The organism is Geminocystis herdmanii PCC 6308, from assembly GCF_000332235.1.
In the GTDB taxonomy this organism is placed as follows: domain Bacteria; phylum Cyanobacteriota; class Cyanobacteriia; order Cyanobacteriales; family Cyanobacteriaceae; genus Geminocystis; species Geminocystis herdmanii.
The window spans coordinates 591,987-707,329 of record NZ_CM001775.1 but is presented as its reverse complement, the minus strand read 5'-3'; the positions used below and the strand labels follow the sequence as shown (position 1 = coordinate 707,329).

Genomic DNA, 115,343 nt, shown 5'->3' with positions numbered 1-115,343 from the left:
TTAACATAGTCTAGTATATAAATAGGTTGACCACCTCGTCAAGCGTCACAAACGTACAGATTTTTCTGGTGAACAGTGCGCAGTTTGAGAATACGGTTATGCACTTTGACAACTTAAGATATGGGGTTTTGCACAGTTGTAAACAGTCGTGTGCAAGTAAAATCTTAACGATGAAAACCAGTAAAATTGCGGTTGGGCGAATCGTACACAGTCTGTGGAGGGTAGCGGTTACGGGGTCTTATGGACTTGTCTGTAAGGCTAGTGCCGTCCGATGAAGCAGAAAATTCTTATCGTGAGGTAAGAAGCTCACATCTGTACTACAGGTCAGTGTGAGAGCGTCACTTCTGTTTCTTTAAAAATGAAGATACCATGTGTGTAGTTATAAAACACAACAAACTAACTATCCCTACATTGTTAGAAAAAAAGATATATGAGAGGGGCGATTTTGGTAGTTCACCCATTCAAGATAGTTTTAGCCGTTTGGGAGGGGGGGGGTGTGGTGTTATAGGTTGCAGATGTAAACAGTGACTTCATTATTAATGAAGACGCTATAAATGATATGTAGAACTTGTTGCCAATCACCTCCACCTAATCGACAGCCAATTTCAGAGGGTAGAAAAATATTATGCTTAATATAGAGGGCTTCATTTAGCACTTTTTCAAAACCAGTTCTTAAAGCATCATAATTGGTGTATCTTTTCTGCTCTGTGCCAAAGGTGTATTGTCCAGCCAAATTACACACCACTAACTCAGGGGCGACTTTGATGAATTGCACATCCCCTAATTTCCATTCTCGTTTAGCCAAAAATTCCCGTTTAACTTTTGGGTGTTTTGTGGCTATTTGTTTCGCTAATCCTGCACCCATAACTTTGCGACAATTAACTTGATGTACAATAATGCCTTTATCTACAGCCAAAATATCTTGTTTAATTTCTTTAATCATTTATTTATCACCTAAAATATCAGAGTTTAAATCTTCTGTATTTTCCTTTATTAATTGCTCTAGTTGATTTAACAATTTTACTTTTTGTTCCTCTAATTCATCTTTAGTTACTTCTAGTTTTATTATTAGACTTTTAAGATTATCTAGCTCATAAGATATGCGTAGAACAGAATCTCTAAGGTCGTATAATTTCATATTTTTAACTCCTTTAATTCTCATTATTTTCTACCTCTATTACTTGTTTAATTACGATACAATAAGGCACTATTTTATCTAAATATTTTCCTTGCAAGTCTTTGTACCAAGAATTATTAAAGTCGTTAAAGGGTACATAATAAATCTCTTTTTTAGTAATCATTTAATTCTCCTAAATTATAATCTTTAAAGTCTTTAGTTAAGTGGCTTAAATAGCTTACTTTATCTAAAAAGTACCGTATAGCTTTAACTTTTTTATAGCAATCGTTTAAGCCTAAAAGTCGCCCTTCAAACATACTCAAATCTCTATCGTTTAAAATCACTATATTATTAATCTTTTTTCTAACCTCTCTAAATCAAGGGCGATTTCTGTTAATACTTTTTCTAAGTCAGTCATGTTTAATTTGTTTCTAACCTATCTCTCTCTCCCCCCCAAACGGCTAACTCTTTTTCTTCCTGAATTAATATTTCTTTTTACGATGAGAGACACTGCTTTTGATTCTTTTGTAAAGAATTATTAAGTATTCTTTTAATTCTGCATAAATTATAATTTTGTCATTGATAAGTGGATAGAGCAAAAATTATTGTAAATAAACCACAGATAAAATTATGGCGATCGCAGAAAATTTCCTTCAACAACTTAGAGAAGTTCGAGTAATCAAAAAAACCATCACAAGATCAGTCCAAGATTTGGTTGCTAATCGTCAAAATAATATAATAATAGTCCCTCCCTATCAAAGAAATTTTGTGTGGGATAAAGAGAAACAATACCGCTTTATCGAATCTATTTTTATGGATGTACCAATTCCACCACTTTTTTTCCTAGAAAAATTTGATGAAAAAGAAGGAACAACTATCTTAGAAATTATTGATGGAGTTCAAAGATTAACTACACTGGAAAATTTTGTAAATGGTGATTTAAAACTAGGAAGTTTACAAACACTAAAAGAACTAAATCAAAGCACATTTAATTCTCTTCCTGTTAATTTGAAAGGTTTATTTTTGGGAAGAGAAATAAATACTATTGTTATAGAGTCTGGAACACATCCTGAAATTCAATTTGAAGTATTCGGAAGATTAAATAATGGTTCGGTTTCCTTAAATCCCCAAGAATTACGAAACTGTATGTTTCACGGCGAATGGAATGACTTTATAATCAAGTGTAGTGTAAAAGATATTTTTAGAGAGCTTGTCGAGGTATTTCCTAAATTTAGAAAACCAAAAAAAGGACAACCTGATAAATGTAGAATGTTGGATGTTGAAATGATATTGAGATTTTTAAGTTTATATGAAGGTTTTGATCAAGAAAAAAATAAATATCCTGCACCAAAAAAAGAAGTTTTAAATGAATATATGAGAGAAAAAATTAAGCAACCCATAGATAAAGATCATACTCAGCAATTAGAATCTGTCCTAGAAAAAGTCTTAACTATAGCAATCAGGAATGATTCATGAGAAAGAAGCATACATTGATAGTTTGGGAAAACTGAATATATGTTCTTTAATTGCCCATTCAAATAACCACTTTACTATTTTGAAGGTTTTGCACATATTCCAGTATTTTCTTAATATTTCTTTTCCCTGTAACCAGACATCTTCTATGGGATTTTGTTCCGGTGCATTTGGTGCTAATTTTATACATTTTACCAACCAGTCTTCTTGTTCTTTTCCCTCATTTATTTTTCCTAAATACTCCTTTAATTCTTTACTTATATGATATTTTGCTCCATCCCAAATTATTACTATTTGACTATCCTTATTTTTTGATATTAAGTATTTTATAAAGTTTATTGTATTTTCTGTATTGCCTACTTCATAATCCTTAATAAATACCTGTCCTGTTCTATAGTTTACTCCCCCATAATAAGTTTGTCTCTCTTTTTCATTTCTAATTGGCACTTCTATTCTCTCTGCTTTTTTCCCCCAAACATATCCACAAATATCACCCCATAATAAGTGACATTCATCCACAAAAAATATTTTTAAGTTCCCCAACTCTATTTTTTCTTTATTTTTCTCGATATATTCCTTTATTTCTTCTTTTTTTTATCCACTAAATCTTGATTTTTTTGTGGATTTTTCTTTTGGGATTTTTTCCATGATATTTGTCCTTCATCTAATAGATCATAATAGCTTGATTTTGCCTGATAAGTTACTCCGTACTTTTGGGCTATATAATATTCTAATTCCCCTAAGGTCAAACTTTCTTGACTGTTTAGCCATTGAAACAGTTCTGTTTTTTCCTCTTTACTCAAATATCCCACCGAACCTTTATATCCTAATTTGAGTGCTTCTATGCCATGAATAATATATTGTTCTTTCCATTTACTAATAAATCCTGAACAGACCTGGAGAATTTTCTTGATTGCCCGATGTGAATAACCTTGAAGGGTCATTCTGACTGCTAATGCCCTTTTTAATTCTCTAGAATCTGGATTTGATTCGATAAACTGGTCTAATTCTTTCACAATTTTTCTTACTAATTGTTTTTAGTATTTTCTCACAAATGATTCCTTATTGCTATACTATACAAATAGTCTTAATGCCGTCACGGAATTATATACTTTAGCAGAAAGTTGTGTTAATGATGAGACTTTTATTAAACTGATACAGAATCCTCCAGAATCAAAAACTTTAGATTTATTTAAAGAAGAAATAGAGCATAAAGTTAATCATATTAAACCCATTTTACCTATCGCTAACAAAGATAAGTTATTAGAAAAAGTTGAAATTTTCAACACATTAAATCAAGATTTAAAAATGATTAATTTGAATTTTAAAATAATTCATAATAACTCTTTGAAGAAATTTTATTTTCCTATTAACTATAACAGTATAATTTCTCTAATTTCTCTCTTTGGTACTTCTATAAAAAGTCTTGGTTTTACCAAAGGAGATGAACCAAGTTTAACTATTGATGATAATATTTATCCTATTCGAGAGTTTTTAAATCAGTGTTCAAAGATTAACGAAATTTTAAAAAATTATCTGCCCAAAATAAATTATTTATCGGCAATGGGTAAGGAAATTTTATCTAATAGCAGACTTAGTAATTTGTTAATTCAAAATGACAATAAGTCGATAACAGTTGACGATTTTTTTCTAAATTTTAGTAAATACTTAGAAAACTTATCTATAGATTTTGATTTGAATGAACGGGGTATTTTAAACATTCAGATTAACAATTTTGAGCCTATTTTTGAAGAGTCAAAAAGTATCAGAAATACCATGAGGCACATAATAAATTGTCAAGACGAATTAAGTCTGAATATTTCTATTTTAGAAAAGTATATTTTCTTATTTGGTAAGATACAATTTATTGGCTTTGATCAACAAGGAAGCCTATATTTTCATCAAGACAATAAAAAATATATCGTCAATGAAATTCAAAAACAATATAATTCTTTATTACCTAAACTTTCCAAGAAGTTAGACAAAGTAAATAAATCTTTTCTGTTAGGGAAAAAATGTTTAGCAGATGAATCTTTCCGAGAACAAACTATCAAACAAAGAAAGAAAAATAAGATAAAATTAATTACTTTTAGTGGATTAATTCTCCTAATTATAGTATTTATGAGCTTGGTAAGTTATAGACGTGACTCAAAAATATTGAATACGCCTTATTCGGGGGATGATAATACTCAAGATTCAGAGATACAAATTCAAAATTAAAATTGATTATGACTGTAAAGAATTATTAATTATTTATTTAATCCTGTATAAATTGTCATTTCATCAGTGATAAGTAAATAAAGAACAAATTTTGTTATCACTCAATGGACTTTAACCTATATTGTTACATAACAACATTAACTGTGGTAACACCAAATCATCTTTTTTTCTTAACTTCCGACAAATTTACTCATATAGAATCCAAAAATGCTAAACACTTATACCGTCATCATGCTTGGACAAAGAGGTTCAGGTAAAACCGTTTATCTTTCTAGTCTTTATAAAAAATTATCTACTCAAGGGGATTTAGGTTTTTTTCTTGAAGTTGATAGTGCAGAAAAACGTAAAAAACTTAAAAATATTTACACCCAATTAGCTTTAGAAGAAAAGTGGCCAAAGGGAACACAAGTACAAGATTTATCAGAATGGACTTTTACCTGTAAAGTTCAAACTCCTGAACTACCTATCTACTCAGCTTGTCAATTTATTTATTTTGATTATGCTGGAGGATTATTAACGGATGAGTTAGGAGAAGATGACGAAAATATTGACAGCGAATTAGAGGACAAAATAAATAATGCTGATGCTTTAGTAGCTTTGTTAGATGGTCAAAGAATATGTGAGTTAATTCGTGGTCAAAAATCGGGGTTGAGATGGAGTATTAATGATTTGCCGAATATTTTAACCATCATGCAAAAAACCGACAAACCAATTCATTTTGTTATTAGCAAATGGGACATTGTTAAAGATTATTATACTTTAGAAGAAATCAGAGATAGATTATTCCAAATAGAAGAATTTAAAAATTTGGTAAAACTTCGGACTCAACAGAAGACTCCTATGAGATTAATTCCCGTTAGTTCGGTAGGGATGGGATTTGCTGAATTACAATTTGATGGCAGTATGAAAAAAACAGGAAATTTGCCAACACCTTATCAAGTTGAAATGCCCCTAGCTTGTATTTTACCTGACATGATCAAGAAAACCTTAGAAGAATTGATCAAGAAAAAAGAACAAGAAAAACAAGAGAATATTAGTGTTAAACCAAATTTAAGTGTTTGGGAAAGATTGACAGTTTTTTTTGGTAGTACTGTGAAAGGAGTTATTGAAACTGTGACAGATTTACTGCCAAGAAAATATAGATTTGCCACCGACATACTGGAAAGTTTTATCGATTTTATTGATGATAATATTGAGAAACCCATTGAACAAAAATTCAAGGAAGCAGAAAGACGAGAGGAAGAATTAAAAACAAAAAAACAGGAATCAATCAAAGCAGTAGAAAATGAAGAAACTGCTTTAAAACACGTTGTTAATTGTTTTTTAGCCATTGCTAATCAGTTAGAAAAAAATTATCCTAATTCCACTCTTAAACTTTAATTATTTAACAAATATGAAACAAATTGAAAGTTGGTTATTTTTAGTTAGTGCGAATCCTTATCTTGATTATCGTACCGTGATTGCTCCCGATTTTTTATGTGATGCAAAAAAGACGAGTTTATTGGCAAGAAATGCAGGAGGGGATTTAACTCCTCATAAAATAACCTATGTTGATGACTCTAAAATCGGAAGTTTGACTTTAGTTTTTAGAGTGATAGAAGCGATCGCAGAAGATTTAGGGATAGAAGGTAATGGAGTTCTTAAAGACTCTTTTGGGAGAGAAATTTATGTCATTGAAGGATTAGTTTTTAAAGGTAAGTTATCGAATATTCAATTAACAGAACAAGATTTTGAAAATCTCCATAATGAAATAAAAAATTATTATCCTGCTTTTTGGGAATTTACCACTAGCCAACCTGCTACTCCTAGTAAATCACAAGAATTTAATAGTGAAATGGATATTGAATATATCGAGGAAATTAAAGAGCAAACAGCAAATATTAATCCGAAAATTGATAACAATTCTATTAAACAAGAAAAAAAAAATGGTATTTTCACAAACAAGAAAATATTGGTCATTCTATCACTACTGTTACTTGTAATCCTGATCGCCATAGTCAAATTAAGTTCCTAGTTAGATATGAAAATAATCAAACTGTTAAAACATTAAATTCAGAGCTAAAAGAAATTAATAAATGGGAACATTCCCATATTTGGGGTTCTCATTCAACTTCAGTTATATTTAGTTTTGATAGCAGATATATTGCGACAGGATTAATTGAAGGTGCTGATCAAAATATAGTTAAACTTTGGGATACAAAAACTGATAAATCCCAAATTTTCAACTTTTTTAATCCTAGTTTACTAGGGCGTATTAATCTTCTAGGTTTTACAAAGGACAATAAGGACATACTATGTATTGCAGATACACATATCTATTTAATAAATCTTAAAACAGAAACAAGTACTAAAACCAGTATCTCAGGACAAATTAAATCACTATGTATATATCCAAAAGATGACATCTTTGCAACGGGAAATACAAAAGGTGAGATTGCTATTTGGAAATTGACAACTGGATCAGCAATAATAGATACAGAATTTCAAGCTCATGGAACTCCGAAAGAAACTCCAATTAATTCATTAGCTTTTAAGCCTAAAAGTAAGATTTTAGCCAGTGCAGGAGATGATTGTAAGATAAAGTTATGGGATTTATCGAAAAAATGTAAAGAAGAAATATTAGGAGAACATGACTTTCCTATAAATGTAATTACTTTCAGTCCAGATGGTAAATTTCTAGCTAGTGGAGATGATTCTGGTTCTATAAAAATTTGGGATATTTGGGATATGAAAACAAGAAAAAATGGGGTATTAAAAAAACATGAAAAAGCTGTAACCTCTCTTTCTTTCAGTCCTGATGGTAAAACTTTAATCAGTGGTAGTAAAGATGGAAATATTATTCTCTGGAAAAAACAAAACTAACTTACCAATCCACAATTATTTCTTTAGAGGGCATATCGAGAATTTCTCTTTCCGTATGCTTATGCAACATTTTTTGTTCTAAATATAACTTCAAAGCTAACTCTCGCCGATCGGGATGACAAACATAACCTAAAATGTAATCGGCAAAGGTATTTTTATCAATCTTCAAATCCGTTGCCGTTTCGTGAAAATGTTTTGCTGTTTCTATAGAAATAGTAGCCATAATCTTTAATTTTATGGAAATTATAGGAGTATCAGTTATTATACTCCCATATTTGCCATATTTGTTAAGCTACCTTAGTTTTACTTTGATTTTCTAGTGATAATCTATATAAACGATCGGACACCTTACCATGAGCATTTTCGAGCCTGTTTTTAGTAACTTTCCAAAGATTAGTAGAATTATACCCCCTCGCACTAACTTCTTGTTTCCATTGTTCTTTTAAAGAAACGAATACTTCCCAACATTTAGAATCCTCCTCTTCCTGATAAGATTGTAAACAATAGTCCATCATCTTTTTCATTAGGAACTCTTCATCAGATACTGATTGAGGTATATTCGCCGTTTGGAGGAGAGGGGGAGAAGGAACTTTCTCAACAACTTCAGATACGACATCAATAGAATTATCATCGACATTTTCATTTTGTCCTTGAGAACTGTCCCCGACTATATGCCCTGCTAAATCTGGATCATAGCCATTAGAGGGACAAAGGGACACGATTTTAGACTCTCGATCGTCATCATTAATATCTTCTACCAGTTCAACGGTTCTCATTGTTACCCCCGAACTATAAATATAGCCTCTATCTATCTTCTCCCGTTCAATTTTGATGTCAGGATGCTTGTCAGGATATTTGAAATATCGATCGAGAGCTTTCTTGACGGTATCTAGTTTCAACCCAGTTTCATCCGCAATGGTTTTATTACTAACCTTCTCAGGGCGAATTTGATTCAAATAATCTTGTATTTTACTTAATGAATTATCTTTCTCAGGATTGGCTTTATTCTCATTAGATTCCCCCACGATCGTCCAATTCAGATAATTCTTATTTTCATCTCCTTCTAAAACATATTTATAATTTTCTCCCTGTCTAGTTTTAGTTACTTCCAGAACTCTCTTATTCTTTTCATGATCTGTGGGTTTATAAAAGCGTATCACTTCAGAAACTGCCGCAGATATGGCTGTCGAACCTCGATAACCGCCACTTTTATTTTCATGATGACAAATGATAATACTAACATTATTTTCATCAGCAATTTTATTTAGGTCATACAAAATAAAAGCAGAAGAAGCATCATTTTCCTTTGTACCATTTAAAGAATTTACAGCACTAAAACTGTCAATAATTATCAGATTAGGGCTATATTCCTTGATATATTTTTTTAATTGATAAGTGAATGTGCCACTATAACTTTTTTTTACAAAAACTGTATTTTCTGGGGTATCATTTTTCACTTGACTCCATCGATTATTAATCGTTTGTAAATTCTCCTCCAACTGAATAATTAATACTTTTCCTTGTTTTACCTTTCTTCCATTCCAATCTTTTCCAGTTGCCACATGATAAGCCCATGAATAAGTCAAAGTGCTTTTTCCTACTCCCGAATTACCAAAAAGTAAGATTACAGAATTACTTGGTATAAAATCTTCAATGACAAATAAAATCTGTTTATTTTCTAGCTTTGTAATATCAATAAAATTATCATCTTCTCTCTTCGATGAATAGTCAAAAAACGGCAAAAGGACATCTTGTAACGTCATCTTGTTTTTCTTTACCAGTCTGTGTAAAAGACTTTTTTGTATAGCTGGATCATCTTCATACTTATCTATAATATACTCTATTTCTGAAAACATTATTCTTGTTTTTTGTTCCTCTTCTTTCACCCATTTTTTGATACTTTCCATGTGATTCTCCTTGCTATTATTATTTTTCATTAGTCGCTCCTAATTTGATTTCGTTAACATCTCATCATTCAAATAATCTTGAGAGCAAAAATTATCCTCAAAATTAAGTTTTTACTCAAAAAAATTCCATGACAAATTTTGCCTAAAATATTTTAGACACTTCTACAAAAAAAGTAGAATTACTTTAATCTTTATAAAGTTTGCTTTTAAAATTAAGCTATTAAGTGTTTGACAAAAAATAGACCTAACACTTATTACTTAATAGACAAACAATAATTTTTCTTGATGTTGTTTTTCTCCTTATTTCACTTACCGCAACGATCATAACACCCCCTCTTTAACTTGGGAAGAAAATCAGCAAAATATGTGTAAAAAAAATAAATCTTGACTTTTAAACGAAAGTGTGCATGAGATTGAGTTAAATATAAATATTAGCTCAAATCTTTATGGAATAATGCTTTTAAGGTTTATGCTTAATTTTCGTCAAATTGTTTTGCAAAAAAAAAAGTCCCAGAAATTCAAAAACTTCTTAAAATTAAGAAACTAAACAGAGAAACTTTACTAACAATTTGTTTGTTAGATTTTTTTAGTGAATAAATTTTCTACCAAAACAAAATCTATTATTCTTTATTTTTTTTCTTTACGCAAAATCTTAAAAAACGATAATAAGATTTCTAGCTAATTATGAGGAGAAGTCAGTTAGACTAAATAACCGCATCTAAATTATTCAAAAGTGCAGTATAATACGGTACATCTTCTTCTTCTCAAAAAAATTGCTTTTATTTGATCGTAGTATCTTATTTGTCGATCGAACCTTAATGGACAATTTTGCTACAAACAGTAAGATAAAGTAAAGACAAGTTGTTCACAAATCCTTTGAGATTGGTATGATTACTTAGTTAAAAATTAGCAATAAAAAATTATCAGGTGAAAAATTTTAACTGGAATGAAAACAAAAATAACTTATTAATCCAAGAACGAAATATTAGTTTTCCTGAAGTTGTGAAAGCAATTAAAGAAGGGGATTTATTAGATGTAATCGATCATTATAATCAAGAAAAGTATAGCCAACAATGTATTTTTATCATAAAATTAAGAGATTATGTTTATTTAGTTCCCTTTGTTGAAAGTGATCAGGAAATATTTTTAAAAACAATAATACCTAGTAGAAAAATGACAAAAAAATATTTAAGAGGTAATGCAAATGAGTAACTTAAATCAAGAAGAAAAAGATATTTTAAACAGTGTAGAAAATGGGGAATGGCATAGCATAAACCAAGTAGAAGAAGCAAAAAAGATTTATCAAAGTTATGCCCAAGAATATTTAGAAAAATCCATAAAAATAGTATTGTCAAGAGAAGATGAACAAAAATTGTCTAATTTAGCAAATCAATTAGGTACATCTCCATCTAGTTTAACAGAAGAAATTTTACACAAATATTTACAAGGTTTATTAGTCGATAAAACTGCCTAAAATTTTTCTTATTATTATGATCGCACCCTTAAAAATCCCCAAAACTCGATCTTCTGTGTGTTATGTAACTATTTTTAATAATTGTTGAGGATCAAAAATCTCTATGGTGCTATTTTGTCGATAATCTTTAGGATTACGAGTAACGATCGTATCTAACGGCATCATCATAAAAAGGAGCGTTAAAATCATCAGCAATAAAAAAGTTATCTTTCGGTAAATCAAAAGGTAAATCTTTACCCTGACGACTTAAAAGATCACGAATTAACTTAATTTCTTCATTAGAAAGAGGAGCATTTTTATTAATTTCTTGTTTATTTTTTAACAAATATTCCCATTTTGCCATCGCCTGTGATTCTTTTTCTGTCATCTTCTCTGAATTGAAATCTTGTTCAAATTCATTAACTAAGTTAGCGATTATAGCAATCAGGAATCATTTGTGAGAAATAAATTATTAGAAAAAATATCGAAGATACGACTAATCTTGCCTTTTGCCTTTTGCCTCTTGCCTTTGATGATAAGATAATTTTCACAACTCATAACTGACTGCTATACCTGATTCAAAAATATTCAAATCGAGTAAAGTATTAGAAATAAACACAGAAAAATCACATCTTCCCCCTTGTCCAGGTACACAAATAACGAGATTATTTGTAGTATCATTTGGGAAAAAGTCGGGCTGACAATAGCGAGAGTGTATAAGATGATGATTAAAATATAAATATTGTTTGCAAAAAGGGCGGTAAACAGCTACTCTCAAGTCATTTGGATCAAATTCAATTGCCCTGTTTTTTTCAAGTCCGCCTCTTAGTTTTCTTGTATCCCAAGTAATGAAAGTTGAATCATATTTAATAAACTTTTCAATTTGTAAACTAGAGTCTTTTGATTTTGCCTCAAAAAAACGTTCTCTTTCTTTATTATAAAAGTTGATAGTTTTTTGGATATTTGCAAAAAGTTCTTCTTTAGCTCTTCGGCGAGAAGCCCCACGCCGTAAACACGAAAGAAAATAACTACGTTTCGGCGTGGGATGAATCGCCGTCCAGATTTATTTGCACAAATCAGAAATTTATGTTATTCTGTATCTAGGTAAAAAAATAAATTCACCTAAGACAATGATCAACTTGAACTACGAATACCGCATCTATCCAGAGCCATCACCGGAGGAAACCCTCTTGCGGTGGCTTTTTGCGTGTCGTCAAGTTTATAATTATTGTCTGGCAGAACGAAAAGATTGGATAAAATCAAGGAAGTCTCCCATTGATCAATGTTCGTTGGTTAATGAGTATATTATTCCTGCGCAAACGAAATATCCCGACTATTACTACCAAAAGCGACAACTAACGGAAGCTAAGAAAACAAATCCTGAATTAAAGGAAGTTCCATCTCAAGTTCTCCAAGAGGTTGTTGGCAAAGTCGATAAGGCTTTCAGGTCTTTTCATAATAGAGGGTATGGGTTTCCCCGTTTCCGCAAAAGGATTCGCTCAATGGTGTTTCCCCAATTCAAAACTAATCCTATTGTTGGTAATCAAATCAAACTACCAAAGATAGGCGATATTGAGATTAATTTGCATCGACCGATTCCCGAAGGATTTGTAGTTAAGCAAGTCCAAGTAGTGAATAAAGCATCGGGTTGGTATGTCATTTGTACAATCCAGTCTGAGGGGAATATCCCAGACCCTATTCCAGATTTGTCTTATTCTAGTCTAGGCATAGATTTGGGATTCTCCAGTCTTATAGCTACATCGAGAAATGAGATTATTGATAGACCTAAATTCCTGATTGCTCTACAAAGCAAGTTGACATCACTGCAACGTGAGCTAAAAGACAAAGTAAAAGGGTCTAATAATTGGAAAAAAGCCTGTAAGAAAATTGTACAGTTACATGAATATATCCATCGAGTCAGGAAAGATTATCATTTTAAACTAGCTCATTATTTGTGTGATCAAGCTAAAATGATCTTCATTGAAGCAATAGACTTTAAGTCATGGGGAAGAGGGATGTTGCGTAAGCACTCCCTAGACTTTGCTTTTGGTGCTTTTGTCGATATTCTGACTCTAGTGGCGAAAAAAAGAGACGTATATCTTCTAAAAGTTGATAAGGATTATACGTCTCAAACTTGTCCAAATTGCAATACTCTTACTGGGAAAAAAGAGTTGAAAGAACGAGTCCATTGTTGTTCTGAGTGCGGTTTTACGATTGATCGTGACGTAGCCGCCGCTATGGTAATAGAACAACGTGGGTTAACAGCCGTTGGGCAGACGGTGTTGCAGTCTGTGGAGGATCGTGGTATCGGGGCTGTGGAGAAATCGACAGCTAGAACCACCCGAAGAAGCAGAAAATCCAAGTAGCGATATTTGGAAGCCCACGTCTGTACCGTAGGTCAGCGTGGGAGTGTCACAAAAATTATATACCCAAGAATCTCGGTTAGTGACCAAACCGCTAGATCGGATATCGAAAATTGTTTGTAGTTTGTTGTTATCATCTTTTTTACTGAGTCCAGTAAAAGCTGTAAATTCTTTATTACGCTGATTTATCCAGTCGTGATTGTCATTAGGTGCGATTTTCAACCAACCAACACTGGATATATCACCAAATTTTTGAATAACTTTTAGCTTTTGTTCACGGCTTAAATAGTCGCCTATATCATAGTAATTAATATGACCTGACGGTTGCTTCTCTGGATTTTTAATCATGATAACAATAGCAACTCCCGTCATTATGTTGAAAACGTTTTGCCCTTCTTTTTTGGCATTGTCTCCTGATTTTCCCCTAATAAAACCTCTTAAATTAAAACAATAAACATCAGTAAATTCTTCAGGTAAACACTTTCTTAACCCTGCGGTTGTATTGCTATCAATAAATGAACCATTACTAATAAAACAGACAATTCCTTTATTTTTTACTCTGTCACTACCCCACCGAAAAGCCTTGATATAAGAATCATAAAGAGCTTTTTTCCCCGTCCCCTTTAAAGCAGACCGATAAGTTTCCTCTATTCTTTTTTCGAGTAATTCGTATCTAATATTTTGGTTTGCATCATTAGCATTACTTTGACCAGCAGAATAAGGTGGATTACCAATAATAACAGTAATATCCTGTCTCTTTTGATCAATCACCCTTTGATTATTTTCAGGAAATATTTTTTCCATTAAATAACCATCATTTTCAAACATTTGGAAAGTATCAGTCAGAACAATTCCATTAAAAGATTGATAGCCTCCCAAATTGTCATTGCGAGGGGGATTATTAACCCCTAAATTTTGACTTTCATCAATATTCCCCGAAGCAATCTCTGGATTCAGGTGGTGAGAGGAGATTGCTTCGTTATAACTCGCAATGACAGAATTATCGATCGCAGTGACAGATGATTGAGTTAAATAATGATAGGTTTCCTCAATATTAATAGCGGCAATATAATAAGCTAATAAAAGAATCTCATTAGCGTGTAATTCCTTAGTAAATTTCCGTTGTAAATCCTCTGGTTTAATTAACCCACTTTGTAATAGTCTAACAAGAAAAGTACCCGTACCAGTGAAGGGGTCTAAAATATGCACACCCTCATCGGTTAAACCGACTCCAAACTCTTGTTTTAAGACATAATCAGCACTATTAATAATGAAGTCCACTACTTCCACTGGAGTATAAACAATGCCTAATCTTTCTACCAAACGGGGGAAAGCATTGCGGAAAAACTTATCGTATAGTTCAACAATAATTTTCTGTTTCCCTTGAGCATTATCAATACCAGAAGCCCTATCTCTGACACTTTCATAAAACTTAGTTAAACTTTGGGTTTCCTTCTCTAAAGATTGCCCTTCTAACACATCTAAAATGCGTTGCATGGTTTGAGAAACAGGATTAAATTTAGTAAACTCGTAACCTTCAAATAAAGCATCAAATACTGGTTTCGTAATCAGATGTTGGGATAACATCTCGATCGCTTCATCCTCAGTAACATTAGGATTAAGATTGCAGTGTAAACCTGCTAAAAACTCATCAAATGCTTGACGGGCTTCCGATTGAGAGTTAGCCAATAAGCCCTTAATACGGGAAATATGTCGATCGGCAATGACAGCAACATCCTTCGCCCAATCTTCCCAATAACGGCGATTACCGCATTTAACTACGATTTTGGCATAGATAGCATCTCGCCATTCCTCAATGGGGAAATTTAGTTCTAGCTGTTGATAAGTGCGATCGCTACCTTTAACACCATTACCAGTATTACCCTCACCAGTATCACCACCGCCAACACCGATAATATTAATTTGGGGTGGACGTTTACGGTTCAAATCAATTTTATTGACAGTAGCATTAAGCAGTAAAAAATGAGTCAATATCTTTCTTCTCTAAAGTGTAGGTTCGATCGTAAAATTTACATTGAATGGCACAATAATCACCAGTATCCCGTTCTTGGGCGACTAAATCAATCCCCGTATCTGGTGCATGATTACGCAAAGGGAAATCCATCCATAACCAAACCTTACTGAAATGCTCTTGATAAATAGGATCAGTTTGCAAGTATTGTAAAATAAGACGCTCAAACTTATCCCCCTTGTCTCTTTCAGAGGTTGCTGTTTGTCTAAATTCTTCAAGGATGGTGTGGATAGTCATAGCGGAAATCTTACGAACATCTTAGATATTTGTTTCAATATATTCTGATATTCCTAATTTGTCACTATGAAGATGTAAATAGTTACTTTTTGTTACATTGTAATGTTTGTTATTCCATTCTTCCTTACTTAATTTATTATCCCTTTTGTAACTGAAAAAAATAAAAGCTATAACAAATCATTAAAATTGCTATAACTTTTAAATTATTATTTCAATTACTTATAAGCAACAAGAAGCAAAACGATTAACATTTTCTCCTTTGAATAAAGCATCAAATTCTAAAAGATAAGTAGATAAAACATCAATAATTTTTTCTCTTAACTCTGCACCTGAACTTGATAAAAATGGTTGAGAAGGATCAGAAATACATAATCCATAATCTTCAAGTAATCTAAATTGTTCCCTTTTAAAAATAGTAAATATTCTGTCATATACTTTTTCTAAATCTTTTAAAATATTAATAGTAAAAATGAAATAGAGCCAATTTTCAGGATAGTCTTCAAATTCAACTTTATCCGATAAAAATTCTTTTTCTTGACTCTTAATATAAAGAATAAAATCATTCATAATAGATAAAAGTTCTGATAACACTTCTCCTAAATTTTCTTGATGATAAACTTCATTAACTCTTTGAGCAAAAATTTCAGGAGGATTAGAATAAAAATTCAGATTAGAAAAAAGTTCACAACGAATATTGCTACTTTCTTTTAAAAGTTCATTAGATAATTTTGTTACCTGAGATTTAGTGATAGCCTCTAAATGATAATCTGTCATAGTTATAAATCCTTAATGTTAATATGAAAGTCTAATTTGTTACTTAAGTAACTTGGTTGCAATTATTGTTTTATGTTCTTGATAAGTTAATTTAGAAATAATATTTAAAAATTCCTTAACTCTATTATTCTTATCTAAATTTATTAAATAATTAGTTAACCAATCAATTCCATTTATAGAAGAATTAAATTGTTCTTGAAACACCTTTTTCGCTTCTTCTCCTCCTAACTTGACAAATAAATCATTCAAGTCTTTATACTGATCATCTAAACAAAAAACAAAAGGTTGCATTTTATTATTGAGTAAATCATAAATCATTTTTATTGTACCATTTTTACCTCCTAAATCATTATCAGGATTAATATAAATTTGTTTAATACCACTCTGTTTTAATACCTGTAACTGATTATTATTAAAACTAGAATTAACGTAACCAATTACATTATTTAAACCCCAACCATGAGCTATATAAACATCTATACTTGGCGAGGGCATAATTTGAGTTTGGTGAAGGTAGGCAAAAGGCAAGTAGGCAAGAGGCAACTATACATTTTGCAACATCAGATTATAACCTTGATGAGTATAAAATTCCCTCCACAGCAATTAAATTATTTTTATGATTTGCTTGTAAAACTCTATCTAAAAATAGCGGACAACTTTTAGTATTTTCTCCCTTTAAAGCACATAAACGTTTCTTTCCTTCAGGCACATTTTTATCTGGATAACGGAAATAACAAGTAGAAGGATTGCCCTTTACATCTCGCCAAGCAAAAGTCAAATAATCCTCATAACCATTCCAAACAATTTTTAAAGATTTAACCTCATTTACAAAATGATATTTACGCATCATATAGGCTCTTAAATATTCAAAACTAGAATAAAAACCAATCTCTAAATTTAAAATTTGCTCCTCTGTAAATCCTCTACTAATTAAATAGCTTAAAGCCTTGTTTGCCTTCTCTTTTAATTCCCTTATTTTATTATTATCATTTTGTACCCCTAAAGGTAAATAGCTTTTAGATTTTTCAGTATATTCCTCTTTCCCTATCCATAATTGCGATCGACAAAACTTATAAAAATCTTCTAAAATATCGTGACTTTTATCGTCTTTATTTAAAGCAACTGAATCTATATTTTGAGATATATGTTCAATTTTATTATCTAAATTTGCTTCACTAATTATTTCTTGCATTAATTCCTTTTGTGTTTCCTTATTATTTTGCGAACTCTGAAAAAATCCTAAGTTTAAAGAATATTGATAATCAACAGGATCACCAGAAATTCTACAGCTTAAACACTTAAATCTTTTTGTATCTTTAAAAATAATAAAAGCCGTTCCTTCTTTAGAATTGTGATTATGAAAAGGACAATGACAATTATAACTATTTGAGGAACGAATTGTAATAGATAAATTAGGATATAAAACCTCAATAGATAATTTATTTAGAGCTTCTTTATATACTGATAAAAAATTAGACATATAAAAATCAATATAGAGTATAACTGTTATAATTATACCAGTAAAATTAAGAAATCATAATTAGTAAAATGAATTATAAATCCAAAATAAAACAAATCCGAGAAAACAAAAATTTTACCCAGAAAGAACTATCGGAAAAATTAAATATTAACGTTTCAACCCTTAGAAATTGGGAAAATAATAGAAGAATATTAAAACATTTCCGTTATGTAGCTGATTTATGTAACGTCTTAAATTGTAGCCCACTAGATTTATATACAGAAGAAGAATAAATAATTAATTTTACTATATGCGTGTCCCCGTGTCCCTTTGTCCCTTTAATGCTTCAAACCGTTATATATCTATACTTTTAGTTAGGGACAAGTTAATAGACAGTTGATTTATTATTTGTCCTTTCTACTAAAATGGAAATCATAACGTTAACAGTTAACCACCTAACAAGAGTTCTTTACAAAGTTAGAGCTAACGTTAAATTGGCAAGATGTCTAGTGATAGAAAGATGTATGATTGTCAGTGGATAATCAGCAACTGCTTAATAATAAGCTAAAACCCATTTCTGTTGCAATCTTAGATTCAATATAGAAAGGGTTTCATAGTTTATAAATAGCAGATTAAATGCGGTCTAGCTTAACAATCTTCAAGCACTTAACTTCTCTCCCCCCCCTCCCAAACGGCAATAAATATTTTCATGCAAAATACATTTTATTCTTTGTTGCTGAATCTGTCTTTTAACTTGTCCTGTCCCTCAAAGTTATATATAAAGACTTCTAAGAATCAATGGGGACAAAAGGACATAGGGACAAGCATAGAATAAAATAATTAATATAAATCACTTATAGATTTTCTATCCAACTTTTATGATCTACTTCTCATTCACAAAAATAAAATAAATACAAATACTTTTGATGTTGTGGGTAGTGACGCTTTTGAGAGATGAATTTGCCATTCTTTTTTTAACTGACGTTTTTGCATAAACTCTGCATAAAATAAATTTATAAAGTCTTAAAGAATTATATAGTGGATTAGAGCGGCTGACTACGGATCAGCAGGTCGGGGGTTCGAGTCCCTCCACGCCCGTTTTAAAATATATCTTCCAAATAATTATAGAGAAATTGCTCTTTGTACAGTAACAAATTAGTGTCGTCTTAACAAATTAGATGACGTGATAACAGATTAATGTCGTCTAACTGGGCGTGGAGAGACTCGCTTTCAATTCTCAAAGAGAATCCTTCCTCGATCGAAAGTACCTGAGTTCGATATAACAGTGAACTTGAAAACAATGTAGAATATTGTAATTTTAGTTTTTTATCTTGCCATGTATAAGATTAATCCACCAATTACATTTATCAAAAAATTAATTGGACTTCGGTGTCGTGAATGAACTATTTGCGATATATTTTGTAACTGATAATTGACAGTTTCAATCAAAGAACGTTTTCTTAACATCTTATACTCATCAAGGTTATAATCTGATGTTGCAAAATGTACAGTTGCCTTTTGCCTACTTGCCTTTTGCCTACCTTCACCAAACTCAAGTTATACCCTCGCCAAGTATAGTTAAGAGTTTGAGACTATTTTCTTATATCGAACTGAGTGTTCTTAGGGAGAAAGTTGATGTGTACTTATTATTCTATGACATTTAATCTGTGAATTGCCACTCTAAAACAAAAAAAATCGCCTTTTCCGAGGCGACATCTAATTTGTTATTTTTTACGGAAAATGACACTTAATTTGTTAATCTGGTTTAAGATACGATCAAGATCATTTTTGGTGGAGTTCTGGGGTATAATTATTGTTATATAAAGATTTGAAGAATCTTAATTTTGGATGACACTAATTTGTTATCACGCCATTTAATTTGTTACTGTACACGTTTTAGTGGTGATGATGATGGTGATCATGATCATGGTGATGATGATGGCCTTTTGTATGACTTGCACTGGCAAGACTAGGGTTAATTACCATTGCTTCATCATTGAGTAAAGATTCAATTTGAGGATTTGCCCACTGCGCTGCCATAGCACAAAATTCATCGTTATCGTTAACACATTCCATCTGTACATAATTAACGGTAGGATATTTTTTCTGTAATGATTCGATGATGTGTTCGACATCTAACAGGGTTTCGTGGTTTTCTGTGGCAAAGCCAATGGGCATAAAGACTAAGGCTTTCGCCCCCAATTCAATCAGGTTTCTTCCAGCTAATTCGGCATTGGGTTGAGTCCATTTGATGAGGGGGGTTTGATGATTTAACCAACCTACGGAAATCATGGGGAAACGATTAATCAGTCTTTCTCTGACTAAATCATACAATTTTTGACTTTCATCAATGCCAGAGGTAAAACCTTTAGCTTCGTGAGGACATCCATGATTCATTAAGACAATGCCAATTTCTGAGGGTAAATAAGCACCGCTTAAACTATGACTAATTTCTCTTTCTACCATTTTGGCAAGTAATTCAATGTATTCTGGTTCATTGTAAAAAGAGGGTAGATAGCGCATTCCTTTAATCCAATGTTCTTGTAAATTGGCTGGTTTGGCTAGGGCTTGGTTTACTTGTTCTACGGCGATACCACTGGTAAAAATAGAATCAACTACGAGTAAGGGATAGATTAAAACTTTATCAAATCCTTCTGCTTGAATTTGCTGTAATACTTGTTCGGGTAGGTGAGGAGCGCAAAAGTTGAAGGCTTTAAATACTTTGACTCGATCGCCCCATGTATGTTGTAAGTGATGTTCTATGTTCGATCGTTGTCTTTCAAAGATAGCGTTATGGGGGGAGATAAAGTTACCGTGTTGATGACTCCATTCGTGTAAATCAAACACTGCCAACAATTTGGCAATGGGGGGATATATCCATGTTGGCACGGGAGCAAATTTGGCGGTTAAAAGGTTTAAGGCTTGTTCGTTATAATTGGCAAAGTCATCATAACTTTCTACTTCACCATACCCCATTAATAATACCGCCACTCGATCGACAGGGTTAGCGGTAGAGGTGTTGTCGATAATTCTTTCGGGAGTTGCAACCACGATCGTTTTCCTTCCATATCAAAGTTAATAATATCCATTATAGGGGCATTTTTTATCCTTGATGGGGGGATAACCTTATTTTTTTATAAAGTTATTGACTTATAAGTAAAGGATTAGGGAATTGGAGAAGGGGAGAGGGAGATAGGGGGAGGGGGGATAGGGAGATAGGGGGAGATATTTTATTAATTGTTAATTCTCAATTCTCAATTCTCAATTCTCAATTCTCAATTCTCAATTACCTTGTGGCTTCTTCTAACCACACGGGAGGTAGTTGACTTGGACGATCGGGTAGTTTCATTAAACCCATTTCTGTTAAGCGAATCACGGTTTTTAAGGATTCGATGAGACTAGGATCAAATCTGATATTACTATAGTTTTCACATTTGACGAAGGCATCAGAAAGGCTATAGGCTTGTCTTTCTCCCCTTGGTTGAGTTAATTCTTGAAAATAGGTGACTAATCCTAAAATTCTCGATTCTAAGGGGATTTGTGAGGCTTTTAAACCGTCAGGTGTACCGCTTCCATTCCAGTATTCTAGTTGATGATAAACAATTTTCGTGATAGGTTCTAATTCACTCATAGCGGATAGTACACGAGAACCTAAAATGGCTCGATCGATCCAAAACTGATAGATGCTAGAATTTAATTCTTGAAGATTCTCGGTAAATATTTCCGTTGGTGCTTCTGCTAAACCAATACGGAATAATAACCCGGCTAGTCTTAATCGTCTTAATTGTAGGGTAGGTAAATCGAGAATTTGTCCTAAAGTTTCCGCTAAGGCAGCTACTTGTAAGGAAGCATTGGAGTTAAAAGGATCATTATTATCGACTTTTTGCGCCATTCTCAGGAAGGCTTGAAGTTTACTAGCGGCTAAGTTACGATTCAGTTTCAATGCTTGTCCTTCTAAATCTCGTAACTCTCTTGTTTGACGATTGACGGTGACTAATTCTTGTTGACTGGTTTGTAGATAAGATACAATACGATTAACTACTCCTGTTAAATCTACTACCCCCGACGGCGAAATATATTTGATTTGCCAACGCATTTTTTCTAGTTTATCCCCTAGAGATACATTGTAAGGTTTCATCCTTTGGGTTAAAATGTCCACAGCTGTTTCTACTAAAGCTCGATCGAAAGTCCATAAACCGTAAAACTTTCTTTCTGTATCGGTTTGAGGTTCACTTCCAGCTTTATACTCTTGAGGGGAAAGCTCATGACAAAGCACCATAGCGGCGTAATCTGGTGCTAAAATAACTAAATTCCATTCCTCCACAAAACTATCATCTTCCCGTAAATGTACCAATTCTACATTATCTAGCTGACTTGTGGGATGAGAAGCAAAACCACTATCCGCTACGGCGGCGATGGCTACTTGTCGGGAATGTTTCGCTAAATCCCAATATCGCTCGGCTTCTTGAGCGTACCACTTTCCCTGTTGAAATGTCACCAATACCAAGGGTTTATATATATCGTCTTCGTAATTATGTTGTAAAATATGATCTTCTAAAGCGTGACATAATGCGACAAGAGTGTTTTTATAATAAACACCATAACTAGAGGGCAATTGTCCTTCTTTTTGAGAATTTTTTAATTGATAAAGGGTAGATTCTGGTAACATTCTGATACAAGAGTTTAAACGGTTCGATCGATATCAATCTATCTTAACTCTTAAAGGATCAAGTTAGGGATTAGCCCTTTTAAGCTGGTTTAAAATTACATCATCATATTAAGTTGATTAAAGAAAAAGTATTTATCAGATGAGAAAAGCAATAATTTGTGGTTATTATGGACAAGGAAACGCAGGAGATGAGGCTTTGTTATTGGCAATATTAGAACGATTACCTAATAATATTAAGCCCATTATTTTATCAGGAAATCCTCTAAAAACCAGTAAAGATTATGGAGTAATTAGTTATTCTCGACAGGGTATTATTAAACAAATTTTTAAGTTAGGAAAAAAGGATTTATTTATCTGGGGCGGAGGTAGTTTAATTCAAGATATTACCAGTATTAAAAGCCCTCTTTTTTATCTAGGTTTAATGATTTTGGCTCAATTAAAAGGCTTAAAAACTATCGCTTATGCCCAAGGAATAGGACCAATTAAAACCCCTTTTATTCAATGGTTAACCAAACAGGTTTTAAAAAGATGTTCTGGGGTGAGTGTGCGCGATCGAGAGTCTGCTAAACTAATGGAAGCATGGGGGATAAAATATTTTATTGGTGCTGATCCTGTATGGGCTTTATCTGCTAAAATTAGTCAAGATTTAGATTTATTACCTAGTCCTAGAATTGGGGTTAATGTTCGCTTAAATTCTAGCTTAAATGAGGCAAAATTAGAGATAATTATTCAAAGTTTAAAACGACTTCAACAACAAACTTTAGCTAACATAATATTGATACCTTTTCAAGAGTCAAAAGATTTAGAAATTTGTCAAAAAATAGGTGAATTATTAACACAAAATTATCAGATTGTCAACCTAGAAAATCCCCAAGAATTAAAAGGATTATTTAGAGAATTAGATTTAATGATCGGAATGCGTTTACATAGTCTTATTATGGCTAGTAGTGAAAAATGTCCTTGTTTTGCTTTATCCTATGATCCAAAAGTTACTAATTTAATGAAAGAAATTGATATTGATGGTTATGAATTAGATAATTTTCCTACTGATGTTCAAACTATCACAAAAAAATGGTTAAAAATTTATCATAATCAACCTCGTCTATCAGATGATAACCTTGATTTATTAGAAAAAAATGCTTTAAAACATCAAACTTTATTAGATATTTTTGACTCTTGATATAAAGGTTCAAACCTACAAACAAATTTATTTTTTCATAGCTAAAGTGACACCATCAGCTATAGAAACTAAACTTAATTCTATTCGATCGTCCTCAACTAATTTAGCATTAAATTCTCTAATTTTTTGAGTGCGATTATCGGTAATATTTTCATCGGCTACTTTACCATCCCAAAGTACATTATCGATGGCAATTAAACCACCTTTTCTGACTAATTCTAAGGATTTTTCATAATAATTATAATAGTTACTTTTATCCGCATCAATAAAGACAAAATCAAAGGTTTCTTTTTCTCCTTGATTAATTAAATCTTGTAAAGTTTCTAAAGCTGGTTTAAGATGTAAAGTAATTTTTCGATCGACTTTTGCTTTTTGCCAATAACGTTGAGCAATATCAGTAAAATCTTTATCATTATCACAGGCGATAATTTTTCCATCTTCAGGTAAAGCTAAAGCCATAGCAGTTGAACTATAACCCATAAAAACACCAATTTCCAGAATTTTTTTTGCCCCGATTAACTTAATTAAAAATGACAAAAATTGTGCTTCATCAGGGGAAATTTGCATTTTTCCCATGGGATGATTAGAGGCTTCTTCCCTCAATTCCTTTAAAACTTCTGCTTCTTTTACGGATACAGATAATAAATATTGATAGAGATTGGGAGTTAAATTTAAAGTTTTGATACTCATAAATTAAAGACAGAAAAAAGTAATAAAAAATTATATAATTGTTGTATCAAAACCAAAAGTATTTTAGGATATTCTACTTCTCGTCGTGATAAATTATGTCTAAAAAAAGGTGTTAGGTGAAATGCAAACCATAAATTTATAATAATTGTATTTAACAAAACCTAAGTAAAATACTTATTAACGATCGAGGAGCTGACAAATTTGTTAATATTATTTGTCAAACTGATTTATTAAGTCTAAAAAACTGCTCACATCTTCAGGAAAATTACCATTAATAACCATCTTAGAAAATATCTCATAACAATCTTTTTTATCCCCTTCTTTCCGAGGAAAACCTAGCCATAAAATAATGATTGTATTTGCTTTTTTAAATACTCGAAAAAATAGCCGATACCTAGATTGTAAACCCATTTTTTTGAGACGACTATATTTTTGTAATGGTTTTTTTAGCAAAAAATAAGAAGCTAAAGGATTAGTAGGAATTTTATCTTTTATACCGCTATCTAATGCTTTCAATAGTTTAACTTCAGGATGAATAATAAAGTGTTCTGTTTCTAATTTTTTCCTGAGATATTTTACTCTATTTACTAATTCTAACCATTGTTGATAAAAAAGGGGATGAAAGTAAATTAAGTATCCATTTATTTTAATGGGTTTCATTCTTCTTCTATGTCAACATCTGCTAATAAATCATCTATTTCCTGACTCATTTCTTCGGTATAGGGAATTAGTTTTTCAGGATTTTTGATGACATCTTTACTTAAAAAATCGAGAAAAAGACTCATCATCAATCCTTCTTCTTCCTCATCAATGTTATTTTTGGGGCTAAGATGAAACAACAATGTATTGCTATTTAATACTTCAATCTGTCCTTTAGCTTCGTAGAATTGGGGATTATCTTGATAAAAGGCGCTAGGGAGGCGAAAACCTTTTTGATTGCCAATTTTTGCTGGGCTAATAGTGTATGTTTTTTGTCTCATGGCACAGAAAAATAATGTTATTATCTTTTGTTATAACATCATTAAGGTAAAAAAGACAGGTAAAGTAAGTATGAGAAAACTTTGAAGCCTGTTTAATTCCTCATTCCTCATTCCTAATTATTGTTCAACCTAATTAATTCTAAGTCATCGGGTGAGCCTTCATGAACGGTTTTAACCCATTTGAGTTGTTTTTGACGAATGGACATTCTAGCGGTTGTCACTGGCATTACGAAAAACCAATGAGTCATGTATATCATCCCTAAGAGACTTTTAGTCATCATTTTGAGATTATCGGTAAGGGTGATATTGTCTAATTTAGTTCTTTTTAATCCTGTAAACATTCCCCAATACGCCAAGATGAGGGTAAGACTGGTTAAGGGTGCGATTAAGGGTATATGGTGACGGGTAACAACCATCACTAAGTCGGGAATGGCGGCGGTAGGAAAGATATATTGTACTAAAAAGAAGTAGAGTAAATCGAATTTTTTGCTCCAGTTTAAGCGGTTACTGAGGATAAAGCGCCAATAGTCGAAGTAACGTTGATAACCTCCTTCTGCCCAACGACTTCTTTGATGCCACAGGGCGATCGCACTTTTAACTCCTTCTTCTTCTACGGCGGGATGTTCTAAAATCCCGATATTCCAATGATCTAGGTGTAAACGAATGGTAAGATCAAGATCATCGGTGATGGTTTCTTCATTCCAACCTCCACAACTTTCTAAGGCTTGACGCAATACAAATTGCCCGTTTCCTCTTAATTCTCCCATGCCTCCACAGGCGATTCTCTGTTGTTGAAAGTAGCTATCTAATGCCATTTCGACGGATTGCCCTAATGTCCAAAAGTTTTCATCTGCGTTACTAATAGATTTTCTGACTTGAATGGCGCCCATTTTGTCCATAAATAGGGGTACTATTTTTCTTAATAAGTCGGGGGAAGCCATGGCATCGGCATCAAATACCCCAACAATATCCCCAGTTGTTAAGGCGAAGGCTTGATTTAGTGCGCCTGATTTGCCTCCTTTGGCGGTGTTGTCTCGATGTAAAACTTTTAATTGAGGATGTTTTTTTGCTAATTCGTCTAAAATAATACCAGTTCGATCGATACTATTATCGTTAATCACCCAAAACTCGTATAAATCTTGGGGATAGTCTAAACTTAGCAACATTTTGACTAATTTTCCGATTACTACTTCTTCATTTTTGGCAGATACCATTAAAGAAATTTTTGGTAACTTTTCCCTTGTTTCTGCCATAGTGTTAGTAGAAGGATTCGCAAACATTAATCGTAACGCTTGAATAGTGACAAAAATTCCTAAAATTAACATAAACCAAATACTCCACGATACTAAATGAAGTGCGATCGTGCTTAACCAAATAATACTTAAAGCAAAAGCAGCTTTTTTGCGTCTTCCCGATAAACCTTGAAAAAAATCGTTTCTAAATTCTTCTTCTTCTAGGACAGGATCGGATAATTCTGCTATTAATGAAGTAATGGGATCTAATTGATTATTAATTTCTTCAGGGTTGAAACTGTCTTTATTGGGCATATCTTTGGTTAAGTTAATTAATTTAGCTCGATATTTAGACTATTTTAAACGTTATTACTCAAATTTTAAGGTAGATTTTATGTTAATCCTGTAAACAAGCTATATCAGAACTTTTTGTTATCATTATTTTAAGGTTAAAACCCTGTGAGAGTTGAATAATATTCAATCTTTAACCACAAAAAATATTTTCTGGAAAAGTCGATTAAATTATGTCTCAAATAATCACTGTAACCTATGATGGGGAAGTATTAAAACCAACCCAAAAGCATTAGTTAGATGTCAATAAACAATATCAAATTGAATTACTAGATAAAGATAGTCAAACTTTAATTTCTGAAAAAAATCAAGAAAACATACGCTCTCATCAGTCATTTTTCAATGGTTATTGTCAGGAAGATGAGGGTTTATATGACACAAATTAAACGTTGGGGAAAAATACAAATTTACCAACAAAAGTTAGTAATCCCGTTACTAAAACTCCGATTATGCCAAAAACCCCTAATGTAACGGTATTTAGTCGAGTATCGATACTATCTAATCTTTTATTGGTTTCATCTACCCTTGTATTTAGGCTTTTTTGACTTTCTTTGAGGATAGCTATATCGATTTTAATTTCTGTTAACTCTTTAGATATTCCCTCAAATTTAGTGCTTAAAAAATCCTTTAACTCTTTTAAGTCATTATCTGTTACTGTACTCATGTTAAAATCCTCTTAACTTTATTGATTACAGGATAGAGTAATTAACACTTACTTCTATCCTTACCTGATTTTACTTTATTTAATGAAACCTTATCAAGCCATACCGATAGTAGAGTGTAATGAGCCTTTAGTGCCTATTCCAGACGATCGATTTATCTTAGAAAATCCTCCAGCTTATGTTAAATTGGGTGCAGACTATCAAGGCAAATCTCCTTATTATCTTCGTGAGGGTGTCTTAAATCGATTGATTCAAGCAAGGGAAAAGTTAGGGCAAATACAACCCCAATGGCACATAAAAATTTTTGATGCTTATCGTCCTGTTTGGGTGCAACAGTTTATGGTAGATTATACTTTTAATTCTATTTGTCTTAATCGATCTTTAGATGTTAATATCCTCACCGCCGAAGAAAAAGCCTCTATCTATGAAGAAGTATATAAAATTTGGGCTATTCCTAGCGATAATCCTTTAACTCCTCCTCCCCATAGTACAGGAAGTGCGATCGATTTAACCTTAGTGGATGAAAATGGCAAGGAAGTTGATATGGGTGGGGAAATTGATGAACTTTCTGCTCGATCGAACCCCGATTATTACAAAGACTCTACTGATCTTCTAGCAAGAGTTTTTCACCAAAATCGAGAGATACTCTTAGAAATTATGACTTATGGAGGATTTCGCCGTCATCAAGGGGAATGGTGGCATTTTTCCTATGGTGATCAAATGTGGGCATGGTTACAGAATAGCGACAAGATCGCACAATACGGGAGGAAATGAAGACTCCGAAGACAAGGAGAATTTTGACAAAGAATAACCCCGTTTGTATAATAGTCCTAAACTATCAACTATTAACAATCAACTATTAACTATTAATTTTTAGGGGCTTGATTTCGAGTCCCTTAACTTTTTGGAGATATAATACTTTTATGAACTTGAAACGATCGATCTTAGCAATTTTAACGATACTATCCATGTATAGTGTCTTTTTTGCCCTTAGTCAAAGTTTAGGTGAACCACAAGTTCAAGCTCAGTTAGAATTATATCAGACTAACTTGATTCTCAATGCTTCCTCTTGGAATCCTAGTCAAGAAAATATTAGTAATCTCAGTCAAAATTTAATTGGGGAAAATCCTCTTTCTATAGCACAATCTAGCTATGAAAAAGCATTGAATTTAACTGAAAATTCTCCTCAGAAATTCTCCGAAAATCAAGGTTCGATCGTTGTCGAAACCCCAAGAAAACAGTTAAAACAAAATAATAATCAAAAACTAATTGATGAATTAAATTTAAAATTAGCTATTATTACGGAAGCAGAAAATAAACCAGATTTAGCTAATACTTATTTAAGTAAAATATCTGATGAAAATCTACAAAAAATTATTAATAATATTTGGGAAAAACAAGATAATATTGATTTAAAAACAGAAGAAACAATTAATAATAGATTAGAGGGATGGTTTAAATTAAAAACATTAGAAAAATTTTATTCAGATCAAAATAACCAAAATCAGCTAGAAAAAGTTATAAATGAACAACAAAAATTAGCCGAAAAAGCGATTTATACTTTATTTACTTTGAGCTTAATTCCTGTTTTTGGAGGTATAATTGGCTTTGGAATTATGATATTTTTGTTAATTCAATTATCCGTCAAAAAAGAAGCCTCAATTTTGGCAACAAATTATAATAATGTTTGGGAATCTCCTTGGGATTGGGAAACTATTTGGCAAGTTTTTATAGTTGGTTTTTTCTTCCTCAGTCAAGTATTATTACCAATAATTTTTGGTGTTAGTGGATTTAATCCCGCAGTGTTGGATATTAAGGGTAAAGCCTTATACGTCTTATGCAGTTATTTCTTAATGGCAGGAGGCGGTTTATTGGTGTTATATCTCAGTATCAAATCCTTTTTTCCTTTACCCGAAGATTGGTTTAAACTCACCGCTAAAAATTGGTATTGGTGGGGCATTGGCGGTTATTTGGTAGCTATTCCCTCAGTGTTTTTGGTGTCTATTCTTAATCAACAGTTGTGGCAAGGCAGGGGAGGCAGTAATCCTTTATTACTTCTTGCCTTAGAATCTCAAGATAAATTTGCCTTAATTATCTTTTTCATCACCGCTTCTATTGCAGCGCCAATCTTTGAAGAAATCATGTTTAGAGGTTTTTTACTGCCTTCTCTCACTCGTTATCTCCCTTCATGGGGTGCGATCGTGGTAAGTGGTGTTATTTTTGCTGTGGCACATCTGAGTTTAGCGGAAACTATCCCTTTAGCGACTTTAGGAATTATTCTTGGTATCGTTTATACTCGATCGAGAAGTTTGTTAGCATCAATGATGGTGCATAGTTTATGGAATAGTGGCACATTACTTAGTCTTTTTCTATTAGGTAGTAGTTAGGCATAGGTTTCAAAGTAAGTTGGTAAAAATGTTGGGGTGTTAGGGTATTAGGGGATTAGGGGGTTTTTTACTTACAGATTTTAAATAATAATAAAAAATCTTAAAAGAATCAATTTATGATATTAAATTATCAAAACTCATTACTTCTTACTCGTTACTCATTACTCCCTCTTAACCAAAAATTTGAAAATAAAACAGCCCTGAGTAGTTAGGGGTGTGATGAGACAGGGAAATCTCGAATCAACAATTAATTCTATATTTGCGTAAAAATGGCGAACTTTTTTATCTACTTAATAATTTTTGTGTGGGGGGCTTCGATCGGCAGTTTTTTAAATGTGGTAATATACAGACTACCTGCGAAAATCTCTTTAATTAATCCCCCCTCACGATGTCCAAAATGTTTACATCCCCTCGGCAAAACAGAAAATATCCCCGTCATCGGTTGGCTATGGTTGAAGGGAAAATGTCGTTGGTGTCATACTCCTATTTCTTTTCGTTATCCTCTTATTGAAGCCATAACAGGCAGTTTATTTACGTTAGTCTTCTATCAATATGGTTTTACATGGTTAAGTTTGGGTTATGTAATTCTCCTTAGTTGGTTGATTGCTTTAGCAATGATTGATTTTGATACCATGACATTGCCTAACTCCCTCACTCAATCAGGATTAGTTATCGGTTTAGGGTGGCAAACTTGGTTAGGTTTTACTGTGGGAGGCATAAGGGGCGCGTTACAATATCTTTTCTTGAGTATTTTTAGTGCGGTTATCGGTATTTGGTTATTTGATTTTATTCGTATTCTTGGTACAGTAATGTTTGGTAAACCTGCTATGGGGGGAGGTGATCCTAAGTTGACGGCAATGATAGGATCATGGTTAGGATGGCAAGGAGTATTATTAACAGGGTTTTTGGCTTGTTTTGTGGGTACTATTGTAGGAGGTGGTGCGATCGTGCTTAAACTCCTCAAAAAAGGGCAACCCATGCCTTTTGGTCCTTATTTAGTATTAGGTGCAATTTCTACTATATTTTGGGGCGATCGAATTTTATCCAGTTATTTAGAGTATATTGGATTGTAATTAACAATTAACAATATCATTCATGACACGGTAGGTTTTTAATTAACTTTCTAATTGTTACACAATTATTTTTCATGAATTATTTTATTAAAAGAGTTCTAATTTCTTTACCTACATTATTAGCCATTAGTGTGGTAATATTTTTTATATTAGCCTTCGCTCCGGGTGATCCTTTAAGTGAGTTTGGTTCTAATCCTAATATTACCCCAGAAATTAGGGAAAATATTAGAAAATCTTTAGGTTTAGATCAACCTATTTATATTCGTTATTTTAAATGGCTTTTTGCCTTTTTTAAAGGTGATTTAGGTTACTCTTTTACTAGCCGTAGCCCTGTTTTAGAGTTGATTTTACAGCGTCTTCCTAATACTTTAATGATTGTAGGTTTAGCCTATTTAATTAGTGTTATTATTGCTATTCCTATAGGGTTAATTTCTGCCATTAAACGTTATTCTTTACTAGATAATATCTTCACTTCGATCGCACTTTTTGGCTATTCTATTCCGCCTTTTTTCACGGGATTATTGTTAATAATTATTTTTAGTGTGCAATTAAAATGGTTGCCTTTTATTTACGATAGCAATTTAAAAGTAACGGATTTAAACAGCTTTTTTCTACAAATAAAACAGTCAATAATGCCCATTCTAGTTTTAAGTTTATACCAAACGGCGGTATTAATGCGGTTTATGCGATCGTCCGTCACGGAAGAATTAAGTCATGATTATGTGCGCACGGCTTACAGTAAAGGATTAAGCACGTCTCAAGTAGTTATCAATCATATTTTGCGTAATGCTTTAATTCCAGTTGTCACCCTCATCGCTTTAGATATTCCGAGTATCTTCACTGGGGCGTTAGTTACAGAGCAAATTTTTCGTATCCCCGGTATTGGCGCTTTATTGATTGAGTCTATTTATCGTAGTGATACACCAGTAGTAATGTCGATCGCCATGATTTATGGTATTTTGATTGTGATATTTAATCTAATTGCCGATTTAAGTTATTCATGGTTAGACCCTAGAGTTAGGTTATGATAGATAATGGTTTTGATTCTTCTTCTATTAATTAAACTTTGAAATAGCTTTGTTGCTGATTGATGAAATTTGTCTTTTTTGTTAGCAAGGGCAAGAAAAAAACCAGTATCAATTATTATTGTATTTTTCATCTAGTTTTTGTCTCAAGTAGGTTTTATAATTTTCAGACAAAATTAGTTTTGTTATTTTTTTACTATGGGAAGAATTTACTAATTTTAATATATCCTTAAATTATCCACGTCAATAATAAACAAGACAAAAAATAAATATTTTCAATTTGACCTTAACCTATAGTAAAACAAAAAAAGCCATGACGATCGAAACTATTAATCCCTATAATCAAGAAATTATCAAAACCTTTACTCCTTCAACCACTGCGCAAATAAACGAAAAACTAGATTTAGCGGTGTCTGCGTTTAAAGATTATCGTCTTACCTCTTTAGAATTTCGAGGAGAAAGACTACTCAAGGCAGGGGAAATTTTACTGGCAAATCAAGAAGAATACGCCAAGTTAATGACTTTGGAAATGGGAAAACCCATTAAACAAGCCTTCGCTGAAATTAGTAAATGTGCCTTAGTGTGTCGTTTTTATGCCGAAAATGCCGAACAATTTTTGACTCCTAAATACATTGAAACTGATGCTAGTAAGAGTTTTGTCACTTATCAACCTTTAGGCGCTATTTTGGCGGTGATGCCTTGGAATTTTCCCTTTTGGCAAGTGTTTCGCTTTCTTTGCCCTACTTTAATGGCAGGTAATGTGGGCTTACTCAAACACGCTTCTAATGTGCCTCAATGCGCTTTAGCCATCGAATCAGTGTTGTTATCCGCTGGTTTTCCTGAAGGAGTTTTTCAAAGTTTACTCATCGAGTCTCCTCAAGTGGAAGGAGTGTTAAGGGATAGTCGAGTTAAAGCCGTCACCCTCACAGGTAGTGAATTAGCAGGAAAAAGTGTCGCTTCTATCGCAGGACAGGAATTGAAAAAATCTGTGTTAGAGTTAGGGGGGAGTGATCCTTTTATTGTGTTGGAGGATGCTAATATTGAGGAAGCCGTAGAGGTAGCAGTTACTGCTAGAATGTTGAATAATGGTCAAACTTGTATCGCCGCTAAAAGATTTATTCTACAAGATTCGATCGCACCTAAATTTGAACAGTTATTAGTCGAAAAATATCAAAAAATCGTCATGGGTGATCCTTTTAACCCTAACACGGATTTAGGACCTCTGGCAACCCCTGCCATTTTAAGGGATATTACTAACCAAGTTAACAAAAGTGTCGAAATGGGGGCAAAAGTGTTAATTGGTGGCAAAAGTGTGGAAGGGAAAGGAAACTTTTATCCTCCTACCATTTTGACGGATATTCCCGTTAACTCTCCAGCCATGACAGAAGAATTTTTTGGACCTGTTGCCCTATTATTTAGAGTAAAAGATTTACACAGTTCGATCGAACTAGCTAATAGTACCATATTCGGGTTAGGTGCTTCTATTTGGACAAATAACGAGGAAAATATCAAAATTGCCGTCAGAGATATAGAAGTGGGTGCATTATTTATTAATAGTTTAGTCAAATCTGATCCTCGTTTACCCTTTGGCGGTACAAAATCTTCAGGTTATGGTAGAGAATTAAGCATAGAAGGAATGCACGAATTTTTAAATATTAAAACCGTGTGGCAAAAATAATTAGTGGTTATTAAAGATTTTCATTAACAAAATGAGGTAAATCAGATAAATTTTTGATAAACTCAGCATTTAAAGGTTTACCAATAAAAGCAACATCAAAAAATTTAAACATTCCACTTTATTTAAAATATTCATCTTTTATCTTGTTAAAATAAGGATAATTGTTTTTGTCGGGATTGACCTAAATTATATTTTTCTACGGTAATTTTAATTTGTTTAAGAATTGCATCAACAACAGGCACAATAACCGAATTTCCAAATTGTCGGTAGGCTTGAGCATCAGATACTGGAATAATAAAATCATCGGGAAAACCCAGCAATTTTGCACATTCACGAGGGGTTAATCTGCGAGGATTTTTATTAATTTGCTCAACTAATATTTCCGAACCATCTTTATAATATCTTGCACTTAATGTTCTCGTATATTCTGATTCCATATTGATAATTCCAAAACCAAAACCGTTACCCTTTGCTTGACTATTTTTTTTATGTTGTTGTAAATAATTCCATAATTTATCGGATAATGTATATTTATCATCAACATTTTTTTCCAAAATATCTTTTAATTCATAAAGTCTTTTTATTGGTAAACTAGGAAATTCAAAATTAATATTAGGAAATATATTTTTATTAAAACAAACGATAAATATTCTCTCTCTATGTTGAGGAACGTAATATTTACCATCAACTATTTCTGAAAAAATCTCATAATTTCTAATTAACAATTCATTTTTTATTACTTGCCAAGTGTTACCTTTATCATGGCTTTTTAAATTTTTTACATTTTCTAAGAAGATAATTTTAGGTTGATGAAAGTCTATTATTCTTAAAATTTTAAAAAATAAATTACCTTGTTTTTCATCTTCAAATCCGTGTTTTTTTCCTAAAGATTTCTTTTTGCTAACACCTGCGATCGAAAATGGTTGACAAGGAAAACCACCACATAATAAATCAAAATTAGGGATATTTGAAGCTACAATATCTTTTAAATCACCGCAATATATTTCTCCAAAATTAGCGGAATATGTCTGACAACTATACTTGTTATAATCATTGGAATAAATGCAATTAAAACCATTATTTTCTAAGGCAATTCTAAAACCACCTATTCCTGCAAATAAATCAATGCTAGTTTTTATATCTATTGTGTCCAATGTTCTTAATTAATATGTGTGATATAAAAAATATAACGTAGGGTGGGCAATGCCCACATAAGAATATTATAGAATTAACTCATAAAAGTCGATCGATCCTTCCTCTTGCTCGATCGAGTTTTTCACCTTAAAAAATGTCATTGTACAGACAATCAATGTACAATAAACTTATGAAAGTGATAAAATGGAATCAAGATAAAAATAAGATATTAATAAAAGAGAGAGGAATCTCATTTGAAGCGGTTTTGGCAAATATCGATCGAGGTAATATTTTAGATGATTATATCCATCCCAATCAGGAAAAATATCCCAATCAAAGGCTAATGGTTGTCAAAATACAAAATTATTGCTTTCTAATTCCTTATGTGGAAACAGAAACAGAAATTTTTTTAAAAACAATTATCCCTTCTCGAAAAGCAACAAAAGAATATTTAGGTAAAGATTGATGAATAAATTAAACCAAGAGGAAAAAGACTTATTAGACTCCTTTGAAAATGAAGAATGGCAATCAGTAGGAGATGCAACACGTCTTCAACAAATACAAAGTTACGCTAAGGCAACTCTGGCAAAAGATAAAAAAATTACGTTACGACTATCTTCTCTTGATTTAGAGGCAATTCAAACAAGGGCGATCGAAGAAGGAATACCTTATCAAACATTAATTTCTAGTATTTTACATAAATTTGTTACGGGTAGATTAGTAGAATCCCAAGATTAAAAAGTTTAGAATTTATTGTTCACAAATTATTTTGTCATTTAATTTCAATATTACTTCAAGAGTTCGATCGAACTGCCCCCTTTCCTCGATCGAACCTACCATAAAATCTCATCAAACTTTAATTAATTAATAGAATTGCCTTATAAACTGCTTTGCAATAAATTATTTTTTGATAAAAAAATTAGTCTCCATAATGACTTTTTGCCCTAATAATTAAGATTGTTTCATCATCGGGGATAATTTCATATAAAATTCAATCTTTGATATTTAAACGATAAGAGTATAAACCTTTTAAATTACCTTTTAATGGTTTTCCTATATAGGGATTGATAGATAATATTTCTTGTAAAATTATTTTTAGTTTTTCTTTTTGTTGAGGGGATAATTTAGTAATATCTTTACTCGCTTTTTGAGAAAATCTAATCTGATAAACCATTTTTCTAACTAAAAATATCATCCATTGTTAAAGTTTCTCCTCTCTTATATTCTTCTCTAGCTATCTTAATATCTTCTAAAATTTCTTTGTTTTTTAAGATTTCAAAAGTTTCTAACCAAGATTCTAAAATATTCTCATTAATTAAGAAAAATTTTTCCTCATTTCGTACTAAAGTTACTGCTTCTTTTTGTGCGCTTTCAATAACTTTATTAAAATTTTCACGCGCATATTCTATAGAAAATTCTTGCTGATGAGATATGTTCATAAAAAACACTGATTAAAATTTTATCTTAACTGAACATTATATTCGATCGAACTTTCCTTTTGCTCGATCACTGAAAGTGGCGCTGCTCGATCGAGCCTACAATAAAATATGATCATATTTTCTGTATCATCAACCGCCTTCCATGATGATAAAGCTAATATGGAAATAGATTAAAGTAACTTTATTAAGATTTATTTTCTTTCTCATAGTTTTTGATTTTTTCATAAAGACTATCTACCGTTTCATCTTGAAAAAGTTGATCTTTTAAATCACAATAATCTTGAGGATTCAAATTACAAATTGTCCAAAAGCGAATTATTTTATCTGTTTCTAACTTATCTTTTAAAATGTCAAAAACCTCTTTAATTATTGCTTGATCATTTTTTCTATTTATATTAGTTTTCATAGCTTAATAACTCAACAAAATCAATTTTTATTTTATATTCACCAATTATTTTCTCATTCAATTTCTGGATTTTGTTCTAAAAAAGGATTAAAAATATTTATGTCACAATTAGTAAAATCCTTAGTATTACGAGTGACGATCGAAAGTTGATATTCATAAGCAGTAGAAGCAATCAATAAATCAGCTTGAGTTCTAGTTATACCTTGTTGACGCAATTTTGCTCTTAATTCTCCGCATCTTTGTGCAATTTGAGGGGTAATCACAAAAATTTGACATCGATAATCAAGAAAATTACGAAACCAATTTAATTGTTTTTGAGCATTTTTATAATTTAATCCATAATATATTTCCTCTACCGAAATCACGCTAATTCCAATAATATTTTGAGATGATAACCATTCCATTACGGACTGATTTGGTAAAGGTTTAAAAATTCAATAATAACATTAGTATCTACTAAAAATTCTATCATTTATCTGCTCATATATCATTAACTCGATCGACTCTTTCTATTGACTCTAAATACATAGGATTTTCTTGCTGTATTTTAGCTAATTCATTTAACATTTCTTCAATGGTAGGAGTTGAAGATACATTAAGTTTATTATTTTTTATTTGTAAATATTTGAAAATATCATGATTTTCTGCACCGTCTTTAGGTAACTTTTCAAAAGCAGATTCAGGAATATCTTTAATAATTTCGTCTGCTATTTCCCAAATTGGTTTTGTTTGTATTTCCTCTGTTTTTAGTTGTTGTTTGAAAGTCCGAATAAAGTTGAGGATTTCTGTTAGTTTTGTTTCTGGTATCTGTTCAATTTCTTCTAAAATTAATTCTTTGATTGCCATTGATTTTATTATCCAATAAATTGAGTAAATTTTATTATAATCTATAACTCGATCGAACTGCACCCCTTTCATCGATAGAACTTTTCCTAAAATCTCATTAAACTTTAATTAATTAAATTTTGCTAAAGCGAATTTGTCAATATACAATTTTACATTACTTTTAATTATATAATCGAATTTATTTTATTTTCTTCTTCATAGTTTTTAATTTTTTCATAGAGACTATCAACCGTAAACGAATTAATGTATCGGTTTCTAACTTATCTTTTAAAATGTCAAAAACTTCTTTAACTATTACTTGATCATTTTCAATATTTCTATTAATTTTCATAGTTTTTTAAAATTATCTATTGCATTAATAATAGCTTCTCTCATAAACTTTATTCTTTCATTTCTGTCCATATTTTCGAGAATATCTTGATATTTTTGTGGAAAGACTAAGCCAAACACTTTTTTCCCCATTTTTTCATTTTCCATCCCGATTGCTTTATAACGAGTTTTAAAGCCGTCTGCTAATATATCTTGTTTTTTTCGTGGCATTTCAATTTATGATCTTTTTTTGTTCATTATAGCCTTTTAAATGGATAACTAAAATATAGTGTTGTTGACAATATCGTTTTAAAAGGATATTATATAAAATAAATAACTATTCAAAGGCGGTTAAATATGATGAAAAATAATAAACAACAGTATCAAGAAGCACAATTATTTACAGTAGGAAGTTTATTTGCGGGAATAGGTGGAATTTGTACTGGATTTATTCAAGCAGGTTATAAAATAAAATGGGCAAATGAATATGATCAAAAAGCCTGTGAAACATACCGATATAATTATTCTCATCAACTATACGAACAAGATATTCATAATGTTAAAAATCCTAAAGATTGGGGATATGTGGATGTCATAACATCAGGATTTCCCTGTCAAGCCTTTTCGGTTGCTGGTTATCGCCAAGGTTTTAATGATTCACAGGGTAGAGGTAATTTATTTTTTGAAACAGCAAGATTTATAGAAGAAATACAGCCGAAGGCTTATTTACTAGAAAATGTTAAAAATTTAGCAGGACATGATAACGGTAAAACATTAGAAATTATCAAAGATACTATTACAAAAGGTTTGAATTATTCATTTATTCCTTTTATCCTTAACTCAAAAGATTATGGTAATGTTCCTCAAACTAGAGAAAGAATTTATATTGTTGGTTTTAGAAATGAAGGACATATAGTTGGTTCACTAAATCAAGATTTTAATGATAATTCATCTAATTGCATGAGCAATACTGTGTCAAATAAATTTAAAATACCAAAACCAATTTCTTTAACTAGAAAAATTACAGATATAATTGACAGGTCAACGGTAGATAAATCTTATTATTATGAATCATCTCATAAATATTATCCAGAATTAGAAAAAACAATGATTAGAGAAGATACTATCTATCAATGGAGAAGAGTATATGTCAGAGAAAATAAAAATCAATTATGCCCAACTTTAACAGCAAATATGGGTACTGGTGGACATAATGTTCCTTTAGTAAAAGTTGATAATCAATATAGAAAATTGACTATTCAAGAATGTTTAGGGCTTCAAGGTTTTGACCCATTTCAGTTTAAATTCCCTAATCACATGGCAAAATCCCATTGTTATAAACAAATTGGTAATTCTGTTGTTGTACCAGTTATTAAAAGAATAGCTTTAAACATCAAGTATGCTTTAAGTTAAAGAATAAGATTTAACAGGTTTTATATTATGTTTTAAAATTAAATCTTTATAAATACTAAATCGAGGTCTTCGTCCTTGTTTTTGATGATCAATAAATGTTTCATTTTTATTAACAGGATGATTATAGATTAATTCATTAGGAATTAAATAAATATCAAAATCTCCTAAATATTGACCATTTTTATAAAAATCTAAAAAATATAATTCATCCCATTGAGATTTTGGTCCAAAAGTTGTTAAATCAGGTAATATACTACAGGCTTTTACCTGTATTCTTTTGTTTTTAGTAAGATCATAACAATCAAAAGAAGTATTAATTTTCTGATTACTAGAGCTATAAATTTTTCTCAATCTACCTACATTCATAGCAAGACAAAAAGCACCTTCTGATAAGCCTTCCGGCAAGTTAACGCTTCTTGCACCCATTTTATTTAGCATTTTGGAAAGACTTAGCCATAATTCATATATTTTCATTAAATAAGATTTATCTTCACTCGTAAAAATATCCAAATCTGCGAGAAAAGAACCTTCAGGTAAAATAATATTTGACTGAATTTTCTCCATAAAGTACATACGTTTAAATAAATATAACAATCCCCTCATATTATAGAGGGGAGAATAAGATTACACAAAATAATCCTGTAAAGCCTTAACCTGTAACGGTTCAGACTGGAGCGATCGAATTGCTTCTACTGTTGCTTTAGCTCCTGCGATCGTGGTAATAATCGGTAGTTTGTAGTCTAAAGCCGATCGACGAATGGTACGACCATCAGTTTGGGTTTCTTCATCACTGTTAGGAGTGTTGATAATAAACTGAATTTGTTTATTTTTAATCGCATCCACGACATGAGGGCGACCTTCATGGAGTTTCAACACTAATTCAACATTTTTTACACCATTTTCCACAAGTACTTTTTTCGTTCCTTCTGTAGCTACAATGTTAAAACCTAGTTCTACTAAGTCTTTCGCTACAGGTACGATCGTATTCTTATCTCGATCGTTCATAGAAATAAATACCGTTCCCGAAGTCTGGACGAATACACCCGCACCAATTTCAGCTTTAGCGAATGCCTTACCAAAATCGCTATCTATGCCCATTACCTCCCCTGTGCTACGCATTTCAGGACCTAGTAAGGTATCTGTACCCACAAACTTATTGAAAGGCAATACAGCCTCTTTGACGGAGATATGGTTAGGGATAATTTCCTCTGTCACCCCTAATTCTTCAAGGGTTTTCCCTGACATCACGAGGGAAGCAATTTTCGCTAAAGGTCGTCCTATGGCTTTCGACACAAAAGGTACAGTACGGGAAGCCCTTGGGTTGGCTTCGAGGATGTAACAAGTTTCCCCTTGTACTGCGTATTGAATATTCATTAAACCAATGACGTTTAAGGATTTTGCTAGTTTTTCTGTCCAAGTGCGCAAAGTGTTGACGGTGGCTTCAGAAAGGGTAATATAAGGGATTGAACAAGCGGAGTCTCCAGAGTGGACACCTGCTTCCTCGATGTGTTCCATGATACCACCAATGACAACTTTACCTGTTGCATCGCACAGCGCATCAATATCGACTTCGATCGCATTTTGGAGGAATTTATCGATTAAAATGGGATGATCAGGCTCAATGTCCACAGCGTAGCGCATATATTGTTCTAATTCTGCATCATTATAAACAATGCGCATTCCCCGTCCTCCCAATACATAGGAAGGACGCACTACCACAGGATAACCGATTTTGTTAGAAATGATTTTCGATTCCTGAAAACTTCTAGCAATGCCGTTGGGGGGTTGTTTAATGTTCAATTCATTTAAAATTGCCTCAAATTTCTCTCTGTCTTCTGCCGTGTCGATCGAATCGGGAGAAGTACCCCAAATCTTGGTGGTGACGGTAGTAGTGGGATTAGCGAGGTAGTCTTTCAAAGGTACAGCTAATTTGAGGGGAGTTTGTCCTCCAAATTGAATGATAACGCCTTCTGGATTTTCCGCTTCGATGATGTTTAAAACGTCTTCCTTCGTTAATGGTTCAAAATAAAGTCGATCGCTGGTATCGTAGTCAGTAGAGACGGTTTCAGGGTTAGAGTTAACCATGATGATTTCAAAACCTGCGTCTTGGAGAGAGAAAGAGGCATGACAACAGCAGTAATCAAATTCTATACCTTGACCGATACGATTAGGACCACCGCCCAAAATCATTACTTTGCGTTTATCCGTCGGGATGCTTTCATTTTCTCCTGCTTCGTAGGTGGAGTAATAATAAGGCGTGAAGGCTTCAAATTCGGCGGCGCAAGTATCCACCAGTTTATAAATGGGTAAAATACCTAAAGATTTACGGAAATTTCTCACTTCATCTTCTGTGGTTTTGGTGGCGAAGGCGATTTGGCGATCGCTAAAACCGTGTTGTTTAATGAAACGCATTTCGGGCGCGGTAATTTCTTTTAATGCCTTACGTCTCATATATTTCTCGATTTCGACAATTTCCTGCATTTTACGCAAAAACCAAGGATCGATCGCTGTTAACTCGAAAATTTGTTCTACCGTCATCCCTAATCTTAAAGCATGATAGACGCTAAAAATTCTTTCGGGGGTGGGGGTGCGTAAATGGGAGCTAATTTGAGATAAGGTGGGTAAAGTCTCATTTTTGTCACAACCAAAGCCAAAACGACCAGTTTCCAGTGATCTTAAGGCTTTTTGGAAGGATTCGGCAAAAGTACGTCCGATGGCCATTGCTTCCCCAACAGACTTCATTTGAGTAGTTAAAACAGGAGATGAACCGGGGAACTTCTCAAAGGCAAAACGTGGTATTTTAGTTACAACATAGTCGATGGTTGGCTCAAAAGAGGCAGGGGTTTTCTTGGTAATATCGTTAGAAATCTCATCGAGACTGTAACCCACGGCTAACTTGGCGGCAAATTTGGCAATGGGGAAACCAGTGGCTTTCGAGGCTAAAGCGCTCGATCGAGATACACGAGGATTCATTTCAATTACGATAACATCACCATTGACGGGGTTAACGGAAAACTGAATATTTGAGCCTCCTGTTTCTACCCCAATTTCTCGAATAATTGCCTTAGAGTAGTCTCTTAACCGTTGATATTCTTTATCCGTTAAAGTTTGTGCAGGGGCGACGGTGATAGAATCCCCAGTATGTACTCCCATAGGATCAATGTTCTCGATCGAACAGACAATAACTACATTATCCGCCATATCTCGCATTACTTCTAACTCGTACTCTTTCCAACCGATGAGGGATTTTTCCACCAGAATTTGTGACATGGGCGAGGCATCAATACCGAATTTCGCCATTTCCTCGTATTCCTCTTGGTTATAGGCAATACCTCCTCCTGTACCCCCCATAGTGAAAGCAGGACGTATAATTAAAGGATACGAACCAATTTCTTCCGCTACGGCTTTAGCTTCTTCCCAATTACAAGCAATACCAGAAGGACACACAGGAACACCAATTCTCGCCATAGCTTCCTTAAACAATTCCCTGTCTTCTGCCATCTTGATAGCAGGTAACTTCGCACCAATCAACTCTACCCCGTATTTATTCAATGCGCCCGATTCGGCTAAGGCAACGGCAGTATTTAAAGCTGTTTGTCCTCCCATCGTAGGAAGAAGAGCGTCAGGACGTTCTTTAGCGATGATTTTCTCGACAATTTCGGGGGTGATGGGTTCGATATAGGTGCGCTCTGCGGTCTCAGGATCAGTCATAATGGTAGCAGGGTTAGAATTGACTAAAACCACTTGATAGCCTTCTTCCCGTAGCGCTTTACAGGCTTGTGTACCAGAATAGTCAAATTCACAGGCTTGTCCTATGATAATCGGTCCTGAACCTAAAATGAGAATTTTGTTTATATCTTCACGACGTGGCATAGATTTATTACTTTAACTCGTTAATGTACCTCGATCGTCCTTTAATTTATCCCTTTAGGGAGTATCTTTCAATACTTTTTTTTATAGTCGATCGAGATCATTGTAATCTAATCAGCAAATAAATTCTGCATCTATTTATCTAGTTTTGTTGACACGGTTACTATCGGGGAGTTGGAGTATTAGGTTAAATCACGAAAAATCAACTAAGGCGATTTTCAAAAAAGAATTTACCAATCTTTTTTATAATTCCCCCTTTGTTAAGGGCAGGGCTGTTTCAAAGTCGAGCTAAAATTGCATTTTATCAGTTCAATTTATTGAACGAAAACTATTTAAGAATCATTATATCATCAGATTAATTTCAAGTTATCCGTTGTTTACTCTCGATCGAAATTCATTGATAATAGAAGGTTAGCTTATTTATAGTAACTTGATATTTTAAAATGCGTATCTCATTTAATTGGTTAAAAGAATTAGTTGACATCACTATCACTCCTGAAGAATTAGCAAAAACCTTGACAATTGCAGGTTTTGAAGTGGAAGATATGGAAGACAAAAGAAAATGGGCAGATGGTGTCGTAGTTGGTAGGGTGGTAGAGTGCGATCGACATCCCAACGCTGATAAACTAAGTGTATGTAAAGTCGATATTGGCGACGAAACCCCGTCTCAAATCGTTTGCGGTGCGCCCAACGTCAGAAAAGATATATTTGTACCCGTTGCCACCTTGGGGAGTTATTTACCCAAAATTGACTTAAAACTCAAACCCACCAAATTAAGGGGAGTGGAAAGTAAGGGCATGATATGCTCATTAGCAGAATTGGGCTTGGCGAAGGAAAGCGAAGGAATTAAAATCTTAGAGGGCGATTTGCAAGTAGGGCAAGATATTCGCCCCATTTTAGGCTTAGATGACGTAATTTTAGACATCACCGCCACCGCTAACCGTGCCGATGCTTTAAGTATGGTAGGAGTTGCCAGAGAAGTATCTGCTTTAACGGGTGGAGAATTACACCTCCCCCCCATTGAAACCACCCCCAACCCCTCCTATCTAGGAGGGGAGTCTCCCAGAGGATTGACAGATGTTGACACCATTTCCCCTATTACTAAAGGGGGATTAAGGGGGGTTTCGATCGAAGAAAGTTCTGCTAGTAGCGCTTATATTGGTACAATCATTGAAAATGTTAAAATTGCCCCTTCCCCTGTCTGGTTGCAACGGCGTTTAGAATCCGCAGGAGTGCGCCCCATTAACAACGTTGTGGACATAACTAACTATATCCTCTTAGAATGGGGGCAACCTTTACACGCTTTCGATCGAACTAAGTTATATAATCTTACCAACGCTGAAGAATTGACTATTGGGGTGAGATTCGCCAAGGAAACCGAAACCCTAACCACCCTAGACGGGCAAAAACGCACCCTTAACCCTCAAAATCTCCTCATTACCGCTAATAATCATCCCGTTGCCTTAGCTGGTGTCATGGGAGGAGAAGACAGCGAAGTTGACAATAACACCCAACATATTTTACTCGAAACTGCCTTATTTGAGCCTGTACCCATTCGCCGAAGTGCTAAAAGTCAAGGTATTCGCACGGAAGCCTCTACCCGTTACGAAAGAGGAGTTAATCAAGTGGAGTTGGAAAAAGCCTTAAATCGTGCTGTTTCTCTTATCCTTGAGTTGGCTGGAGGGGAAGTTGTCGCCCAAGCTATGGCTGATAATCGCCCTGATACTCTTACTAATTCTATCGAATTGAGGCTCGATCGAGTTCATCAAGTTTTAGGTAAGGTAATCTCTCCCTCAAAGGAGGGGGAAGGTTTACAAGATATATCTCCTGATGATGTTGTCAGAATTTTGGAAGATTTGGGCTGTAAGTTGGCAGTTAAGACGGAATCTCCTCTTACATGGCTTGTGACTGTGCCTTCCTACCGCTATCGTGATTTAGAGAGGGAAATCGACTTAATCGAAGAAGTTGCTCGTTTATACGGTTATGATCATTTTACTGATACTTTACCTGCTCAATCCCAAGTCGGCTATATTCCCTCTTCCTATCAAATTCAACGTCACATCCGCCGTTGTTTACAAGGTTTAGGTTTAACGGAATTAGTGCAGTATTCCCTCGTCTCCCCCGAAAAAGCCTCCGTTAAAATCGCTAATCCCCTCTTTTCGGAATATTCCGCCCTTCGCAGTAACTTGATTGACGGTTTAATCAATGCCTTTGAATTCAACCACGCCCAAGGAAACGGCTATCTCAAGGGCTTTGAAATTGGACGAGTTTTTTGGCTCGAAGATGGAAATATGAGGGAAGCTGACGCTCTAGGTGGCATTATAGGCGGTAATTTATATACCGATGGTATCTGGACAACTAGCGGTAAACCCCAACCCATGACTTGGTATCAAGCAAAGGGTATTTTAGAGAGTCTATTTAAAGATTTAAACGCACCTATTACCTATCAGGCTTATAGTGAAGATAATAGACTACATCCGGGTAGAACTGCCAGTTTATGGTTAAATAAGACTAAAATCGGCGTTTTTGGACAACTTCACCCTCAACTGCGTCAAGAAAAAGATTTCCCTGATAGCGTTTATGTCTTTGAAATCCAATTAGAGCCATTAATCGCCTATTTAGACCAAAAATACCTAAAAATACCTACTTTTAAACCTTATTCTACCTATCCCTCCGTCGATCGAGATTTAGCTTTCTTTGCCGATGTTAATCTCACCGTTGCAGAAATTACTAACGCTATCCGTAAAGCAGGAGGTAAAACCCTTGTGGATGTCAAGTTATTTGATGAATATAAAGGGGAAAATGTAGAGACGGGAAAACGCAGTTTAGCTTTTAATTTAGTTTACCGTTCGATCGAGCATACCCTCAAAGATACTGATGTTGATCCTATTCACGATAAAATCAGACAATCTTTAACTAAACAATTTGCCGTAACTTTACGCAGTTAATCGATTTGGTGGGCATTGCCCACCCTACAGTTTTATGTCAGAAAGACTTTATGACATAAAACTTTTTTTTGAGTTAATCTAACATAACGTTTTGGTTAATGTATTATGTCTAAACCCTTGATTTTAATAATTTTCTGATTCCCATGAGCAAACCCTATTTATAAATTAATTGTATTCCAAGGTTGCAGTTCGATCGCACTGGTATTAATATTTTCTTTAGTTAGTAAATCACGAAAACGATCGATCGAGCCTTCTTCTTTTAACATTTTCGTCAAAAAACCATTAAACTCTAAATCTCCTCCTCCTGCTGTGGAGAAAATATATTGCGGTTTTAACCAACGACACACCTCCACCGCATCTTCCTGCCCTTTAATCACATAACCGACAAAAGGTATTACGATATTTGTTAGGGGTGTGATGATCGCTTTTACGGCTTTTTGACGTTGCAAATTAGCACTATGAAAACCATGAGGCTCATAATAGATCGAATCTTCACTATGAAGGTCTCTAATTATATAACCATTTTCCACTAAATTAACGCCAACTAATGAACCGGGTACAGCCTCTATGGCTATTTTGTCTTGAAAAATATAAGTTTCGTTGTGTTTTAAAGGGTGAATATCTGTATAACCAAAACCTTGACAAACCTTAGTGGCATTTTCTGAAGCGATTACTGGTAAATTACGATCGAGTACCTTCAGAGTGGGAGGGTGAGCATGATCTTCTAAACCTTGGGATAATAGTATCATGTCGATGGACTCTGGCATCGATCGAGCCGTCTTTTTTTTCCCCTCAAATAACCAAGGTGAGTTACCAAATGTCAAAGAGCCTACTAACCAAGGATCAAGTAAAATTCTTAATCCTGCTATTTCTATTAACCAAGAATTGCTGTCTAACCAAGTTAATTGCATAATGAAAAGTATTGTAAAATATGATAATAATTTATAGTTTATCTTTTTTATACCTATGCCTCCACGTTGGCCTCGTCAACCCGATCGACAAAATGACCCAGAATATCGTAAACTAGACGATCGAATGAATTTTGCTGTTCATGTCGCTTTATTCCTTGCTTGTAATTCTGGAGTCTGGTTTTTTCATATTTTTAATCATCCCGAATGGTTATGGGCAAATCAATTTAGCTATATTTGGGGCGGTTTTTTAGCCCTACATCTTCTTTATATTAGCTCGATCGCTGATTATTCTAAATAAACTTCTCTAATGAGATAATAAGGGTTAAAACCCTTACTACAAATAAATTTTTTTCGGAGAAGTCTATACTTATGTCGAACTCATGTGATACTTAGGTAAAGAGGGGCGTTTATACATCCTTGTTAAGATGAATCCGATAAATAATAACGCCATTGCTACATATAAAGCTAGATTATAACTACCAGTGGTTTCTTGAATCCATGTAAAAATCAAAGGACCTACTACTCCAGCACTACCCCACGCAATTAACATTGTGCCATAAATGCGCCCAATATGTGCAGAACCAAAAGTATCCGCCGTAAATGCAGGCATAGTGGCAAATCCTCCCCCTAAACATCCTAATAAATAAGAAGCAATGATCATAAAAACGTAGTAGTTACTGATGTGAGGAATAATCAGATACAGTACGGCTTGACTTAAAAACATGATAGAAAATACTAACTTTCTACCAATACCATCGGATAACCATGCCCAAAATAAGCGCCCTAATCCATTAAAAATTGATGCGATCGCCACTACAAAAGCCCCTGCAGTATCCCTTGCTTGAGTCGCTTCTTGAGGCGTAAGATTAGCCATAACTGGATATAAATTTTTAGCAATAGTTGATAGTTGAGAAATAAAGCCTAAATTAGCAGTAACATTTAAAAATAACATCCCCCATAATAACCACCATTGAGAGCGTTTTAAGGCTTCTTTAAAAGTAAAAGAAAGGTTATTATTACCTCAGTTCGGTGCAAGAATGTTTGATAAGGGCAGGTTGCAGGTTTCAGGTTGCAGGTTTCAGGTGTAATTTTCAGAAGATTATATAATTCGATCAAAGAATTGAAGATAAAAAAATCAATTAGGATATATTTTTTGTCCAAAAAATATTTGAACAAACAAAAACGAAAAAAAGAATACCCTAAAATGTAGAGAGAGTAAGGATTTTAGAAGGTGGACGTACCCCGACTCGAACGGGGGACCCCATCGATGTCAACGATGTACTCTAACCAACTGAGCTATACGTCCTAATCATGAATTATTATATCTTTAATCAAAAAATAATGCAAGGTTAGATTGGCTGTATGTTCAAAGTTTTTGTTTATGGTACGTTAAAACCAGACGGTAAATACTATCAAATTTATTGTAAAGGAAAAACCCTTCAAGAGGTCAAATGTTGGACGATCGGACGTTTGTATGGTTTATCCTTAGGTTATCCTGCTATGATTCAAGAAACACTTGACGATCGAACTAATCATCGAGTTTACGGTTATTTACTGACTTTTGCTTCTTTAAAAGACTTAGATAATCTCGATAAATTGGAGGGTTATTCGGGAATCCCCCATTCTCCTTTAAATGAATACGATCGAACTAAAATAATCGTCTATAATGAGGCTAATCAAGCCATAGATGAGGTGTGGACTTATTTTATGACACAAAAGAAGGTAAATCTTTTAAAAGGTGTTTATTTGCCCTCTGGACAATGGGAAAACGTTGTTGAGAATTGAAAAAGTCCCATTGAGAATTATTGAGAATTGGGAGTTATCCATTAAAATAATATAGTCAATTTCTCAGAAAAATAGTCTAATATTCAGTATGCAGAATTAAAAAATGTGATTGTCTCATGTAAATTCTGCAAAAAGTCGCTAAATTAAATAATGATTCTGACAAATACAAAACTATCTAAAAATTAACATTAGGAGATAAATTTCTATGGAATCCCAAAGCTACGAACAAGAAACTCAAACTCAAGATAACACCCCTTTCAATGATGACGTTGCTGGTGTCATCACCAAAGCCACCACTCCAACTTCTGGTGATGGTGAATGGCAAGAATGGGTAAATGTTGTGGTGGACTATTTAGCAAAATTACCCGATGCTTTAGGTAACTTTTTCTCTGATTATAAACAACCTTTAACTACTTTTGGTTTAATCATTACTGCTACTATTACCGTTTATGTCACTTTATCTGTTTTAGATGCCATCGATAATATCCCTTTATTATCTTCTATTTTGGAGTTGGTGGGCTTAGGATATACAGCTTGGTTTGTTACCCGTTATCTACTAAAGGCTTCCACTCGTCAAGAGTTATTTTCTGAATTTGATAGTTTGAAAAAACAAGTTTTAGGCGGAAAAACTCAAAGCTAGGTGTTGGGTGTTAGGTGTTAGGTGTTAGGAATTACCCATTTTTCACAAAATCAAGGTTGCTGGAGATTGCTTAGGAAACGAGAGGTAATAGATAATGGTGCTATAGGGGATTGAAACAATTTTTATTAATTTTAAAGAATGGAGAAGATAAAAAATGTTTTACTTTCGTATCGAACCTCAGGGCAAAATTTCCCCTTCTCAACAGTTAATGGATCAACTTCAGTTTGCGATCGCATCCCGTCAATACCCACCCGGACATCGTTTACCTAGTACCCGACAACTAGCTATCTTGACTGGCTTACACCGCAATACCATTAGCAAGGTTTATAAACAGTTAGAAGAAAAAGGCTTGGTGGAATCCATCCCCGGTTCTGGTATATATGTTAAGCATCAAAAGAAAGATATTACTCTCAAATCTCCTTCTTCTTTACTAAAATCCTACCCCGATGCCGAAAAAATTATCAGTGATTCGATCGACAATCTTTTACAACAAGACTGTAATTTAGAACAGATTAAACAATTATTTTTAGAAGAAATAGACTGGCGTTTGCGATGCAGTGCCTTACTTTTAGTGACTGTACCCCTTTCAGATTTGAGTACAGGAAAATTGATGCTCTTGGAGTTGGAAAAAGCCTTGCTGATACCCATACAATTAGTGCCAATGGAAGAACTAAATTTAGTTTTAGATAAAAATAATTCCGTTACTATTGTCACCAGTCGTTACTTTATTCATCAAGTTTTAGAGTTAGTCAATCCCGAATTTACGAGGGTTATTCCCATTGATATTTATGATTATAAACAAGAGTTACAAATTATCAAAAAGTTACCCCAAGATTCTTATTTGGGCATTGTCAGTTTAAGTGCAGGTATTTTGAGGGTAGCGGAAATTTTAGCCCATAGTTTAAGGGGTAATGATATTACCGTGATGACGGCACAGGGAAATAATCACCAAAGGTTGAGAAATTTGGTACGCTGTGCTTATACTATTATTTGTGATCCTCATAGTTATTTAATGGTGAAACAAACTCTCAAGGAAGTACAATACGACTTGATTCGTCCTCCTGAGATTATCTGTAGCAATAGCTATATTGGGGAAAAATCGATCGAACTGTTAAAAAGAGAATTAGGCACGGAATCATAGAATATTAGGCATTTTTCCACCATTCGACTTGTTCACTTGTCCACCTGTCTCGTTTTCACTACTTTTCTTATATCGAACTGAGGTGAATTGAGGTACTAATTATGTCAAAATATGTTATGTATTTGTAACAAAATTCAATAAATGATTCAAAAAATAAGATGTAAGTTTATTATAAATAATACAGTATTTTAAACTTGACAGGGATTATAAAATAAAATGTTATTGAAGTTTATTTTAATCGATCGTTTATTAGAGAATCGAATCACCTCAAATCATCCTCAAGAATCATTTTCTCTCTTAGTAAAACACAAAGAACAAGGATTCTCTCTCCTTGAGGTATTAGTAACAATTTTAGTCATTAGTGGCTTTTTATTAGGCTCATTACAAGCAACAGTTTTAGCCACTCTTTTAAGGATACAAGCCCAAGATAAACAAGACGCAATCAACTGGACACAACAAGATGTGGAGTTAATGAGATATAAAGCATTTACATTAGTATCGGATCAAGATAATTGTGGAAATTATGGGGAAAAATTAGAAGAAAAATTGATTTCATCAGGCTTTTTCCCTGAACAAGATGATGTATTAATTAATGGTAAAGAATATAGAGTCGAGAGACTTTATCTTCAAAGCGATAATATTTTACAGATAAACCATATTATCAAATACGATCATAATCATCCTAGATATAAAGGAACGACAGCAGATAATACCGTAACAAAATTATCCACGGAGGAACTTCCCCATGTCGCTCTTAGTTGTTAATTTACTCAATTTATTCAGCAAAAAAAATAAACAGAAAGGATTTACTTTATTTGAAATAGTGATCATCTCTGTCATTGTCGGTATTTTAAGTGCCATGGCAGTACCTAATCTAATCGGCTCTCAAAGACAAGGAACTGTCAACCGTACTTTTTCCCAAATTCGATCGACATTAGTAGAAGCACAACTTAACGCTAACCGCTTGAGTTCAAGTTGTCCGATTAATATTTCTATCACAGAAATTACAAGTAATCAATCAGGTTGCCTTTTAGAAAATATTACCATTAATTCTAGTATTGTCCATATTACTTCTACTGCGGGAACATTACCTCAAACCATTAATTTTAGTTATCGAGGCACTACTGGCAACGGACAAACATTACAAATTAGCAGAAAAACATTTGCTGGGAAAGCAATGCCAGAAACGGGTAAATGTATCGTTATCTCCTCTACGGGCATGATTCGTACTGGAATTTATAATCTTTCTGCCCCTTCTAACTGTGAAAACCTAGAAAATAAACGTTATGTACCATAAAACAATCTAAAATATTCTCTATTGCCCATTTCCGAATTTCTCACATTACCTTAGTTTTCAGTTATTATTTATTAATAATCTCAATGTGAGGAGAAATTATGGCAGTTCAATTACAACAAGCAATGGCCGTTGGTACATATATATTAAGGCAAAAATTACTAGGCAGAAAAAAATTTCCCCTAGTCTTGATGCTTGAGCCTTTATTTCGCTGTAACTTAGCGTGTCCGGGTTGTGGAAAAATTCAACATCCCCTCGAAATTCTTAAACAATATTTATCCCCCGAAGATTGCTTTAAAGCAGTGGATGAATGTGGCGCCCCCGTTGTGTCTATTCCGGGGGGAGAACCTCTTTTACACCCTCAAATCGGCGAAATTGTCAAGGGTTTAGTCGATCGAGCTAAATATGTATATCTTTGTACTAACGGAATTTTATTAGAGGAAAAACTACACTTATTCGAGCCTTCTCCTTACTTAACCTTTAGTGTACACCTTGACGGATTGAAAGAAACTCACGATCGATGTGTCGATCGTACAGGAGTCTTTGATACCGCCGTCAAAGCCATAAAAACTGCTAAAGCCAAAGGATTTAGAGTTAGTACTAATACAACAGTATTTGAAGGTACTGATCCTCAAGAAATACAAGAATTTCTCGACTTCCTCGAAAGTCTTAATACCGATGGGGTAATGATTTCCCCCGGCTACAGCTACGAATGGGCGCCCGATCAAGAACACTTCCTCAAAAGAGAGCAAACAAAAGCCTTATTCCGACAAATCCTCGAACCTTGGAAAAAAGGAGTCAAAAACTGGAATTTTAACCATAATCCCCTGTTTTTAGACTTTTTAATGGGAGAAAAAGATTATGATTGTACCCCTTGGGGAAGCCCTAGTTATAGCGTTTTAGGATGGCAAAAACCCTGTTATTTATTGAATGAAGGCTATTATCAAAGCTATCAAGAATTGTTGAATAAAACGGAATGGGAAAAATACGGACAAAAAAGCGGTAATCCCAAATGTGTTGATTGTATGGTACATTGTGGTTATGAACCAACAGCAGCTATGGATGCCCTTAAAATAGAAAATACGGGGAGAGCTATCACCAGTCTTTTTCGTTAATAAAACTTGTGCATAAGCATCAGTGAATAGAAAAAAGAGGAAAAGTAAAAGAAATTTAACGATTAACTATTAATTATCAATTCTCAACTATTCACTATTAAAGGTACAATTACAATAAAATATCCGTATATTTAATAATTATGAGTACAGTGTTCCTTGTCGAAGATAGTACAACGACAAGAAAAATGATGAGTGAACTATTAATCAAACAAGGGTTAAAGGTAGAAATAGCCACCGATGGGGTGGAAGCCTTAGCAATGTTGCCCACTATTAGTCCAGACATCGTGGTTTTAGATATAGTTATGCCTAAAATGAATGGTTATGAGGTTTGTCGTAATATCAAATCTGATCCCAAAACGAAACATTTACCCGTATTGATTTGTTCCTCGAAAGGGGAAGATTTCGATCGATATTGGGGGATGAAGCAAGGAGCAGATGCTTATATTGCAAAACCGTTTCAACCCAAAGAACTCATTGCTACCATTAAACAATTATTGAAAGGATAAAGTTAAAATATCATCATGAAAGATTAATGGCTCGATCGAGATTTTGAGGATAAGTATTGAAAAATTAGTATTTTTAAGTTTTGATTGATGATAGGTGAAAAAATGAATAAATCATTAACTAGATAGAAAAATATGGCTGAAAATCAAAAGTATTCAGACTCCCCTCCGAGCCAAATTACTTTAGGGTTAGAACAATCAGTAGAAGCAGTAGAAGCCCCCGAAGGCGAACCTCATCTTCGCTTCGTGCTGTCGTCAGGAGATGAATTTGCCCTTCCTGCCATTGGCATTCGGGAAGTAATGCAACAAGAGCCAGAGCGTATTACCCCAATACCTAACGCTTCTCCCCTACTACTAGGCACAATTAATCTACGGGGAGAGATAATCTGGGTAGCTGACTTAGGACAGTTTTTGGGTTATCCTAATATGTTGAATACCGATCGATCGGACATCCCCGTCATTGCCATTGAAGATCAAGAAACAATTTTGGGGTTAGCCGTAGATAAATTAGGTGCGATGCAATGGTTAGACCTAGATACAATACAGATACCCCAAAATATTCCCGATCATATCGCCCCCTATATTCAGGGAGAATGGATCGATGAAAAAAATGACTATGTAAGACTTTTAGACCAAATTGCTATTCTTCGATCGGCTCGTTGGGTAGCATAAATGACATTAATCACCAAGATAACATCAAGAATTTAGCAATCAACGGAGAAGCCACTATGGTATCAGAAACTGACTATCAACAAAGATATGGACAAGCTCAAACAGCTTATCTCGAAGGTGATTTAGAGTCAGCGATCGAAATTGCGGACAGTATTACGAGAGACTATCCAGAAGACCCTAGCGTTTTGTTGTTGAAAGGTCACATATATTTGCGTCAGCAGGAGTACGATACTGCCAGATTAACCTATAAACAAGTACTCAATTTAACAGATCACCAAGAATTAGTTAGTTTAGCTAATCAGGGATTAGCACAGATAGAAGAAGAACAAAATTTTTATCCCTCAGAAGTGGAATCCCCCATGTTTGGGGATGACATTGAAGAAATAGACGATGATGAAGAAGGCGATAATTGGACAAGTAGTATTCAATTTGATAGCATAGACTGGGATGTGGACGAATTAGAAGAAGAAGATATAGAAGATCCAACTTTACAACAAAACCCTCCCGCCAATAGGGATTTTTCCGCCCCCCCTCCCAAACCAAAATCACCACCACCCCAAAAAGATTCTTTTGAGGATTTTTTTGATGATGAAGAAAGTGAAGATACCGCTGCTAATTTTGCTGAAAATACCCCCGAACAAGTATCCTCTGATTCACCATTTGAAGGTTTTTCCGATGATTTACTGGCAATGAATCTCGATGAATCAGATTTTAATTATGATTATCCTGATGAAGATTCTAACGGTGATGGAGGTCAAGATACCGGTGCACCTACTTTTGTGGTATCTTCCGATGAACCTGAGTTAAGTGATTTAGAAAAAATGTTAACAGGAGGATCAGACATTTTAGGGGGTACAGAATTACTAGGTGATTTTGATGAAGATTTTGGCGACTATAGTTCAGAATTACAACCTTTAACTTCGGCTATGGCAACCAATGGAACTTCTAACACTGAATTAGACGATGATGATCCTTTAGTACCTGATGGGGAAGAAAACTTCTTTTTTGCCCCCGATGAATTAGATGATATTCCTGATATTGATGCGGATGAGTTACCCGTATCGAGTATTTTTACCAAAGAACAAAAACAAGATAGGTCTTTTAATAATATTTTAGATGATAACGATAATGTTTTTGATGATGATTTTGACAATGAAATTACGGGAAGTTTTAGTTTTGATACGGATAAAATTAATTTAGATATAGACGATGACGAAGAAATAAGCGTGTCTTCTTCTCTGTCGGATATATCCACTTCTTCTTCTACTTCCTTCACTCCAGAAATAGAAATCCCTCAAGGTAATTTTGCTAAATATTACAATTTTCCTTTATTCACCAAACAATTAATTCATGGTGGGGTAACGGGGGTTGTTACTTTTTTCATGGTGCTTTTAGTTAGTTTTTCTATCAGTTCTATTTCTCTAAATAAACCAGAGACAAAACTAACTCCCGAAAACAAAGAAAATCCTGCACCAAAACCAGAAGACAAAAAAGTTGAAACGATTTCTTATCCTTTCTTTAACCGATTTTTATTAAGTTTAGTGGCAGGTTTAGCTAGTGGTGGTAGTACGATAGGGCTAGGTTATTTAATGAGTAATCATATTAAACGTTATACCAACGATTTGCAAAATCAATTTGAGTCGGTATATCAAGGGGATTATGAAGTTAAAGCCACTGTTTATTCTCAAGATGAATTTGGTACTTTAGCCGCAGGATTTAACCAAATGGCAAAAATGATTAATACTACCACCACAGAAGCGAGAAAACGGGCGGATGAAACCGAAAGAGCAAGGGAAGATTTACAGCGTCAAGTTATTCGTCTCCTCGATGACGTGGAAGGGGCGGCTAGGGGAGATTTAACGGTACAGGCGGAAGTAACGGCGGACGTATTAGGGGCGGTTGCTGATGCTTTCAACTTAACTATTTCTAACCTTCGCAAAATCGTTAAACAGGTTAAACAAGCGGCGGTTCAAGTAAACAAAGCTAGTACAGATAGTGAACTGTTTGCTCGAAATCAATCTAGTGACGCTCTAAGAATGGCGGAGGAGTTGGCGGTAACTCTTAATTCGGTGCAAATGATGACGGACTCCATTCAAAGGGTAGCTGAGAACGCTAGGGAAGCGGAAGAAGTGGCTCGATCGTCTAGTGTTACAGCCCTGAAGGGTGGTGATGCGGTAGAACGAACTGTAGCAGGGATTTTACAAATTAGAGAAACGGTATCGGAAACTACTCGTAAGGTTAAACGATTAGCGGAAGCCTCTCAACAAATTTCTACTATTGTGGCGGTGATTTCTCAAATCTCATCTCGTACAAACCTTTTGGCGTTAAATGCTTCTATTCAAGCGGCAAGGGCAGGGGAAGCTGGAAGGGGTTTTGCTATCGTTGCGGATGAAGTACGACAGTTAGCCGATCGATCGGCGACATCCTTGCAGGAAATTGAGCAAATCGTTCTTAAAATTCAAACGGAAACAGGCTCGGTAATGACGGCGATGGAAGAAGGTATCCAACAGGTACGAGATGTTACAGAACGATCGGAACAAGCCAAACGATCGCTAGAAGATATTATTCAAGTAGCTAACCGTATTGACGCTTTAGTTCGATCGATCACCGCCGACACCGATGAACAGAGGGAAAATTCCAGAGGGGTGGCAAAAGTAATGCAAGCGGTAGAATTAACTGCTCAAGCCACTTCCCAAGAATCTCAACGGGTTGCAGGTTCACTGCAAAATCTGGTAGGTATTGCAAAAGATCTCATTTCTTCCGTAGAACGTTTTAAAGTAGAAGGGAAATGAATTAAGAATTAAGAATTAAGAATTAAGAATTAAGAATTAAGAATTAAGAAGTAATTTTCTTCTAGTCTTCCTGTCCACCTGTCCACCTATCTCCCAGTCTTCTAACTAAAGTGAATAAAGTATTTGAAAGGTTACTATCAGGGTTATTTTTAACGGGACAAATTTTATTACATATTTTACAAGGGAAAATTTATCGTAATAATAGTTTAGATCAAATGGCGTTTGTGGGTCCTGCTTCTTTACCTATTGCTCTAATTACTTCTGCTTCTGTGGGTATGGTATTTACCATTCAAGTAGCGAGGGAATTTGTTTATTTTGGGGCAACTACGGCAGTGGGGGGAGTCTTAGCTTTAGCTTTAACCCGTGAATTAGCTCCAGTTTTGACGGCGGTTGTGTTAGCTGGAAGGGTAGGAAGTGCTTTTGCTGCGGAAATTGGCACGATGAAAGTTACAGAACAAATTGACGCTTTATATATCTTAAAAACTGATCCTGTTGACTATTTAGTCACCCCTAGGGTTATTGCTTGTGCTTTGATGTTACCTGTTTTAAGTATTCTTTCTCTGGTGCTAGGTATGGCTGCGGGGTTAGTTATCTCTGATACTATTTATGATATTTCTAGCTCGATTTTTCTTGATTCTGTTAAAAATTTCTTGAGAACGTGGGATATTCTCGTTTGTATTATTAAGTCTGTGGTTTTTGGTGCTTTAATTGCCATCATCGGCTGTAATTGGGGTTTAACGACTACTGGGGGAGCTAAAGGTGTAGGTCGATCGACCACAGAAGCTGTGGTAATTTCTTTGATTTCTATTTTTGTTACTAATTTTTTCCTGTCATGGTTAATGTTTCAAGGTACTGGTAGCGCGGTGATTGAGTAAGGAGTAAGGAGTAAGAAGTAATGAGTAATGAGTAAGGAGTAAGGAGTAATGAGTAAGGAGTAAGGAGTAAGGAGTAATGAGTAAGAAGTAATGAGTAATGAGTAAGGAGTAAGGAGTAATGAGTAAGGAGTAAGGAGTAATGAGTAAGGAGTAATGAGTAATGAGTAAGGAGTAAGGAGTAATGAGTAAGGAGTAATGAGTAAGGAGTAAGGAGTAAGAAGTAAGGAGTAAGGAGTAAGAAGTAAGGAGTAAGGAGTAAGGAGTAAGGAGTAAGGAGTAAGGAGTAAGGAGTAAGGATATATTAATTGTTCATTGTTAATTAAACGGTACTTTAAATGGTAGGATAGCTAAGGTAAATTGATCTGCTATAACCTTCGATCGAAATTAAATAGAACTGTACAATGGGCAAAATTTGGGAATTAGATTTTTATTCACGACCGATTTTAGATGAAAATAACAAGAAACTATGGGAAATTCTCATCTGTGAAAGTCCTACTTCCATCGATACTGATGTTAACTCTTTATTTCGTTATTCCCAGTTTTGTTCTAATAATGAAGTAAATTCTATCACTTTACAAAAAGCGATCGAAACTGCCATCGAAAAATCAGGAGACACTCCCAGCAAAATACGCTTTTTTCGCCGTCAGATGAATAATATGATCATCAAAGGGTGTGAATTAGCACAAATTCCAGTATTTTCTTCTCGTCATACCTACGCTTTAAATCAATGGTTAGAAGAAAGAAGTCAAAACTTTTATCCTCAACAATCAGGCTATGATGAAAAATCGGCTCAAACTACTTCTGTACAATATCCCCAAAATAACGCTGTTAATCTTCCCGATGCCGTCAAAGGAGATAAACAAGATAAATGGGCATTAGTCAGCCTTAGCGCTAAAGATTTGGCGGAGATGAAAGAATGGGATATTGCCTTCGGAGAAGCCTATCCTTTATCTATGGCAAATATTCCCCCTGATACTATCATACCCGGATTAATTATTTTTTCGGCTCGATCGTTACCCCTAGCTGGATGGATGTCGGGTTTAGAGTTAGGCTATTTACGACTAGAAAAAAGCGCATTTTCTAAAATATGTTTAGAAACGGGAGTTAGTGACAGTTGGATACTTGCCAATCTCACGGATAAAGCAACTTTAGCGGAAGGGGAAGGTTTTGAGAAGGCAAAAAAACAAGCTAACGGAGTTCATTTTTTAGCGATACAATCCTCCCCTGAGTCTGAATCTTTCGCTGGTTTTTGGTTACTTTTAGATCAAGTTTAACCTAACTAGGGTCTGCTGAAAAAGTCTTTTGATGGGGATAGGTGTCAGGTGTCAGGTATCAGGTATCAGGTTAAAGAATGAAAAATAAAGGTTTTCAGATTATACAAAGTACAGGGGAAAACCTTATTACTTCAAAAAAATAAGGTTAAAAATGCTTGATTTTCTCGTAAAAATTGCTAAAACTGTGCAGTTTTTGTTAATGTAGTGTGTCTAAACCGTTGATTTTAATAGCTTTCTGACTTATTCAGCAAACCCTAACTAGAGGTTGCTGAAAAAGTTTTTTGGTGAGGGTAGTGAATAGTGAATAGTTTTGCATTTTCAATTCTTAATTCTTAATTCTTAATTCTTATATCTATCTTGATTAAGAATAAAATCTTGAATATTTTGATTGACAGTTTGACATATCTGATCTAATGGTAAATCATTAGGGTCTGTACCGAAAGGGTTTTCGATTTCAAGGGCGATGGCTTCTATACCATATAATATATAACTGACGATCGTCACAAAGGGAATTGTTGCCCATCCTAAAGATTCAACGCATTGAAAAGGCAGTAAAACACAGTATAGAAAAAGTAATTGTCGCAGGTGAATACTATAGGAATAAGGTATGGGAGTTTTCAAAATTCTTTCACATCCCCCTACCATATTCATCAGAATATTAATTAATTCCTGCATCTTGCTTAATTGGTAGGGGTTAAGATTATTTTTTTGAGACTCTTGATATAAATATTCTCCCAGATAACTGGCGACTTGCAGGGGTAAATGTTGACTGGTGATTAATTGATGATAGTGGGTGGTTGATAGAAAAGGCTTAATTTCTTCTTCTCCTATTTCTCCTCGTAAATGATTTTTGGTGACGATGGCAAATACCGTTAATAGTTTGAGGGTATAGATTTTTTTTTCTTTGTCATCGGGGGTAACTTCTTGAATGTTCACCCAAATTTGCCATGCTAGATTTCTTAGGGTGTTGACTATTGTACCCCATAGTTTGCGCCCTTCCCAAAATCGATCGTTAGCGGAATTAGTACGAAAAACTAAGAGTAAACTTAACACAAGGGTAGGAATTAAACCTGTTAATGCAGGGCGAGAAATTAAAAATCCAGATTCATTTCCTAGACATACTAGAAAGGAAATAAATCCAAAAAATACGGCTTTTTCCCATACGATAGGAAGTATGGAAGTATTGAGATTAAATAAGGCTCGAAACCAAGATTTTCTGTTTTTATGAAAACTATTAAATTTCATTATAGTTCGATCGAATTTCCCCATTTATTATAATAATTCTCCATATATGAAAATGATCAATTTTGTAAAAAAAGATGAAATATTTAGTTAAATTAATATATCTAAAATTTAGTTTTTATTTTTTGTATAAACTAACTAATGTAGCGATACAAATAGCAGGAAAAAGTTGTCCGCATAGTCCTTCTAAATTACTAAAAATCATGGCATAATTATTAACAGGAGTTATATCCCCATAACCTACTGTGGTTAAAGTGATAAAACTAAAATAAAATAAATTAATATTTTCTGATGCACTTCTAAATTCAGGAAAACGGAAGGCATTAATATCAAAAATATAAATCATTTGATAAAATAAATACCATAAAATACCTAACATAAGATAAATACAAATACCGCCTCTTATTACATCATTATTAACATTCGTTTCTAAATTAATTTTTCCGTAAATAGTCATAATAGAAAAAATTAAAAATATAGCATCAAAAATATTAGTTATATTCGTTAATAATTGTGAAATATAACTTGTATCATAAATATTAATCAAGTCTGTTATTAGAGATAATCCAGCTAAGGTGTAAAAAATTTTGAGAATTTATTTCGACAAATTTAACGTTTTAATTGCAAAAATTATCATCAAAGTAAAACTTAAAGAAAATAAAAATTCTGTATTTTTTACATATGCAGATAAAGGAATTAATAAAAATAGAATGATTAAGTTTAATAAAAGCGATGTGTATTTATTTTTATCAGTGGGCATGATTTTTTATCATAATATTTATTTTATAAATTCTATGGATTTAATCGATCGATCGAAGTTAAGATTAACAACTAAATTAGCATAATTTAACAGAGGTGGAAGATAAATTTCTGGATGTAAAGCCTTCCAAAAATAATGAACAAATTGCTCAATTTCTGCATCACTCATGCCAGTTTTTCCTTGTTGTATCATTTTATGTTCAGCTTCTTTACGCCATGGCAAACTATAGCGATAATCTTCAGCTTTAAGTATGATTAAATAATCTAATTTTTCCCACAGGGGTAAATACTCTTTCAATCTTTCATTGTTGTCTAAAGCGAATTGCTTGTCTTCTTTTGTCACGATGGGATAGGGGGGATTGATAAAAGCAGTTTCGCAAACGGGTTGCATTCCCATAAACCAACCTTCAAAAAGAATTATATCAGCTTGGGTGAAGGTATCAAAACTAACTCGATCGCCCATACCGTTATATAAAGATTTATCGAAACGAGGAATTTTCAGCGGATAGTTTTGTGTTTTGATTCGATCGAAGATTTCTAACCCTAATAATATATCATGAGTACGGGGAGGACCACGCCAAATTAAACGAGAATCTTTCTTTAATAACTCCTGTCTTTCTTCATAAGTTTTATATAAGTCATCAAGGGAAAATTCAATAGAACTTAACTCTAAACATTGCCAAATTTGAGTTAAAATTTTAGTTAAAGTGGTTTTTCCTGTACCTTGTAACCCTAAAATTCCTACAATTAAGGGAGGGGAATTATTTTGTTTTTTTTGTGCTAATTCTAAAGCTAAAGGAAGCCAAAAATACCAAAAACTCTTTAAATAATTATCAAAATTTTTAATACCTATATTCTCTACTAAAATTGTCACGGGAGGAAAAATTTGAGAAAATAAACTAATTTTTTGAGCTAACAATTCTTGTTTTTTATAATGGTGAGAAAAAGAAGGATTTTTTAATTCATCTTCTATCAAAAATTTTAACAATTTTTCACTATCCATATACCAAAAATATTTTTTTAAGATAATCAGGGATTAAATTTATTATATATAGCAATCAGGAATCATTTGTGAGAAATAAATTATTAGAAAAAATATCGAAGATACGACTAATCTTGCCTTTTGCCTTTTGCCTCTTGCCTTTGATGATAAGATAATTTTCACAACTCATAACTGACTGCTATATCTCCATTAGACATCTCCAAAAATTCCCATAAAAACGTAAAATTTTATGTCTCTACAATAGTTTTAGGTATTAAAAATTTAATTTACAGAAAAATCGATTAAATTTTATTAGGCTACCTGTTTATTAATTTAATCAAGGGGCTTAATTTTAAAAATTGATAGTTACAGTAAAAATTTACCATACTCTTTACATAACTTAATGAAATAATAAACAAACATAAAAATAAGTTAAAATCATTGTTTTTTTAATAACAAAAGTGTTAATGTATATAGTATAGGGAAAAAATAAAGGAGGAAAAAGGTACTAGATAGCATAAAACTACACTTAAAATATTATGTTGTTTAGAAGCTCGATCGACAGTTTTAGTTACCAAAATTCTCACCTAAATTTATTAAGTCTTAATTAATGTAGGGTATTGAGTTAGAGGAAAACAATAGTATAAACTATCCAATTTTGAGGATTAAGGCTAAAACTTTATTTATTTTCAAATATAAAAACAGGGTAATGATTACCTAATAAATGGAGTATTAATTATGAAATTTTTAATTCAAGGAAACAATATTGAAGTCACTGAATCTATCCATGATTATGTAGAGGAAAAACTAGAAAAAGCTGTTAAACATTTTCAAAATTTAGCAACAAAAGTTGATGTACATTTATCCGTGGCTAGAAATGCTCGTATTAGCGACAAACATAAAGCAGAAGTTACGGTATATGCTAATGGTACGATAATTCGGGCGCAAGAACATAGTGAAAATTTATATGCCAGTATTGACCTTGTTTCTGATAAAATTGCTCGTCAACTGCGCAAATATAAAGAAAGACAATTAGACAAAAAAATTCACCCTCAAGTTAAAACTACTGATGCGGTGGAAGAAAAACCCGTTGAAGGTAATCTTATTGGCGATCGCACTCCTGAATTACCAACGGAAGTAGTTAGAATGAAATACTTTGCCATGACTCCCATGACGATCGATGATGCTTTAGAGCAGTTACAAATGGTAGATCATGATTTTTATATGTTTCAAAATAAAGAAACAGGAGACATCAACGTTATCTACCAGCGCAATCATGGCGGTTTTGGTGTGATTCAACCCCGTAATGCGACTCATTAGGGTTTGATGAAAACGTTTTTTTGTGAAGACAGGAAATAGGAGTTAGGAGACAGAAGATAGGAGAAATACTGAAAAATAAAGGTTTTCAGACTATAAAATTTCTATTTAAAATATATCGGCAGGATCGGCTAATTGTAGTTTATGAGTAGCGATCGAGCCTAAAATAATGCACATAATAACGGTAAGAAAAAAGACACCCAAACCACGAGCAAGAGTTATATAGATAGGGAAAACCGTGATTTATATATAATATATTTTAATCGAGTGATATGGACATGATCAAAAATTTCTACAACTTTACAAAGTATTTCTAATCTTAACATTTCTTTTTCCTTTACTTCAGCCTAAAAATCGTTAAAATTTTCATCTTATAGATTTAAAATTGAGAATATAAAAATAATCAGTATTCTAATGATTGAAGTTAATGATTTAGGTAAAATTTACGGCGCGACTCAAGCCATTAAAAATGTTTCTTTTTCTGTGGAAAAGGGTACTATCTTAGGATTTTTAGGACCAAATGGAGCAGGAAAAACTACAACCATGCGTATTCTTAGCGGTTATATTCCAGCTACCACAGGTAAAGCTATTATCGCAGGTTTTGAAGTCCATGAAAATCCTATGGCGGTAAGGGAAAGAATTGGTTATTTGCCAGAAAATCCCCCCCTTTATACCGATATGACAGTCAAAGATTATCTCGGTTTCGTCACAAAAATTAAAGGAGTTTCCAGTGGCGATCGAGCCCAAAAGGTACAAAAGGCTTTACAATGTTGTCAACTAGAGGATCGATCGAATACCATTATCCGCAAATTATCCAAAGGTTATCGTCAAAGAGTTGGCATAGCACAGGCGATTGTACATGATCCACCTGTTATTATTTTAGATGAACCTACCGTTGGTTTAGACCCTCGTCAAATTATCGAAGTAAGAAATCTCATTAAAAGTTTAGCAGGAGAAAGAACCGTTATTCTCTCCACTCATATTTTGCCCGAAGTGAGTATGACTTGTGATTTCGTCACTATTATTAATAAAGGTAGTGTTGTCGCTACGGGTAAACCAGACGAACTTTTACAGCAAATGCAAGGCAGTGGAGGATATAACATAGAAGTTGAAGGAGATATTAACAATTTATCTGTGAAATTAGAGGAAATTGCAGGAGTAAAAAGTGTCAAGATTGAAGCCATTTCCGACATGGAAAACCGCTTTTTAATTAAAATTAATCTCGATAACTATGATTCAGGCAAAGATATTGCTTCCCTCATTGTCTCTCAAGGAATTAGTCTTTATGAGATGAAAAGAAGTCATCCCTCCCTTGAAGATGTATTTTTACAACTGACGACTAACGAGTTAATCGATAATCAATCATGAATTTCTCCGTAAAAACTCTTAAATATAGGTCAGGTTAAATTATAATAAATATTATCTTATCTAATGAGTTTATATTGTCCGATTAAGTAATCAGTTTTTCTCACTATTACCTATTACCTATTACCAACCCTCATCAGCATACTATGAGGCAACCCCTAATTATCTTTCCCTAACCATGCAAAGTAAGACAAAAATTAGTCTTCCGTTATTAATTTTAGTGATATTTTCCTTCTTAGGAAATTATCTCAAACTACCTTTATTTTTTGGGGTGGACTTTTTATTTGGAACTATTTTTGTTTGGATAATTGTCTATTTTTATGGAAGTTTATGGGGTATAATTAGTGCTATTATTTGTGGCTCTTACACATGGATATTATGGGGGCATCCCTACGCCCTTATTATACACACGTTAGAAGCTATTTTTGTGAGCTATTATTGGGAGAAAAAAAATCAAAATTTAATTATAACTAATATATTTTATTGGTCAGTAATTGGTAGTTCTTTAATTTTTCTGTTTTATTATTTTATTCTTAAAGTATCTTTTTTAGGGGTTATTTTAATAATATTTAAACAAGGTGTTAATAGCATTTTAAATAGTTTAATTTCTATTTTAATTATTAGTTATTTCCCCGTCAATAAGTTAATAAAATTACCTGATAAAAAACTATTATTATCTTTTCAAAAAAACTTATTTAACTTATTAATTAGTTTAATTTTAATCCCGACTCTTACCATTACTATTATTAATACCTATAATAAAATTAATAATATTGAATCGTCAATTATAGACAAACTTAATAGTACCGCCGATGAATGGCGATCGGACATATTAAATTGGCAGGAAAATCGTAGTTTAGCACTGCAAAAAATAGCATCTTTTAATCTGGATAATCAAGATTTATTAGACAATAAATTATCTACTATTAAAAATATTTTTACTGATTTATCTAATATATCTATAATTGATAAAAATGGTAATTTAATTGCTTCCTCTTTCATTGATAAAGAACAGGAAGAACTAATTCAAGAAGATTTTAAAGATATTAATGAATTGGTAACGGGTAAAAAAAATCCTCAATTGACAATAACTGATATTCATAGACATCAGAATTTTTCTATTCCTCACATAACTCTCAGTTATCCCATTGTAGGAGCAAATAAGGAATTTCAAGGAGTAGTTTTTGCCACTGTTTATAGTAAAAATTTAAGTAACTTTTTGCAATTAAATAAACTTAAAAATAATGTTATTGTCTTTATTTTAGATGCTAAAAATCAAGTGATTAGTACGAATAACTTAACAGATGATAATAGTAATATTAATGGTGCAAATTACAAAATTAGCCCTTTAAATAATAATATAGAGCAATGGTTGCCCATTCAACCTGGTGTCCCTATTATGACTCGCTGGAGCAACTCATTTTATGTGAAAAAAATTTCCGTCAGTGAAAATTTTTCTTGGAATATTTTAGTAAAAATTAAAGCTGAACCTTACATCAAAGGTTTACAAATTAATTATATTAAATCTTTGGCTACTATGTATATTCTTATTCTTATCGCATTTTTATTCGCTGATCAAATAAGTAAAAAATTAGTCAAACCTTTAGATAAATTGGCAATGATTACTACAGATTTGCCTGATAAAATTACTGATAATCTTCCCTTTATTTGGGAAATTACGGGAATTAAAGAAATTGAAATTTTAGCGGATAATTATCGATCGATGATTTATGCGTTACAAGAAAAATTCCAAGAATTAGAAGAATCCAGAGAAAACTTATTCCTGAAAGTAGAAGAAAGTACTCAGGAATTAAGATTAAATACGAAAAGATTAGAAGAAGAAATAGAAGAAAAAAAAGAAATTGAAGATTTATTAAGAAAAAAAGATGAACGTTATGAATTAGCAATTTCAGGTACAAATGATGGACTTTGGGATTGGAATTTGAATACCAATGAAATTTATTTTTCCCCGACATGGATGCGAATTATCGGTTATGAAAATAATCCTTTACCCCCTAATATTGATAGTTGGTTTCATAACATCCATGAGGAAGATTTAGAACAAAATTTACACGATATTCATAATTATTTATCGGGAGAAACTAACTTATATCAAAATATTCATCGTATCCAACATTCTAATGGTGATTATATTTGGATTCTAGCCAAGGGAAATCAAGATGTTGACGAAGAAGGAAAACCTTATCGTTTGGTAGGTACAATTACAGAAATTACTGAAAAAATTAAGGTAGAACAAGACTTACAACTAGCAAAAGAACAAGCTGAGGCGGCTAATCAGGCTAAAAGTGAGTTTTTGGCGACTATGAGTCACGAAATCCGCACTCCCATGAATGCCGTTATTGGTATGACAGGTTTATTATTAGATACACCTTTAAATGATGAACAAAAAGAGTTTGCTGAAATTATCCGCACCAGTGGAGATACTTTATTAACGATTATTAATGATATTCTCGATTTTTCTAAAATTGAGTCGGGAAACCTAGAGTTAGAATATCAACCGTTGCCTATTCATTTGGTAGTGGAAGAATCATTGGATTTGTTAGCGCCAAAAGCCTTAAATAAAAATTTGGAATTAATTTATTTTATTCCTCCAGAAATTCCATCTACGGTGAATGGAGATGTTACCAGATTAAGACAAATTTTAGTTAATTTACTCAGTAATAGTATTAAATTTACGAAAACAGGGGAAGTTGTTTTATCTGTAGGAATTTACAAAACTACGAAAATAAATGATAATGTCACAGAATATGAGTTAATTTTTACGGTGAAAGACACAGGAATTGGTATTCCTGCTAGTCGTATGGATAGATTATTTAAGGCTTTTTCTCAGGTGGATGCTTCTACCACTCGTAACTATGGAGGCACGGGGTTAGGTTTAGCTATTTGTTTGCGTTTGGTGGAAATGATGGGGGGTAGAATGTGGGTGGAAAGTAAAGGTAATATTGCAGGTAATTCTCCTCCTGATTGGGTGATTTCTTCGGGGTTAAATGATCAAGGTTCGATGTTTTGTTTTACTATTAAAACTAACGTTTCCAATCTTTTTGCTACGACTACCCCTCCTAATCCTGAAATTTTAAAGGGCAAAAAAGTTTTAATTGTGGATGACAATGATACTAACCGTCAGGTGTTGATGATTCAGTGTAATAATTTGGGTATGGAATCTATCTTAACCTCATCGGGTCGATCGACTTTAGCTTTATTGAAAAATCAACCTCCTCTTGATTTAGCTATTTTAGATATGCAAATGCCTTCTATGGATGGGGTAACGTTAGCTAAACAAATTCGTCTTTTACCTGCTTATAAAAATTTACCTTTAATTTTGTTAAGTTCGATCGGTAATTTTGAAATGCAAGACTATATTAAACAAGTCGATTGGAGTGCCACCCTTAGTAAACCCATCAAACAATCTCAACTATCAGATATTTTGACAAAAATTTGTCATCAAGAAATAGGTAATTATTTTAAGTCCGTGGATACTCTTTCAAGTTCTTCCCCCTATGATAATATTGCTAGTATTGCACCTTTAAAAATCTTGATTGCCGAAGATAACATTGTTAATCAAAAAGTTATTACTAATATTCTCAAACGTTTAGGTTATCGTGCGGAAGTAGTAGCCAATGGGTTGGAAGTATTAGAAACTTTACGCCGTCAATCCTATGATTTAATTTTGATGGATGTGCAAATGCCGGAAATGGATGGTTTAACCGCTACTCGTCAAATTCGTACTCTTTGGGATACTCCCTACGGTAATTTTCAAGGCAATGCCCCTTATATTATAGCCATGACGGCTAATGCCATGGAGGGCGATCGAGAAATTTGTTTATCGGCGGGAATGAATGATTATTTATCGAAACCTGTGAGGGTAGAAAGTTTAGTACAAAAATTAAAAAATCTTAAAAAAAATAACTCCACTTCAGACATAATTAATAATAGACAACCAGAATCCCCAAAAATTATGGTGCAATTAGATTCAGAAGTACTCTCAGAATTAAAAGAAATGATTGGAGAAGAAGACTTTAAGGAAGTTTTTTGCGATTTACTCAATGCTTATTTAGAAGATAGCCCTAAACTGATACAGGGTTTAATTAATGCCTTAGCCACTAGGAATCTCCCCGAAATCAAAATTAATGCTCACACCCTTAAATCTAGTAGTGCTAGTTTAGGTGCGATAAAATTAGCTGATTTATCGAAAAAAGTTGAATTATGCTCGGTAAAAAATGATTTAAAAGAATCTTCTCTTCTCATTCCACAATTAATTGCAGAATATAAACAAATAGAAATTTTAATGCGTCAAGAATTGAAAAAATTACAATAAGCGGGGTTTGTCTCATCGTATTTTGATGAGGGTAGGGGATACCTTCGTTCGACAATTCCTTCGATATTTTTTCTATTATCTCTTTCTTTTTCTTGAGATTAGGTGGTTTCCAAGAAAGAATATACCAATCTTCTCAATGATTCCCCCTTTTTTAAGGGGGGTTAGGGGGGATCGATCGGGTATAATTATTCTCAGAAATCACCTTATAATCGATCGACAAAAACCCCTTGAGGATCAAAATTTTGTTTAATAATCTTCATCATTTTTAACCCATTACCAACATAGCCCCAAGGCTCAAATTGAGGTTTAAAAGGAGCATTTAAAACCGTTAAGAAACCACTATTATCATTACAAAATTGACGTAAATTGAGAATATGATGACTTTTTATTGCTTCAGAAAAAGATAAAAAACCTATTCCTTGACTAATATTAATTAAACCATGATTATCATATTTATCTATTAAATTAATCGCCTGACTTGGTACAATGCCCACTTTACAAATAACATCTCCTTCATAGGTTTTTAAAGGTAAGTTTTTCCATAAATTTAACTCCTCTTGATCATCATAAATTTTTATTGATAAATTAAGGTTTTCTGCCCAGGTTATTACTTGGGATGACTGTTGTTTAATACTCTCAGTAATGCCTTGAAAACGCAATATTAACCCTAATTCTGTACCTAAATCAAAGGTTTTAACTAAAGATTTTGATAATAAATCCATAGCAGTGGGAGTTAAACCCGAAGCAGTAACAGTTTTTTGTAACTGATAAATAGAATCCTTCTCTCCTGTTAGCGTCACCGTTAAAGAATTTTCTGGTAAAGGAAACAAACGAAATGTAGCTTCTGTAATAATGCCTAAATTACCATAAGAACCCGTAAACAACTTCATTAAATCATAACCAGCTACATTTTTCACCACTCTCCCCCCCGCTTTAGCTTCCTTGCCATCCCCTCGCAAAAAAGAAATACCTAACAATAAATCTCTTACTCCCCCATATCTTTGTCGCCAACTCCCCGTGTTTGCCGTGGCAATAATTCCCCCAATGGTGGCAGATTCGGGAAAACAAGGATCAATGGGTAAAAATTGTCCTTTTAAGGCTAAAATCTGCTGTAAGTCTTTGATTTTCATGCCTGATTCTACTGTTACGGTTAAATCTTCCACCGCATGATCAATGATACCGTTGATTCTCTGGGTACTGACAAATATCTTAGCTCGATCGATCGACTTACCCCAATTTATCTTCGTAGCGTTACCCACTGGAAAAATTGGAAATAGATGTTCGTCACAAACATTCAAAAACTGTGATAACATATCCTTGGTATTGGGAATAACCAGATAGGAAGGAACATCACTTTTTGTCTTGAGTTGACTAATTCTATTTTTCCAAGGTTCAACTTGATCCCATTCAACAATTTCTAAAGATTCGCCGTTAATATCACTAACTTTTTCTTGAATTTGTGTTAAAGGAATTGAAAAATTTATCTTCATTTTATATTTGTTAGTTAAGTTTTTTTATGAGTAATCTTTGAATTTTTGTAACTTTAAAATTGCTCAAAGTTAATTAAAATAAAGCTTTGAGATATTTATAAAAATTATAATTATTAATCTCAATTTATAGTTTATAATTTTAAGGTGATGATCTGAATATTCCAATCAAAATTATTTTAACTTGGTCTAGGACGATCGATAGCCATAGTAGTTTTGTTTCTGTTTTCTGGGTTTTCCTACAAGTTATAATCTAAAAATTTTATTAAATTTTAATTTGTTTAACAGTACAAAATAGTAAAATAAAAACCAAATATAGTTCACATCTAAAAAATGACAGTTACAACTTCCGAAAAACCGCCTTTGGCATGGCATATTATTATTTACATGGCTACTATTCATTTAGTAGCTTTATTTGCGTTTCTACCTAGTAATTTTAGCTGGAAAGCCGTAGGAGTTACAGCTTTTTTATACTGGTTAACCGCTTGTATTGGTATCACATTAGGTTATCACCGTTTCGTTTCCCATCGTAGCTTTGACGCTCCAAAATGGGTAGAGTATATCCTTGTTCTTTGTGGCGCATTAGCTTGTCAAGGAGGACCAATTTCTTGGGTAGGTTTACATCGTATTCATCATAAATATTCTGATCATGAAGGTGATCCCCATGATTCTAACAAAGGTTTTTGGTGGAGTCACATGGGTTGGATGTTTATTAAAAATCCTGCTAATCAACACGTTCCCAAATATACAAAAGATATTCAAAACGATCCTTTTTATCTTTTCTGTGAAAAATATTTTATTCCCATTCAATTCGTTCTCGGTTTATTTCTCTTATGGTGGGGCGGAATCCCTTTCGTTGTCTGGGGTATTTTTCTTCGTTTAGTGTTAGTATTTCATGTAACTTGGTTTGTTAACAGTGCTACTCATAAATTTGGTTATGTAAGCCACGAATCCAATGATCACTCTCGTAACTGTTGGTGGGTTGCCTTATTAACTTTCGGTGAAGGTTGGCACAATAATCACCATGCTTTCCAATATTCTGCTCGTCATGGTTTTCAGTGGTGGGAACTTGACTTAACATGGTTTACCATTAAATTTTTAGAATTTTTCGGTTTAGCAAAAAATATAAAATTAGCACCAGTTTTAAAAGCTAATTAAGCAGATTTCGATCGAGCTTTGATCAAGATAGGTATTAGGAATTAGGTAGGTTAATTTTTCCCTAACTTATCCTTGCTCTAAGACTTCCAAAAACATAGAAATCGATTAGGGTTTATCTTGGTCATTTCTATCAATTTTGATAATTTTGTCATAACTTTCCGTTAAACCCTAAGTAAACACTATAGGCTTCGGTATGCTTAACTTTCCCGTGTCTTCCTTCCTCAATAATGTTCTTATATGAACATTTCTCAGGAAATCTAAATCTAGGGAAAGATTAAATAGATTAAGACTATGATTTTTCATTTTATCCACACCTAGCGAATCATAGTCATAATTTGAGAGGCGATCGAACTAGAGGGGAGCACTTTTTTCGCCGCTCCTAAACGTACCGCTTCTCCCGGCATACCAAACACCACAGAACTAGCTTCATCCTGAGCAATGGTATAAGCACCTTGTTGAAACATAGATAATAAACCAGTGGCGCCATCTCTCCCCATGCCAGTAAGTAAAATACCAATGGCATTTTTACCGAAAACCGTGGCACAGGAATTAAAAGTCACCGTCACAGAAGGGCAATGTCCATCCACTGGAAGCCCCGAAAAGCAGAAAAAACGACCATTTCGATCGAACTCCAAATGATGTTTTTCAGGAGGAAAATAAAGATAACCTGCTTGAGGTTTTTCACCTGTCATGGCAACTTTAACTTTTAACTGACAATTGTTATTTAACCAATCAACTAAACCTCCTAAAAATCCTTGACTGATATGCTGTACACAGACAATGGGAACAGAAAAATTAGCAGGTATCTTTCCTAATATTTCCGCTAAAACTTGAGGTCCTCCCGTTGAAGTACCGATCGCAATCATTTGAACTTTACTGGCAGAAGAAAAAGTACTAGGGGAAAAAGTGGTAGAGGAAGGAGTAAAAGGAGGGGAGGATGGTAACTTGCGACGAAATACTTTAATCCCCGATAAAATACGAATTTTTGTTAACAAAGGTTCACGAATCAGATCATAATCCCCTGATTGCCCTGTACGAGGTTTAGGAAATATATCCACAGCACCAGCATTTAAAACATCAAAAACGTGTTTAGTATCTTCTTCCTGTACGGAGGCACTAATAACTAAAATTGGCTTAGGAAAATTAGCCATCACTTGTTTCGTAAATTCTAACCCGTTCATTTTGGGCATATGTAAATCAGTACAAATCACATCGGGATTTAACTTTTGTACTAACTCTAAACCTTCAATGCCTGTTTTTGCACAGCCTATTATTCTGACATCTGGAGAGGTATTGATGATTTTTTGCAACAAAAGAGTAGCAACAGGAGAATCTTCAACAAGTAATACTTTAATGGTCATATATTGGATTTGGGCGACAGTGGGAGATAGGGAATTGGGGAGATAGGAAGACAGGGAGATAGGGAGATAGGGAGATAGGGAGATAGGGAGATAGGAAGATAGGAAGACAGGAAGACAGGAAGACAGGAAGACAGGAAGACAGGAAGACAGGAAGACAGGAAGACAGGGAGATATTTTCTTAATTCTTAATTCTTAATTCTTAATTCTTAATTCTTAATTCTTAATTCTTAATTCTCAATTATTAAGCGGTTACTAATTCTTTCGCAGGGTTTTTGCTGTTACGGATAGAAGAAATGGCTGAACCATAATCAGGGGCATTGAATACTGCCGAACCTGCTACGATCGCATTTGCACCAGCTTCAAGAACTTGCCATGTATTATTTGCTTTTAAACCACCATCAACCTCAATCCAAGGGTCTAAGCCTCTTTCATCACACATCTGACGTAAAGCTCTGATTTTAGGTACTACGGTAGGAATGAAACTTTGTCCACCGAAGCCGGGGTTAACACTCATGATTAACACCAAATCACACACATCGATCACATACTCAATTAATTCTAAAGGAGTGGAAGGATTCAGCACAACTCCAGATAATTTGCCTAACTCACGAATTTGACACAGAGTGCGGTGTAGGTGAGGGGAAGCGTTATGTTCAGCGTGGACAGATATAATATCAGCACCAGCATTAGCAAAATCCGCTACATATTTTTCTGGTTCAACGATCATTAAATGAACATCTAAAGGTTTTTTGGTATAAGGACGAATTGCCTTTACAATTAAAGGACCGATCGTAATATTAGGCACAAAACGACCATCCATAACGTCAACGTGAATCCAATCTGCACCAGCTTCATCTACGGCTTTGATTTCATCTCCGAGACGGCTAAAATCAGCGGATAAAATAGAAGGGGAAATAACAACTTCTTTCTTACTCATGGTAATAATAAAATATAATTAGTGTGGAATTAATTGTAACAAAATCTTTAAATTTACTTTAGTTTATCAGGATTTGGTAAAATTACCACAAATAATCAGTAATAGGTATTAGGGTATTGGGGTGTTAGGGTGTTAGGGTGTTAATCAATAACCCACCGTGGAATGAATTACACGGCTAATAATACAACGTTCAATAAATTGAACTCAAAATTCTTCAATTCTCCATTCGACCTTCTCCATTCGACCTTCTCAATTAATTTTCTATGTTTAATATTCCTCAAGTCATTGCTAACGAATTATCCCTAAGTCTTCAAAGTGTTAACAGTGCTTTGGAATTATTAAATGAGGGGGCGACTATCCCTTTTATTGCCCGTTATCGTAAGGAAAAAACTGGTTCTTTAAACGAGATTGAACTAAGAAATATTCTCGATCGAACCGTATATTTACAGGAATTGGAAGCTAGAAAACAAGTTATCTTAGATGGTATCGCTTCGCAAAATCTTCTCAGTGATAGTTTAAAAGCTCAAATAGTTGCTTGTTTACAAAAAAATGAGTTGGAAGACCTTTATTTGCCCTATAAGCCAAAAAGACGGACAAAGGCGACTATGGCGAAGGAGAAAGGCTTAACGCCCCTTGCTGAATTATTGAAAAGTCTTAATCAACCTCAAGCAAAATCCGTAAATCTTGATCAAGAAGCAGAAAAATATTTGTCTGATGAAGTAAAATCGATCGAGGAAGCCTTAAACGGTGCTAGGGATATTTTAGCAGAAGAAATAGCAGAAAAAGCCGATTTAAGGGCATATTTACGGGAATTTATCCTTGATAACGGTAGTTTTATTTCTCACATCAAAAATGACTATCCTGAAGGTACGACTAAATTTGAAATGTATCGTAACTTTGAAAGCAAACTTACCAAAATTGCTCCTCATAACATTCTTGCCCTATTTCGAGGAGAAGCGGAAAAAATCCTCGTGGTGGATATTGATTTTGAGGAGTCACGAGTCATTAATTACCTTGAGTCGAAGGTGATTAAAACCAAAATTCCCACCGTGAGAGACTTTTATCAAGTCATGGTAAAGGATAGTTTTCAACGGTTATTGAAACCAACTTTAATCAGAGATGTTCGATCGAGTATCAAAACATGGGCGGATGAAGAATCTATTAAAACCTTTGAAGCGAATTTGCGAGAATTATTATTATCTTCTCCTGCTGGTATGAAACCCACTTTAGCGATCGATCCGGGATTTCGGACAGGTTGCAAAGTAGCAATTTTATCAGAAACAGGGCAATTTTTAGAATATCAAGCCATTTTTCCCCATACTGGTCAAGAAAAAAGAGCATTAGCTAAAGATACCTTAAAAAAGCTCATTCTTAAACATAAAATCGAACTAATTGCCATCGGTAATGGTACAGCATCACGGGAAACGGAAGAATTTGTTACAGAAGTTTACGCAACCCTTGACAAAAAGCCCATTAAAGTCATGGTAAATGAATCGGGGGCTTCCATTTATTCCGCAAGTAAAGTTGCGATCGCAGAATTTCCCGATTTAGATATTACCGTTAGGGGGGCGATTAGTATAGGTAGAAGACTACAAGACCCTTTAGCAGAATTAGTCAAAATTGATCCCAAGTCCATCGGTGTGGGACAATATCAACATGATGTGGATCAAAAATTGTTGAAAAAGAAATTAGAAGAAACCGTAGAAAGTTGCGTTAATTATGTAGGGGTGGACTTAAATACCGCATCATCAGAATTACTAACTTATGTCTCAGGAATTAATCAAACGATCGCTAATAATATTGTTCAATATCGTAACGAAAAAGGAGCATTTAAAACCAGAAAAGAATTATTAAAAGTGAAAAAGTTAGGGGATAAAACCTTTGAATTGTCCGCAGGATTTTTACGAATTAGAGACGCTGAAAACCCTTTAGATAATACCGCCGTTCATCCAGAAAGTTATGGTATCGTCAAAACTATTGCTAAGGATTTAAACCTCTCATTATCGAATATTAATCTAATTAATGAGCATCTCAAAAAAGTTGATTTAAAGAAATATATAACAGAAAATATTGGACTGCCTACTTTAAAAGATATTCTCAAAGAATTAGAGAAACCGGGGCGTGATCCTCGTGCTGAATTTCAATATGCAACATTTAATGATTCTATTAAAGAAGTAAGGGATTTAAAAGAGGGAATGGAGTTAGAAGGCATCGTTACTAATGTGGTTAATTTTGGTGCTTTTGTTGATATTGGTGTACATCAAGATGGTTTAATACATATCTCTCAATTGTGCGATCGATATGTCAGTGACACAAATGAAATAGTAAAAGTGGGACAAATTGTCAAGGTAAGAGTTTTAGAAGTGAATGAGAAGCTAAAAAGAATTAGTCTTTCCATGAAGTCTATTTAGGCAAATAAATATGTTCGTAGTAAGGGTTTTAACCCTTTTTTTACTTATTTCTGAACTTCCCCGTACAATTGTATCAAATAATTGAATGAAGAAGGTTTAGTTATTAATTGGAGTAAAAAATTTAAGAATAAGGGTGAATTAATCAATGTAAGTTAAATGCGTCTTAGCTTATTCACATTGATTTCTCTGGATTTGAGATAATTGTGTCAGTCAGTCAGCTGATTTAGTTATAGAGGTAATTATTACCAGTGGTGATATTAATATTTTAGAAATATATCGCCGTATTGGGATTGCGGAAGTGTGGTTTTATCAAGATGATTTATTAACACTTTTTATCCTAAAAAATGAGCAATATATTAAAGTTAATAAAAGTAAATTATTGCCTGAATTAAATATAGAAGTTTTGAATAAATATATTAATTATGCTGATCAGTATGATGCGGTAACAGAATTTATTAATAGCATTAAATAAAATTCTATAAAATTTTACTGCACAGCATTACTCTACGATCGAGCTTAAAACTGAACTTATTTAAAGTTATTTTTAATAAAATTATCTAATATTATTAATTATTTATGAGGATTATTCTACAGTATTTATCAGAAATTAAGATAAAATCAATATTATAAGGATTGTAATAATTGACAATTAAATTTATTATAGATTCTTTCACCCTTTGTGCAATCTTTTTTAAGGAATAATTTATCACAACGAGAAGTAAGAAAGCTCACTTTTTATTATTAAAATCAATTTTTATGGAAAATATTCAAGCTATTAGAGGTACAAAAGATATATTACCCCATGAGGTAATATACTGGCAGTACCTTGAGAAAACTGCGTCCGAAATCTTAACTAAGGCTAATTATCAAGAAATTCGTACTCCTATTTTTGAACAAACTCCACTGTTTGAAAGGGGTATCGGTGAAGCCACTGACGTAGTGGGAAAAGAAATGTACACATTTACTGACAAGGGCGATCGAACTATTACTTTACGCCCTGAAGGTACTGCTGGAGTAGTTCGATCGTACATTCAAAATAAATTATCTGCTTCGGGGGGAGTCGATCGACTGTGGTATAGTGGAGCAATGTTTCGTTATGAGCGTCCTCAAGCGGGAAGACAAAGACAGTTTCATCAAATAGGTTTAGAATTGTTAGGTAGTGATGCCCCTAGGGGGGATGTTGAGGTAATTGCGATCGCCACTGACATACTTAAAGCATTAGGATTAAAAAACCTGACTCTACAGATAAATTCTGTGGGTAGTAAAGAAGATAGACTTGCCTACAAACAAGCCTTAGTGGATTATTTAACTCCCTACAAAGCTGATTTAGACGCAGATTCACAGGATAGATTAACCCGTAATCCCTTGCGAATTTTAGATAGTAAAGATCAAAAAACCCAAGAAATCGCTAAAAAAGCCCCTAGTATCCTTGATTTTCTAGGAAATGACTCTCAAAAGCATTTTAATCAAGTCTGCACTCTCTTGAGCCTATTAGGTATCTCTTTCGAGTTAAATCCTAGATTGGTAAGGGGTTTAGATTATTATACTAACACTGCATTTGAAATCATTTCCAGTGATTTGGGCGCCCAAGCGACAGTATGCGGAGGGGGGAGGTATAACGGTTTAGTCTCTCAGTTGGGAGGTGTGTCAACTCCTGCCGTTGGTTGGGCAATGGGTATGGAAAGGTTAATCTTATTGTTAGAAAAGTTACAACCCTTAAAAGCCACTTCTCCAGACATTTATTTTGTGTCTCGTGGGGAAAAAGCTGAAAGCGAAGCCCTTGTTATTGCCCAAAATCTTCGTCATCATGGTTTTAAAGTAGAATTAGATTTGAGTGGTAGTAACTTCGCTAAACAGTTTAAACGGGGCGATCGAAGTGGTGCTAAAATTTGTTTAGTGTTGGGAGATAGTGAGGTAGAAGAAGGTACAATTCAAGTTAAAAACCTCGAAACTGCTGAACAAAAAACTCTATCCCAAGCAGATTTAATCACAAATTTACTAAGTACAGAAATAAGATAATTTTTTGTTATTTAATAACTAATTTCTTTAAATTTCAGTTGATTATTATAAGGATTATAAAGAGTATAGGAAGCGATATTAGCTGTTTTTCCTATATTCCCCACTCCAATTAACCGTTTTTTCTTAACTTCCTTTACTTCAGAGATGGATTTTTTATCTAAAGTCGTGATGGAGGATTCGATCGAACCTGATTGTAACTCATAATCAAACAGTTGATTCGATCGACCACAGAATAGATAATTAACATTAACACGATTAATTCGATCGAGGATAATCCAAGGGGAAGTATCGGGAGTTAAAACTTCACTCACATTAACAGTGCTACCGTGAATTAAAAGACAGTCAAACTCCACAAAGCCAAAATCTAAATCTCGTAACCATTCCACCGTCTCACGAGAAACACAATCCCAGAGTTTTTTCGTCACATCTACCCCAAATCGATCGATCAACTCCACAGGATCAGCAGTAGAATGTAAACTATGAAGAATGAGACATTGCTCTTCCCACCAACCCCGACACCCCCGAATAGGGATAGAATGACGAGGGTGACGAATTTCTTTAACTAAAGCCTCATTTTCCTGAGACAAACCAATAATATCCCCCAGAATATAGATTTCTTCCACAGATATTTTTTGTCGCAAAATATCATCTATAACTGCGTGATAAGCCTGTAAATTTCCTTCAATTCCGCTTAAAATTGCCCACATTTTTTTAATGAATAGTTGATAGTGAATAGTTGATAGTGAATGACGAGATAGGGAGAAAATTTATTAATTCTTAATTGTTATCCATAAAAATAATAAGCCATTTATTTTATTGTTCAATAATCGCTTTAGCAGATTTAAGCTATAAGCCTTGTCAATTTATTGCAAGGCGGTTTAATGTTAACTTTGTCAGTCTGCTGGGCGGTTAATGATGTAAATTTATAAATGTTTAATTGCTATTGGATCATTTTTTATTTGATATTCTCTTAATTCTTAATTCTTAATTCTTAATTCTTAACTATCTTTGACAAACATGGGTTGCGTCTTCGGCTTTTTCTGCAAACTCTAAACCTCTAGCCAAGCGCCATGCAAAAATCGGCGGTAAACCTTTTTCGATAATATCCCGACAAGTTGACTGATAATCATACCCTACCTCCCTTAAAATTATCTCCTCTGTCTCTGTGTTGTATATCACATAAGTTGCATTTGGTCTTCCGTGACGAGGTTCACCCACCGAGCCCACATTTATAATACGTTTTACAGGGGTTTGAAATTGTCTGTCTGACTCAGATTCAATATTAGATTGATTCACCCTAACTTGTAACATTCCAGCGTTTAAGGTTCGATCGTAAGGAATATGAGTATGTCCACAGAATAAAACGTCAGCATCAGCACTTAAAACACGCTCTAAGGCAGTAAAAGCATCCATTTCAGGTAAAATGTATTCATGATTGCTGTTAGGGCTACCGTGGGCAAAACAAAGGTTTTCAAATTTGAGAGTATGAGGTAATTCAGCTAAAAATTGACGATTTTCCGCCGTAATTTGTTGATTTGTCCATTCATGGGCGATTATACCTCTTTTTTCTGCTAATAGAGAAGGATAGCTACATTCACAGGAATTTAACCCTTCTACTATATCCTCATCCCAACAACCTTGCACTGAAGGAATCTGTAACTCTCGGATTTTATTGACAATTTCGTTAGGGTGAGGACCATAACCCACCAAATCCCCTAAACTATAAATAGAATCGCATTGATTTTCCTCAATATCCTTTAAAACCGCCTCAAATGCTGGTAAATTAGCGTGAAGACAAGATATAACGGCAATTTTCATTAATTTTCCTCCCTTAATCTGATTTATTTTTAAATTTGTTTGTCTTACTTGTGAGCAACAAAAAGGTTGCTAATTGAATGCCGTATATTGCCCTCCTAAACCTTCCACAATTGCCTTCGTATTACTAATTAACATTTTTTGATAAGACTCCCCTTCCGTGCCTTTTTCTCCTAAACCATCTGCATATAACTCTTGGGTTGAGACTTGCACATTCGCTTCTTTTGCTACGGTTTCAATTAACTTGGGATTTACCGAACTTTCGGCGAAAATAGTTGGTACTTGAGTTTTTTTAATATCTTTTACCAAATTCGCTACTGTATTGGCACTAGGAGATTCTTCTGTACTTAAACCCGATAAAGCTCCTTGAAAATCGATGCCATAGGCAGTAACATAATAACCAAGTGCATCATGGGTAGTAACTAATTTGCGTTTTTCAGGGGGAATAGTGGCAATTTGTACCCCAATCCATTGATCTATTTTACCTAATTCTGTTTTGATGTCGTTCGATCGAGTCTGATATTTTTCTGCTAAATCTGGCTGTAGTTGAGACAATCCTTGGGTAATTACCTCAATCATTGCTACCCCATTTTTGGGATCATGCCATACATGAGGGTCTGGAACTTTTTCTTCGCTACCATGATCATGATCGTGATTGTGATCTTCTTCACCGTGATGATGCTCACTAGCCATAATCGGATTAGGTACGGCTTGTTCATGAACGGCAATTTTCAGGTTACTATTGCTAGTAGCTTTAATTAATTTAATGAGGTTGGGATCGAAATTATAACCACCATAAAAAACTAAATCCGCATTTTCGATCGATTGTCTATCATCGGGAGTAGGTTGATAAACATGGGGATCAACTCCGGGGGCGACTAAACACTTCAAATTAACAGTATCTTGTGCTACTTGCTCCGTAAGATCACATAAAACGCTGGTAGTTGCTACAACTAAGGGCAGATTCTCCGATGAAGTTTCCGCCGTTTTTTCTACATTTGGAGAAGGAGTACAACCCCATAAACCAATGAAAATAGTCAAAATACTGAATTTTCTTAACATAATTACTTGTTTAATCTAAAATAATGATAATCATTCTCATATTAGGTATATGTTAGAAGTAAAGCATTTAGTTGTCAACTATCGAGGCTTAATGGCAGTTGATAACATTAGTTTTTGTTTATTGCCGGGGGAAATCGTGGGAATAATTGGACCGAATGGAGCAGGTAAAAGTACTCTTTTAAGGGCAATTTTAGGCTTAATTCCCTTGGAAAAAGGCATCGTTAAATTTCATTCTCGCACCTTATCTGGACAATTAAAACAGGTGGCATATATTCCCCAAAGAGCTCAAATTGACTGGGATTATCCCATCACAGTGGAAAATGTAGCCATGATGGCAAGAATACGCCATACAGGTTTATTTCGTTCCTATTCTCGTCAATCAAAGTTAATTGTTAAAAATGCCTTAGAAAGAGTAGGAATGTGGGAATTGAAACATCGCTCCATTGGGGAGTTATCAGGGGGGCAACAACAGAGGGTATTTTTAGCTCAAGCCTTGGCACAAGAAGCCAATTTATTTTTATTTGATGAGCCATTTGTGGGAGTTGATAAGAAAACGGAAGCAATGCTTTTTGAGGTATTTGATGAGCTTAAATCTGAGGGCAAAATTTTATTAGTGGTGGGGCATGAATTAAGGGAAACCACGAGAGAATACGATCGATTTTTGTTAATTAATAAAACTTTAATTGCGGATGGTACTCGTCAAGAAGTTATTACTGCTACGAATATCCAAAAAGCCTATGGTGATAATGTAATTTTCTTAGAAGGTAGTGGTAAAAATGACTAATTTTATCGACATAATTGTTGAACCTTTACAGTTTGAGTTTATGAGAAATGCTCTAATTATAATTATTTTTTTAGGGGTTTTGTGTGCTGTAACGGGAAGTTATTTAATTGTGCAAAGAATGGGATTATTAGGAGATGTTATTGCCCATGCCGTCTTACCCGGATTGGCGATCGCATTTTATTTAGGGATCGATATATTTTTAGGAGCATTTATTTCAGGAATATTTAGTACGTTAATAATTTCATGGATTAAAGAAGAATCAAAGATAAAAATAGATGTAGCAATGGCATTAGTTTTCTCTGGTTTTTTAGCACTAGGAATCATGTTAATTACCCTTTTAAAAAGCAGAATAGATTTACATAGTTTTCTTTTTGGTGATATTTTAGTTGTCACGGGTAATGATGTTTTAAGGACTTTAATAATTACTTTTTTTGTATTAACATTTATCAAATTATTTTATAAAGAATTACTATTTTATACCTTTAATCCTTTAGGAGCTCAAGCGGTAGGTTTGCCCGTAAAATGGCTTAATTTAATGCTCATTTCTGCCATAACTTTAACTATTATTGCTAGTATGCAAGGAGTCGGAGTTGTGTTAGTGGTTTCCCTTTTAATCGCACCTAGTATTACTGCTTATTTATTAGTTAAAGAATTACATCAAATGATGATTTTAGGAGGAGTTTTTGGGAGTCTTAGCGGAATAATTGGCATCTATTTAAGTTATTATTTAAACGTACCTTCAGGAGCTTCGATCGTACTTGTGGCGAGTATTTTATTTCTAGTCGCTTTATTATTTAGTCCTAGTCAGGGTATTTTAACTCGCCCTGAAATGCTGTATAAAATTAGGCATATTTTTAACAAAAAAATTAAAAATTAGTTATCGTCGATCGTTAACTATTTAGAGTTTGTAATTTTATAGACAAATATACATCTATAAAATCACTTTTTCAGGTCTTTAAATAATAGCTGTTATTCCTGTATTAGCTAATAACTCACCGTGATTAACCATGGCATAAATTAACCATTTATTACCTAATTCCGTAATCTGTTCTACGGTACATTCTAGGTAGGCTAAGGCTTGATCAAAAATTAAACAATCATTCGTCGCCCTCTTGGTTTCTAGTTCATTAAAGGAATTAATGGTATTAATGGAAGATGGGGAGAAATAACGCCGTAGATTGCGCCCTTCTTTGAGGATATTTACGACAAAAGATGTCCCTATTTCTGGTAATAATTCAGTTTTTTGTTCTTGGGTGAGGGCAATCATGATACCGGGAGGGATAAAACTGGCTTGAGAAATATTTTTGGTGAGAATCGCTTTATCCATTTCTCCTTGTTTGAAGGATACAACACATAGAGAACCAATTATGTGATTCAGGGCTTTTTCTGTGCGATCGCTACTTAAATTATTAATATTGTTAGTGGGTAAAGTGAGAGGGCGATTTTTCTTCGATTTTTGGAGGTTTTGGGCAAAATCTGAACCTAATTGTTGCGCTTTTACTAAATCTTCTTCCTTGGGAGAAAAACAAACTCTAAAAGTGTTACAACCAAAACGATAGTTTGCATCTCGGAGTTTTCCTTCAATCAGATCGAGGGCTTCTCCACTCCAACCATAAGACCCAAACACTCCAGCTAATTTATTTTTGGTGGCGGTATTAAGAATGATTCCTAATGCTGTTTGTATTTGCACTGGTGCATGACCTGCTAAAGTGGGAGAACCGATCAGAAATCCATCGACATTTTCCATGACTTGGGTAATTTCTTCGGGGGTTGCTAGTTCACAATTAATTAAGAGGGGATGAACTCCTTGGGCTTCTAATCCTTGGGCGATGGCATTTGTTAAAATAGTCGTGCTACCATAGGCAGAGGCATAAAATAACGCTACACTGAAAGTTTTTGTTTGTTGTGCTTGACACCATTGACGATAATCATAAATTAGGCGACTGAGACTATAACGAATTACAGGACCATGATTAGGGGCATAATATTTACTTTTAAAAGTACTAAATTTCTCTAAAATCGTCTCTACTTGCTTGGTTTGATTACTATGAAGACAATTAAAATAATAACGTCGATCGTGATCTAACTTTTTCCAATCTTCATCCCAAAGGGTATCACTACAAACATGAGTGCCAAAAAACTTATCGGTATAAAGAATAGAAGTAGCATTATCGTAAGTGGCTAAACCATCAGGCCATCGAGGAGTAGGAATAGAAATAAATTGTAATCGATGTCCTTGCCCTAAATCTAAATCATGGTTAGGGGTGTGAAATTGCGAAGTATATTGCCCAAACACCTCTTTTAAACTTTTTATGGCTGGTTTAGAGGCGATAACTTGAATATGGGGAGCTATTTCTAAGATTTTGCTTAAAGTCGCCATACGATTAGCATTAATATGACCTACAATCACATAATCTAATGAGGCTAAATTAAAATGTTGTTGCAATTTTTCTAAGAAAATCTTGGTAAATGATTCTCCGGGGGGATCGATTAAAGCAACTTTGTCACTTTGAATTAAATAAGAGTTTGCGGTTGTGCCTTTTTGTTGTGCATATTCGATTTCAAATTTAAGACGATCCCAAGTACGAGACCTAAAAATGGTAGTACGATCGCCAATGGTTTCTACTTGAACATCACGAACATTAGCAGTTTGAGAGATTATAGTTGTTATCATGATATGTTTCTCCAATTTTATCAGTTAGGGTTTACGAGAAAAGTTTTTTACCTATCATTGACACTGTTTAAATCATTGAAACATCTTCAATCAAATAGGTGTTTTACTTGTTTTGCGTTAATAGGAATTGAATATTACTCAACTGTTTACAGGCTTGAGCTTTGATTTTCAGATTTAGACTTTTGAATTAAGCTGATTTTGGTGATATTTTTTCGATACTGATTTTTCTGGATCAATTCCTTCAAAGGTAGCAGGTAGCCAAACTCTTAATACCATCAACACTCCTAAAACTAATAAAAAGGCACAGGTTGCCAGAACTTCGGTTGAGCCAGTTTCTAAAACTCCATTGACGAATACTTCCCTTAAAACGGAAACAATGGAAACTTCTACCGCAACACCGATGGAAACTCTTTGTTCTTTGAGATAGATAATTAATAAACGGAATAATTCCACTAAAATTAGTAAAGAAAGAATATCGGCGGTAACGGTATGAAACTGCATGGGGGCGAGTAGGGCAATAAACATGGTTTTTATTTGTACCACCATGAAGGCAAATAAACCAAAACACAGGCTGATAATGATTAAATCTTGGATCAGTTCTAAAATATTGACAATACGGTTAAGATTTAAGAGACTGTCTCTTTCTACGGAAGTGTTTGTAGCTGATTTGTACATAATTTTTTTAATTATTGGTGAATTTTTTGATGAGTTCGGGTAACAACATGAGCAAGATGCCTGTTTTACGGTGGAAGAATTATCTTTTTTGAAGATGTCTAATGAGGTTTTTGTTAGGTTACGAAGAGCGCTAACCTAATCTACAATTTTATTGATTATCAGTAATGGGCTTAATAATGGTTGCCTACTTTACGATGATGTACGGCAGTTTTTCCGTCAGGGTTGGCGACTCTTCCTTGTTCAACGGTGCTATATACGATCCAATGATCGTGACAATCTTGACGACTGATGACTTGACATTCCATGTAGGCTAAGGCTTCGGCGAGAATGGGTGAGCCGTTTTTTCCTTCATAGGTTTTAATGTCCGTAAATCGATCTTGCCCGGGGGCGAAACGTTTGAGAAAATGCCTCATTAAGCCTTGATAGTTATTTTCTTCTAAGACGTTTAAGACAAATCGATCGTTCACTTGTAATAATGATTCAATAGCTCGATCTTTAGCAACCGCCACCACAACTCCCCAAGGTTCAGAACTAGCCTCCATCACCCAAGAAGCCAACATGGCGCTCTTTACTTCTCCTTTTTGAGCGGTGATAATATATAGTCCGCCACTGATACGCCCTAAAGCTTTATCTAAATTTTGATCAAGGGTTTTGATTTGTTTAACATTGTTTTTCCTCGTTAACCATTGCCCTAAGTCAATTCCCGCTTCTTCAGCACATTTTGCCACCGTAGGGGTAAAGGCTTCTTTGACTAAAATTGGGGGGAAGGCTTCCGTTAAACCAATTTCTTGAAATTTATTGCGTAAAGGATAAATGGGTTCGTCTTGCCAACCTCCTGTTTCAAAAAGTCCCACGGCTTGTTTTTCATGGGCAGAGGCTAAAATGGTACTTAAAATGGCATGGGCGTTAATTTCTCCTTGGGGGGGCATACCAATAACTAAACCTTTAGCTTCACTGACAATGTGTCTAGTTTCTCCTGTATCAATATCCCCATATTCAACTAATTCTACTCCCACTCCGGTTTTTTCAATGGCAAGGGCGATCGATCGAGCAATATCTTCACTGTAACCATAATCGGAATTATAAAACACCGCAGTATAAGTTTGGGTTTTAGTTTGAGCTTCACTCCATTCTTGATAGGAGTTGACCCAATCCGAAAGAAAATGTTTTAATAAAGGACCATGACCAGTAGCGATCGTCTTAACATCAAGGGTGTTAATCTTTTTAATCGCCCCTAATACTGAACGAGCATTAGGTTTCATTAAACAGTCATAATAAGTTTGAAAATCCTCTTGTAATAAAGCTGGTTCTTCATCGTAGGTGTGATCATCGCAATAGTGCATTCCAAAAGCGTCACAGGTGAATAAAGTTTTAGTCGCTCGATCGAAGGTAAAGATAGTATCGGGCCAATGTAAATTAGGTGCAGACACAAATTCTAACTCATGACCATTACCTAAATCTAAAGTATCTCCACTTTTTACCATCTGATAATTAAAAGGTTGATGCACCATACTTTCTAAAAATTTGATGGCAATTTTTGCACCAATAACCGTTACATTAGGAGCTAAAGGGAGAATATTTTTAATTAAACCACTATGATCTGGTTCTGTATGACTGACAATGAGATAGTCTAAACTGGATAAATCAATTAACTTGCTGATGGTTTCCAAGTATAAAGCCTCAAATTTGCCATGGGAAGTATCGATTAAAGCAGTTTTCTCCCCTTGAATAATAAAAGAATTGTAAGTTGTTCCGTTTTTTAAATCAAACTCAATATCAAAACGATCTCGATCCCAGTCTAACGATCGTATCACTGTGGTATGATCGGCAATATTTACCGTTTGTACCGTTAATCGATGGGATATTTTCGGAATTTCTCTAAGGACTAACATAATTTTTTGTTATTGACTTTTATTTATTTATTTGTTTTAGTTATCTATATTTTTACATTTAGTCCCTGTGTTTGTAAAATACTAATTTTAAAATAAGGAAATAATATTTACTTATCTTTTATTAAATAGGTAATAATTAAATATTATAAAAAAATGAAAATTATTAAATGTAGAGCTTAATGCAGGAAACTGAACTGGTTCAGAACATCTAAAGAAGAATCACCGTGTTTACTATAATGAAATTATCATCATCTTTTGTCGTCAAGCCTCAAAAATTATGACTACAGTTTTAAATCTTGAGTCCATTACCTCTTTAAATCGAGATCAATTTTATCAACTTTGTCTCAATAATCCTAAATTACAATTAGAAAGAAATCCTCAAGGAGAGTTAATTATTATGTCCCCCGTTGGTGGTATGAGTGGAAAAAAAGAGGCCAATTTAATTATTGATATTGGTAATTGGAATCGTCAAAAAAAACGAGGGGAAGTTTTTAGTTCATCCACTATTTTTAGTTTACCAAAAGGAGGTGATCGAAGTCCAGATGTGGCTTGGGTATCTTTAGAAAAATGGGAAAAACTAACAGAAAAAGAAAGGGAAGGATTCCCTCCTATTTGCCCTGATTTTGTCATTGAATTAAGATCAAAAAGCGATAGACTTAAACCATTACAAGAGAAAATGAGGGAGTATTTAAACTCAGGTTTACAATTAGGATGGTTAATTAATCCACAGGATAAAACCGTAGAAATTTATCGCCCAAATCAAGAAGTAGAAATAGTTAAAATGCCCGTTAATTTATTAGGAGAAAATGTTTTACCTGACTTAGAACTAAAATTAGATTATTAAATAAGGAGAAAAAATTATGACTACAGTTTTAAATCTTGAGTCCATTACCTCTTTAAATCGAGATCAATTTTATCAACTTTGTCTCAATAATCCTAAATTACAATTAGAAAGAAATCCTCAAGGAGAGTTAATTATTATGTCCCCCGTTGGTGGTATAAGTGGAGAAAAAGAAGCTAATTTAATCTTTAAAATTGCTTTTTGGAATGAGGAAAAAAAATTAGGAAAAGTTTTTAGTTCATCCACTATTTTTAGTTTACCAAAAGGGGGCGATCGATCACCAGATGTGGCTTGGGTATCTTTAGAAAAATGGGAAAAATTAACAGAAAAAGAAAGAGAAGGATTCCCCCCTATTTGCCCTGATTTTGTCATTGAATTAAGATCAAAAAGCGATAGACTTAAACCATTACAAGAGAAGATGATAGAGTATTTAGACTCAGGTTTACAATTAGGATGGTTAATTAATCCACAGGATAAAACCGTAGAAATTTATCGCCCCAATCAAGAGGTTGAAATAGTTAAAATGCCCGTTAATTTATCAGGAGAAAATGTTTTACCTGACTTAGAACTAAAATTAGATTATTAAGTAATAAAAAGTATTTTTTATTAGGTTAGTAGAACGAGATTAAGTTTATAAGTTTTACTACTTGTCTTTTGACAAATAAATGGCTTTCTATTAACACTAAGTAATAGGTATCTTGATATTTTTTTGCTGAGGTCATAATATGAAAATCGTTTCTTCTTTACTTTTATCTTCTTTCATCGGAATTTCTGGAATCCTTGTTACGCCTAATTTTTCTCAAGCACAAACCACCCATAGCCAAAAACAGCAAACTGCGGTTATTTCCCCTAAAACCGCTAGTTTATTCGTGAATTTAACTACAGATGATTCTTGGCGTGGTGCAATGGCCATCGGTTTTGCGGAAAAGGTTTTACAACAAGGACATCCTACTACTATTTTTTTAAATGTATCGGCAGTTAATTTAGCATCTCAAAAATTGCCTCAACATACAAATGGAATAACGGGTAAAACTTTACAACAAATGTTACAAGAATTTATTGCCCAAGGAGGAAGTGTTCTAATTTGTCCTAGTTGTATGAAACAAGGAGGAATTTCAGACAATGACTTAATTCAAGGGGTAAAAATGGGTTCTCCTCAAGCGACTCAATCCCTTCTTTTTGAAGACAATGTTAGGGTAATGAGTTGGTAATAATCCTTTCTCCTGATGATTTGTAACCTGTAGGTTGCGTTGAGGCACGAAACCCAACATTATCTCTATATCTCAATCAAAATGAGGATATTGGGTTAATATATCCAAATTAATCTGAGGATGTTAGGTTAACGAAGTGTAACTCAACCTACAAAAAAATAAAGAGTATAATTTTAAAAGTATCACTATGAATAATAGTAAATTGTAATGAATTATAAGATTGAAATAGAACAAGAAGAAGATGGGCGCTACATTGCAGAAATTGCTGAACTTCCGGGGGTGTTGGTTTATGGTAATACTCAAGACGAGGCAGTTTCTAAAGTTCAAGCCCTAGCTTTGCGTGTTTTAGCAGATCAACTTGAAGAAATAAAAACCCCAGAATACGAACTTAATTTATCATTTGTTGCGTTATGAGTCAATGGTCTGGAACTAAAGCTAAACAGGTTTTAAAAGCCTTGCAAAATAAAGGTTGGAAAATCAAACGTCAGACTGGCTCTCATAAAATTCTGGAAAAATCAGGGTGGAGTAATGTCGTTTTTGCTTTCCATGAAGGTGAAGAAATTGGATCAAAAATGTTAGCTAGAATTGCTAAATTAACAGGATTAACTCCTGATGATTTGTAACCCGTAGGTTGGGTTGAGGCACGAAACCCAACATTATCACTATATCTCAATCAAAATGAGGATATTGGGTTAATATATCCAAATTAATCTGAGGATGTTGGGTTACACTTCGTTAACCCAACCTACATAAAAATGAATATTTCTCCCATATCACTACCGACTGCTAATTTTTTTCCGAAAAAATCCCATTGCAAACAAGAAAAACCCCCTTCTATTCCTATAAAATCTTCCATTAATTGCTCTTCATTTTCCCATAAAAATAAGCATCCTTCTTCATTTCCACCAGCTAACAAAAGATTATGAGGATTAAACTGTAAATCCTGAATGATACGATCGTCAATATTTAAAATAGTGGCACTCCAACCCTTTTCGGTTATTTTTTCTTTTTGCCACACCAACACATTCCCTCGACTAGAAGTCGCCAACAAGGGGGCATTTTCTGCTATTGTTTTTGACCATATGAGGTTACGAACTTTACCACTAAATCCCGATAGTCGCCAAGGTAACATATCGAAATCACTCCACAACATCACTGTATCATCAAGACAACTAATAGCAATATAATCTTTATATCCTGCCCATTTTATTTTAAAGGCGGGAGCGTAGGTTTCAAGATAAATAGGCTCTTCTAACCAATCTTTGCTATCCCAAATTTTCACTCCACCATCTCCTGCAACGGCTAAATATTGCCCTTGGGGATGCCAAGCAAAATCTAACACTGTGGAATTTTCAAAGGGTAAAGAGGTGATAATGTCCTGTGTTTCGACATCCCATATCTGCACATAACGCCCTTGAGTGAAAGCAAGGTAATTTTTTTGGGGATGCCATGCCAGATTCTCTAACCATTGCAGATTCCAGTCTAGGGTATCAATTAATTTTAAGTCCGAAAGTCGCCAAATCAAAACCTGTCCATTTTGCCCTCCCACGGCTAAAAATTGACTATCAGGAGAAAAAGCAAGATGATCGATGCCAAAGGCACGCTGCGCACCCGAACTTTGAGTATCATTAGGGCTAAGGAGAAGTTGAGGAGTATCCCTAAATAACATTACCTCACCATCGGCTGAACTTACCGCCAAATCACCCGTTTTTGACCAATTTACCGCCGTAATATATTCCGTTAACTTTCCCCGCCATTGTATTTTTAACATCTTAGTCTTTATCAGTGATTATTAATCTAAACAAGCCTTAAAACTTTCTCTTAACTCCATTTCGTCTAAATTTCGCCCAATAAATACTAATTCACTTTTACGGGTTTCTCCTTCCTGCCAAGCTCGATCGAACGTTACATCAAATAACATATGCACTCCTTGAAATACGACTCGATCGTTCATGTTAGTAATATTTAAAATCCCCTTCATGCGAAAAATATCCGTACCTCGATTACGCAGTAAATCACTAATCCAATCTTGTAACTTTTCCAAATTCAAAGGCTGAGATTCCACTATAGCTATAGAATACACCGATTCATCGTGTTCGTGGGCTTCTTCTCCTAAAAAATTAGGATCGATTTCTAAGGCTTTTTCCAGATCAAATGATCTAATGCCTAACAATTGATTCATTTCAATATCAGCATTTTGGGTACGATAAATTTTCGCCATAGCGTTCATACTACGGATACGTTTTTCTAAATCCTCTAATTCCTCAGAAGTAACTAAATCGGTTTTATTGAGTAAAATCACATCAGCAAAGGCGATTTGCTCTTGAGCTTCATCTGCACTCCAATGTTGATGAATATGCTTTGTATCCACCACCGTAACAACCGCATCTAAAAGTAACTTTGATTTCATATCCTCGTCAACGAAAAAAGTTTGTATTACCGGAGCAGGATCGGCTAAACCAGTAGTTTCAATGACAAGATGATCAAATTTATTTCGTCTTTTCATCAAGTTACTGATGATACGCATTAAATCACCCCTCACGGTGCAACAAATACAACCGTTATTCATCTCAAATATTTCTTCATCAGCAGAAATCACCAACTGGTTATCAATTCCTACTTCCCCAAACTCATTGACGATTACCGCAACTTTTTTACCATGCTCATAGGTAAGAATGTGATTGAGTAAAGTAGTTTTACCTGCTCCTAAATAACCCGTTAAAACCGTTACTGGCACTAAATCTTTCTCTTTCGTTATCATAGATTATTCTTTGTTTAAATATAAAAATGATTATCATTATTATAAGTGAGTGAGCAGAATTAATTGTATATTTACATTAAGAAAGGCAAGAGTAGGAAGAATTGATTTAAACATTACTCAAATTTATTTGAGACAGTTATTTCCTCAACTTAATTCTTCTTAATCACTACATTTTGCTCCGTTACTACTCTTAAACCCTTATTTTTCAAGGTTTCTTACATCGATGTCAGAATTAAGAGATCATAATTCCCTTAGCTTATTTATATGGAATTAAGGTTCATTCGGTTATCACTACCTTTTTGTCGTGTCAAGCTATTGTCATAAAACTTTACATAACGTTAATATTATTTACATACAGATAAAAAACCAAGCAAAAAAAATCATGCCATCATTCCAAAAATACGTCGTCGAAGAACAAGGTCGTTTTAATAACTATGCGATCGAACCCAAAATGTATGTAGATGAAAAACAACAATTCGGTTTTAACAAATATTCTGAGTTATTAAATGGTCGTTTAGCCATGATGGGTTTTATCTCCTTATTAGGTTTTGAAGCTCTCACAGGTCAAGGTTTAATCAGTTGGTTAACTAACTTATAAGTCCATTTAGGTAATTACTTTTTACCCTTTCACTTAACAATTAATACACAAAAAAAATAGTTTTAAAGAGATAAAAATATGAACGCTGATTTAGATATTTTCAACAACAAAGATTTATTCGCTCCCGTGGTTTTCCGTTCAGATTTCAATAAATTTGAAGCTATTAGCGGTAATCAGGCTTGGTCATTATTTTTCACCGCAGGAAACGAAGACAAAGAATTGGGCTTAAATCCCGAAGCAGGTCGTTTCTTCACCAACGTTCTCATCGGAATTGGTGTAGTAGGCATTATTGGTGGTTCAGTCTTTACTAGCATCTTTTAATGGTCATTCTTTTCCACAATCATAAAACAAACCCGATAGAGCTTTATACAATCAGTGTAGGCTCTATATTTTTTTTGTGTCATAGAGGAAAAGGTGGCTTATTTGATATAATGATAATCATTATCACTTTTATCGATTATGATTGCTATTCCCATGGTGGAAAATATCGTCACAGATTCTTTAACATTAGAAAAAATCCGTCATAGTTGCGCCCATATAATGGCGATGGCGGTACAAAGTTTGTTTCCTGACACTAAAGTTACTATTGGACCTACTACAGAATCAGGATTTTATTATGATTTCGATCGAGCCTCAACCTTTACCCCTGAAGATTTAGGGAAAATAGAGGAGAAAATGCGAGAAATAATGAAAGCTAACCTACCAATTATCAAAGAAGTAGTCGAAAGAACGGAAATTCAAGAAAAACTCAGGGAATTAGGCGAAAATTACAAATTAGAAATATTAGATAGTATCCCCGAAAATGAAACTATCACCCGTTATTTTATTGGTTTTCCCGACTATCAACCCCCAGATCAAACACCATTAAAACCCCTTAACAGTTGGTGGGATTTGTGTGCAGGGCCTCATCTTAATTTTACGGGAGAAATTAACCCCAAAGCCTTTACCTTAGAAAGTTTAGCAGGGGCTTATTGGCGAGGTGATGAACATAAACCTCAATTACAGCGTATTTATGGCACTGCGTGGGGTACAGAAGCAGAATTACAAACATATCTAAAACGTAAAGAAGAAGCCCAAAAACGAGATCACCGTAAATTAGGACAACAACTGAAACTATTTAGCATTCAGGAAGACGCAGGAGGCGGTTTAGTTTTTTGGCATCCTAAAGGTGCAATGATGCGTTACTTGATTGAAGATTATTGGCGTAAAGCTCATTTAGACAGCGGTTATGAATTGTTATATACTCCCCATGTCGCCAATTTGGACTTATGGAAAACTTCAGGGCATTGGGACTTTTATCGAGAAAATATGTTTGATTCTATGGATGTTGAACAACAAGCCTATCAAATCAAACCCATGAATTGTCCTTTTCACGTTTTAACCTATAAAAATGAACTTCATTCTTATCGAGAGCTTCCCCTACGGTGGGCAGAATTAGGAACGGTTTATCGTTATGAACGATCGGGCGTATTACATGGTTTAATGAGAGTAAGGGGTTTTACCCAAGATGACGCTCATATTTTTTGCTTACCAGAACAAATTGCCGAAGAAATTTTAGGAGTTTTGAACTTAACTGAGAAAATTTTGTCAGATTTTGGCTTTACCGATTATGAAATTAACCTTTCCACACGCCCAGAAAAATCTGTTGGTAGTGATGAGGTGTGGGATTTAGCTACGGAAGCACTAATTCATGCTTTGCATAAAAAACAGTGGAATTACATTGAAGATCAAGGGGGAGGTGCATTTTATGGTCCTAAAATTGACCTAAAAATCAAAGATGCCATCGGCAGAACTTGGCAGTGTTCCACAATTCAAGTCGATTTCAATTTACCAGAGCGTTTTGATATGGAGTATGTAGCCAAAGACGGTTCACGGCAACGACCAATTATGATTCATAGAGCAATTTTTGGTTCATTAGAAAGATTTTTTGGTATTTTAATCGAAAATTATGCAGGAGATTTTCCATTATGGTTAGCACCAGTACAAATAAAATTATTACCTGTAAATAATGAATTGTTAGATTATACTCAGGAAGTTTTTCAAGAGTTAAAACAAGCAGGTTATCGAGTGGAAATTGATAAAAGTGGAGAGCGATTAGGGAAACAAATTCGTATTGCAGAATTAGAAAAAGTACCGATTTTAGCTATTTTAGGAAATCGAGAATTAGAGGAAAAAACTTTAAGTATTAGAACTCGTCAACTAGGAGATTTAGGCTCAATAACTCTCTCTAATTTAAAAGTAAAATTAGCAAACTCGATCGAGCATAAAACCATCTTTTCTAACTAAAAATATTCTACTTATATCATAAAAATATCATGATTTCAACAGTCTTACCTTCTAATGAAAGAATACCAGTTACGATTATTACAGGATTTTTAGGTAGTGGCAAAACTACTTTATTAAATCATATTTTAACTCAGCAAGAGGGCTTAAAAACCGCAGTATTAGTTAATGAATTTGGGGAAATTGGCATTGATAATGACTTAATTATTTCCACAGAAGATAATATTGTAGAATTAAATAATGGTTGTATTTGCTGTACCATTAATGAAGATTTAGTCACCGCCGTTGATAAAATTTTAGAACGTCAAAAACAGATAGATTATTTAATAGTAGAAACTACTGGAATTGCTGATCCTCTTCCCGTTGCTTTGACTTTTTTAGGCACAAATTTAAGAGATAATACCAGATTAGATTCTATTATTACTTTAGCAGATTGTGAAAATTTTAGTTTAGATCAATTTGAAAATAGCGAGGCGGCTTTTAGTCAATTTACTCATGCTGACGTGGTTTTACTTAATAAAACTGATTTAGTTGATTCTGCTAAAGTTGATGAAATTGAGCAAAAAATTAATGAAATTAAAGAAGGTGTTAGAATTTTAAAAACCACTAATGCTAAAGTATCTTTACCTTTAATTTTAAGTGTTGGTTTATTTGAATCTGATCTTTATTTTCAGCCTAATAAAGAAGAACATAAACATCATAAGCTCGATCATAATCTCGATCGAGAACATCATCACCATGATCATAAACATGAGCATTCTCACCACTTAGATAATGATGGTTTTGTGTCAGTTTCTTTTACAAGTGATAAACCTTTAAGTATTAGAAAATTTCAATATTTTTTAGATAATCAATTACCCCTAGAAGTATTTAGAGCAAAAGGTTTTTTATGGTTTGAAGATAGCGAATTTAAACATATCTTTCATCTTAGTGGTAAACGTCTTAGCATCATCGATGAACATTGGAAAAAACAACCAAAAACAGAATTAGTTTTTATTGGACAACATCTTAAAATTGATGAATTAAAATTACTTTTAGAAAACTATATAATGTAGAAAAAAAGTTCGTAGTGAGGGCTTTAGCCTTTATTAAATAAAGCCTTAAAAGGCTTACTACAAACCTAAAATAAGGAAATTATTAACTATGAAAACGTTAACAATGAGTTTATCCGATGCGTTGCCAATTATTCCTAAAGCTGGGATGCCCGTAACCATAATTACTGGTTTTTTAGGTAGCGGAAAAACTACTTTACTTAATCATATTTTACTTAATAATGAAGGCTTAAAAGTAGCAGTTTTAGTCAATGAATTTGGAGATATTAATATTGATGCTCAGTTATTAATTTCCATTGATCAAGATATGGTAGAATTAGGAAATGGCTGTATTTGTTGCACCATTAATGATAATTTAATTGATACAGTTTATCAAATTTTAGAAAGAGAAGATAAGATAGATTATCTAATCATTGAAACTACGGGATTAGCTGATCCACTTCCGATTATTCTCACTTTTTTAGGTACAGAATTAAAGTATTTAACTCGTATTGATTCTATTATTACTTTAGTTGATACCGAAACCTTCACGGAAAAACATTTTGATAGCGAATCGGCATTAAATCAAATTCGTTATGCAGATTTAGTTATTCTCAATAAAATTGATCTTGTAAAAGAAGAAAAATTGCAGGATTTAGAATCATTTATTCTACAAGAAAAAACAGGAGCAAGAATTTTAAAAAGTCAATTCGGAAAAGTTCCTTTAGGTTTAATTTTAGATATAAATTTAACAAAAAATAGTAGTTATAAACAAGAAATTAGAGACTTTCAACGCAGTCATAAAAACTATAGTCATCACCTCGAAAATGATGGTTTTAGTTACGTTTCTTTTATAAGCGATCGACCTTTTGATTTAGATAAATTTGAAAATTTCCTAATCAATATAATGCCTAGAGAAGTATTTAGAGCAAAGGGAATTATGTGGTTTGATGTTAGCGAATTAAGACATATTTTTCAATTAAGTGGTCCTCGTTATGAATTACAAGCCGATGAATGGACAGAAAAACCTAAAAATCAATTAGTATTTATTGGGCGTAATTTAGCACAAGAAAATATTATAGAGCCATTGAATAATTGTTTAGTAGAAATGAACAATAAAAAATCATTTTCTTTAGCAAATTTACCTTTTTAAATTATGAATAACTTACTCAATCAAAATTATCTTTGGATAGAAATATTAAAGTTTAATGAACAAGGATTAATTCCAGCTATCGCTCAAGACCATCAAGACGGTACAATCTTAATGATGGCTTGGATGAATAAAGAATCCATTAAACAAACATTATTAACTAAAGAAGCCCACTATTGGAGTCGCTCTCGTCAGGAGTTGTGGCATAAAGGAGCAACATCAGGTCATATTCAAAAAGTTAATTCTATGTTTTATGATTGTGATGGTGACACTTTATTACTCAAAATTGAGCAAGTAGGAAATATTGCTTGTCATACTGGAGCAAGAAGTTGCTTTTTTAATACTGTATCTTTAACATCTTAAAATTGAGGAAAAAATATGATTTCTATTACTGCAAATACTGATAAAAAAATAGATAAATTTACTTGGAATTACGAACAATCCGCATTTAAAATCAGTTTTGAAACTCTGGGAAAAGGAAAACCGATACTATTATTACCATCATTTAGTACTGTTTCTTCCCGTAGCGAAATGAACACCATTGGGGAGTTTTTAGCCTCTCAATATCAAGTTACCGTCTTTGACTGGCTTGGTTTTGGGGAGTCCGATCGACCTAAAATTGATTATCAACCAATAATTTATCAACAATTATTAACGGATTTTGTTAACCATTATTTTTCAGAACCAATAATAATTGTTACCGCAGGACATAGTGCAGGATATGCGTTAAAATTAGCTAAAAATAACCCTGATTTAGTGGCTAAAATAATTTTAATCGCTCCCACTTGGAAAGGACCATTAAAAGTAATGGGAGTGCCTGATAATGTGGGTAATTTTCTCAAAAATGTAGTTTATAGTCCCATATTAGGGCAGTTTTTATACTATCTTAATACAACCCCTGCTTTTTTAAAATTCATGTATCGCCGTCATGTTTACGTCAATGAAAATCTTTTAACCCCCACATTTATCGCTGAAAAACGAGGAATTACTCAGAGAAAAGGAGCAAGATTTGCACCTTCTGCTTTTGTCACAGGATGTATTGATCCTATCAAAAATCAGGAAGAATTTTTACAATTAATATCCTCTTTCAAACAACCAATTTTAACGATTATCGGGGATAATTCTCCTCCCTATTCTTTATCACAAATGAAAGCCATTATTTCCCTTAAAAATGTTCAAACAATTTCCCTAACTGGTACTCTGGGTATGGCAGAAGAATATTCTCATGTAATCGCTCCTTATATTCAAGAATTTTGTGCGTAATAATGGTTTATTTTGTTAATATAAATTGGACATAAAAATACAGTTTTTGAGATGTAAATTAACCTTAAATATTAAGCCAATTAAAAATATCGTTAACGGTTAAATTTAGTTCTATTTTATCTAATACGGGTAAAATATTATCATCTCGAAAAATTTTAACTTTTTGATCACTAAATACTACTAAAATTGTTTCATCTTCGGGATTAATTAACCAACCTAAATTAGTACCATTTTCAGAACAAAAAAGCAATTTATCTAACACTTTCATTAAACTTTGATCTGGTGATAAAATTTCAATACTCCAATCTGGCAATCTCTCAAATCGATTGGCTATTCTTCCTTTTTCGGTGCGTGGTATTTTATCCCAGACAAATACCGCTACATCAGGTACGATCGAACTATTATTAATAGTACAACGCAATTCGGGAAAAGCATAGGCAATTTTATTAGCTTTTGTTACTTGATTAACTGCGGATACTAATTCAGATTGTAGTGTACTGTGTTCTCCTTGAGGCATAGGCTTAGGGGTAATAACTCCATTAATAAATTCTTGAGGGGGTTTTGTTTCTGCTTGTTGCAAAAATTCTTCTAAGGTGTTGGTTTTTTCTATGGTTGCAATCATAGTTTTCTTTTTTTCATAACTAATTATATTATTTTAAAGGTTCGCTCACCGAAGTGGCGCTGCTCGATCGAATTTTTGTGGTAAAACAATTCAATTACTCAAAGACTCTTTTACTTGTTGTTGATAAAAATAAACGGCGGAATCCTCAAGGCAAAAATCCCCCAAGGTGTCAGCAATGGCTTGTTTCTCTAAATTGCAACCGATAATTTCTAAACCGCTAAAATGAGTTGGTCTGCCTTCTAAAGATAATGGTATACTTGGCGAGGGTATAACTTGAGTTTGGTGAAGGTAGGCAAAAGGCAAGTAGGCAAAAGGCAACTGTACATTTTGCAACATCAGATTATAACCTTGATGAGTATATATTCAAGGGATAAAATTCATGATTGTAGCTGTTGTGTAAATATTCACCATAGACACATTGACCATCCATAATATTAAATATACCTTTAGCCCGAAGAATATCACCATAAGCACCTTGAGTTAATTCCTGCCAAAAAGTCTCTAAACTGGCAAAATCTACCACTTCTTCGGTTAAACCTGCTCGATGTATTTGTAAATTAGAAAAAGAGTTTAAATTATCCTTAATTATTACTTCTTGATTGACAATAATTTTATCGGTTAATCCTTGCCATTTTTGCTGATTTTCGTCTTTGCTAACTAGGGCAATTTTTTGACAATTTAAAGCTGATAAAAGAGGTAGAATTGCTTTCAAATCCAGATATTCAGGAATTTCTAAATAAATATCATTTTTTTGGGCTAACTTTAATAATTCTGTAGGAGATTCTAAGTCAGTAATTGATAAATCAGGGAAAAAACTTTGTAAAAAAGCACCATCAACAGGAAAAGTTTGAGTTTGCGGACTAAAATAATAAATATCCTCATTATTTTCTTTAATTTGTTGTTTTATCCAATGGGTTTTTCCTACCCCAAAGTTACCCATTACTGCGATTATCATATTTTAAAATTAAGAATTAAGAATAAAAAATTAAGATTTATTTATTAACAAGGCATTCTTTCAGTTTAGTTTTTAGTTTATTTTCATCCAGATTTCGCCCTATCATTACTAACTGATTTTTTGGGTTATTTTGCCATTCTTCCGTATCAATATCATAGCGTTTTCCGCTTAGTTGAAAAATATGTTTTAACCCACTTTCGGCAAACCATAATATTCCCTTTGCTCTAAATACTTGATTCATGATATTATCAGTGATGAAATTCTGAAATTTGTCCACATGAAAGGCTCGATCGAACTCTACAGAAATAGACATAAAACCATCTACTTCTAAATGATTAGAATGGTGATGATCATGGTTATGATGGTGATCATGTTCATGATGATGATGGTGATGATCATGAGAATTAGTAACAGATTCCGAAGGATAATTAGTAGGTTTACTTATATCAATATCCAAAATTAAAGGTAAGGGTACTTTACCATATTCAGTATGTAAAATATTAGCACCTTGTTTAATACAATAAATATCTTTTTCTAACTCTTTAATTTTATCTTCTGAAACTAAATCAACCTTATTTAATAAAATAATATCCCCATAAATTACCTGTTTTAAAGCCGCATCACTCTCAAAATGTTCCGCCGTAAAATTATCTGCATCAATTAAAGTTAACACCGAATCAAGACGAATTAAATCTCGTAACTCTGGACTTAAAAAAGTTAAAACTATAGGTAAAGGATCAGCTACTCCCGTAGTTTCAACAATTAGATAATCAATTTTTTTATCACTTTCTAAAACTTGAAAAACCGTATCCATTAAATCATCATTAATGGTGCAACAAATACAACCATTACTAAGACTAACCATATTTTCTTCCACCGATATTAATAACTGACTATCAATATCAATATCTCCAAATTCATTAACTAAAATAGCTACTTTTAAATCTTGATTATTAGTAAGAATATGATTAAGTAAAGTGGTTTTTCCACTACCTAAAAAACCAGTAATAATCGTAACAGGTAATCCTCTTTTCGGTAAAATTAAACTATCCATAAATTAAAAATTAAGAATTAAAAATTAAGAATGAAGAATGAAGAATGAGTTTTTAATTTCTCCCTCTCTCCTCATCCCCTCATCCCCCTATCTCCTCATCCTCCTAACTCTATCACCTTATCCCCTTATCTTTTTACATTATTAACTGTTAAAAGTGGGGCGATGTTGAATTAAATTCATAAATTCTTGACGAGTTTTTGCGTCATCATTAAATACCCCTCGTAATGCACTTGTAGAAGTCCAAGAGCCGGGTTTCTGTACTCCACGCATCACCATACACATATGAGTTGCTTCGATAATCACAGCGACTCCTTGGGGTTGCAATAATCCCTGTAAAGCATCAGCAATTTGAGCAGTTAAACGCTCTTGTACTTGCAATCTTCTAGCGTACATTTCACAAATACGGGCAATTTTGGATAAACCGATGACTTTACCATTGGGAATATAAGCAACATGAGCTCGTCCAAGAATCGGTAGTATATGATGTTCACAAGAGCTAAATAAGTCAATATCTCTGACTAATACCATTTCATTGGCGTTTTCGTGAAATACTGCACCATTTAATAATTCATCTAGGGATTGATTATAACCAGAAGTGAGAAACTTTAAGGCTTTTACTACCCTTTTGGGAGTGTCTATTAATCCTTCTCGATCGGGATTTTCCCCTAATCCTAGTAATAATGTCCTAACGGCTTGAATCATCTGTGCTTCCGTTACGGGAGGCTGAGATTCCATCACGAGGTTAGGTAAAGAATTATTATGATTAGCAGACTTGATGATAGAAGATTCTGTGTATGTCATATTTTTTGTTGATGAGACTAATTAAAATGATAATCGTTATCATTTGTTTTGACAAGAGGTTGGTCATTATATCTTTTTCACTAAAATTCTTAATTCATTCTCTAAAAAGTGTTTTAATAGTCGAGAAATGATGAAAAAAAATTACAGCATTATAATTATTTTGAGTGTAATCCCACTTTTAATCGTCTTTTGGTATTATGCTCATAAACCTCAAAGAATTGATGATGAAAATATTAGGGAAATGGAATATTATTTGAAACAGAAAGAATGTACTCAAATTCTGATCGATCGAAGTAACGGACATAATGTAAAACTACCAGAAGATTGTCCTCAATATTAAAGATTAAGTGTGAGTCTCTTTTTCAATGAGTCTGGATTCTTTGTTTGTTTATCTACCCATCATTGATAGTTTTTGCAAATATAAAAATAATTGCTATTTTATCTCAATTATTATACAATTATTGGTTTGAGCCTTAAGATCGCATCAAAAAGTGTCTGATCACCGATAAACTTGAACGAATAATTCTAGCTAACAAAACAGTTTTTATAATAATCCAGTTGATTTTTAGATTGATATTGAGATTGACAAAATATGAACAGATCATTTGCTGAGATGTTGCACGGAGCCCCTATAGACTTAGAGGAAGTGGAACGAGTCTCTGAGGCATTAATATTTGAGAGGGTATGGCGTGGTCCAAAATTTTTTAAGTTTGCCTGTCTGCTAGTGTTGGCGGCAAGTATCGCCACATTCGGGCTTTTGGGGGACTCCGTAGCGGTTATCATCGGTGCGATGATCGTAGCCCCTTTGATGTTACCCATCATGGGTTTGGCTTTCAGTGTGAGCATCGGGGATCAGAGCAAAATTGTCAGCACAATGCTTGTCAGCTTTGCGGGGATTGCCATGGCGATCGCAGTGGGATTTGTCGTGACATTGCCCATCGCTCAAGTCACCCATCCAGAGGCAATTCAGCAGATCATGATCCGTACATCACCCCATTTACTCGATCTAATGGCAGCCCTTGCCACTGGTTTGGCGGGAGCTTTTGCATTATCCCGCCGAGATGTTTCTGACACCTTGCCGGGAGTAGCCATTGCGGTGTCTTTAGTACCTCCTTTGGCAAATGTGGGGATTCTGTTAGCCCTAGGTGAACCAAAACTCGCCTCTGGTAGCCTATTGCTTTTTGTAACCAACTATGTATCCATTTTGCTCACAGGTGCTCTTGTTTTCGTAGTGATGGGATTTCGCCAAGTGGCAACCTCGCCATTCGATCCACGCGCCCGACGTAGAGCGGTAACGATCGCTTTCGTAGCTTTAATGATTATCGTGATTCCTCTGTCTCTGTCTAGTTATAATCTGATCGTCACTAATAAGATTTCCTCCAGAGCCTACACCATTGCACAAGAATGGCTAGACGGTTCAGGGTATCGTCTTCTGAGGGTTGATGCGGAAACGGCAGATGGAACGGTAAACCTCCTCCTCTTGGGAGACGGAGAAATTCCCCCTCTGAGTAAGTTTGAAGAACAAGCCAAAGATCTTCTTTTAGGCAGAACTGTCCGGGTGAAAGTGGTTGAATCACAGACAATTTACATCGGTGAATAGTTCCTGCAAAATAACCTCAGAAACTGCCTTATAGTAATAACTATGGGTTTTAGTTTCTGAAGAGTAATTAGTGAATAAATTAACGTTTTCGACCCTAAAAAAGTAGATAAATTAAGCTAAAATAAGTTAGTTATAAATATTAGCAAAAATCAATGAACTTCCATACAATAATTTTAAGAGAAAGTAAAAAATATTGGGTTTCATTATGTTTAGAGAATGGTTTAGTGGCACAGGGTGAAACTCAACAACAAGCTATTGATAAACTTCAAGAAGCGATCGTCTCTTTTGAAGAAATTTATCAATCTGAAGATGATATTTATTCCTCTCCTCTCTCCATTAAAGAATTACACGAATTTTTAACTATAGAAGAAGAAACAGATATTTATGAATTAAGGAAAGTATATGCCTAAAAATATACCTTCCCTTAAACCCAAAGAACTAATTAAGATTTTAGAAAAAGCTGGGTGTCAATATTATCGAGAAGGAAAAGGAGATCATCGTCTATACTTTCGTGAATTTGAGGGCAAAAAAAGAGTTGTGCCTATTGATATAGGGGCAAAAGAAATGTCCCCTCCTTATGTACTCAGAATTTTTAGACAATTTGGTTTTACAGATAATGAAATACAAATCTTAATTAAGTAATTTGCTACAGTTTTATTTGTAGGGGTTGAATACTATTCAACCCTTATGGCTTTAGTCGCCATAATAACCCCTAAAGGGGTTACTACGAACCTGCTCGATCGAACAATAATATATTATGAATGTTGGCTTAACTGTTGGGCTACTTGTTTGGCAAAATAGGTAAAAATCAAGTCTGCACCTGCCCTTTTCATACTGGTAAGGGTTTCTAACACTACTTTATCCTCATCTATCCAACCTCTTTGACTACCTGCTTTTATCATCGAATACTCACCACTAACGTTATAGGCGACTACGGGTAAATTGGTATAGTCTCGCACTCGTCGAATAATGTCTAAATAGGCTAAAGCTGGTTTAATCATTACCATATCTGCACCCTCTTTAATATCTAAAGCTACTTCTTTAATCGCTTCTTTCCCGTTGGCGTAATCCATCTGATAAGTTTTTTTATCGCCAAATTTTGGTGCTGACTCTAAAGCATCTCGAAAGGGTCCATAATAAGCTGAGGCATATTTTGCTGAATAGGCTAGGATTCCTGTATTTATCCAACCTTCCTCATCCAATGCTTTTCTAATTGCCCCAATTCTACCGTCCATCATATCCGAAGGTGCAACCATATCCGCTCCTGCCTCAGCATGGGATAACGCCATTTTTACTAAGACTTCCACAGTTTCATCATTCAATATTTCTCCGTCTTTAACAATACCATCATGACCGTAAGTAGAGTAAGGATCAAGGGCAATATCGGTAATTACGGTTAATTGTGGTATTTTTGTTTTAATAGTTTTGACGGTACGTTGTACTAAACCATTAGGGTTATAACTTTCTTTACCTTCGTTGTCTTTTTTTTCATCAGCAATTAAGGGAAAAAGTGCGATCGCATTTATGCCTAAATCAAATACTTCTTGTAATTCTAAAAGTAATAAATCGAGGGAAAAACGATAACAATTCGGCATGGAGGGTATTTCCTGTTTGATGTTTTCCCCTTCTATCACAAATACGGGATAAATTAAATCATTGACGGTTAATTGGTTCTCTTGTACCATCGATCGAAGTGATTCTGTACGGCGTAAACGTCTAGGGCGATGTAATAATAAAGACATACTTTAATTAAAAGATAATGATTATCATTTTAATATAGCAAAGGATAGATTTAATTCGAGATAAAATTTATCAATCAAAGTAAATGTAAAGTTTTAATAAGTTATCTTGGCACTAAACAATTAATCGCTATATAGTTATCAATATAAAATCAAATAATCACTATAAACAAAATCAATGACGGTATTAACTCAAGAAAAAACAGCTATTCAAAATAACTTACCCCCTAGCAATTCCAGAGAAAAAGCTAGAGAATTTGTGAAAACATTACAAGATCAAATTTGTCAAGGTTTAGAGGCAGTGGATGGAAAAGCAAAATTTCATGAAGACAACTGGCAAAGAGAAGAAGGAGGCGGAGGACGCACAAGAGTAATCTCAGATGGTGGCGTTTTTGAACAAGGGGGGGTTAATTTTTCGGAAGTGTGGGGCGATACTTTACCACCTTCCATTTTAGTACAACGTCCCGAAGCAGCAGGGCATGGTTTTTACGCTACAGGTACATCTATGGTATTGCATCCTAAAAATCCCTATGTACCTACAGTACACCTCAATTATCGTTACTTTGAAGCAGGTCCTGTATGGTGGTTTGGCGGTGGTGCAGATTTAACTCCCTACTATGGTTTTGAAGAAGATGCGATTCATTTTCACCAAACTTTAAAACAAGCCTGTGACAAGCATCATCCTGAATACTATCCTGCCTTTAAGCGTTGGTGTGATGAGTATTTTTACTTAAAACATCGTCAGGAAGCTCGTGGTATTGGTGGCATTTTCTTTGATTATTTGGACGATCGAGGTATTCTTTATGGAGGCTCAGATCATAATGGATTAGCTCATCAGTATAGCGAAAAAGTGGGTCAAGTGTCTCATTCTTGGGAAGATTTATTTAATTTTGCTCAAAGTTGTGGTAATGCCTTTTTACCTTCTTATATCCCCATTGTCGAACGCCGTAACAGTATGGAATATGGAGACAGAGAGCGTCAATTCCAATTATATCGTCGTGGGCGTTATGTGGAATTTAATTTAGTGTACGATCGAGGTACTATTTTTGGTTTACAAACTAATGGACGAACAGAATCTATTTTAATGTCTTTACCTCCTCTTACCCGTTGGGAATATGGCTATAAACCCGAAGCAGGAAGCGTGGAAGCAAAATTAACAGAATATTTCTTACAATCGAGAGATTGGGCATAAAATTAAGTAGGGCGATGCACCGCCGTTATAAGTAAATAGGCAAAATTAATTGTATGTTTACTTTATGAAAGACAAAAGGCAAGGGGCAAAAGACAACAAAGATTGTAAGTTATTTTAATTAATTTAAAAATTCACAATCTATTTTGCATCATTGGTTAGAAGTATTTTAAAAATAAAATCAAAAGTGTTCACTTGAGGAAAAAAATCCTCAAAACTGAACACTTTTTTTAATTTATGTCTATTAGAAAATTAATAGGGATTTGTGGGTAAATTGAAACCTTTTTCTCGTAAGTAATTTCCTGTTTCACGGGAAGGAGTGTAATGATAACCAAAACCGCTATTACCCTCAGAATCATTAATAACTTGAGGAGTAACCATCACAATCACTTCTGAGCGACTTTTATCCTTAAAGGTTGAGCGGAAAAGACTACCGATAATAGGTAAGTCTCCCAAAAAAGGAATTTTAGACACAAGAGTTCTTTCCTCATCAGAGATGATACCTGATAAAATAAGAGTTTGCCCATCCCGTAAACGGATTAAACCAGAATTTACTTCTCTTTTGACTAAAGGACGAATGGTATTACTGGCACCAATACCACTTTCAAATCTTTGTTCTTCTCCGGGGGCACTAATACTGGGATTTACCCTTAGGTTAATAAAACCATTATCATCAATTTTGTCAATTTCTAATGTTAAAATTAACCCAGCTTCTTCTAAAACAGGAGTTGTGGTTCTGACACCATTATCAGGATCAGTTTCTGATTCAACGGAAGTCACTATATTCTGTACTAATTTTACTGCCCCTGTTTGCCCTTCTTGAACAACTAAAGTGGGATCAGTGAGAATTTTACCATTACCATTACTGATGTTTGCCCGAATTTGAGCTAAAAAGGCTTGAGGAACATTAAAGTTTTGCCCAGCTCTCACCGTAGCGGCTTGTTCTGGACTATTTGGATCATAGTTGACTCCAAAAGGAGAAATTTGTCCAGAGTTAGGAGATGCTAAAGGTAAGCCTTGTAAAGTTCTTGATACCGTACGAGAAATATTATCAGCGATCGATCGAGTTAAATTGCTGTTGTCTGATTGCGTTAAATTACGATTGTCTGACTGACTTAAAGTATTAGCAACAGTATTTGTTAAATTTTCTGTTAAAGCTCTCGATAGATTTTCAGCTTGATCTCTCGTAAAATTTGAAGTATTACCAAATTGACTCAGTGTCCGATTAATCGTATCTGAAAAATTTTGAGTTAAACCATCAGTTAAACTACTATTAGTGGATTGATTTACACTATTGGCTGAACTATTTGTAAGATCATTCGCTAAACTATTAGCAAGTTGCGAAGCCAAATTATTACTGAAGTTTTCTGTAATAGTAACTCGATTATTATAAGGATCAACTAACTGATTATCTACATAACCTTGCTGTGCTAGGTCGGAATTGCCCACTCCACTGGTTCTCCACTGTTCGGGATTAACATTTTGATTATTCGTACCAAAATTAATTACCCCAACACCGCCTTGTTGAACGACTCCTGTGTTGTCAATACCAAAGGAAAAACTAGAACCAAAACTATCCGTTTGATTTAATTGTACATCCACAACTTTAACGTTAACTGCCACTTGACGACGGCGAATATCTAACTGAGTTAACATCGAACTTGCCATTTGTACTAAATTTGCTTCTCCCACAAGATTGATCGAACCTGTCCGATCGTCCGTACTAACTTGTAAGCCGACTAAAGGTAAAGCCGATCGAGCATTATCCGAATCAGGACGTTTCACCGCTCTGAGTTCTGTTACTCCTTGAGTTTCTCTGATTACAGCACCATCAGCATTAAATTCTCTTTGAACAGGGGTAAAAATAACAGAAACTTCCGCTCCCTGACTGGCTAGAAAGTTTGCAGCACCTTCAGGAGAGGCTTGATTAAGACGGAGAGTTCTGCTAATCAGATTTCTTGCACCACTGGGCAATCTATCCCCTACAACGATCGTTTTATCCCTTTGACTTGCCTGTAAATTAGAAAGCATTAAAACATTATTAAAAATATTTTGTATCGTATCCCCTTCCAATTCTAAAGAGATTGTCGTAAAAGCATTTTGAGTCGCATTTGCTCCCGCCGTTGGTTGTTGTGCTTGTTGTTGTTCTGTAAAAATAATATTAAAACCTGCAGCTCTGGCTAATAGGGCTAAAACTTCATTGGCTGGTGCTTGTCTTAGTACTAAACGAGGAATAGTTGCTAATCCCCCCTGCCCTAAATTAATCCCCGATGATAAATCAGGTTTAATATTTCCTACAGACATATCTCCCACTGGGGGGGCAACGGCTCTTGTGAAAGGAGGGGGAGCGGATTGATTATTAACGGGTTTTCCATCAATGGTTATAGTCGGATTTGGGACTAAAACATCCTGATTGGGAGGAAAGGTTTGAGCTATCCAATTAGGCTGTTTCTTCAGGCTTAGTTTTTTATTAATACTGGGATTTGCTAGGGCTAAAGACTGCCAACAAAGTAGAATGACGGCACTACTGCTTAAAAACTTGATTTGATGAAAAGAAAATTTGATCATTGATTTAACTCCTACACACAATTAAATTTGAAAGGTTAAATGAAATAAAGATTTGTAAAAAAGACTGGACTTATTGAGCAGGTTGTTGTGTTTCTGGAGGAGGCGTTGCTCCTTCTTCTGTCGGGGGCGTTTCAGGAGCTTTCACTTGAGGAAATACGGCATTCAAAGTAACAGTAGTTTTCAATTTTGGTTCTCCTATCGCTAATAATTGATCATTTTCAAATAAATATTGAGTAGGATCAACTGTAGAAGTACTTAAATTTTGTACAACTAACAAAGGTTGTAATCTTTCTAAATCTTGTAAGAATAATTGTAACTGGGTAAAAGTTCCTTCTAAGTCAAGATTAAAAGTTTTTACCGCAATATTATTCGTGGCTAAAGTTCCTAAAGAATCATCTGTTACGGTGGTTACTTCTCCTGCTGGAACATAACTTTTCATTCTCACATTACTAATGTTACTAAAACTATTCACATCGAGTAATAAAGTTTCTATAGTTTCGTCATTAGAAAATAACTGCAATACATCTTGTTTAAGATCTTTGGTTTCTTCTAACTCACTACGTTTATTGACGAGAATTTGTTCTAATTGGCTAGAACTAAGTTGGCTTAATTGGGCTTGTTTTTCTTGTTTTTGGTTATTGAGTTCCGATAATTCACTCCAAACGGGAAGTACTTGAGACCAAAATAGATAACCTGCAATTAAAAATCCACTTACTCCTATGGCTACACCAGTAATGGTAGGGGTAAAAGTAATTCCAAAGGCTTGGGGATAATCGCTAGATTCTCCAAAATCGCCGTCTTGGGGATCAAATTCGTCGGATGTAGTAGTAAATGTCATGGGGTTGCTCCTTCTGCTGGTGGTGTTTCTCCTTCTGCTGGTGGTGTTTCAGGTTGCACTACAGGTTCTAAATCTAATGCTCCTTTTCTTTGTAAATAAGTTAATCTGGATACAAGACCGATGGCACCTCTGGCATTGAGTTGATTTAGTAATTCCTCCGATGATATATCATTTATTTCTGTGTTAATGGTATAGCTTACCACTTCGGGTAATTCTATTTCTACAGAATTCTCGGTATTTTGATTGATAGGATTATTGGCATTTGTGATAATTTGCGATCGATCAAAAACAACATTACCCGGATTTGCCACCATAGAGGTAGTAGTTAATGTTGTCTTTTCTCCATTGAGGAAACGAGAATTTTTGAGAGTTAAGAGAAAGTCATTAACTTGATCATAAGAATCAGCATAACCATTAATCGTAAGAGTTCTATTACCAGACTGAGTAATGCCTTGAATCTGCAAATTAGTGGGTGTTACACTACTAATTTCTGATAGCATAGCAGACCAAGGTTTAATCTGTTTAAAGACGCTCACAAGAATGGCTACTTCATTAGTAACCGTGGCAATTTCCGTTTCTATTTGTTTAACTTGAGCATTTTGTCCTTGTAGTCTCTGGATTTCAACGTCCAACTCGGCGATCGTTTGATTAGTGGAGGTTTTTTGATTGTTTAACAAAAATAAAGCACCTCCTGTGGCAGCAATAAAAGCCACAGCCACTCCAGCACCAATAATTATCGGTAACTGAATTGTTTTTGGTGTTACCTTTTTCTTCAATGCCATAGTGCTACCTGTGGCATCTAATTTACGATCTTTAAGGAAATTAATATCGATGTTGTACATAGTTAACTCATCCTCATACCTAAACCGATAACTGTACCTAATCCAGCTCTTTCCATGACGGATAAATCCTCTTTAATAGTTAAAGACAAGGCGGATAAGGGATCAATTTGCATAGCTGGAAGACTTAATTTTTTGGTAAAAAACTCATCTATTTGAGCTAATCCAGAACCCGGTCCGGCTAAGAGCAATTGTACTACTTCTACGTCACCACTTTGATTAAGATAGAAGTTGATCGATCGACGCAACTCATCCACTAATTCCCCTAAAACCCTTAACAGAGAATCCATACCCGGATTAATCCATGTTTGACTACTTGTAGTATTAGTCGTGGTTTGTTCTGGATTATTGGGAATGGTAATCTCTTGCAGTAATTCTGTATTTTTAGCCGTTGGTAAATTCATTGCTTGGGCTAAAGCTGTTTGCATTTGATAAGTACCAATGGGAATAGTACGAGAAAATTGAGGTACACCTTCCACAATAATAGCGATTTCGGTGGTATCAAATTCAATATCCACTAAAACTACTGCTTCACTAGAAGAAAATTGTTTTAACTGTTCCTTAATAGTTCTTATTAAAGCAAAACTATTAATTTCTAGCACATTAACTTTTAAACTCGCTTGTTGAAAAGTCTCTAAGTATAAATCAGTCACTTCTCGCCGAGTCGCCACTAATAAAACCTGTACTTTTTCAATACCATCATCATCTACAAAGTAACCCAATTTTTGATAATCGAGATCGACTTCTTCTCTGGGATAAGGTAGATAAAGACTAGCTTCATGATTTAATACCATATCTCGCAATTCTTGATCATTTAATTCCGCAGGAATAGGAATAATACGAATGATCGACTCCTTCATCGGTACAGCAGTAGCGATTTGTTTGGGTTTTACTTTCGCTTCTTTTAATAATTGATCAATTAATTCTGCTAAACCAGAAGAATCGACTATTTGCCCTTCCTCAAAAATATTGTCGGGAACATCGATCGAGTGGTATTTCAAAAGTTTATATTGTTGTCCTTTTTTGGTTAGTTGAGCTAAAGTAATTTTGTCGGGATTGATTTCTATCCCAACGCCACTACTACCTCCACCAAGCAAACCGTCAAAAAAACTGAACATGGTTTGATCTCCTTTTCCGTATTTGTACGGATTCAAGATAAAGATTTTATAAACATATATTATCCTATTCAAATAAACAGATGATCATTAAATTTTTTAAATTTTGGATGATCAAAATTATAATGCAATACTCTCTTTGAATTTTATTTAATGTCATATTGCTTAATGATGAAATCGTGATCAAGATGATTTTTGAGTTAAAATTGAGGTGTCATCCTATAAACAGAAAAATGAAAGGGAAATTATCTCGAAAGTTAAAATTAATTTATCGCCAAGACAAAATTTCTACTTTTGTGATTACTCTTGGCATTGCCGATGGATTTTTAGGAGGTTTTAGTCAACAATGGACATTATTATCCTTCGGAATTTTTGTTGTTATGATGGGGATTCTTTTGCGATGGTTACAGTTAGAAAAATCTAAAAAAGTTAGTTTATTAGCTCGATCGAACAAATATCTTCCCCCAAGTCGTCACAATTTGCAACCCTTACCCACTTTAAAAAGAAAACGAGATTTTTGAGAACATAAAATAAAACTATAAAACATATTTCAAACTGAAGTAGTCTTAAAACTTTGATATTTTTACCCCATAAAACCACGAATAATCATAAACCTCTTTTTATCTATCTCCCCGGCATGGATGGTAGTGGAAAACTCCTCAAAAGTCAAAAAGGTATTTGGGAAAATTTTGATGTGCGTTGCGTTGCCATTCCTCCTTCTCACGGTATCCACTGGCAAGATTTGACACGACAATTGATGATTCTAATTTCTCCCCTCCTCAAAGAAAACAGAGAAATATATCTTTGTGGAGAATCCTTTGGTGCTTGTTTAGCCCTGAAATTAATGGAAAATATCCCCAACTTATTCACTAAAGTTATTTTAATTAATTCAGCCTCGGCATTTTATCAACGTCCTTGGTTAAACTTAGGTAGTTATATTACCCAAATGATGCCAGATTTTGTCTATCAAGGCTCAACATTAATCTTATTGCCCTTCCTTGCGAAACTGGAAGCCTTAAATTCACGAGAAAGACAGAGACTTTTGTCAGTAATCGCATCCTTACCTCCTACGATAGTATCATGGCGTATCAATTTATTAGAAAAATTTTTCCTCAATCAAGACAAATTAAATCAATACAAAAAACAAGTCTTAATTATTGCGTCAGGAGAAGATAAATTATTACCTTCTTTAAATGAAGCAAAAAGATTAAATAGTATTTTTTCCCAGTCTAAAATTAATCTACTTCCTGAGAGTGGGCATTGTTGTTTATTAGAAAAACAGGTAGATTTACTCAAGGTGATGGAAAATAATCAAGAATTTGTTTCTACGGTTTAAAATAAAATATCCTCAATTTTCATCAATTTTTCATCAATTTTCATAAATTTATTCTGTTATCTTGTTTTTTTTCTTAATTATATTAGGCAGTAATTGAAGCTAAAATTAAAATAATTGTAAAGTTTTGTTAACAAACCTTCCTTTTCTCAAAAAAGATTGTTATCTTATAAATATAGAAGTTAAATAAGTTAATTAAGTTAATTAAAAACTTCTTTCGATTGACGAACCAGCTAGTATAAACTCTATTTAAAAAGTGAGGTGAAAAGGCTGAATAAGATACGTGTTATCTGTCTCTCGATGACCGAAACAGCAGTTAGTTTTCTGTTTCAAATTTCCTAAGCTATCAAAAGGGAGCGATGGAACTGAACAAGATAGATTTAAAGGATCATAGTTTATCCGGTAGATCAATATTTCAGTGCAACTCTATAAAGTATCGGTTTAGGTAAGGAAAAAGAAGTTATAGGAGGTTAAATAAGCTGTTTAGGTTAAGTTACGTTTCCGTTTTCGTGAATATCAACAATAATAACAGTAGTCAGTACCAAGTCTTGAATTTCCTAAAATACAGCGAAGCAGGGAGTAAGGGAACTAATTCACAGGAATTTAGTGCAACTTCGAGCATTCTCACTTAGAATAGGAAGTAATAAAAGCAGGTCAATCTCGGACTACTGTTATTTTGTGTTAAAATGATGAATATTAAGGGCGAAATTAAGTATCAAAGTATTGGGATGGGTGCATGGACTTTGGTGAGCGATACAGGAGAAGTCTATGAGTTATATAAACCACCCAAAGAGATTCTTGAAGATGGTTTAAGGGTACAAGTGGAAGGTATCATTAGAGATGATATTATGACGATCGCAATGTTAGGAAAGATTTTAGAAGTTACTACACACATCACCTAGTATGTTGCAAAAGATTCAGTTTGTAGTGAGGGTTTTAACCCTTCTTCTCTCAAGGGTAGTTGGTGGGTAATGGCTAAAGCCATCACTACGAACTTTTTAATGATTGCCCATTAAGATAATTTTTTGGGCGGTTTTTTCTGGTATGGGCATTACGGATAAACGATTTCCTTTTTTGACAACTAATAATTCTTCGGCTGTAAATTGTTCTTTTAAGGTATTTAAACTAATTACTTTGTTGAATTTTTCTTTAAATTGCACTGTTACCGTATGCCAACGGGGATTGTTTATAGTTGCTTTTATGTCAAAATAAGGACTATTTACATCAAATTGAGTTCGATCGATCACATTAGTTTCGATAATTTTCATTAAGCCAATAATGCCGATATTTTGACAATTTGAGTGATAAAAAAAGGCTATATCTCCTATGTGCATTTGTTTTAAATAGTTTCTAGCTTGATAGTTTCTGACACCATCCCAGAGGGTGGTATTTTCTCTTTGTAAGTCTTCAATACTATAGACTTTAGGTTCAGATTTCATTAACCAATAAAACAATATTTTATACTCCTAATTAGCTTTTTTTCTTGGGTGTTTTTAATCGGGGATGATTAAGATTTTCTTATAAATTAAACAAAAATTCAACGGGATTTAATTCATTATAAAAAAGATGGTATATAGCATAAATCTACAGATTTGTCAAGGGTTTGATGGGGTTTTAATAAATCGTTAGGCATGGTTAATCGATCGTACAAATCACCTAAACTATTGTCAGGGTAATTATTTCTAACACGGAGGATTTTTTGAGCTAAATTTGTAACTTTTTACCGTTGTTTTTCCGTAACATTTTCAGGGAAAGGATAGTCTTTCAACGATAATCTTTATATCTCACTAAAACGAAAATTACTATAATTTGTCTTTTGATGATGAATAAAAGTAAATTTTGTCGAAGTTAATGATAATTCTTTTGTCTTTTTTCTCTACATCTTACCAAAATTGCCTCGATCGAGCATAATAGAAATAGAGCTATTCGATCGAATCATCAGACTATAAAGTTTTGTTACAATCCCCTAGCTCATAACAACCGTAATCTAAACCCAAGATTTTAATAACGAAAAACTCTGCTAAAATTGTTAAATATTGGGGAGATTTTACTGTCAATATTTTTTGTGAAAAATACAAGAAATAT

Annotated in this window: 117 protein-coding genes, 1 tRNA gene and 2 pseudogenes; 61 read left to right on the top strand and 59 right to left on the bottom strand. The window is 34.0% G+C overall.

Features of this window, described 5'->3' with window-relative positions:
• Nucleotides 1-502: 502 nt before the first annotated feature.
• Genes SYN6308_RS21675 through SYN6308_RS24800 form a run of 3 tightly spaced genes read right to left on the bottom strand, consistent with a single transcriptional unit; the run spans nt 503 to nt 1,301 of the window.
• Entirely contained in the window at nt 503-943 is a 441-nt protein-coding gene (locus SYN6308_RS21675; protein WP_017293043.1) for a hypothetical protein, read from the bottom strand.
• A complete protein-coding gene (locus SYN6308_RS03470) occupies nt 944-1,138 on the bottom strand; it encodes a hypothetical protein (RefSeq protein ID WP_144051388.1) in 195 nt (64 codons plus the stop codon).
• 13 nt (nt 1,139-1,151) lie between these two features.
• Nucleotides 1,152-1,301: a hypothetical protein gene (locus SYN6308_RS24800; RefSeq protein ID WP_017293041.1), complete on the bottom strand. Its 150-nt coding sequence runs from the start codon at nt 1,299-1,301 to the stop codon at nt 1,152-1,154.
• Between the two features lie 446 nt (nt 1,302-1,747).
• On the opposite strand from SYN6308_RS24800, the gene SYN6308_RS03455 reads away from it, so the two are divergent.
• Entirely contained in the window at nt 1,748-2,593 is an 846-nt protein-coding gene (locus SYN6308_RS03455; RefSeq protein ID WP_017293039.1) for a DUF262 domain-containing protein, read from the top strand.
• Here SYN6308_RS03455 and SYN6308_RS23735 read toward each other — a convergent pair.
• Nucleotides 2,588-3,606 (bottom strand): IS630 family transposase gene (locus tag SYN6308_RS23735; protein ID WP_017294352.1). Its coding sequence is split into 2 segments (ribosomal slippage): nt 2,588-3,186 and nt 3,186-3,606, totalling 1,020 coding nucleotides; the frame shifts between segments, so codons are not numbered across the junction. The genes SYN6308_RS03455 and SYN6308_RS23735 overlap by 6 nt on opposite strands.
• Nucleotides 3,607-3,655: 49 nt before the next feature.
• Between SYN6308_RS23735 and SYN6308_RS03440 the strand changes: the two genes are divergently transcribed.
• The 4 genes from SYN6308_RS03440 to SYN6308_RS25890 all read left to right on the top strand — a co-directional run bounded on the left by SYN6308_RS03440 (nt 3,656) and on the right by SYN6308_RS25890 (nt 7,672).
• Nucleotides 3,656-4,810 carry a hypothetical protein gene (locus SYN6308_RS03440; protein ID WP_017293038.1) on the top strand — a complete coding sequence of 385 codons (1,155 nt, stop codon included), beginning with the start codon at nt 3,656-3,658 and terminating at the stop codon, nt 4,808-4,810.
• Nucleotides 4,811-5,017: 207 nt separating this feature from the next.
• The gene (locus SYN6308_RS03435; RefSeq protein ID WP_040466773.1) at nt 5,018-6,190 is read left to right on the top strand and encodes a hypothetical protein; all 1,173 of its coding nucleotides are present in this window, start codon (nt 5,018-5,020) and stop codon (nt 6,188-6,190) included.
• Nucleotides 6,191-6,203: 13 nt separating this feature from the next.
• Nucleotides 6,204-6,824: a hypothetical protein gene (locus SYN6308_RS03430; RefSeq protein WP_017293036.1), complete on the top strand. Its 621-nt coding sequence runs from the start codon at nt 6,204-6,206 to the stop codon at nt 6,822-6,824.
• Nucleotides 6,761-7,672, top strand: a complete 912-nt coding sequence (locus SYN6308_RS25890; protein WP_306301635.1) for a WD40 repeat domain-containing protein — start codon at nt 6,761-6,763, stop codon at nt 7,670-7,672. Before SYN6308_RS03430 ends, SYN6308_RS25890 begins: the two co-directional genes overlap by 64 nt.
• 1 nt (nt 7,673) lies before the next feature.
• Here SYN6308_RS25890 and SYN6308_RS03420 read toward each other — a convergent pair whose 3' ends face one another.
• Complete coding sequence (locus SYN6308_RS03420) at nt 7,674-7,895, bottom strand: hypothetical protein (protein ID WP_017293034.1); 222 nt, start codon at nt 7,893-7,895, stop codon at nt 7,674-7,676.
• A 64-nt stretch (nt 7,896-7,959) separates the two neighbouring features.
• Complete coding sequence (locus SYN6308_RS03415; RefSeq protein WP_017293033.1) at nt 7,960-9,609, bottom strand: AAA family ATPase; 1,650 nt, start codon at nt 9,607-9,609, stop codon at nt 7,960-7,962.
• 897 nt (nt 9,610-10,506) lie between these two features.
• Between SYN6308_RS03415 and SYN6308_RS03410 the strand changes: the two genes are divergently transcribed.
• Complete coding sequence (locus SYN6308_RS03410) at nt 10,507-10,791, top strand: BrnT family toxin (protein WP_017293032.1); 285 nt, start codon at nt 10,507-10,509, stop codon at nt 10,789-10,791.
• Nucleotides 10,784-11,053, top strand: coding sequence for a hypothetical protein (locus SYN6308_RS03405; RefSeq protein ID WP_026101896.1), 270 nt, complete (start codon nt 10,784-10,786; stop codon nt 11,051-11,053). Before SYN6308_RS03410 ends, SYN6308_RS03405 begins: the two co-directional genes overlap by 8 nt.
• A 133-nt stretch (nt 11,054-11,186) precedes the next feature.
• Here the strand turns inward: SYN6308_RS03405 and SYN6308_RS03400 are convergent, their stop codons facing one another.
• On the bottom strand, nt 11,187-11,420 hold the full coding sequence (locus SYN6308_RS03400) for a hypothetical protein (RefSeq protein ID WP_017293030.1): 234 nt from the start codon (nt 11,418-11,420) through the stop codon (nt 11,187-11,189).
• 159 nt (nt 11,421-11,579) lie between these two features.
• Nucleotides 11,580-12,083 carry a type ISP restriction/modification enzyme gene (locus SYN6308_RS25960; RefSeq protein ID WP_390091420.1) on the bottom strand — a complete coding sequence of 168 codons (504 nt, stop codon included), beginning with the start codon at nt 12,081-12,083 and terminating at the stop codon, nt 11,580-11,582.
• 79 nt (nt 12,084-12,162) lie between these two features.
• Between SYN6308_RS25960 and SYN6308_RS23730 the strand changes: the two genes are divergently transcribed.
• Nucleotides 12,163-13,398, top strand: a complete 1,236-nt coding sequence (locus tag SYN6308_RS23730) for an RNA-guided endonuclease InsQ/TnpB family protein (RefSeq protein ID WP_071590974.1) — start codon at nt 12,163-12,165, stop codon at nt 13,396-13,398.
• Here the strand turns inward: SYN6308_RS23730 and SYN6308_RS25110 are convergent.
• From SYN6308_RS25110 to SYN6308_RS03375, 5 genes are all read right to left on the bottom strand, one after another.
• Nucleotides 13,291-15,387, bottom strand: coding sequence for an Eco57I restriction-modification methylase domain-containing protein (locus tag SYN6308_RS25110; protein WP_017293029.1), 2,097 nt, complete (start codon nt 15,385-15,387; stop codon nt 13,291-13,293). The genes SYN6308_RS23730 and SYN6308_RS25110 overlap by 108 nt on opposite strands.
• Complete coding sequence (locus SYN6308_RS03390; protein ID WP_017293028.1) at nt 15,365-15,664, bottom strand: restriction endonuclease; 300 nt, start codon at nt 15,662-15,664, stop codon at nt 15,365-15,367. Before SYN6308_RS03390 ends, SYN6308_RS25110 begins: the two co-directional genes overlap by 23 nt.
• A gap of 219 nt (nt 15,665-15,883) precedes the next feature.
• Entirely contained in the window at nt 15,884-16,438 is a 555-nt protein-coding gene (locus SYN6308_RS03385) for a hypothetical protein (protein ID WP_017293027.1), read from the bottom strand.
• Nucleotides 16,439-16,477: 39 nt separating this feature from the next.
• Nucleotides 16,478-16,981, bottom strand: coding sequence for a toprim domain-containing protein (locus SYN6308_RS03380; RefSeq protein ID WP_144051387.1), 504 nt, complete (start codon nt 16,979-16,981; stop codon nt 16,478-16,480).
• 22 nt (nt 16,982-17,003) lie between these two features.
• Nucleotides 17,004-17,918, bottom strand: a complete 915-nt coding sequence (locus SYN6308_RS03375; RefSeq protein WP_017293025.1) for a CHC2 zinc finger domain-containing protein — start codon at nt 17,916-17,918, stop codon at nt 17,004-17,006.
• A 68-nt stretch (nt 17,919-17,986) separates the two neighbouring features.
• Between SYN6308_RS03375 and SYN6308_RS03370 the strand changes: the two genes are divergently transcribed.
• Nucleotides 17,987-18,190 (top strand): helix-turn-helix domain-containing protein, encoded by a 204-nt coding sequence (locus SYN6308_RS03370; protein ID WP_017293024.1) that lies wholly within the window; start codon nt 17,987-17,989, stop codon nt 18,188-18,190.
• Nucleotides 18,191-19,223: 1,033 nt separating this feature from the next.
• Here SYN6308_RS03370 and SYN6308_RS24155 read toward each other — a convergent pair.
• From SYN6308_RS24155 to SYN6308_RS03360, 3 genes and pseudogenes are all read right to left on the bottom strand, one after another.
• A pseudogene (locus tag SYN6308_RS24155) lies at nt 19,224-19,364 on the bottom strand (transposase); the annotation flags it as partial.
• Nucleotides 19,365-19,793: 429 nt separating this feature from the next.
• Nucleotides 19,794-20,948: a ferrochelatase gene (locus SYN6308_RS03365; protein WP_017293023.1), complete on the bottom strand. Its 1,155-nt coding sequence runs from the start codon at nt 20,946-20,948 to the stop codon at nt 19,794-19,796.
• A 235-nt stretch (nt 20,949-21,183) separates the two neighbouring features.
• Entirely contained in the window at nt 21,184-22,566 is a 1,383-nt protein-coding gene (locus SYN6308_RS03360) for a DICT sensory domain-containing protein (RefSeq protein ID WP_017293022.1), read from the bottom strand.
• 139 nt (nt 22,567-22,705) lie between these two features.
• On the opposite strand from SYN6308_RS03360, the gene csaB reads away from it, so the two are divergent.
• A complete protein-coding gene (csaB, locus tag SYN6308_RS03355; RefSeq protein ID WP_017293021.1) occupies nt 22,706-23,746 on the top strand; it encodes a polysaccharide pyruvyl transferase CsaB in 1,041 nt (346 codons plus the stop codon).
• Between the two features lie 27 nt (nt 23,747-23,773).
• On the opposite strand, the gene SYN6308_RS03350 is transcribed toward csaB, so the two are convergent.
• The 5 genes from SYN6308_RS03350 to SYN6308_RS03330 form a co-directional block, all read right to left on the bottom strand.
• Nucleotides 23,774-24,436, bottom strand: a complete 663-nt coding sequence (locus SYN6308_RS03350) for a class I SAM-dependent methyltransferase (RefSeq protein ID WP_017293020.1) — start codon at nt 24,434-24,436, stop codon at nt 23,774-23,776.
• A 210-nt stretch (nt 24,437-24,646) separates the two neighbouring features.
• Nucleotides 24,647-25,096, bottom strand: a complete 450-nt coding sequence (locus tag SYN6308_RS03345; protein WP_017293019.1) for a type II toxin-antitoxin system YhaV family toxin — start codon at nt 25,094-25,096, stop codon at nt 24,647-24,649.
• Nucleotides 25,093-25,416 carry a hypothetical protein gene (locus SYN6308_RS03340; RefSeq protein ID WP_017293018.1) on the bottom strand — a complete coding sequence of 108 codons (324 nt, stop codon included), beginning with the start codon at nt 25,414-25,416 and terminating at the stop codon, nt 25,093-25,095. Before SYN6308_RS03340 ends, SYN6308_RS03345 begins: the two co-directional genes overlap by 4 nt.
• A 113-nt stretch (nt 25,417-25,529) precedes the next feature.
• Nucleotides 25,530-26,963, bottom strand: coding sequence for a glycosyltransferase (locus SYN6308_RS03335; RefSeq protein ID WP_017293017.1), 1,434 nt, complete (start codon nt 26,961-26,963; stop codon nt 25,530-25,532).
• A gap of 418 nt (nt 26,964-27,381) precedes the next feature.
• Nucleotides 27,382-27,663, bottom strand: a complete 282-nt coding sequence (locus SYN6308_RS03330; RefSeq protein ID WP_017293016.1) for a hypothetical protein — start codon at nt 27,661-27,663, stop codon at nt 27,382-27,384.
• 82 nt (nt 27,664-27,745) lie between these two features.
• Between SYN6308_RS03330 and SYN6308_RS03325 the strand changes: the two genes are divergently transcribed.
• From SYN6308_RS03325 to SYN6308_RS03305, 5 genes are all read left to right on the top strand, one after another.
• Nucleotides 27,746-28,435 (top strand): M15 family metallopeptidase, encoded by a 690-nt coding sequence (locus tag SYN6308_RS03325; protein ID WP_017293015.1) that lies wholly within the window; start codon nt 27,746-27,748, stop codon nt 28,433-28,435.
• A gap of 149 nt (nt 28,436-28,584) precedes the next feature.
• The gene (locus SYN6308_RS03320) at nt 28,585-30,048 is read left to right on the top strand and encodes a CPBP family glutamic-type intramembrane protease (protein WP_026101894.1); all 1,464 of its coding nucleotides are present in this window, start codon (nt 28,585-28,587) and stop codon (nt 30,046-30,048) included.
• A gap of 269 nt (nt 30,049-30,317) precedes the next feature.
• Nucleotides 30,318-31,121 (top strand): prepilin peptidase, encoded by an 804-nt coding sequence (locus SYN6308_RS03315; RefSeq protein ID WP_017293012.1) that lies wholly within the window; start codon nt 30,318-30,320, stop codon nt 31,119-31,121.
• A gap of 74 nt (nt 31,122-31,195) precedes the next feature.
• Nucleotides 31,196-32,149 carry an ABC transporter permease gene (locus SYN6308_RS03310; protein WP_017293011.1) on the top strand — a complete coding sequence of 318 codons (954 nt, stop codon included), beginning with the start codon at nt 31,196-31,198 and terminating at the stop codon, nt 32,147-32,149.
• A gap of 310 nt (nt 32,150-32,459) precedes the next feature.
• The gene (locus SYN6308_RS03305) at nt 32,460-33,824 is read left to right on the top strand and encodes an NAD-dependent succinate-semialdehyde dehydrogenase (protein WP_026101893.1); all 1,365 of its coding nucleotides are present in this window, start codon (nt 32,460-32,462) and stop codon (nt 33,822-33,824) included.
• 146 nt (nt 33,825-33,970) lie between these two features.
• On the opposite strand, the gene dcm (SYN6308_RS03295) is transcribed toward SYN6308_RS03305, so the two are convergent.
• Nucleotides 33,971-34,978 (bottom strand): DNA (cytosine-5-)-methyltransferase, encoded by a 1,008-nt coding sequence (gene dcm / locus SYN6308_RS03295; RefSeq protein ID WP_017293008.1) that lies wholly within the window; start codon nt 34,976-34,978, stop codon nt 33,971-33,973.
• 155 nt (nt 34,979-35,133) lie between these two features.
• Between dcm (SYN6308_RS03295) and SYN6308_RS03290 the strand changes: the two genes are divergently transcribed.
• Together SYN6308_RS03290 and SYN6308_RS03285 are read left to right on the top strand one after the other, a co-directional pair.
• The gene (locus SYN6308_RS03290) at nt 35,134-35,424 is read left to right on the top strand and encodes a BrnT family toxin (protein WP_237741252.1); all 291 of its coding nucleotides are present in this window, start codon (nt 35,134-35,136) and stop codon (nt 35,422-35,424) included.
• On the top strand, nt 35,424-35,696 hold the full coding sequence (locus SYN6308_RS03285) for a CopG family antitoxin (RefSeq protein WP_017293006.1): 273 nt from the start codon (nt 35,424-35,426) through the stop codon (nt 35,694-35,696). Before SYN6308_RS03290 ends, SYN6308_RS03285 begins: the two co-directional genes overlap by 1 nt.
• 253 nt (nt 35,697-35,949) lie before the next feature.
• On the opposite strand, the gene SYN6308_RS21665 is transcribed toward SYN6308_RS03285, so the two are convergent.
• The 6 genes from SYN6308_RS21665 to SYN6308_RS03250 all read right to left on the bottom strand — a co-directional run bounded on the left by SYN6308_RS21665 (nt 35,950) and on the right by SYN6308_RS03250 (nt 38,189).
• On the bottom strand, nt 35,950-36,132 hold the full coding sequence (locus tag SYN6308_RS21665; protein ID WP_306301627.1) for a type II toxin-antitoxin system RelE family toxin: 183 nt from the start codon (nt 36,130-36,132) through the stop codon (nt 35,950-35,952).
• Between the two features lie 4 nt (nt 36,133-36,136).
• Entirely contained in the window at nt 36,137-36,397 is a 261-nt protein-coding gene (locus SYN6308_RS03275) for a hypothetical protein (RefSeq protein ID WP_017293004.1), read from the bottom strand.
• 184 nt (nt 36,398-36,581) lie between these two features.
• Complete coding sequence (locus SYN6308_RS03270; protein WP_017293003.1) at nt 36,582-36,803, bottom strand: hypothetical protein; 222 nt, start codon at nt 36,801-36,803, stop codon at nt 36,582-36,584.
• 53 nt (nt 36,804-36,856) lie between these two features.
• Complete coding sequence (locus tag SYN6308_RS03265; RefSeq protein WP_017293002.1) at nt 36,857-37,207, bottom strand: PIN domain-containing protein; 351 nt, start codon at nt 37,205-37,207, stop codon at nt 36,857-36,859.
• 76 nt (nt 37,208-37,283) lie between these two features.
• On the bottom strand, nt 37,284-37,649 hold the full coding sequence (locus SYN6308_RS23235; protein WP_144051386.1) for a hypothetical protein: 366 nt from the start codon (nt 37,647-37,649) through the stop codon (nt 37,284-37,286).
• 327 nt (nt 37,650-37,976) lie between these two features.
• Nucleotides 37,977-38,189, bottom strand: a complete 213-nt coding sequence (locus SYN6308_RS03250; protein WP_017292999.1) for a hypothetical protein — start codon at nt 38,187-38,189, stop codon at nt 37,977-37,979.
• Nucleotides 38,190-38,315: 126 nt separating this feature from the next.
• Between SYN6308_RS03250 and dcm (SYN6308_RS03245) the strand changes: the two genes are divergently transcribed.
• Nucleotides 38,316-39,371, top strand: a complete 1,056-nt coding sequence (dcm, locus tag SYN6308_RS03245; RefSeq protein WP_202803875.1) for a DNA (cytosine-5-)-methyltransferase — start codon at nt 38,316-38,318, stop codon at nt 39,369-39,371.
• Here dcm (SYN6308_RS03245) and SYN6308_RS03240 read toward each other — a convergent pair.
• The gene (locus SYN6308_RS03240; protein ID WP_017292997.1) at nt 39,363-39,935 is read right to left on the bottom strand and encodes a Bsp6I family type II restriction endonuclease; all 573 of its coding nucleotides are present in this window, start codon (nt 39,933-39,935) and stop codon (nt 39,363-39,365) included. The genes dcm (SYN6308_RS03245) and SYN6308_RS03240 overlap by 9 nt on opposite strands.
• Nucleotides 39,936-39,995: 60 nt before the next feature.
• Complete coding sequence (carB, locus tag SYN6308_RS03235) at nt 39,996-43,244, bottom strand: carbamoyl-phosphate synthase large subunit (RefSeq protein WP_017292996.1); 3,249 nt, start codon at nt 43,242-43,244, stop codon at nt 39,996-39,998.
• 440 nt (nt 43,245-43,684) lie between these two features.
• Here carB and pheT point away from each other — a divergent pair, with 440 nt between their 5' ends.
• The gene (pheT, locus tag SYN6308_RS03230) at nt 43,685-46,189 is read left to right on the top strand and encodes a phenylalanine--tRNA ligase subunit beta (RefSeq protein WP_017292995.1); all 2,505 of its coding nucleotides are present in this window, start codon (nt 43,685-43,687) and stop codon (nt 46,187-46,189) included.
• A gap of 158 nt (nt 46,190-46,347) precedes the next feature.
• Here the strand turns inward: pheT and SYN6308_RS03225 are convergent, their stop codons facing one another.
• Complete coding sequence (locus SYN6308_RS03225; protein ID WP_017292994.1) at nt 46,348-47,100, bottom strand: MBL fold metallo-hydrolase; 753 nt, start codon at nt 47,098-47,100, stop codon at nt 46,348-46,350.
• 55 nt (nt 47,101-47,155) lie between these two features.
• On the opposite strand from SYN6308_RS03225, the gene SYN6308_RS03220 reads away from it, so the two are divergent.
• Nucleotides 47,156-47,398 (top strand): hypothetical protein, encoded by a 243-nt coding sequence (locus SYN6308_RS03220; RefSeq protein ID WP_017292993.1) that lies wholly within the window; start codon nt 47,156-47,158, stop codon nt 47,396-47,398.
• A gap of 69 nt (nt 47,399-47,467) precedes the next feature.
• Here the strand turns inward: SYN6308_RS03220 and SYN6308_RS21655 are convergent, their stop codons facing one another.
• Nucleotides 47,468-48,052 carry an MFS transporter gene (locus SYN6308_RS21655; RefSeq protein ID WP_017292992.1) on the bottom strand — a complete coding sequence of 195 codons (585 nt, stop codon included), beginning with the start codon at nt 48,050-48,052 and terminating at the stop codon, nt 47,468-47,470.
• 280 nt (nt 48,053-48,332) lie between these two features.
• Nucleotides 48,333-48,406, bottom strand: a tRNA-Val gene (locus SYN6308_RS03210).
• 56 nt (nt 48,407-48,462) lie between these two features.
• Between SYN6308_RS03210 and SYN6308_RS03205 the strand changes: the two genes are divergently transcribed.
• The 11 genes from SYN6308_RS03205 to SYN6308_RS03155 all read left to right on the top strand — a co-directional run bounded on the left by SYN6308_RS03205 (nt 48,463) and on the right by SYN6308_RS03155 (nt 59,191).
• Nucleotides 48,463-48,885 (top strand): gamma-glutamylcyclotransferase family protein, encoded by a 423-nt coding sequence (locus SYN6308_RS03205; RefSeq protein WP_017292991.1) that lies wholly within the window; start codon nt 48,463-48,465, stop codon nt 48,883-48,885.
• Between the two features lie 205 nt (nt 48,886-49,090).
• Complete coding sequence (locus SYN6308_RS03200) at nt 49,091-49,525, top strand: CAAD domain-containing protein (RefSeq protein ID WP_017292990.1); 435 nt, start codon at nt 49,091-49,093, stop codon at nt 49,523-49,525.
• A gap of 154 nt (nt 49,526-49,679) precedes the next feature.
• Nucleotides 49,680-50,666, top strand: coding sequence for a GntR family transcriptional regulator (locus tag SYN6308_RS03195; RefSeq protein WP_017292989.1), 987 nt, complete (start codon nt 49,680-49,682; stop codon nt 50,664-50,666).
• A 216-nt stretch (nt 50,667-50,882) separates the two neighbouring features.
• Nucleotides 50,883-51,431, top strand: coding sequence for a type IV pilus modification PilV family protein (locus SYN6308_RS03190; RefSeq protein WP_017292988.1), 549 nt, complete (start codon nt 50,883-50,885; stop codon nt 51,429-51,431).
• Entirely contained in the window at nt 51,412-51,963 is a 552-nt protein-coding gene (locus tag SYN6308_RS03185; protein ID WP_017292987.1) for a prepilin-type N-terminal cleavage/methylation domain-containing protein, read from the top strand. The genes SYN6308_RS03190 and SYN6308_RS03185 overlap by 20 nt, the downstream gene beginning before the upstream one ends.
• Nucleotides 51,964-52,061: 98 nt before the next feature.
• The gene (hpnH, locus tag SYN6308_RS03180) at nt 52,062-53,075 is read left to right on the top strand and encodes an adenosyl-hopene transferase HpnH (protein ID WP_017292986.1); all 1,014 of its coding nucleotides are present in this window, start codon (nt 52,062-52,064) and stop codon (nt 53,073-53,075) included.
• A gap of 140 nt (nt 53,076-53,215) precedes the next feature.
• Nucleotides 53,216-53,581 (top strand): response regulator transcription factor, encoded by a 366-nt coding sequence (locus SYN6308_RS03175; RefSeq protein WP_026101892.1) that lies wholly within the window; start codon nt 53,216-53,218, stop codon nt 53,579-53,581.
• 132 nt (nt 53,582-53,713) lie between these two features.
• The gene (locus SYN6308_RS03170; protein WP_017292984.1) at nt 53,714-54,250 is read left to right on the top strand and encodes a chemotaxis protein CheW; all 537 of its coding nucleotides are present in this window, start codon (nt 53,714-53,716) and stop codon (nt 54,248-54,250) included.
• Nucleotides 54,238-57,042: a methyl-accepting chemotaxis protein gene (locus SYN6308_RS03165; RefSeq protein WP_017292983.1), complete on the top strand. Its 2,805-nt coding sequence runs from the start codon at nt 54,238-54,240 to the stop codon at nt 57,040-57,042. Before SYN6308_RS03170 ends, SYN6308_RS03165 begins: the two co-directional genes overlap by 13 nt.
• A gap of 110 nt (nt 57,043-57,152) precedes the next feature.
• A complete protein-coding gene (locus SYN6308_RS03160) occupies nt 57,153-57,917 on the top strand; it encodes an MlaE family lipid ABC transporter permease subunit (RefSeq protein WP_017292982.1) in 765 nt (254 codons plus the stop codon).
• Nucleotides 57,918-58,318: 401 nt separating this feature from the next.
• Nucleotides 58,319-59,191, top strand: a complete 873-nt coding sequence (locus SYN6308_RS03155; protein ID WP_017292981.1) for a Tab2/Atab2 family RNA-binding protein — start codon at nt 58,319-58,321, stop codon at nt 59,189-59,191.
• A gap of 339 nt (nt 59,192-59,530) precedes the next feature.
• On the opposite strand, the gene SYN6308_RS03150 is transcribed toward SYN6308_RS03155, so the two are convergent.
• The 3 genes from SYN6308_RS03150 to SYN6308_RS03140 all read right to left on the bottom strand — a co-directional run bounded on the left by SYN6308_RS03150 (nt 59,531) and on the right by SYN6308_RS03140 (nt 62,195).
• On the bottom strand, nt 59,531-60,436 hold the full coding sequence (locus SYN6308_RS03150) for a bestrophin family protein (protein ID WP_017292980.1): 906 nt from the start codon (nt 60,434-60,436) through the stop codon (nt 59,531-59,533).
• A gap of 115 nt (nt 60,437-60,551) precedes the next feature.
• Nucleotides 60,552-60,980, bottom strand: coding sequence for an ion channel (locus SYN6308_RS21650; RefSeq protein WP_017292979.1), 429 nt, complete (start codon nt 60,978-60,980; stop codon nt 60,552-60,554).
• A gap of 231 nt (nt 60,981-61,211) precedes the next feature.
• The gene (locus tag SYN6308_RS03140) at nt 61,212-62,195 is read right to left on the bottom strand and encodes a hypothetical protein (RefSeq protein WP_017292977.1); all 984 of its coding nucleotides are present in this window, start codon (nt 62,193-62,195) and stop codon (nt 61,212-61,214) included.
• 717 nt (nt 62,196-62,912) lie between these two features.
• Here SYN6308_RS03140 and hpf point away from each other — a divergent pair.
• The 3 genes from hpf (at nt 62,913) to SYN6308_RS03125 (ending at nt 69,192) form a co-directional block, all read left to right on the top strand.
• Nucleotides 62,913-63,494 (top strand): ribosome hibernation-promoting factor, HPF/YfiA family, encoded by a 582-nt coding sequence (hpf, locus tag SYN6308_RS03135; protein WP_017292976.1) that lies wholly within the window; start codon nt 62,913-62,915, stop codon nt 63,492-63,494.
• A gap of 411 nt (nt 63,495-63,905) precedes the next feature.
• Nucleotides 63,906-64,859, top strand: a complete 954-nt coding sequence (locus SYN6308_RS03130) for an ABC transporter ATP-binding protein (RefSeq protein ID WP_017292975.1) — start codon at nt 63,906-63,908, stop codon at nt 64,857-64,859.
• 175 nt (nt 64,860-65,034) lie between these two features.
• Nucleotides 65,035-69,192 carry a response regulator gene (locus SYN6308_RS03125; RefSeq protein WP_017292974.1) on the top strand — a complete coding sequence of 1,386 codons (4,158 nt, stop codon included), beginning with the start codon at nt 65,035-65,037 and terminating at the stop codon, nt 69,190-69,192.
• 203 nt (nt 69,193-69,395) lie between these two features.
• On the opposite strand, the gene SYN6308_RS03120 is transcribed toward SYN6308_RS03125, so the two are convergent.
• Complete coding sequence (locus tag SYN6308_RS03120) at nt 69,396-70,682, bottom strand: FAD-binding oxidoreductase (protein WP_017292973.1); 1,287 nt, start codon at nt 70,680-70,682, stop codon at nt 69,396-69,398.
• 330 nt (nt 70,683-71,012) lie between these two features.
• Between SYN6308_RS03120 and SYN6308_RS03115 the strand changes: the two genes are divergently transcribed.
• A complete protein-coding gene (locus SYN6308_RS03115; protein ID WP_017292972.1) occupies nt 71,013-71,837 on the top strand; it encodes an acyl-CoA desaturase in 825 nt (274 codons plus the stop codon).
• 314 nt (nt 71,838-72,151) lie between these two features.
• On the opposite strand, the gene cheB is transcribed toward SYN6308_RS03115, so the two are convergent.
• Together cheB and rpe are read right to left on the bottom strand one after the other, a co-directional pair.
• The gene (cheB, locus tag SYN6308_RS03110) at nt 72,152-73,198 is read right to left on the bottom strand and encodes a chemotaxis-specific protein-glutamate methyltransferase CheB (protein ID WP_017292971.1); all 1,047 of its coding nucleotides are present in this window, start codon (nt 73,196-73,198) and stop codon (nt 72,152-72,154) included.
• A 241-nt stretch (nt 73,199-73,439) separates the two neighbouring features.
• A complete protein-coding gene (gene rpe / locus SYN6308_RS03105) occupies nt 73,440-74,135 on the bottom strand; it encodes a ribulose-phosphate 3-epimerase (protein ID WP_017292970.1) in 696 nt (231 codons plus the stop codon).
• Nucleotides 74,136-74,398: 263 nt separating this feature from the next.
• Here rpe and SYN6308_RS03100 point away from each other — a divergent pair, with 263 nt between their 5' ends.
• The 3 genes from SYN6308_RS03100 to hisS all read left to right on the top strand — a co-directional run bounded on the left by SYN6308_RS03100 (nt 74,399) and on the right by hisS (nt 78,565).
• Complete coding sequence (locus tag SYN6308_RS03100; protein WP_017292969.1) at nt 74,399-76,546, top strand: Tex family protein; 2,148 nt, start codon at nt 74,399-74,401, stop codon at nt 76,544-76,546.
• Between the two features lie 298 nt (nt 76,547-76,844).
• On the top strand, nt 76,845-77,018 hold the full coding sequence (locus SYN6308_RS21645; protein WP_017292968.1) for a hypothetical protein: 174 nt from the start codon (nt 76,845-76,847) through the stop codon (nt 77,016-77,018).
• A gap of 284 nt (nt 77,019-77,302) precedes the next feature.
• On the top strand, nt 77,303-78,565 hold the full coding sequence (hisS, locus tag SYN6308_RS03090) for a histidine--tRNA ligase (protein WP_017292967.1): 1,263 nt from the start codon (nt 77,303-77,305) through the stop codon (nt 78,563-78,565).
• Between the two features lie 11 nt (nt 78,566-78,576).
• Here hisS and SYN6308_RS03085 read toward each other — a convergent pair whose 3' ends face one another.
• The 3 genes from SYN6308_RS03085 to SYN6308_RS03075 form a co-directional block, all read right to left on the bottom strand.
• Nucleotides 78,577-79,272 carry a hypothetical protein gene (locus tag SYN6308_RS03085; protein WP_017292966.1) on the bottom strand — a complete coding sequence of 232 codons (696 nt, stop codon included), beginning with the start codon at nt 79,270-79,272 and terminating at the stop codon, nt 78,577-78,579.
• Between the two features lie 295 nt (nt 79,273-79,567).
• The gene (locus SYN6308_RS03080; RefSeq protein WP_017292965.1) at nt 79,568-80,383 is read right to left on the bottom strand and encodes a metallophosphoesterase family protein; all 816 of its coding nucleotides are present in this window, start codon (nt 80,381-80,383) and stop codon (nt 79,568-79,570) included.
• 69 nt (nt 80,384-80,452) lie between these two features.
• Complete coding sequence (locus SYN6308_RS03075; RefSeq protein ID WP_017292964.1) at nt 80,453-81,442, bottom strand: metal ABC transporter solute-binding protein, Zn/Mn family; 990 nt, start codon at nt 81,440-81,442, stop codon at nt 80,453-80,455.
• A 49-nt stretch (nt 81,443-81,491) separates the two neighbouring features.
• Between SYN6308_RS03075 and SYN6308_RS03070 the strand changes: the two genes are divergently transcribed.
• Both SYN6308_RS03070 and SYN6308_RS03065 read left to right on the top strand, forming a co-directional pair.
• Nucleotides 81,492-82,226: a metal ABC transporter ATP-binding protein gene (locus SYN6308_RS03070; protein ID WP_017292963.1), complete on the top strand. Its 735-nt coding sequence runs from the start codon at nt 81,492-81,494 to the stop codon at nt 82,224-82,226.
• A complete protein-coding gene (locus tag SYN6308_RS03065) occupies nt 82,219-83,103 on the top strand; it encodes a metal ABC transporter permease (RefSeq protein WP_017292962.1) in 885 nt (294 codons plus the stop codon). The genes SYN6308_RS03070 and SYN6308_RS03065 overlap by 8 nt, the downstream gene beginning before the upstream one ends.
• A 78-nt stretch (nt 83,104-83,181) precedes the next feature.
• Here the strand turns inward: SYN6308_RS03065 and SYN6308_RS03060 are convergent, their stop codons facing one another.
• From SYN6308_RS03060 to SYN6308_RS03050, 3 genes are all read right to left on the bottom strand, one after another.
• Nucleotides 83,182-84,900: a diflavin flavoprotein gene (locus SYN6308_RS03060; RefSeq protein WP_017292961.1), complete on the bottom strand. Its 1,719-nt coding sequence runs from the start codon at nt 84,898-84,900 to the stop codon at nt 83,182-83,184.
• Nucleotides 84,901-85,074: 174 nt separating this feature from the next.
• On the bottom strand, nt 85,075-85,575 hold the full coding sequence (locus tag SYN6308_RS03055) for a phosphate-starvation-inducible PsiE family protein (protein ID WP_017292960.1): 501 nt from the start codon (nt 85,573-85,575) through the stop codon (nt 85,075-85,077).
• Between the two features lie 170 nt (nt 85,576-85,745).
• Nucleotides 85,746-87,467 (bottom strand): diflavin flavoprotein, encoded by a 1,722-nt coding sequence (locus tag SYN6308_RS03050; RefSeq protein WP_017292959.1) that lies wholly within the window; start codon nt 87,465-87,467, stop codon nt 85,746-85,748.
• A gap of 277 nt (nt 87,468-87,744) precedes the next feature.
• Here SYN6308_RS03050 and SYN6308_RS03045 point away from each other — a divergent pair, with 277 nt between their 5' ends.
• The 5 genes from SYN6308_RS03045 (at nt 87,745) to SYN6308_RS03025 (ending at nt 90,142) form a co-directional block, all read left to right on the top strand.
• On the top strand, nt 87,745-88,311 hold the full coding sequence (locus SYN6308_RS03045) for a Uma2 family endonuclease (RefSeq protein ID WP_017292958.1): 567 nt from the start codon (nt 87,745-87,747) through the stop codon (nt 88,309-88,311).
• Nucleotides 88,312-88,327: 16 nt separating this feature from the next.
• The gene (locus tag SYN6308_RS03040) at nt 88,328-88,894 is read left to right on the top strand and encodes a Uma2 family endonuclease (RefSeq protein ID WP_017292957.1); all 567 of its coding nucleotides are present in this window, start codon (nt 88,328-88,330) and stop codon (nt 88,892-88,894) included.
• A 139-nt stretch (nt 88,895-89,033) separates the two neighbouring features.
• Complete coding sequence (locus tag SYN6308_RS03035; protein WP_017292956.1) at nt 89,034-89,519, top strand: DsrE family protein; 486 nt, start codon at nt 89,034-89,036, stop codon at nt 89,517-89,519.
• A gap of 207 nt (nt 89,520-89,726) precedes the next feature.
• The gene (locus SYN6308_RS03030) at nt 89,727-89,933 is read left to right on the top strand and encodes a type II toxin-antitoxin system HicB family antitoxin (RefSeq protein ID WP_017292955.1); all 207 of its coding nucleotides are present in this window, start codon (nt 89,727-89,729) and stop codon (nt 89,931-89,933) included.
• Nucleotides 89,930-90,142, top strand: a complete 213-nt coding sequence (locus SYN6308_RS03025) for a type II toxin-antitoxin system HicA family toxin (protein WP_017292954.1) — start codon at nt 89,930-89,932, stop codon at nt 90,140-90,142. The genes SYN6308_RS03030 and SYN6308_RS03025 overlap by 4 nt, the downstream gene beginning before the upstream one ends.
• Before the next feature lie 122 nt (nt 90,143-90,264).
• Here SYN6308_RS03025 and SYN6308_RS03020 read toward each other — a convergent pair whose 3' ends face one another.
• Both SYN6308_RS03020 and SYN6308_RS03015 read right to left on the bottom strand, forming a co-directional pair.
• On the bottom strand, nt 90,265-91,290 hold the full coding sequence (locus tag SYN6308_RS03020) for a WD40 repeat domain-containing protein (RefSeq protein ID WP_017292953.1): 1,026 nt from the start codon (nt 91,288-91,290) through the stop codon (nt 90,265-90,267).
• A gap of 21 nt (nt 91,291-91,311) precedes the next feature.
• Nucleotides 91,312-92,280 carry a CobW family GTP-binding protein gene (locus SYN6308_RS03015; protein ID WP_017292952.1) on the bottom strand — a complete coding sequence of 323 codons (969 nt, stop codon included), beginning with the start codon at nt 92,278-92,280 and terminating at the stop codon, nt 91,312-91,314.
• A 382-nt stretch (nt 92,281-92,662) separates the two neighbouring features.
• On the opposite strand from SYN6308_RS03015, the gene SYN6308_RS03010 reads away from it, so the two are divergent.
• The 7 genes from SYN6308_RS03010 (at nt 92,663) to SYN6308_RS02980 (ending at nt 98,605) form a co-directional block, all read left to right on the top strand.
• Nucleotides 92,663-92,878: a chlorophyll a/b-binding protein gene (locus SYN6308_RS03010; RefSeq protein ID WP_017292951.1), complete on the top strand. Its 216-nt coding sequence runs from the start codon at nt 92,663-92,665 to the stop codon at nt 92,876-92,878.
• Between the two features lie 78 nt (nt 92,879-92,956).
• Nucleotides 92,957-93,199: a hypothetical protein gene (locus SYN6308_RS03005; RefSeq protein ID WP_017292950.1), complete on the top strand. Its 243-nt coding sequence runs from the start codon at nt 92,957-92,959 to the stop codon at nt 93,197-93,199.
• A 138-nt stretch (nt 93,200-93,337) separates the two neighbouring features.
• On the top strand, nt 93,338-95,164 hold the full coding sequence (thrS, locus tag SYN6308_RS03000; protein WP_017292949.1) for a threonine--tRNA ligase: 1,827 nt from the start codon (nt 93,338-93,340) through the stop codon (nt 95,162-95,164).
• 29 nt (nt 95,165-95,193) lie between these two features.
• Nucleotides 95,194-96,216, top strand: coding sequence for a CobW family GTP-binding protein (locus SYN6308_RS02995; RefSeq protein WP_017292948.1), 1,023 nt, complete (start codon nt 95,194-95,196; stop codon nt 96,214-96,216).
• A gap of 88 nt (nt 96,217-96,304) precedes the next feature.
• Nucleotides 96,305-97,345, top strand: a complete 1,041-nt coding sequence (locus tag SYN6308_RS02990) for a CobW family GTP-binding protein (protein ID WP_026101887.1) — start codon at nt 96,305-96,307, stop codon at nt 97,343-97,345.
• A gap of 3 nt (nt 97,346-97,348) precedes the next feature.
• A complete protein-coding gene (gene hisI, locus SYN6308_RS02985) occupies nt 97,349-97,705 on the top strand; it encodes a phosphoribosyl-AMP cyclohydrolase (protein ID WP_017292946.1) in 357 nt (118 codons plus the stop codon).
• A 15-nt stretch (nt 97,706-97,720) separates the two neighbouring features.
• Nucleotides 97,721-98,605, top strand: a complete 885-nt coding sequence (locus SYN6308_RS02980) for an alpha/beta hydrolase (RefSeq protein ID WP_017292945.1) — start codon at nt 97,721-97,723, stop codon at nt 98,603-98,605.
• 64 nt (nt 98,606-98,669) lie between these two features.
• Here the strand turns inward: SYN6308_RS02980 and SYN6308_RS02975 are convergent, their stop codons facing one another.
• From SYN6308_RS02975 to folE, 5 genes are all read right to left on the bottom strand, one after another.
• Nucleotides 98,670-99,227 (bottom strand): Uma2 family endonuclease, encoded by a 558-nt coding sequence (locus SYN6308_RS02975; protein WP_017292944.1) that lies wholly within the window; start codon nt 99,225-99,227, stop codon nt 98,670-98,672.
• A gap of 90 nt (nt 99,228-99,317) precedes the next feature.
• A complete protein-coding gene (locus SYN6308_RS25425; RefSeq protein ID WP_040466764.1) occupies nt 99,318-99,563 on the bottom strand; it encodes a hypothetical protein in 246 nt (81 codons plus the stop codon).
• Between the two features lie 4 nt (nt 99,564-99,567).
• Nucleotides 99,568-100,182, bottom strand: a complete 615-nt coding sequence (locus SYN6308_RS21635) for a hypothetical protein (RefSeq protein WP_052312586.1) — start codon at nt 100,180-100,182, stop codon at nt 99,568-99,570.
• A gap of 37 nt (nt 100,183-100,219) precedes the next feature.
• A complete protein-coding gene (locus SYN6308_RS02965; RefSeq protein WP_017292943.1) occupies nt 100,220-101,236 on the bottom strand; it encodes a CobW family GTP-binding protein in 1,017 nt (338 codons plus the stop codon).
• Between the two features lie 141 nt (nt 101,237-101,377).
• Complete coding sequence (folE, locus tag SYN6308_RS02960; protein WP_390091417.1) at nt 101,378-101,971, bottom strand: GTP cyclohydrolase I FolE; 594 nt, start codon at nt 101,969-101,971, stop codon at nt 101,378-101,380.
• 193 nt (nt 101,972-102,164) lie between these two features.
• Between folE and SYN6308_RS02955 the strand changes: the two genes are divergently transcribed.
• The 5 genes and pseudogenes from SYN6308_RS02955 to SYN6308_RS02940 all read left to right on the top strand — a co-directional run bounded on the left by SYN6308_RS02955 (nt 102,165) and on the right by SYN6308_RS02940 (nt 104,279).
• On the top strand, nt 102,165-102,377 hold the full coding sequence (locus SYN6308_RS02955) for a hypothetical protein (RefSeq protein ID WP_017292941.1): 213 nt from the start codon (nt 102,165-102,167) through the stop codon (nt 102,375-102,377).
• Nucleotides 102,378-102,629: 252 nt separating this feature from the next.
• Nucleotides 102,630-103,187: pseudogene (locus SYN6308_RS25955) on the top strand (DUF389 domain-containing protein); the annotation flags it as partial.
• Between the two features lie 84 nt (nt 103,188-103,271).
• The gene (locus tag SYN6308_RS25415; protein ID WP_237741250.1) at nt 103,272-103,637 is read left to right on the top strand and encodes a hypothetical protein; all 366 of its coding nucleotides are present in this window, start codon (nt 103,272-103,274) and stop codon (nt 103,635-103,637) included.
• A gap of 152 nt (nt 103,638-103,789) precedes the next feature.
• Entirely contained in the window at nt 103,790-104,047 is a 258-nt protein-coding gene (locus SYN6308_RS02945; protein WP_017292939.1) for a type II toxin-antitoxin system HicB family antitoxin, read from the top strand.
• Nucleotides 104,040-104,279 carry a type II toxin-antitoxin system HicA family toxin gene (locus SYN6308_RS02940; RefSeq protein ID WP_017292938.1) on the top strand — a complete coding sequence of 80 codons (240 nt, stop codon included), beginning with the start codon at nt 104,040-104,042 and terminating at the stop codon, nt 104,277-104,279. Before SYN6308_RS02945 ends, SYN6308_RS02940 begins: the two co-directional genes overlap by 8 nt.
• Before the next feature lie 113 nt (nt 104,280-104,392).
• Here the strand turns inward: SYN6308_RS02940 and hemB are convergent, their stop codons facing one another.
• Complete coding sequence (gene hemB, locus SYN6308_RS02935) at nt 104,393-105,379, bottom strand: porphobilinogen synthase (protein WP_017292937.1); 987 nt, start codon at nt 105,377-105,379, stop codon at nt 104,393-104,395.
• 175 nt (nt 105,380-105,554) lie between these two features.
• Between hemB and hemF the strand changes: the two genes are divergently transcribed.
• On the top strand, nt 105,555-106,568 hold the full coding sequence (gene hemF, locus SYN6308_RS02930; protein ID WP_017292936.1) for an oxygen-dependent coproporphyrinogen oxidase: 1,014 nt from the start codon (nt 105,555-105,557) through the stop codon (nt 106,566-106,568).
• Between the two features lie 249 nt (nt 106,569-106,817).
• Here hemF and SYN6308_RS02925 read toward each other — a convergent pair whose 3' ends face one another.
• The 4 genes from SYN6308_RS02925 to pilM all read right to left on the bottom strand — a co-directional run bounded on the left by SYN6308_RS02925 (nt 106,818) and on the right by pilM (nt 111,928).
• Complete coding sequence (locus tag SYN6308_RS02925; protein WP_017292935.1) at nt 106,818-109,133, bottom strand: type II secretion system protein GspD; 2,316 nt, start codon at nt 109,131-109,133, stop codon at nt 106,818-106,820.
• A gap of 70 nt (nt 109,134-109,203) precedes the next feature.
• Nucleotides 109,204-109,971 (bottom strand): hypothetical protein, encoded by a 768-nt coding sequence (locus SYN6308_RS02920; RefSeq protein ID WP_017292934.1) that lies wholly within the window; start codon nt 109,969-109,971, stop codon nt 109,204-109,206.
• The gene (locus SYN6308_RS02915) at nt 109,968-110,813 is read right to left on the bottom strand and encodes a PilN domain-containing protein (RefSeq protein ID WP_017292933.1); all 846 of its coding nucleotides are present in this window, start codon (nt 110,811-110,813) and stop codon (nt 109,968-109,970) included. Before SYN6308_RS02915 ends, SYN6308_RS02920 begins: the two co-directional genes overlap by 4 nt.
• 2 nt (nt 110,814-110,815) lie before the next feature.
• The gene (gene pilM, locus SYN6308_RS02910) at nt 110,816-111,928 is read right to left on the bottom strand and encodes a type IV pilus assembly protein PilM (protein WP_017292932.1); all 1,113 of its coding nucleotides are present in this window, start codon (nt 111,926-111,928) and stop codon (nt 110,816-110,818) included.
• A gap of 230 nt (nt 111,929-112,158) precedes the next feature.
• Between pilM and SYN6308_RS02905 the strand changes: the two genes are divergently transcribed.
• The 3 genes from SYN6308_RS02905 (at nt 112,159) to SYN6308_RS02895 (ending at nt 114,160) form a co-directional block, all read left to right on the top strand.
• Nucleotides 112,159-112,446 (top strand): hypothetical protein, encoded by a 288-nt coding sequence (locus SYN6308_RS02905; protein ID WP_017292931.1) that lies wholly within the window; start codon nt 112,159-112,161, stop codon nt 112,444-112,446.
• A gap of 53 nt (nt 112,447-112,499) precedes the next feature.
• Nucleotides 112,500-113,261: an alpha/beta fold hydrolase gene (locus SYN6308_RS02900; RefSeq protein ID WP_017292930.1), complete on the top strand. Its 762-nt coding sequence runs from the start codon at nt 112,500-112,502 to the stop codon at nt 113,259-113,261.
• A 683-nt stretch (nt 113,262-113,944) separates the two neighbouring features.
• Nucleotides 113,945-114,160 carry a hypothetical protein gene (locus tag SYN6308_RS02895; RefSeq protein WP_144051382.1) on the top strand — a complete coding sequence of 72 codons (216 nt, stop codon included), beginning with the start codon at nt 113,945-113,947 and terminating at the stop codon, nt 114,158-114,160.
• A gap of 96 nt (nt 114,161-114,256) precedes the next feature.
• On the opposite strand, the gene SYN6308_RS02885 is transcribed toward SYN6308_RS02895, so the two are convergent.
• Together SYN6308_RS02885 and SYN6308_RS25915 are read right to left on the bottom strand one after the other, a co-directional pair.
• The gene (locus SYN6308_RS02885) at nt 114,257-114,697 is read right to left on the bottom strand and encodes an EVE domain-containing protein (protein WP_017292928.1); all 441 of its coding nucleotides are present in this window, start codon (nt 114,695-114,697) and stop codon (nt 114,257-114,259) included.
• 116 nt (nt 114,698-114,813) lie between these two features.
• On the bottom strand, nt 114,814-114,954 hold the full coding sequence (locus tag SYN6308_RS25915) for a type IIL restriction-modification enzyme MmeI (RefSeq protein WP_315862084.1): 141 nt from the start codon (nt 114,952-114,954) through the stop codon (nt 114,814-114,816).
• Nucleotides 114,955-115,343: the final 389 nt, after the last annotated feature.

Coding starts and splice junctions, on each gene's coding strand:
- SYN6308_RS21675 (WP_017293043.1), bottom strand. CDS start 943: ATGATTAAAGAAATTAAACAAGATATTTTGGCTGTAGATAAAGGCATT.
- SYN6308_RS03470 (WP_144051388.1), bottom strand. CDS start 1,138: ATGAAATTATACGACCTTAGAGATTCTGTTCTACGCATATCTTATGAG.
- SYN6308_RS24800 (WP_017293041.1), bottom strand. CDS start 1,301: ATGATTACTAAAAAAGAGATTTATTATGTACCCTTTAACGACTTTAAT.
- SYN6308_RS03455 (WP_017293039.1), top strand. CDS start 1,748: ATGGCGATCGCAGAAAATTTCCTTCAACAACTTAGAGAAGTTCGAGTA.
- SYN6308_RS03435 (WP_040466773.1), top strand. CDS start 5,018: ATGCTAAACACTTATACCGTCATCATGCTTGGACAAAGAGGTTCAGGT.
- SYN6308_RS03430 (WP_017293036.1), top strand. CDS start 6,204: ATGAAACAAATTGAAAGTTGGTTATTTTTAGTTAGTGCGAATCCTTAT.
- SYN6308_RS03420 (WP_017293034.1), bottom strand. CDS start 7,895: ATGGCTACTATTTCTATAGAAACAGCAAAACATTTTCACGAAACGGCA.
- SYN6308_RS03415 (WP_017293033.1), bottom strand. CDS start 9,609: ATGAAAAATAATAATAGCAAGGAGAATCACATGGAAAGTATCAAAAAA.
- SYN6308_RS03405 (WP_026101896.1), top strand. CDS start 10,784: ATGAGTAACTTAAATCAAGAAGAAAAAGATATTTTAAACAGTGTAGAA.
- SYN6308_RS03400 (WP_017293030.1), bottom strand. CDS start 11,420: ATGACAGAAAAAGAATCACAGGCGATGGCAAAATGGGAATATTTGTTA.
- SYN6308_RS23730 (WP_071590974.1), top strand. CDS start 12,163: ATGATCAACTTGAACTACGAATACCGCATCTATCCAGAGCCATCACCG.
- SYN6308_RS03390 (WP_017293028.1), bottom strand. CDS start 15,664: ATGACTATCCACACCATCCTTGAAGAATTTAGACAAACAGCAACCTCT.
- SYN6308_RS03385 (WP_017293027.1), bottom strand. CDS start 16,438: ATGACAGATTATCATTTAGAGGCTATCACTAAATCTCAGGTAACAAAA.
- SYN6308_RS03375 (WP_017293025.1), bottom strand. CDS start 17,918: ATGTCTAATTTTTTATCAGTATATAAAGAAGCTCTAAATAAATTATCT.
- SYN6308_RS03370 (WP_017293024.1), top strand. CDS start 17,987: ATGAATTATAAATCCAAAATAAAACAAATCCGAGAAAACAAAAATTTT.
- SYN6308_RS03360 (WP_017293022.1), bottom strand. CDS start 22,566: ATGTTACCAGAATCTACCCTTTATCAATTAAAAAATTCTCAAAAAGAA.
- csaB (WP_017293021.1), top strand. CDS start 22,706: ATGAGAAAAGCAATAATTTGTGGTTATTATGGACAAGGAAACGCAGGA.
- SYN6308_RS03350 (WP_017293020.1), bottom strand. CDS start 24,436: ATGAGTATCAAAACTTTAAATTTAACTCCCAATCTCTATCAATATTTA.
- SYN6308_RS03345 (WP_017293019.1), bottom strand. CDS start 25,096: ATGAAACCCATTAAAATAAATGGATACTTAATTTACTTTCATCCCCTT.
- SYN6308_RS03340 (WP_017293018.1), bottom strand. CDS start 25,416: ATGAGACAAAAAACATACACTATTAGCCCAGCAAAAATTGGCAATCAA.
- SYN6308_RS03335 (WP_017293017.1), bottom strand. CDS start 26,963: ATGCCCAATAAAGACAGTTTCAACCCTGAAGAAATTAATAATCAATTA.
- SYN6308_RS03330 (WP_017293016.1), bottom strand. CDS start 27,663: ATGAGTACAGTAACAGATAATGACTTAAAAGAGTTAAAGGATTTTTTA.
- SYN6308_RS03325 (WP_017293015.1), top strand. CDS start 27,746: ATGAAACCTTATCAAGCCATACCGATAGTAGAGTGTAATGAGCCTTTA.
- SYN6308_RS03320 (WP_026101894.1), top strand. CDS start 28,585: ATGAACTTGAAACGATCGATCTTAGCAATTTTAACGATACTATCCATG.
- SYN6308_RS03315 (WP_017293012.1), top strand. CDS start 30,318: ATGGCGAACTTTTTTATCTACTTAATAATTTTTGTGTGGGGGGCTTCG.
- SYN6308_RS03310 (WP_017293011.1), top strand. CDS start 31,196: ATGAATTATTTTATTAAAAGAGTTCTAATTTCTTTACCTACATTATTA.
- SYN6308_RS03305 (WP_026101893.1), top strand. CDS start 32,460: ATGACGATCGAAACTATTAATCCCTATAATCAAGAAATTATCAAAACC.
- SYN6308_RS03290 (WP_237741252.1), top strand. CDS start 35,134: ATGTACAATAAACTTATGAAAGTGATAAAATGGAATCAAGATAAAAAT.
- SYN6308_RS03285 (WP_017293006.1), top strand. CDS start 35,424: ATGAATAAATTAAACCAAGAGGAAAAAGACTTATTAGACTCCTTTGAA.
- SYN6308_RS21665 (WP_306301627.1), bottom strand. CDS start 36,132: ATGGTTTATCAGATTAGATTTTCTCAAAAAGCGAGTAAAGATATTACT.
- SYN6308_RS03275 (WP_017293004.1), bottom strand. CDS start 36,397: ATGAACATATCTCATCAGCAAGAATTTTCTATAGAATATGCGCGTGAA.
- SYN6308_RS03270 (WP_017293003.1), bottom strand. CDS start 36,803: ATGAAAACTAATATAAATAGAAAAAATGATCAAGCAATAATTAAAGAG.
- SYN6308_RS03265 (WP_017293002.1), bottom strand. CDS start 37,207: ATGGAATGGTTATCATCTCAAAATATTATTGGAATTAGCGTGATTTCG.
- SYN6308_RS23235 (WP_144051386.1), bottom strand. CDS start 37,649: ATGGCAATCAAAGAATTAATTTTAGAAGAAATTGAACAGATACCAGAA.
- SYN6308_RS03250 (WP_017292999.1), bottom strand. CDS start 38,189: ATGCCACGAAAAAAACAAGATATATTAGCAGACGGCTTTAAAACTCGT.
- dcm (WP_202803875.1), top strand. CDS start 38,316: ATGATGAAAAATAATAAACAACAGTATCAAGAAGCACAATTATTTACA.
- SYN6308_RS03240 (WP_017292997.1), bottom strand. CDS start 39,935: ATGGAGAAAATTCAGTCAAATATTATTTTACCTGAAGGTTCTTTTCTC.
- carB (WP_017292996.1), bottom strand. CDS start 43,244: ATGCCACGTCGTGAAGATATAAACAAAATTCTCATTTTAGGTTCAGGA.
- pheT (WP_017292995.1), top strand. CDS start 43,685: ATGCGTATCTCATTTAATTGGTTAAAAGAATTAGTTGACATCACTATC.
- SYN6308_RS03225 (WP_017292994.1), bottom strand. CDS start 47,100: ATGCAATTAACTTGGTTAGACAGCAATTCTTGGTTAATAGAAATAGCA.
- SYN6308_RS03220 (WP_017292993.1), top strand. CDS start 47,156: ATGCCTCCACGTTGGCCTCGTCAACCCGATCGACAAAATGACCCAGAA.
- SYN6308_RS21655 (WP_017292992.1), bottom strand. CDS start 48,052: ATGTTATTTTTAAATGTTACTGCTAATTTAGGCTTTATTTCTCAACTA.
- SYN6308_RS03205 (WP_017292991.1), top strand. CDS start 48,463: ATGTTCAAAGTTTTTGTTTATGGTACGTTAAAACCAGACGGTAAATAC.
- SYN6308_RS03200 (WP_017292990.1), top strand. CDS start 49,091: ATGGAATCCCAAAGCTACGAACAAGAAACTCAAACTCAAGATAACACC.
- SYN6308_RS03195 (WP_017292989.1), top strand. CDS start 49,680: ATGTTTTACTTTCGTATCGAACCTCAGGGCAAAATTTCCCCTTCTCAA.
- SYN6308_RS03190 (WP_017292988.1), top strand. CDS start 50,883: ATGTTATTGAAGTTTATTTTAATCGATCGTTTATTAGAGAATCGAATC.
- SYN6308_RS03185 (WP_017292987.1), top strand. CDS start 51,412: ATGTCGCTCTTAGTTGTTAATTTACTCAATTTATTCAGCAAAAAAAAT.
- hpnH (WP_017292986.1), top strand. CDS start 52,062: ATGGCAGTTCAATTACAACAAGCAATGGCCGTTGGTACATATATATTA.
- SYN6308_RS03175 (WP_026101892.1), top strand. CDS start 53,216: ATGAGTACAGTGTTCCTTGTCGAAGATAGTACAACGACAAGAAAAATG.
- SYN6308_RS03170 (WP_017292984.1), top strand. CDS start 53,714: ATGGCTGAAAATCAAAAGTATTCAGACTCCCCTCCGAGCCAAATTACT.
- SYN6308_RS03155 (WP_017292981.1), top strand. CDS start 58,319: ATGGGCAAAATTTGGGAATTAGATTTTTATTCACGACCGATTTTAGAT.
- SYN6308_RS03150 (WP_017292980.1), bottom strand. CDS start 60,436: ATGAAATTTAATAGTTTTCATAAAAACAGAAAATCTTGGTTTCGAGCC.
- SYN6308_RS03140 (WP_017292977.1), bottom strand. CDS start 62,195: ATGGATAGTGAAAAATTGTTAAAATTTTTGATAGAAGATGAATTAAAA.
- hpf (WP_017292976.1), top strand. CDS start 62,913: ATGAAATTTTTAATTCAAGGAAACAATATTGAAGTCACTGAATCTATC.
- SYN6308_RS03130 (WP_017292975.1), top strand. CDS start 63,906: ATGATTGAAGTTAATGATTTAGGTAAAATTTACGGCGCGACTCAAGCC.
- SYN6308_RS03125 (WP_017292974.1), top strand. CDS start 65,035: ATGCAAAGTAAGACAAAAATTAGTCTTCCGTTATTAATTTTAGTGATA.
- SYN6308_RS03120 (WP_017292973.1), bottom strand. CDS start 70,682: ATGAAGATAAATTTTTCAATTCCTTTAACACAAATTCAAGAAAAAGTT.
- SYN6308_RS03115 (WP_017292972.1), top strand. CDS start 71,013: ATGACAGTTACAACTTCCGAAAAACCGCCTTTGGCATGGCATATTATT.
- cheB (WP_017292971.1), bottom strand. CDS start 73,198: ATGACCATTAAAGTATTACTTGTTGAAGATTCTCCTGTTGCTACTCTT.
- rpe (WP_017292970.1), bottom strand. CDS start 74,135: ATGAGTAAGAAAGAAGTTGTTATTTCCCCTTCTATTTTATCCGCTGAT.
- SYN6308_RS03100 (WP_017292969.1), top strand. CDS start 74,399: ATGTTTAATATTCCTCAAGTCATTGCTAACGAATTATCCCTAAGTCTT.
- hisS (WP_017292967.1), top strand. CDS start 77,303: ATGGAAAATATTCAAGCTATTAGAGGTACAAAAGATATATTACCCCAT.
- SYN6308_RS03085 (WP_017292966.1), bottom strand. CDS start 79,272: ATGTGGGCAATTTTAAGCGGAATTGAAGGAAATTTACAGGCTTATCAC.
- SYN6308_RS03080 (WP_017292965.1), bottom strand. CDS start 80,383: ATGAAAATTGCCGTTATATCTTGTCTTCACGCTAATTTACCAGCATTT.
- SYN6308_RS03075 (WP_017292964.1), bottom strand. CDS start 81,442: ATGTTAAGAAAATTCAGTATTTTGACTATTTTCATTGGTTTATGGGGT.
- SYN6308_RS03070 (WP_017292963.1), top strand. CDS start 81,492: ATGTTAGAAGTAAAGCATTTAGTTGTCAACTATCGAGGCTTAATGGCA.
- SYN6308_RS03065 (WP_017292962.1), top strand. CDS start 82,219: ATGACTAATTTTATCGACATAATTGTTGAACCTTTACAGTTTGAGTTT.
- SYN6308_RS03060 (WP_017292961.1), bottom strand. CDS start 84,900: ATGATAACAACTATAATCTCTCAAACTGCTAATGTTCGTGATGTTCAA.
- SYN6308_RS03055 (WP_017292960.1), bottom strand. CDS start 85,575: ATGTACAAATCAGCTACAAACACTTCCGTAGAAAGAGACAGTCTCTTA.
- SYN6308_RS03050 (WP_017292959.1), bottom strand. CDS start 87,467: ATGTTAGTCCTTAGAGAAATTCCGAAAATATCCCATCGATTAACGGTA.
- SYN6308_RS03045 (WP_017292958.1), top strand. CDS start 87,745: ATGACTACAGTTTTAAATCTTGAGTCCATTACCTCTTTAAATCGAGAT.
- SYN6308_RS03040 (WP_017292957.1), top strand. CDS start 88,328: ATGACTACAGTTTTAAATCTTGAGTCCATTACCTCTTTAAATCGAGAT.
- SYN6308_RS03035 (WP_017292956.1), top strand. CDS start 89,034: ATGAAAATCGTTTCTTCTTTACTTTTATCTTCTTTCATCGGAATTTCT.
- SYN6308_RS03030 (WP_017292955.1), top strand. CDS start 89,727: ATGAATTATAAGATTGAAATAGAACAAGAAGAAGATGGGCGCTACATT.
- SYN6308_RS03025 (WP_017292954.1), top strand. CDS start 89,930: ATGAGTCAATGGTCTGGAACTAAAGCTAAACAGGTTTTAAAAGCCTTG.
- SYN6308_RS03020 (WP_017292953.1), bottom strand. CDS start 91,290: ATGTTAAAAATACAATGGCGGGGAAAGTTAACGGAATATATTACGGCG.
- SYN6308_RS03015 (WP_017292952.1), bottom strand. CDS start 92,280: ATGATAACGAAAGAGAAAGATTTAGTGCCAGTAACGGTTTTAACGGGT.
- SYN6308_RS03010 (WP_017292951.1), top strand. CDS start 92,663: ATGCCATCATTCCAAAAATACGTCGTCGAAGAACAAGGTCGTTTTAAT.
- SYN6308_RS03005 (WP_017292950.1), top strand. CDS start 92,957: ATGAACGCTGATTTAGATATTTTCAACAACAAAGATTTATTCGCTCCC.
- thrS (WP_017292949.1), top strand. CDS start 93,338: ATGATTGCTATTCCCATGGTGGAAAATATCGTCACAGATTCTTTAACA.
- SYN6308_RS02995 (WP_017292948.1), top strand. CDS start 95,194: ATGATTTCAACAGTCTTACCTTCTAATGAAAGAATACCAGTTACGATT.
- SYN6308_RS02990 (WP_026101887.1), top strand. CDS start 96,305: ATGAAAACGTTAACAATGAGTTTATCCGATGCGTTGCCAATTATTCCT.
- hisI (WP_017292946.1), top strand. CDS start 97,349: ATGAATAACTTACTCAATCAAAATTATCTTTGGATAGAAATATTAAAG.
- SYN6308_RS02980 (WP_017292945.1), top strand. CDS start 97,721: ATGATTTCTATTACTGCAAATACTGATAAAAAAATAGATAAATTTACT.
- SYN6308_RS02975 (WP_017292944.1), bottom strand. CDS start 99,227: ATGATTGCAACCATAGAAAAAACCAACACCTTAGAAGAATTTTTGCAA.
- SYN6308_RS25425 (WP_040466764.1), bottom strand. CDS start 99,563: ATGTTGCAAAATGTACAGTTGCCTTTTGCCTACTTGCCTTTTGCCTAC.
- SYN6308_RS21635 (WP_052312586.1), bottom strand. CDS start 100,182: ATGATAATCGCAGTAATGGGTAACTTTGGGGTAGGAAAAACCCATTGG.
- SYN6308_RS02965 (WP_017292943.1), bottom strand. CDS start 101,236: ATGGATAGTTTAATTTTACCGAAAAGAGGATTACCTGTTACGATTATT.
- folE (WP_390091417.1), bottom strand. CDS start 101,971: ATGGAATCTCAGCCTCCCGTAACGGAAGCACAGATGATTCAAGCCGTT.
- SYN6308_RS02955 (WP_017292941.1), top strand. CDS start 102,165: ATGATGAAAAAAAATTACAGCATTATAATTATTTTGAGTGTAATCCCA.
- SYN6308_RS25415 (WP_237741250.1), top strand. CDS start 103,272: ATGGGATTTCGCCAAGTGGCAACCTCGCCATTCGATCCACGCGCCCGA.
- SYN6308_RS02945 (WP_017292939.1), top strand. CDS start 103,790: ATGAACTTCCATACAATAATTTTAAGAGAAAGTAAAAAATATTGGGTT.
- SYN6308_RS02940 (WP_017292938.1), top strand. CDS start 104,040: ATGCCTAAAAATATACCTTCCCTTAAACCCAAAGAACTAATTAAGATT.
- hemB (WP_017292937.1), bottom strand. CDS start 105,379: ATGTCTTTATTATTACATCGCCCTAGACGTTTACGCCGTACAGAATCA.
- hemF (WP_017292936.1), top strand. CDS start 105,555: ATGACGGTATTAACTCAAGAAAAAACAGCTATTCAAAATAACTTACCC.
- SYN6308_RS02925 (WP_017292935.1), bottom strand. CDS start 109,133: ATGATCAAATTTTCTTTTCATCAAATCAAGTTTTTAAGCAGTAGTGCC.
- SYN6308_RS02920 (WP_017292934.1), bottom strand. CDS start 109,971: ATGACATTTACTACTACATCCGACGAATTTGATCCCCAAGACGGCGAT.
- SYN6308_RS02915 (WP_017292933.1), bottom strand. CDS start 110,813: ATGTACAACATCGATATTAATTTCCTTAAAGATCGTAAATTAGATGCC.
- pilM (WP_017292932.1), bottom strand. CDS start 111,928: ATGTTCAGTTTTTTTGACGGTTTGCTTGGTGGAGGTAGTAGTGGCGTT.
- SYN6308_RS02905 (WP_017292931.1), top strand. CDS start 112,159: ATGAAAGGGAAATTATCTCGAAAGTTAAAATTAATTTATCGCCAAGAC.
- SYN6308_RS02895 (WP_144051382.1), top strand. CDS start 113,945: ATGATGAATATTAAGGGCGAAATTAAGTATCAAAGTATTGGGATGGGT.
- SYN6308_RS02885 (WP_017292928.1), bottom strand. CDS start 114,697: ATGAAATCTGAACCTAAAGTCTATAGTATTGAAGACTTACAAAGAGAA.